Consider the following 114131-nt stretch of genomic DNA (forward strand, 5'->3'; position numbering starts at 1 on the left):
TGTTGGCTTTGCAGGAAAAAGGAGGCGACGAGTCCGAGCGGCAGATAGGTTTAGGCAAAAAATGATCTGTGCTTGAAGTTTAGGCAGGCCATTTTTTGAAAAAATGGGGTTTCCGGTCAGGCACTAAATAGCCCGCACCGCCTTGGCAAAATATTCCTGATTTGAAATGCGGCCACGCCCCTGGCTATCGCCGGCGGTGTCGCCGTCTTCGTCGTAAACGTAGATCAGGTCGATGTCGCTCGACACGTTGAGCTCACGCGCACCGAGCTTGCCCATGCCGACGATCCAGAGTTGCGCGCGCGCGCCCGCTGCGGTCGTAGGCGCGCCGTGGGTCTGGTCCAGCGTCAACTCCACCTCGGCGCAGGCAGTGTTCAGCGCGAACTCGGCCAGGTCGGTCATGGCCTGCGTCACCTGCTGCAACGGCGCTTGCTGGTCGCAGTCCAGGCACAGCAAGCGCTCCAGCACCAGCTGGCGGGTGGTGCGCAAAGCGCTGGCGCTGTCCAGGCCCAGCGCGCGCAAGGCGTCACAGGCCTGCGCCATCGACGCCGGGCTTGGCAGGCCTGGGGGTAACAAATGCAGCTGGCTCTCAAATCGGCGACGAATACGCTGGCCAAAACGCGAGTGCGTTGACAAAGCGGGGCCGGTCATAATTCCTGTCATATTTACAAGCTCACAATGATTGACTTGACACCCGTCCCATCCTCACTGCTGAAAACCTGGACCATCGTGGCCCGCTGGTCGCTGGGACTGGTGTTGGCTGCGTGGTTTGTTTTTGGGCTGACCTGGGGGGCGTTGCATTGGCTGATTGTGCCGCGAATCGGCGAATTTCGCCCGCAGCTGGAAGCCTACGCCGCGCGGGCACTGGGGGTGCCGGTGCGCATTGGCGCCATTACAGCCCAATCGAGCGGCATGATTCCGTCGTTCGAACTGACCGATGTCGAGTTGTTTGACGAGCAGGGCCGGGAAGCCTTGCGCTTGCCGCGGGTTCTGGCCGCGCTGTCGCCCCGCTCGGTCTGGCGTCTGGGCTTTGAGCAACTGTATGTGGAGCGGCCACAGCTCAGTATCCGGCGAGCCTTGGACGGAAAAATTCGCGTGGCGGGGCTCGATTTCTCCCAAACCAGTGACACCGGAAGTAGCGCAGCCGACTGGTTTTTTTCGCAACTCGAATTTGTCATTCGCGACGGCAGCATTTTGTGGACCGATGAATTGCGGGCCGCCCCGACGCTGGCGCTGCAACAGGTCGACCTGGTGGTGCGCAATGCGGGCCGCCACCACAACCTTCGGTTCGATGCCACGCCGCCCGCGCTGTGGGGTGAGCGCTTCAGCGTGCGGGGACTGATGACGCAGCCCTTGTTGTCACGCCATAGCGGCCATTGGCGAGACTGGCAAGGCCAGCTCTACGCCGCCTTTGCGCGGGTGGACCTGTCCGAGCTGCAGCGCTACGCCGATGTCGGCGTCGATCTGCGCCAGGGCAAGGGCGCACTGCGCGCCTGGGTCGATGTCAGCCGGGGCCAGGTGACAGGCGGCACAGCCGACGTGGCCTTGTCGGAGGTCAATGTCACCCTGGGCGCGCAATTGCAGGCGCTGGAACTGCTGTCAGTCAGCGGGCGCCTGAGCGGGCGCTTGCCGGCCAACGGTTTTCAGCTTTCCACCCAGGCGCTGGCATTTGACACCCGTGACGGCTTGCGCTGGCCAGGTGGCAATGTCTCGGTTGATTACACCGCTGCCGAGGGCCGGGTTGCCGCACGCGGCGAACTCAAGGCCGACAAGCTGGACCTGCAAGCCCTGTCGCAGATTGCCGACCGTTTGCCGATTGACCCGGTGACCCGCGCGGCGCTGCTGGCGTATGCCCCCAAGGGGCTGGTGGAACGAATCCAGGCCAGTTGGCAGGGACCGATGGGCGCCTTCAGCCAGTATGCGGCCAAGGGCCTGGTCAATCAGCTGGAGCTGGCCGCAAACACGCTCAACATCGCACCTGCCCAAGGACTGCCGCCGCAGGACGCACCGGGCGTTCGCGGTGCCAGCATTGATTTTGACTTCAACCAATCCTCCGGCAAAGCCAGCATCAGCCTGAGCAACGGCGCCCTGGTGTTACCCGGGATATTTGATGAACCGGTGATTCCCGTCACACAGTTGTCCACCGAGGCCAAGTGGCAGGTCAAGGGTGACCATATTGCCGTGCAACTGCCCGACCTCAAGTTCAGCAATGCCGACGCCCAGGGTGATGCGCAAATTAAATGGGAGACCAGTGACCCAGCCAAGTCCAGCGGCCGCTCCCGGTTTCCGGGCGTACTCGATCTGCAGGCTACCCTGAGTCGTGCCGATGGAACGCGCGTGCACCGCTATTTGCCAAGCCTGATTGGACGGCCGGTACGTGACTATGTGCGTGATGCGGTGACGGCCGGGACGGCCAGCGGCGCCAAGGTCCGGGTCAAGGGTGATCTGAATGACATGCCCTTTCGAGACCCCAAACAAGGGGAATTCCGGGTTTCAGCCGATGTGAAGAACGCCACCCTGGTCTATGTACCGCGCAGTATCCAGGCGGCGCAGGCACTGCCTTGGCCGGCTTTGACACAGCTCAGTGGCGAACTGGTGTTTGACCGGGCGCAACTGCAGGTCAGAGGCGCGCGCGCCAAGATGGGGGCGGCGTCCAACTTGCAGATCAGCAAGGTCGACGCTTTGATCGCTGAGTTGAGCGATGCCACGGTGACGGTGACGGCCGAGGTTCAAGGCGCATTGGCCGAGGCGCTGGGTATCGTCAAGGGCTCCCCGTTAGGGTCCATGATCGGCAACGCATTGGACCGGGCTGTGGCGAGCGGCAGCGCTGATTACAAGTTGAAACTGAGCCTGCCCATCGCGGCCCTGGAAAAATCAACGGTACTGGGCAGCGTCACGCTGCGCAATAACGACTTTCAGATCACGCCCGAGACGCCTAAATTGACCGGGGCCCGGGGTGTCGTGAATTTCTCTGACAGTGGGTTTTCGATTGTGGGGGGCCAGGCGCGTCTCCTGGGCGGTGAGGCACGTCTGGAGGGGGGCTCGGTGGCACCGGCGGGCGCCACGGCCAGTCGCGCCGCGACCTCCGTGCTGATACGCGCCAGCGGCACGGTCTCGGCTGAAGGTTTGCGCCAGGCCCAAGAGCTCGGCTTTGGAGCACGCATGGCACAGCATGCCAGTGGCAGTACGGCTTACACCGCCGTGCTGGGTTTTCGCGGCGGCACGCCTGAGCTCACCGTCAGCAGCAATTTGCAGGGGCTGAGCCTGAGCCTGCCGGCGCCCTTGAACAAGAGTGCACAGGCGCTGCTGCCGTTTCGGCTGGAAACCGCGCTGCTGGCGCAGGCTTTGCCGTCCGGGCGGGGCTCGGCACCGCCCATGCGCGACCAGCTGACACTGAATCTGGGCTCGGTCGCTTCCATCAGCTATATCCGCGATCTCTCGGGGCCGGAGCCCCGCGTGACGCGGGGCCGCATCGGTGTTGGCTTGTCGCCACAAGAATCAGCCCCTTTGCCCGATGAAGGGGTGGTGGCCAACATCAACCTGAGCACCGTTGATCTGGACGCCTGGGGCGCACTGCTGGAACGTGCAGCGGGCAGTTCGCTGACCGACGCAGCGCTGGCCGCGGCAACGCCGCCAACAGTGCCAGGCGCCGCCGGGGCAGCGAGCGCGGCCCTGAGCTATCTACCCACCAGCATGGCGGTGCGGGCACAAACCTTGACTTTTGGCGGGCGCACGCTGCACAACGTCGTGGTCGGCGGCTCGCGCGAAGGGTTGCTGTGGCGGGCCAATCTGGCTGCTACCGAACTCAACGGCTACCTGGAATATCGCCAACCCTCGGACCTCGGGGAGGGTCGCTTGTATGCTCGGCTCGCCCGGCTGACCATTGCACCCAGTGCCGCCCGCGACATGGAGGCGCTGCTCGAAGAGCAACCAGCAAGCATTCCGGCGCTTGATATCGTGGTGGAGGATTTCGAGTTGCGCGGCAAGCGGCTCGGACGCGTCGAGGTGGAGGCGATTAATCGGGGCAGCAGCGCGGTGGCGCGGGAGGGCCTGGCACGCGAATGGCGGCTGAACAAATTCAACATCATTGCACCAGAAGCGGTGCTCACAGCCACCGGCAACTGGGCCGCAGTGGGCGCGCTGACCCCGCCGAGGGCGAACGCGGGTCGGCGCACGGTCATGAATTTCAAGCTGGCGATTGCTGACGGTGGTGAATTGTTGACACGTTTTGGCATGCCGGGCGTGGTCCGAAAAGGCCGCGGTCAGATGGAAGGGCAAGTGGCCTGGATGGGCTCGCCGATCAGCCTTGACTACCCGTCCATGACGGGTGCATTCACCGTCAACATGGAGTCGGGCCAGTTTTTGAAAGCCGACCCGGGCATGGCCAAGTTGCTGGGCGTCTTGAGTCTGCAGGCTTTGCCGCGCCGCTTGACGCTTGATTTCAGGGACGTCTTCAGTGAAGGTTTTTCTTTTGACTTTGTGCGGGGTGATGTCACCATCGAACAGGGGATCGCCAAGACCAACAATTTGCAGATGAAGGGCGTCAATGCAGCGGTACTGATGGAGGGACGCGCCGACATTGGAAAGGAAACCCAGGATCTCAAAGTGGTCGTGGTGCCGGAGATCAATGCCGGCACGGCATCGCTGATTGCCACGGTCATCAACCCGGCAATCGGAATCGGCTCTTTTTTGGCCCAGCTGTTCTTGCGCAAGCCGCTAACCGAGGCCGCCACCCAGGAGTTTCACATTGACGGCAGTTGGGCCGATCCCCAAATCAACCGAGTGCAGCGCAAGACCGGGGGCGCGAATGTCGCGCCGCGCTGACGATCATGGGCTTATGCTGCCCTTTGTGTCCAGGCGGCGTCAGGTCTTTTCAACCGGCGCTGTTGACTTTGGCGCGGCGGCGGCGTCGGGGGCGGCCGGCGCCGCTGGCAATTCACCCCGGCGGCGCCCGGAAAACATGGTCCACCAGACAATCAGCAGCAGCAGCAGCAAGGCTCCCAGCGCCTCCAGCAAGAGCAAACTCATGAATCGACTCCGAAGTACGGTCTTAAATATCTGCATTGTAGGGATGCTCGTCGCGTGCGGCAGCGTGCCGATACCGCCTCAGCAACCCGCTGCGCCCACGGAATTGGCCGCGCCGTCCGTCAGCGCCCGCCCTGATGATGCCGGGCCTCTGCCCGAGCCCATCGTGCGCGCCAAAAGCCGCTGGACAGCGGTGCGTTGGGCAGAATTGCCCGGGTTCGAGGACGACACCTTGTTTGAAGCCTGGAACGCCTGGATCAAAAGCTGCGAGCGACCGGGCCCGGTGTTTGCGCCTTTGTGCAGCGAGGTGCGGCGCTTGAGCATCGGCGACGAGCCACAGCGCCGGGCCTGGCTGCAGGCCCGGCTGCAGCCGTACCGGGTCGACACGTTGACGGGTGACGCAGAGGGCTTGCTGACCGCTTATTTCGAACCGGTGCTGGACGCCGCACGCAGCGCCAGCGCTGACTTCAGCGTGCCTTTGTACCAGCCGCCGCCGGGTCTGGCGCAAAACCTGCCTTGGTACACACGCGAGCAGATTGACAGCTCGGCGCGGGTGCAGGCGGCGCTCAAGGGCCGTGAAATTGTGTTTCTAAGCAACCCCATTGATGCCCTGGTGTTGCAGATACAGGGCTCCGGGCGGGTGCGCATCCACCAACCCGACGGCAGTCAAACCCTGGCGCGACTGGCGTACGCGGGCTCCAATGGGCAACCGTATAAAAGCGTGGGCCGCTGGTTACTCGATCAAGGGGCGGTGCGTGACGCCTCGTGGCCCGCCATCAAGGCCTGGCTGGTACAAAACCCGGGCCGCGTGAATGAATTGTTGTGGAGCAATCCACGCACCGTGTTCTTCCGCGAAGAGGCCATGTCGGAACTCGATGCGGCCTGGGGCCCCAAAGGGGCCCAGGGCGTGCCGCTGACACCCGGCCGCTCGATTGCGGTGGACCCGGGCAGCATTCCTTATGGCACGCCCGTGTGGCTGGCCTCCCGTGGCTCTGACCTCAACCTGCAAAAGCTGGTGCTGGCACAAGACACTGGCAGCGCCATCGTGGGCGGCGTGCGCGCTGACTACTTTGCCGGCTGGGGCCCTGATGCCGGCGAACTGGCCGGTCGTCTCAAGCAGCCCTTGCGCCTGTGGGTGCTGTGGCCCAAGTAGGTCCCCCGCAAGTTACCATCGACGTCCGCGGATTTTTTCGCCCCAATTGCCCAAAACGAATGAATTTATGAACCAGCCCATGCGCGATATTGACGAGCGAACCAATCTGACCGGCAACAGCATGTTTGAGTTGCTTTTGTTTCGTTTGGGTCAGGCCCCGGGTTCGCAGCGGCGCGAGTTGTTTGGCATCAACGTGTTCAAGGTGCGCGAGATCATGGTGATGCCCGAGATCACCGTCATGGTCAACGCCCCGCCTGCGGTCATGGGGGTGGCCAATATCCGGGGTCAGATGATTCCGGTCATCAACCTGCCAGCCGTGACCGGCTGCAATCCGACCCAGGGTTTGGGCATTTTGCTGGTCACCGAATTTGCCCGCACCACCCAGGCGTTTGCGGTGGAAGAAGTCAATGAGATCGTGCGGCTGGAGTGGAAACACGTGCTGTCGGCCGAAGGCAACGGGGGTGGCCTGGTGACCAGCATCGCCCGGCTCGACGGCAACGCCGAGAACACCCGGCTGGCGCAGGTGCTCGATGTGGAGCAGATTCTGCGCGACGTGTTTCCGCCACCGCCTCAGGCACTGAACGACGACGCCATGCTGCCAAAATTGCAGTTGCCGCCCGGCACGGTGATTTTGGCCGCCGATGATTCAGCGGTCGCCCGCATGATGATCGAGCAGGGTCTCACAGCCATGGAGGTCCCTTACATCATGGCCAAAACGGGCCAGGAAGCGTGGGACCGATTGCAGGCCCTGTCGGTGCAAGCCGCGACCGAAGGCAAGACCGCGCAGGACAAAGTGGCCCTGGTCCTGACCGACCTGGAGATGCCCGAGATGGACGGCTTTACGCTCACGCGCAACATCAAGCAGGATGTGCGCTTCAGGTCAATCCCGGTCGTGATTCACTCGTCCCTGACCGGCAGCGCCAACGAAGGGCACGTCAAGAGCGTGGGCGCCGACGCTTACGTGGCCAAGTTTGTCGCCGAAGAGCTGGCCACCACCATTCGCCAGGTGTTGACGCGTTGACGGCCAACACCGTCGGCCATCAAGGGGCTCGCTTAGCTCGGCCGGTCATGGCCTGTGCCAGGCGTGCCTTGGCTTCGGGGTAGACCAGGGATTCTTCCAGGGCGATATGGTCCTGGCACAGCGCCAGGAACACCTCGGCACCGTGCTTGAACTCGTCGGCGTCAAACCAGTTGTTGCCCAGGGCAATGGCGCGCAGCTGCGGCCCCAGCTCGATCCAGTTTTCTTCGATCCAGCCATGATCCTGGTGCAGGGCATGCACAGCCGCCACCAGTTCAGCATTGCCGCTGGTCAACAGCGCTGGAAACACGTTTTTCTCCTCCTCGGCATGGTGCTGGCGCGCGGTGCTGGAGAAAAAGGCTTCGATGGCCCCGGCCTGGCGCTGGGCTTTGGCATCCACGCCAGAGGTTTCCATCTGCCGCACCAGTGCTGCCAACTCAGCCAAATGCATCTGCATTTGCTGGTGGCAGGCATCCAGCGCAACAAAGCTGAAGGGTTCAGGGAAGGCGCTCATGGTTGACATCCTATTTAATCAGTTGGGCGCAGTGCTTGCGGCCGCACAACTGCAAGCTGGTCTGCAAAAATTTTTGGCTGGCGCCTATTATCAACAACACCTTACTGGCACGCTTGAGCCAAGTCAAGCGCTTGCGGGATTGGCGCCGCGCCAAATGCCCGTCACCGGCTGGCTGCTGTTTCAAAGGCACAATCACCCAATCGAATCCGAGCGTTCACCCAAACTTTGAGGACACCCATGGCATCCGGAAAAATACTTGTCGCCCAAGGCGGCGGCCCCACGGCAGTGATCAACCAGTCGCTGGTCGGCGTGGCGCTGGAGGCGCGCCGCTTTAGCCAGGTGGCGCACATCTATGGCGCGCGCCATGGTGTGCGCGGCATCGTTGACGAAGAGTTTGTGGATCTCACCCAGGAGACCAGCCACAACCTGGAACTGGTCGCCAACACGCCCTCAAGCGCCCTGGGTTCGACCCGCGACAAGCCTGATATCGCCTATTGCCAGGAGATTTTCAGGGTGCTGCAGGCGCATCAGATCGAACACTTCTTCTACATCGGCGGCAACGACTCCAGCGACACGGTGCGTATCGTCAGCCAGGAAGCACAAAAAGCCGGTTACCCCTTGCGCAGCATTCACATCCCCAAGACCATCGACAACGACCTGGTGGGCAACGACCACACGCCCGGCTTCCCCTCGGCGGCACGCTTTGTGGCGCAAGCTTTTGCCGGGGCCAACCTGGACAATGCGGCACTGCCCGGCGTCTACGTGGGGGTGGTGATGGGGCGCCATGCCGGTTTTTTGACCGCGGCGTCCGCCTTGGGCAAGAAGTTCCCGGATGACGGGCCGCACCTGATCTACCTGCCCGAGCGCACCTTTGTGCTGGAACAATTTCTGCTCGATGTAAAGACCACCTACGAGCGCTATGGTCGCTGCGTCATCGCCGTGTCCGAAGGCATTCATGACGCCCAAGGCACGCCGATTGCCGCGCTGTTGGCCAAGGAAATGGAGCACGACGCGCACGGCAATGTGCAGCTCTCGGGCAACGGCGCGCTGGCCGACTTGCTGTGTGATGAGATCAAGGCCAAACTGAAGATCAAACGCGTGCGTGGCGACACCTTTGGCTACCTGCAGCGATCGTTCATCGGCTGCGTGTCGGATGTCGATCAACGCGAAGCCCGTGAGGTCGGCGAGAAGGCCGTGCAGTTTGCGATGTGGGGCGGGCACGACGGCTCGGTGGCGATCAAGCGCACCGGTTTTTACTCGGTCGACTATGAGCTGCTGCCCCTTGACGCGGTGGCCGGCAAGACACGGGTGATGGAAGACGAATTTATCGCCGCCAGCGGCACCGATGTGACCGATGCGTTTCGCATGTACCTGCGCCCGCTGCTGGGGTCCGGCATGCCCGACGCCTTCCGGCTGCGCCACAATCCCGTGGCCAAGGTACTTCATAGATAAAATTGACCTCTAGCCCCCGTGCAATATACCTACTAAGCTATATATTTGATAGCAAAATGGCATCAGATCGAACCTTGAACCCGTCGGGCAAGCCCTGGCGAACCTTGCCAGCTGCGTGGCTGGGACTGATGTTGCTGCTCGCTGGTTGCGGCAGTGCGCCACCACTTTCGCCGCTGACGCCGATGCCGGTTGCAACACCGGCGGCCAAAGCAAAACCGGTCATCGGCCTGGTGCTCGGCGGCGGCGCGGCCAAGGGATTTGCCCACATTGGGGTGATCAAGGCACTCGAAGCACAGGGTATCAAGCCCGATCTGGTGATTGGCACCAGTGCCGGGTCACTGATCGGCGCACTTTATGCCGCCGGCAAAAGCGGCTTCGAGTTGCAGGCGCTGGCCATCCCACTCAACGAGTTTCAGGTCAGCGACTGGGTGCTGCCTGACCGCGGCATGATCAAGGGCGAGGCGCTGGCCCGGTTCGTCAACACAGCGGTGGGCAACCGCCCGCTGGAAAAGCTGCCCAGGAAATTCGGCGTGGTCGCCACCGATCTGGGCAGCGGCGAGCCGGTGGTGTTTCGCATTGGCAACACCGGCACGGCGGTGCGGGCGTCAAGCAGCGTGCCGGGTGTCTTTCAGCCGGTCAGCATCCGCGGCCACGAGTATGTCGATGGCGGCCTGTCCAGCCCGGTGCCGGTGCGCTTTGCGCGCGAGATGGGCGCCACCTTCGTGATCGCGGTTGACATCTCCGACAAGCCGCTCAATGGCAAACTCAACAGCACCTTTGACATCCTGATGCAATCGGTCACCATCATGGGCCAGACCATCGCGCGCTACGAGTTGCCGCTGGCCGACGTGGTGATCCGCCCCAACATCGCGCAACTGGAAGTGCTTGATTTCACGACCCGCCACATCGCGGTGCTGGAGGGTGAAAAGGCGGCGGCCCGGGTCATGCCCGCGCTGAAGGCAAAACTGGCGAGCTTCGGCGAACCGCAGGCGCTGCGGTAGCCCGGCCTTAGGCCGACTGGGACAAAGTTTCTTCCGGCGGTTTGACCGCCTTAAAACTTCGATAAAGCGCCAGGTCATACACGAGCTTGAGGCCGCCGCAGAGAAAGAAGGGCAGGCTGAACAGGGCGGGATTGGCCAGGAACAGGCCTGTCAACACTGGCGCAAGCGATGCGCCGACCGAGCGCGCGATGCCCGTCACACCCGCGGCCGCCGAGCGCTCATCGGCCGAAACGACGGCCATGGTGTACGACTGCCGGGTCGGCACATCCATCTGCGAAATGCTGAAACGCGCCAGCAGCAGGCCGATGGCCAAGGGCAGGTTCGGCATCAAGGGGACCAGGATCAGCAACAGGTTGGAGGGAACATGGGTGAAGACCATGGTGTTGATCAATCCAAAGCGCTTCGCCAGGGGCACCGCCAGCAAAGCCGATATCCCGGCCAGAACATTGGCACCAAAAAAGAGGCTTCCCAACAGGCCTGTGTCCACACCAAACTTGATGTGGAACCAATAGGCGATCATGCTTTGCAGGATCAGGCCGCCCGCGAAGGCATCAAGCGCGAACAAGGCCGACAAGCGCAGCACCACGGCGCGCGAGCGGTGCAATCCCAAAACAAGCCGGGTCCCGACCGGGGCTTTTTCCTGCACTTCGACGGCTGGCGACAGGGTCAGAAAAAGCAGCGTCAAAACCAGGCCACCGGCGGCGTAAGCGCCCAGCACCACTCTGTACGCGTCCAGCGCCAGCCAGCCCCGGCCCTGCAAAATCTGCACCACCCAGCCCCCGCAGAGCGCACCCGTCGCGGTCGCAAAGGAGCCCGCCAGGTTGTACCAGGCGAAGACCTGCGTGCGCTTCTGTCTCGGGACGATCTGGCTCAGCCCGGCCTGTTCGACCGGCAGAAAAGGCCCGATCTCGTTCCCGCTCGGGCTGATGACACCGACGATGGCGGCGGCCATCAGAAAGACAATGTTATCCGTCAGAATGAACACAAGTCCCGCGCCCAGCATCAGCAGCGCGCCTATCTGCAATGTGCGCCGCCTGCCGAACCGGTCCGCAAACGTGGTCAGCCAGAGTGAAACTGCGGCGTCGCCCGCCAGCGTCAACGAGAACAGCAAGCCGATTTGCGGGTCCGTCAGCCCGACTTGCGCAAGATAGAGAGCCAGCAGGAGAGACAGGAAGCCGTAGCAAAAAAGGCGGACGATACGCGCCGTGAAGAGAATTTTCAAATCCATCTGGCGTTATGCCCCGGCCACATCCAGCCTGCACCACGCATACAGCGCGTCGTAAACCTCAAATTGGTGCCGCAGGTTTTCCAGATCATCCGGAAAGCGCAGGCTGTAGCCGCTGGCAATTGCCTCCAGTCCGCGCGCGAGCGGATCCTGGTCGATGTCCGCGCCAACGTCCGCCGCATGGACGATTTTTGCCAGCCGCAACAAACCCGGCTCCTTCAAGTCATACTTCAAAATGATCGATTCAAAGGAACATCGGCCCTCGTGATGCCCGAGTTCCACGCCGGGCGCGTCAAACGGGATGGCGCCGCTCTCTTGGGCAACTTTGTCAATTTGGTTCTTGGGCACAAATAGAAACTCCGCTGTGCTGTCAATGAAACGGCTGATGAGCCACGGACAGGCCACGCGGTCAACGTGTACATGCGAGCGGGTAATCCATTTCATGGCAATCTCCTGTTGTGAACAGGGATGGTAAACACAAGCTCACACTTCAGACAAGCCCGGTCTCGCCGGGCGCACCGGACCAGGTCTTCAGCAGCGGTATCCAGGCTGACTTGACCACTGGCTGAGGCTGCCCACCAGGCCTATCAACGCCGAAGTGACAAGCAAAGTGGCCCGTTTTCCTAACCGGTGCATATGTCAGACAGCACTTCATCGAAAGCGTTGATAAGTTTCTGCACATGGGTTGGCGTTGTGGCCGGGCACACCAGCATCATGTTGTGAAAAGGCGTGATCATGACTTCGCGGTTGAGCAGCGCAAGGTGAATCAGGTGCTCCAACTCGGCATCCAGCGAGGCACGGGCTTCGCTGCCGTTACGCGGCGCCCTTGCACGGAACTGGAACTCGGTGCGCGCTCCCAGTTGCGTCACACACCAGGCCAAATGGTGCCGCGCAATGCAATCGCGCAAGCCATCGGCCAATGTGGTCGCCAGCGCCAGCATCGGGGCATAGACGGCGTCCGTCATCAACTCGCTGAGTGTGGCGCGCATGGCCGCCATGGCCAGCAGGTTGCCGCTGAGCGTGGTGCCAATACCGGAGTGACCGGGCGGCGCGCTGTGTTTGGCCCGCACGGCGCGCTCGGCCCACTCGGCGCTGAAGCCGTACACCGCGCAAGGCACGCCGCCGCCCACCGGCTTGCCAAGCACCATGGCGTCGGGCTGCAAGCCATGGGCACGCGCGTAGCCACCGGGGCCGCAGCTGATGGTGTGAGTTTCGTCCAGCACCAGCGCCGCGCCATGGCGGCGAATCAAGGTTTGGGCCGCCTGCCAGTAGCCTGGCTGGGGCAGCACCATGCCGATGTTGGTCATGGCCGGCTCGGCCAGCACGCAGGCGACGTCGCCCAGTGCCAGGGCTGCTTCCAGGGCGGCCAGATCGTTGAACTCCACCACCACCGTATGGTCCGTGAGGTCGTGCACCTGGCCGAGCAGGCTGGTGCGCGGGGTCGCGCGGCCGCCCTTCAAGTCAACAAACACATCATCGACGGTACCGTGGTAGCAGCCATTGAAGACGATCAGTTTGCGCCGACCACTGGCGGCGCGCAGCCAGCGCAGCACAAAGCGGTTCGCGTCGCTGGCCGTCATCGCAAACTGCCAGAACGGCAGGCCAAAGCGTGCGCTCAGCATGTCACCGACCACGGCTGCATCCTCACTGGCCAGCATCGCCGTGATGCCACGCGCAGCTTGGTGCGCCACGGCCCCGGCCACCGGCGCGGGCGAGTGACCGAACATGGCGCCGGTATCGCCCAGGCAAAAGTCGGCCAGGGTGTGGCCGTCGGCGTCCACCACGTGCGCACCTTGGGCTTGTACCGCTTGCAGTGCAAACGGCGTGCCCCAGTCGTTCATCCAGTGCAAGGGCACGCCAAACAACAGGTGTTGCGCGGCACGTCGGGCGAGCGCCTGCGAGCGTGGGTTGCGCGCGATAAAGCAAGCGCGCTCTTGTTGCAGCAGCGCTTGGGCGCGCGCCCAATTCAGGCCGCTGCGGCTGTGAGAGTCGTCATGCATGGTGAATCTCAGACCAGCAGCAGCAAATGCTCGCGCTCCCAGGAACTGATGACGCGGTTGTAGGTGCCAAATTCAAGTTCCTTGACGGCACAAAAAGCATCTACAAACAGCGGACCCAGCAGCTCCCGCATGGAGGTACAGGCGCGCAGCAGCTCGATCGCATCCTCCAGATGGCGCGGCAACTCGTGCGGCAGATTCCAGGCGCTGCTGCCCAAGGCTTCGTCGGGTTGGCGTGCTTCCAGCATGCCCTGGTAGCCACAGGCCAGAGTGGCCGCAATGGCCAGATAGGGATTGACATCGACGCCCGGCACCCGGTTCTCTACCCGGCGGTTGTCCGCGCTGGACTGGGGGATGCGGATACCGCAGGTGCGATTGTCGTAACCCCAGCGCACGTTGGTCGGGGCTGATAAAAAGGGGGCGAGGCGCCGGTAGGAGTTGACGTAGGGCGCGAACATCGGCATGACCTGCGGCACGTAGTTCTGCAGGCCGGCGATATAGTGAAAAAGCGCTGGACTGGCGCTGCCGTCGCTCTGGCTGAAGATATTTCGGCCATCGGTGTCAAGAATGCTCTGGTGAATGTGCATCGCGCTGCCGGGCTCGGCCTCCATCGGTTTGGCCATGAAGGTGGCAAAGATGCCGTGGCGTAGCGCGGTCTCGCGCACGGTGCGCTTGAACAGGAACACGCGATCGGCCAACTCCAGCGCTTCGCCATGGGCAAAGTTGATCTCCATCTGGCCGGCCCCCGCTTCGTGAATCAGCGTCTCGACGCCGAGCCGATGAATGTTGCAAAAGCTTGATAGCTCCATGAAGAACGGATCAAAGTCGTTGACCGCATCGATTGAATAGCTTTGCCGCCCGGCTTCGGGCTTGCCGGTGCGCCCGATCGGGGGGTGCAGCGGCTCGTGCGGGTTTTGCTGGCGCGCCACCAGAAAAAATTCCATCTCGGGTGCCACCACCGGTTGCCAGCCGCGTTGACGGTAAAGGTCTAGCACGCGGCGCAGCACGGCGCGCGGCGACAGGCTCACCGGGGAGCCATCGGGCTCCAGGCAATCATGGATGACAACGGCCACCGGTTCGGCCGCCCAGGGAACGATACGAAAAGTGGCCGGGTCGGGCTTGCAGATCATGTCGGGGTCGGTGTCGCCGACGTAAGGCCCGTTGTCAGGCTGCTGGCCGTTGACGGTGTTGAGCAGCACGCTTTTGGGGAGCCGCATTTCACCGGCACTGAGGAACAGGTCCTTGGGCAGTATCTTGCCGCGCGCAATGCCCGTCATGTCGGGGATCACACATTCCACCTCATGAATGTGGTGCTGCGCGATGAGTTGGGCAATCGGTTCGGTCATGGGCGGGCTTTCGGGTGGGTGCTCATCATTCAAAAGGCGCTGGCGTCACCATCACACACCGCGTGGGCAACTTCCGCGCCTCAAGTAGCTATTGTTTTAGTAGCTATCTACGCTTATTCAACGGGGGCTACAGCCTGTTTTTATATAAGTCTCTTCAGGCCCATCAAACCGGGCTGTCAATGCGGATCCAGGTGGTCTTGGTCTCTGTGTATTTGTCAAAAGCATGCAGTGACTTGTCACGCCCGACGCCACTTTGCTTGAAACCACCAAAGGGGACGGTGATGTCGTCTTCGTCATACTGGTTCACATGCACCGTGCCGGCGCGCAAGGCACGCGCCACACCGTGTGCCTTGTTGATATCGCGCGTCCAGACGGCGGCTTGCAGGCCATAGACGCTTTGATTGGCCTGGCGTACCACGGCGGCGGCATCGGTGAACGAAAGTACCGACAGCACCGGGCCAAAGATTTCTTCACGCGCAATCGTCATGTCGTTGTTGACACCATCAAAGATAGTCGGCTGCACATAGCAGCCGCCGGTCTCCTGGAGTGCCTGCGCGCCACCGGCCAGCAATTTCGCGCCCTCGCGCTGGCCAACTTCGATGTAGCGCAGGACCGAGTCCATCTGCGTTTTGTCCACGATCGCGCCCATGACGGTCGCCGGGTCCAAGGGGTTGCCGGGTGCAAAGCCCGGCACCAGCGCCAGCGCCTTTTCCAAAAACTTCTCCTTGATGCTGGCCTCGACAAACAGGCGCGAGGGCGCGTTGCAGCTCTCCCCCTGGTTGAAGAAAATACTGCCTACCGCCGCCTCCACCGCCTTGTCCAGATTCGGGCAGTCGGCAAACACGATGTTGGGCGACTTGCCTCCTAGCTCGGTCCAGGCGCGCTTGAGGTTGCTCTGCGCGGCCATGATGTGAATCTGTTTGCCCACCCGGGTCGAGCCCGTGAACGCGATGCAATCGACGTCCATGTGCAAGGCCAGGGGCGATCCTGCCTGCGCCCCGTAGCCGGTCACCACATTAAAGACGCCGGGCGGAATCCCGGCTTGCAGCGCCAGATCGCCCAGGCGCAAGGCCGTCAACGGGGATTTTTCACTGGGCTTGAGCACCACCGAATTGCCCGCCGCCAGCGCCGGGGCGATCTTCCAGGCGGCCATGATCATCGGGTAATTCCACGGCACGATCACACCGACCACCCCGACCGGCTCGCGCTGAATCAGGGCCAGCCCCGTGCTGGCCGTCGGTGCGATTTCGTCATAGATTTTGTCCACGGCTTCGCCATACCAGCGAATGCAATTGGCCGCGCTGTTGACATCCACCGCACGCGCGTATTGGATGGGCTTGCCCATGTCGAGCGTTTCCATCAGCGCCAGCTCATCGGCGTGCGCCAACAGCTGATCCGCAAATTTGATCATCACCCGTTTGCGCGCCGCCGGGGCCATGCCACGCCAGCGCCGGTCTTCGAACGCAGCGCGGCCTGCTGCAACTGCCGCGTCCACATCGGCCTGCCCACAGCGCGCAACCACCGTCAACAAGCGCCCATCCACCGGGGAAATACAGTCAAACGTCGCGCCGTCGCGGGCATCGACACGCTGGCCGTTGATCAGAGCGCGACCATCGAATTGTTGATTTGTCATCGTGACCTCCTACGAAAAAATGGAAGGTGCGCCAGGGCACCCAGAACGTGCGTGCATAAAAAAATGGGCTGGCTACTGCGCCTGCAAGGCAAGCAGTTCAGCGCGTGTGGCGGCCGCAATTTCACGCTCACGTTTGCGCGTCTGGCGCGCCACCCACACACTGTAGGTGATGACCACCAGCGTCACCGACGCAATCAGCAGCGTGGCAGCCGCGTAAATGGTCGGATTGATACCGCGCCTGGCATAGCCAAATATCACTTGCGGCAAGGTATTGACCCCTGGGCCGGATAAGAACTCGGCGATCACCACATCGTCAAACGACAAGGTAAACGCCAGCAAATACGCGGCCAAGACAGCCTGCAAAATATTCGGCAAGGTGATCAAAAAGAACACCTGAAACGGTTTCGCACCCAGGTCCATGGCGGCTTCTTCAATGGCGCGATCCATCTCCAGCAAGCGCGACTGCACCACCACCGTGCCATACGCCATACCCAGCAACATATGCCCCAGCACAATGGTCAGCATGCCGCGTTGCGGCCAGCCCAAGGCGTTTTGCACGCCCACCATCAACAGCAGCAGCGACAAGCCAATGACCACCTCGGGCATGACCAGCGGCGCATTCACCATGCCAGAAAACAGTGTGCGCCCGGCAAAGCGGCGGTAACGCACCAACACAAAAGCCGCAAAAGTGGCAAGCACCGCCGAGGCCACACCAGCCGCCGTGGCAACCTGCACGGACAACCAAAAGCCATCGACGATCTTGGTGTCGCGCATCAAAGCCGCGTACCAGCGCAGTGAAAAACCGGTGAACACCGCGTCCTGGCGGGTATTGTTGAACGAGAACACCACCATGAAAAACAGCGGCAAATACAAAAACAAGAAGGTGACCGCCAGCCAGGCTTTGCCGAAGTAACGATTCAACAGTTTCTTCATGACCGCTCCTCAATGACGCGCTTCGGCCGGGTCGCCGGTGAAGTGGTAGTAGACAGCCAGTGGCACCACAATCAAGCCAATCATCACCACCGCCAATGCAGAGGCGCGCGGCCAGTTGTTGCTGGTGAACATTTCGTCCCACACCACGCGGCCAATCATGATGTTTTCCGGCCCGCCCAGCAGCGACGGAATCACGAACTCACCGACACAGGGAATAAACACCAGCATGAAGCCAGCAATGATGCCGGCCTTGGACAGCGGCACGGTGACAAGCCAAAACGCCTTGAAGGGCGAGGCCCCCAGATCGTAAGCAGCCTCCAACAAGCGGATATCCATCTTGACCAGATTGGCGTACAGCGGCAGCACCATGAACGGCAGATAGACATAGGTCATGCCCACCAGCATCGATACATCGGTGTAGAGCATTTGTATCGGCTCGGTGATGAGCCCCAGAGCCAGGAGCATCTGATTCAGCACGCCCTGATCGGCCAATATGCCCTTCCAGGCATAGACCCGCAGCAAAAACGAGGTCCAAAATGGCAGCATCACCATCATCAGCAACGCCGGTCGCAAACTGGGGGCCGAGCGAGCGATGAAATACGAAAAAGGGTAACCCATCACCAGGCACAGCACCGCGGTGCACAGCGCGTACCAGATCGAGCGCACGTAGGCCTCGATGTAAATGGTCTGAAACAGCCCGCCACCGTCACTCGACTGAAAAATGGAATAGTAGTTTTCGTACTTGAGTTTGAGCAGGCCGGTTTCAGAGTCCCAGATCGGCTTGAAGGGCGAGATGTCGTTGCCCATGTCGACAAAGCTGATGTAGAGCAGAATCAAAAACGGCAGCATGAAAAACACGACGAGCCAGACGGAGGGCACGCCAATCACAAAGCGCCTGCCGGGTAGGGTGAGGTTCAACTTGGCCATGGCGCACCCCGCTTAGTCGCGCAACACCACGCCAGCGCTGTCGCTCCACCAAAAAAACACATCGTCTTCCCAGGTGATGTGGCTCAGCTCGTGGCGCGAGGTATTGGCCTCGGTGATCTTGACCCGCTTGCCGTCTTCAGTCTGAACGATAAAGGTGTTGTACGAGCCGAAGTAAGCGATTTCCTTGACTTTGCCGGCAAATACGTTGTGATCTGCGGTCGGACGTTCTCTGTTGATTTCAATTTTTTCTGGCCGCACCGCAATCGCAGACGGCATGTTCAGCGCCCCGCTCACACCGTGACTGACATGGATTTCACCCATGCTGGTGGCCACCGCGCAATGGTCTGGCTGATCGATGCTCAGCCTGCCGTCAAACAAATTCACGTTGCCAATGAAATCCGCCACGAAGCGGCTGGAGGGATGCTCATAAACCTCTTCAGGCGAACCCACCTGCAGCACCCGCCCCTTGCTCATGACGGCAATGCGCCCGGCCATGGTCATGGCTTCTTCCTGATCATGCGTCACCATGACGCAAGTCACGCCGACTTTTTCGATGATATTGACCAGCTCAAACTGGGTTTGCTCGCGCAACTTTTTGTCCAGCGCCCCCAGCGGTTCGTCCAGCAGCAGCACCTTGGGCTTTTTCGCCAGACTGCGCGCCAGCGCCACGCGTTGCTGCTGTCCACCGGACAACTGGTGCGGCTTGCGTTTGGCATAAGGGGTGAGTTGCACCAGGTCGAGCATTTCGCCGACACGCTGCTGAATGTCGCTTTTGGGTAGCCCCTCGCGCTTGAGACCAAAGGCGATGTTTTCCCAGATATCGAGATGCGGAAACAAGGCATACGACTGAAACATCATGTTGAAGGGCCGCTCATAAGGCGCCAGCCTGGCCACGTCCTGCCCGCTGAGCAAAATCCGCCCGGAGGTGGGTGTCTCAAACCCGGCCAGCATGCGCAGCAGGGTGGACTTGCCACAGCCTGAGCTGCCCAACAGCGCAAAAATCTCGCCCTGTTTGATCGACAAATTCACCTCATCAACCGCCACCGCCTCGTCAAAGCGCTTGACCAGTTTTTCGGTCACCAGGTAATTGTCTCGGGAGCCAGCTTCAGCCATGCGTAGACCTCAGGTTTGAACATTCATCCGAACAAATAAAAAGGGCTGCTTATACCCAGCGTACAAACAGCCCTTGATCAAGCAAGCCAAAATACCGGCTTATTTGCCTTTTTTGAAGCTGTTGTAGACCGTGGCCATGGCCTCGCGCGCTTCATTGGTGAAGCTGCTCGGGGCAATCATCTTGGCAAAGTAGTCTGACTCAACAAAAATGGTCTTGTTGCCGGCAATCTCAGGCTTGATTTTGTCCATCGCTGCCTTATTCGCCGTCGGGTAGTTCATTTCGTTGGCCATGAGAGCCGCATTTTCAGGACGCAGATAGAAGTCGATGAAGGCCAGCGCGTTGTTGGGGTGCTTGGCATCTTTGGTGATGGCCATGGTGTCAAAGAAAATCAGTGCGCCGGTGCTGGGCAACAGCGACTCGATGACGTCTTTGGACTTGTTTTCCTTGGCGCGATCAGCCGCGATGTTGATGTCACCCGACCACCCAATGGCCACGCAGGCTTTGCCGCCGGCAATGTCGTCGATCATGGTCGAGCTGAAAATGCGCACGTCTTTGCGCACCTTGGCCAGCATGTCACTCGCAAGCTTGTAATCAGCCGGATCGTTCGAATACGCGTCCTTGCCGATGTAGTGCAACGCGACCGGGATGATTTCGGTGGGCGAATCCAGGTAGGCAATGCCGCAGGATTTCAACTTGCTGGTGTATTCGGGCTTGAACACCAGATCCCAGGCGTTTTCAGGCATGGGTGTTTTGCCCAGCGCTTTGGCGACCTTGGTCTTATTGATGCCCACGGTGGTAAAGCCCCAAGCCCAGGGGACCAGGTACTTGTTGCCTGGGTCGGTGTTTTTGGCCAGCGTGGCCATGATGGCCGAGTCCAGATTGCCCAGGTTCTTGATCTTGGCCTTGTCCAGCGGCTGGAACATGCCGCCTTCAATTTGCGGTTTGGCAAACACCGAGCCCGGCACCACGATGTCATAGCCGGTGTTGCCCGCCACCAACTTGGCATGCAGCGCTTCGTTGGTCTCGAAAGTGTCGTAATTGACTTTGATGCCGGTTTCTTTTTCAAACGCGGCCGTCATACCTTCGGGAACATAGTCAGGCCAGTTGTAGATGTTGAGGACTTTTTCTTCGGTGTTCTCCGCCACTGCTGCAGGCGCACTCACCGCCGCAGCGGGTGCCGCTACGGGCGCAGGTGGCTCCTCTTTTTTGCCGCAGGCAGCCAACACCAGCGCAGACAGCGCAAATGACCATAGATACTTTTTCATCATGAAGAACGCTCCGTTTGTGAGAAAGAAAATAAAGGTATTACAAATACGAGGCTAGCAAAAAACACGCCACAAAACTACTGGGATAAACGCTCAGATCAGCCCTTTTTGGTGCAGTTCCTGTTGCGTTAAATCGAGCGCCTGTCGAATCAGGCGCAGCATCTCATCAATATCGTCGTGCGTCATGGTCAATGGCGGCGCGATGATCATGCGGTCACCCACGGCGCGCATGATCAGACCGTTTTGAAAGCAGTGTCCGCGGCACATCATGCCGACGCCCAGCGCCTCGGCAAAACGCTCACGCCGTTTTTTGTCCTTGACCAGAACCAGACCTGCCGTGAAGCCGCAGGTTTCAGCCACGCCGACCAGCGGGTGTTCGGCGATTTTCTCGAAGCCGCGCGCCAGGTAGGGGCCAATGTCGTCGCGCACACGTTGCGGCAGTTGCTCGCGCTCCATGATGGCCAGATTGGCCAAGCCTACCGCGCAAGCAACTGGGTGCCCGCTGTACGTATAACCGTGGTTGAACTCGCCACCTTTTTCAATCAGCACCTTGGCAACGCGGTCGCCCACCATGACCCCGCCCAGCGGGATGTAGCCACTGGTGACGGCCTTGGCGAAGGTCACCAGATCGGGTTTGTAGCCAAATTTTTCATAGGCGAACCAATGTCCGAGACGTCCAAACGCACAGATCACTTCATCGCTGATGAGCAGGATGTTGTACTTGTCGACGATGCGCTGAATCTCGGGCCAGTAGGTCGCAGGCGGAATGATGACGCCACCGGCGCCCTGAATGGGCTCGGCAATGAACGCGGCCACCTTATCGGCACCCACTTCGACAATTTTCGCTTCCAGCCAGCCAGCCGCACGCAGTCCAAACTCAGCCTCACTTTCACCGGGCAGGCCGTTTTCAAAAAAATAAGGCTGGCCAATGTGGGTGATATTGGGAATGGGCAAATCCCCTTGTGCGTGCATGCTGCTCATGCCGCCCAGTGAGGCGCCCGCCATGGTGCTGCCATGGTAGGCGTTAAGCCGGCTGATGATGACCTTGCGCTGCGGCTGGCCCAGCAGGTCCCAATAACGACGCACCATGCGCACGTTCGAGTCATTGCTTTCACTGCCGCTGGACGAATAGAAGACGTGTTGAAAGCTGCGGCCGTCTACTTCGGGCGCCAGGGAGGCCAGGCGCGCCGCCAGTTTGACGGCAGGCACATTGGTGGTCTGGAAAAAACTGTTGTAGAACGGCAGCGTCATCATTTGCTGGTAGGCGGCATCGGCCAACTCCTTGCGTCCGTATCCGACGTTGACACACCACAAACCACTCATGGCGTCGAGCAGTTTCTCGCCTTCCGAATCCCAGATGTAAACACCCTCAGCCCGGGTGATCACGCGCGCGCCGCGCGTCGCCAGGTCGCCGTGATCGGTGAAGGGGTGAATGAAGTGCGCACTGTCGAGCGCCTGCAGCGCCTGGGTGTCGTACTGCTCGGTGCGGCGTACCCATGCGGGCGGGGGAATCAGGGTCGACGGGTTCATGATGGGCTCCTTCAAACGGGTTCAGACGTGACAGCGTTGGCGGACAGACTCAAACACAGGGGGTTAAACATGCAACAGCAGATGCTCGCGCTCCCAGGGCGAAATCACCTTCATGAATTCATCAAACTCAAGCTCCTTGATTTCGGAGTACACCGTGATGAATTCCTTGCCGAGCACCTCATGCAGGTCCGATTCGCGGCGCAACCAGTCCAGCGCCTCGCCCAGACTGCGGGGCAAGGAATAGGGCGCCAGGTAGGCGTCGCCCTTCATCTCCGGCTTGGGTTTGATCTTGTTTTTTATTCCGAGGTAGCCACAGGCCAGGGTCATGGCCATGGCCACATAGGGATTGGCATCGGCGCCGATCACACGGTTTTCGACCCGGCGCGCTTGCGGCGACGATATCGGCGAGCGGATGCCCACGGTCCGGTTGTCATAACCCCATTCAATGTTGATCGGTGCAGCCGAATTGCGGGACAGCCGGCGGTAGCTGTTGACGTAAGGCGCCACCAGCACCATGGCCGCCGGAATGTAGCGCTGCAAGCCGCCGATGTAGTGCATAAAGGTTTCGGATGGTGTGCCGTCCTCGTTGCTGAATACGTTTTTGCCGGTCACCACATCCAGCAGACTTTGGTGCACATGCATGGCACTGCCTGGCTCGCCGGCAATCGGTTTGGCCATGAAAGTGGCGTACATGTCATGGCGCAGCGCCGACTCACGGACCGTGCGCTTGAAAAAAAACACTTCGTCCGCCAGTCCCAGAGGCTCGGCATGGAAAAAATTGATTTCCATCTGGCCGGCGCCGACTTCATGGATCAAGGTATCGACATTGAGTTCCATCTTGTCGCAGAAGTCGTAAATTTCTTCAAACAAGGGGTCAAACTCGTTGACCGCATCAATACTGTAGGCTTGGCGCGAGGTTTCGGAGCGTCCGCTTCGACCCACCGGTGCCCGCAGCAAAGTGTTGGGGTCGGTGTTGCGCGCCGTGAGATAGAACTCAAGTTCGGGTGCCACAATGGGTTGCAGGCCTTGCGCGGCGAACAAATCACAGACCCGACGCAAAACAGTGCGCGGCGCATAAGGCACCAGATTGCCCTGGTGGTCGAAGCAGTCATGAATCACCTGGGCCGTGGGGTCGGTGGCCCAAGGGACGATGCGCACTGTCGTGGGGTCTGGGCGCAACTGCATATCCTTGTCGGTGGGGTCAATCACGTCGTAGTACGGCCCACTTTCAGGAAACTCTCCCGTCACACCCATCGCCACGATCGCCTGCGGCAAGCGCATACCCCGGTCTTCAGTGAACTTGGCGCGTGGCAGAATTTTTCCGCGCGCGACACCGGTCAAGTCGGGCACCAGGCATTCCACCTCGGTCACGCGGCGCTCATTGAGCCATTGCTCCAAATCATTGAAGTTCATGGTTTTCTTGTCGTTCATCAGTTACTCCTCTTGGTGTTTTCTACAGCACATGCTCGGAACCAGGCCATCGTGCACATTGTCGTGCGCGACAGGCTGCACCGAAGGCTTCGAACAGGCGGATCGAGTGCGGGTTCTGCGCCGCCATCCACTCAGGATGCCATTGCACACCCAGGGTAAATTGCGCGAACTCCGGAATGTGGATGGCTTCTATGACGCCGTCTTCCGCATGCGCCAGGGCTTGCAGGCCATGACCCAGCGTCTTGATGCACTGACCATGCAAGGAGTTGACCGCAATTTCATCCTGCTGCATCAAACCGGCGAACCAGGTGCCAGGAACCAGACGCACCTTGTGGCTCGCCGCGTACTGTTCAGAAACCGGCGCGGCGGGGTCCTCGCGGTGATCCTTCAGGTTGTGGATCGTGTAAAGCTTCTGATGGATGTCGCCACCAAACGCGACGTTCATTTCCTGCATCCCGCGGCAAACACCAAGCAGCGGCAGGCCCATAGCCAGCGCCAGGCGAATGGTCGGCAAATCAAACCGATCGCGATCTTTGTCTTGCGCTTTTTCGGGCGTCAGATTGTGCTGGCCGTACAGTGCCGGATCAATATTTGTACCGGCGCCGGTCAGGTAGACCCCATCGACCATGGACAGGTATTGTTCGATGTCTTGCGTGCCAAAACAGGTCGGCGCCAGCACTGGCAAACAGCCTGCGTGCTCAATCAGTGGCCGAATGTACTTGACGGTCATCACCTGATACGGATGACCGTGGCGTTCTTGTGCGCCCATGGACATCAGCACCACAGGTTTGCGTTTGGCGCCCTGGGTTGTCGGTCGCCGGACCCTGGAAAGCGGTTTTGTCATAACTGACTCGGTATTCTTTTCCCCATTGTGCCTGCGCAATTGGTTCACAATGGGGGCCGATTTAACCCAGTTGATGGTGCCACCTCATGCTCTCCGAATATTTATTGACAGAAATTGCACGCCTGGGCTTGCAGACCAAGCTGCCGCTGCACCGACAGTTATATGAAGCGCTACGCCGCGCCATGCTGGATGGCAAATTGTGCGCAGGTCAGCGCCTGCCGTCCAGTCGCGAACTGACACAGGATTTGGGCCTGTCGCGCAACACGGTGGTGGCAGCACTCAACCAGTTGGCCGTCGAGGGCTATCTGGTCAGCCATATCGGTAGCGGCACTTTTGTCAATGACAGTGTCCCCAAGGCTGCGCCCCGCCACCGGTCGGCCCACGAGAAGCAGGGTGCGACATTGTCCCGACGTGGCCAGGCACTGGCGACGACGTTTTGTGCCACGCAACTTGAGGTTCAGCCGTTTACCCCCGGCATCGCCGACTTCAGCGCTTTTCCCGTGGCTTTATGGCAGCGCCTGCAAAACAAGCACTGGCGCATGACCTATCCCGACATGCTGGACTACAACTTTTCCGGCGGCTACGGGCCGCTGCGCCGGGCTGTTGCCGACTATCTGCGCGTCTTTCGCAGCGTGCCGCTTGATGTCGATCAAGTCATCATTACCAGCGGCACCCAACAGTCGATGGAACTGTGCGCACAACTGCTCACCGACCACTCTGATACCGTCTGGCTGGAGGACCCGGCCTATTGGGGTGCCATCAAAGCCTTTATGGCGACCGGCTTGAACCTGCATTCAGTGCCGGTCGATCAGGAAGGTATTGCACCCCAAGCTGAGGACGAAGCCAAGCCGCCACGCCTGATCTATGTGACGCCATCCCACCAGTACCCGACCGGTGCCGTGATGTCGCTGGCGCGGCGGCACCAGATTTTGTCGATTGCCCGCCGCCACAAAGCCTGGGTTCTGGAAGACGACTATGACAGTGAATTCCGTTTTAGCGGGCCACCGATTTCGTCACTGGCCGGCCTCGACACCGACCAGCGCGTGCTTTACCTGGGTTCATTCTCGAAAGTGCTCTATCCCGGCCTCAAACTGGGCTACCTGGTCGTACCCAAGATGCTCGTGCCGCCGTTCAAGCAGGCGCACTACGACCTGAACCGGCCGGGCCAGATGCCGCTGCAAGCGGCGCTGGCCGAATTCATTGAAATGGGGTATTTCGCCAGCGCGCTGCGCCGTGCCCGCCAGGGCTACGCCGAACGCAGGCAGTGTTTGCTCGCCGCGCTGCAACCCTGCCTTGGGCCATACGCTCACATCTCCGGCGCCGAGCAGGGCTTGCACCTGTGTGTGCGGCTGCCCCCTACACTCGACGACAAGGCCCTGGCGCAGCGCCTTGGGGAACTTGGTTTGACCGTGCGCGCCTTGTCTGCGTATTGTCTGCAACGCACCGACGCCAAAGGCCTGGTCATTGGTTACGGCTATGCGACCTTGACTGACATTGCGCATTACGGCCCCCTGGTCGCCCAAGCGATTGCTGGCGCACTGGCGTGTTTGACACCCAAGGCTTGAGTCTTTACAGGGCGTCGCGCAGCCGGTGATACAGCGTGCCAAGTACCAGACTGGGCATACGCAACAGCGGCCCACCGGGAAACTTGCGGTGCTGCAACTTCGCAAACACGTCAAAGCGCTCGGCTTGCCCGGCCACCGCTTGCGCCACCACGCGCCCTGCCAATCCGGTCAATGCCACGCCGTGGCCGCTAAAACCCTGCAAGTAATACAGGTTGTCACCCAAACGGCCAAAGTCGGGTGCGCGGTTCATGCTGATATCGACAAAACCGCCCCAGACGAAGTCAATCGGCACCTCCCGCAGCGCCGGGAATACCTCGCCCATGCGCCGCGCCATGATGTCTTGCAGGTGGGCCGGTGTTCGGGTGGTGTAGCTGACCCGGCCACCAAACAGCATGCGATGGTCGGCGCTGAAGCGAAAGTAATCGAGGATGAAATTATTGTCACAGGCGCTGGCGTTGCTCGGGATCAGGCGCTGGCACAAACCGGGAGCCAGCGGCGCGGTGCCAATGATGTAGGTTCCCACCGGCATGATGCGCGGGGTGATATCGGGCGCCACCGCTGGACCGTATTCAGCCAGCGTGCAGTTTCCGGCCAGCACGCCGAACTTGGCAGTCACCGCCCCCTCGGCCGTGCGTGCCACCAAACGGCTGCCGCGCTTGATGGCCAGCACCGCCGAGTGTTCAAAAATCTGCACCCCCAGCGCTTTGGCGGCACGCGCCAACCCGAGCCCGTACTTCAGGGGATGCAGGTGACCGGACTGCCGCTCAAACGCCGCCGCACAGTAGCGTGGGCTCTGAATGTGGCGCTGCACATCGGCGCCTTTCGCCAACTCCGTCACAAAACCATAGTCGCGCTCCATGGAAGTCAATTCGGCTTCCAGCGCGCGCGCTTTGCGTCGGGAGTCGGCCAGGTAGAGATAACCCTTGACGTGATCGCAATCAATCTGGAAGGCTTTGACGCGCTCATCAATCATGGCCAGGCCTTCCACCGTCATCTCCCACGCCAGTCGCGCATGGGCTTTGCCGAGCTGTTGTTCAAAGGGCGCTTGTCCACCGGAAAAACCCACAATCGCCTGGCCGCCGTTGCGCCCGGATGCGCCGCTGCAAACCCGGTCGGCCTCCAGCACCACCACCTGGTAGCCGCGTTGCGCCAGTTCAATGGCCGCCGACAGTCCGGCAAACCCGGCACCTACGACCAACACGTCGGCATTCAGGTCCCCACGCAAAGGCGGGCCCACCGGCGCGCGCTGTACGCTGGCTTCGTAATAACTTTTCTGGTTCAGTTGGGTATCTGACGCAAGCAACATGAATGGCAGTCTTCAGAGCAGAACTTTGGCCACTTGGCCGCACAGATAAGTCCAAACCAGCGTGGCGGCTGCGCTGCTGGTGAGTTCAGCATGGTCATCAGCCGGTGCCACCTCCACGCAATCCATGCCAATCATGTTGAGGGGCGCCAACTCTTCCAGCAAGGTCAACACTTGCGAGCTGCTCAGGCCGCCCGGCTCCGGCGTGCCGGTGCCGGGCGCAAACGCCGGATCGAGACAATCGATATCCAGTGTCAAATAACAAGGGCGGCTGCCCAGTCGAGTGCGAATTTGCTCGATCACCGGTTGCAACCCGGGCCCATCGAGTCCGCGCAATTGCCGGGCGGTGAAAATCAAACCACCTTGATCCTGCACATACTCGCGGGCGGCCCGCTCGCCACTGGAACGCAGCCCGATTTGCACCGTATGCTGCGGGCTCACCAGCCCCTCAGCCATCGCCTCGTAAGCCCAGGTGCCGTGGCCCGAAGGCTCGCCGAAATGATCGGTCCATGTATCGCAGTGCGCATCAAAGTGCACCAGGGCGAGTTCACCGTGCTGCGCCCGGGCCGCGCGCAACAGGGGCAAGGTGACCGAATGATCTCCGCCCAGGAAAACGCAGTGATGCCCGGCCATCAGCGCCGCTGCCTGCGCCTGGATCTGCTGGCGCACGTCGGCCAGCGGTGAGGCATTGGGCAGGCGCATGCCAAGGGCATCGCCGAGGTGGCCGATCGGTGAGACGCCAAAAAACGGATGCAAACCGTCACACAGCATCAAGCTGGCGCGCCGAATCTCCTGCGGCCCAAAGCGGGCGCCGGGTCGATGGGTCACGGCCCCGTCAAAAGGAACGCCGACCACCGCGAATGGCTGAGCAGCAAGCTCGGGCACCGCGAGGAAACGGTTGCTGTTGTTGGCGTACGAAAACTGACCCAGGCCCATCAGAACCCCTCCTTATAGTGGAGCCTGAAGGTACCTCAATTTGCGCGTGCTGACAGGTGCCAATTGGCGCTGCTCGCGGCAAGCCACTGAAACGCGGTTAGATGATGGATCGAATCAAAGTCGCCCGTCCGGCCTCAACGGTTGGACGGGGCCCGCGCACGCCCGGCGCTCAGGCCATGAAGACGGCAATAAAGGCCAGTAAAAATATCAATACAGCGCCCGCCAGAGGCAACACAATGGGCATGTAGGGCAAAACCCCTTCCACAACGTCAGTTTCAGGAGCTTGCTCGTGGGATGCAGGGCTGGACATGGTGATTCCTCGGGTGTTTGGTTGGGCTATTGGTTGAATTTTACCCATGCCGACCGAGTCGCGCCGGTTGTCCACCCGCGGACCCTGCCGCTAAATCAGTTGCGCCTCCAGCCCGGCTTGGTGCAACTGGGCCAGCACCTCCGCAATGTGTTGCGGCCCCCGCGTCTGGATCACCAGCTCGACTTCAACATTTTGAGCCGCCAGCGTGGTAAAGGCGCGCTGGTGGTGCACCTCATTGATATTGGCCCCGGCCTCGGCCACCGTGGTGGTGATTTTGGCCAGCGTGCCCGGAATATCCCGCGCGCTGACGCGAATACGCGCCAGCCGCCCGGCGCGCACCATGCCGCGCTCGATGATGGCGGCCAGCAACAAGGGGTCGATATTGCCGCCGGACAGCACCAGCCCAACCTTCTTGCCCTTGAAGCGCTCCGGATACTTGAGCAAGGCCGCCAGGCCCGCTGCACCGGCGCCTTCGACCAGTGTTTTCTCCACTTCCAGCAGCATGACGATGGCCTGCTCGATGTCGCCTTCGTCCACCAGCACCAGGTCATTGACCAGCCGCGCGATGATGGCCAGTGGAATTTGGCCGGGCGTCCCGACGGCAATGCCTTCGGCAATGCTGCTGCTGCCCTGCGGGTGGTGCGTGCCCTTGATGGCATTGAACATGGCCGGGAAACGCGTGGTTTGCACGCCAATGATCTCGATATCGGGCTTGATGGCCTTGGCCGCCGTGGCCATGCCCGCAATCAGACCGCCGCCGCCGACTGACACCACCAGCGTGTCCAGGTCCGGCACATCCTGCAGCATTTCCAGAGCAACCGTGCCTTGGCCGGCCACGATATCCGCATCGTCATAGGGATGGACAAAAACAAGCCGTTGCTGCTCAGCCAGCGCCAGCGCGTGGGCACGAGCCTCGTCCAGCGTGTCGCCATGCAGAACGATCTCGGCGCCAAAACCGCGCGTGCGCTCCACTTTGACGCCCGGCGTGAAGCATGGCATCACAATCACGGCGCGCAGGCCCAGGCGTTGCGCGTGGTAAGCCACCCCTTGCGCGTGGTTGCCGGCGCTCATGGCAATAACGCCGCGCTGGCGTTCTTCAGCGCTGAGTTGCGCCAGTTTGTTGCAGGCGCCGCGCTCCTTGAAGGAGGCGGTGAACTGCAGGTTCTCGAATTTGAGGAATACCTGGGCCCCGGTGATGTCAGACAGGGTGCGCGACGCCACGCAAGGCGTGCGCAACAGCTGGCCTTGCAGGCGGGCGGCGGCGGTTTGGATGTCGTTGAGCTGGATCATGCGTGCATTGTCCATGAGACGCCAAGCTCAGTTCCTCCGGGTCCCCAGCAAGGCCGCGCCGATGATCAAGGCAGCTGCCAGCGCCACGCTCCAACTCAGGGCGCGCCCGGTCACCTGCATCAGGAGCACGGTGGACGCGAGCGGCGTCAGGTAGCTCAGAATGCCAACGTGCCGTACGTCGCCGAGTTTCAAGGCCTTGTCCCACAGAAAAAAAGCCGCTCCCAGTGGCCCCAGTCCCATGGCCAACAACAGCAGCCAATCATGCCCCGTCAGTTGCACCGGCGGCTCAAGCACCCAATGGCAGACCAGGGAAAGCAGACCGGCCAACAAGCCAAACAAACCAATCGCAGTAGTGGAAAAGCCCTTGCCGCTCAACGCAACGCGCTTGGTTTGCAGCGAATAATTGGCCCAGACAATCGCTGCGGCCAGCGCCAGCAAATAACCCCATCCCGCGGCGGATGACGTCAGGTTGGCGCTGGCATCGGTTGAGACACGTCCGCCCCAAATGGCCAGCGCGGCACCGGCAAAACCCAGCGCCGCCGCCATGAAATGGACAGCGCGCAGCCGGATGCCCGGCACATACAGCGGCGCCAGCACCACAATCAACAAGGGCCACAGGTAGTTGATCAGGTTCACCTCCACCGCCGGCGCCATGCGCAAAGCAATGAACAAAAAAAAGTGATAACCAAACAGAGACGAAACACCCAGAAACAGGGTGCCGGGCGCGACCCGCCATTGCCGTGGGTTTTTGAACACAAACGGCCACGCCAGGACACTGCCGAGCCCCAAGGAAATACCGGTCAGCAAAAAGGGTGGCACGTGTTTGAGCAAGACGCCCAGAGCGGCAAGAGACGCCCACAGGCAGATCGCGGCGAGCGCGTACAGATTGGCTTTCATGGGTCCCAAGCTTAATCAGCTTGTTGACGCGCAGCGACGGTCTTGCGTTGCACAGCAACGCTTTGCAAAATCGGGCGCGCGGCGGCGTGGTGTACAGAAGGCCGGCGCGGCGCAATCAAGTCTGGCTGCCATGCCGCCGCATGGCAGCAGCCAGCGCGGAGGCGGACTGGTAGCCGCAGCGGTGCGCCACCGCCCCGACACTCAGGCCGGTCGTTCGCAATGCCCGGGCGCGGGCCAGGCGCAGGTCGCGCAACCATTGGATCGCGCTCATGCCGGTCTCCCGGCGGCAGCGCGCGGCAAATTGTGTCGGGCTTAAAAACACCTGCTGCGCCAGATCGGCCACCGTCAATGGTTCGTGCAAATGCAACTGGCCCCAGCGGCCAAGGGCGTCCCAGTCAATGTGCCGCCGGCTGCGCGTGGATGCCGGGACGGGCGCACGCCAGCAATCGAGCAGAAGCAGCGGGCCGTATTGAAGGGCCAGCGTGTTGTGCTGCGCCAGGGCCAGCCTGAGATAGCCAGCCAGCGCCAGTGCTGCGGCCGAGTGGGCGGGGCCAGTCGGGCAATCGGCCCACGCCGCTTGCGTGGTGTCCAGCACCAGGCAGCGGGCACCGGCACGCGCCTCGAAATCATGGCGCGCGCCCGGCGCGATCACGCAGCCGTCCCCGGCTGCAATGCGTCGTCCCCTGCCCTGCACTTCCAGCGCCAACTCGCCTTCCATACCCAGCAGCACCTGGAAGTGATCGTGCGCATGGCTGCCGGGCGAGGGGCCGTACTGGCGCAGTGACAGGGCGTTACCGATCTGGCGCATGTCAGTTCGGCCGCTGGTCGGTGGCGGGACGTTGCCACAGGTTGATGCCACATTCCACCGCGTGCTGGTCAATGGCAGCCAACTCTGCGGTAGAAAACTGCATGTTTTGCAGCGCCTCCACCAGTTCAATGATTTGCGCCGGGCGGCTGGCACCGATCAGCGCGGACGTCACCCGCTTGTCGCGCAGTACCCAGGCGGTTGCCATTTGCGCCAGGCTTTGCCCGCGTTCGAGCGCAATCTGGTTCAAGGCGCGCACATGTGTGAGATTTTGTTCGCTCAGGTGCTCAGCCTTGAGCGAGCCGCCGCCCGGGCGGTTGATACGCGAATCAGCCGGGACGCCGTTCAGGTACTTGTCGGTCAACAGGCCCTGCGCCAGTGCGCTGAAGGCGATGCAGCCCATGCCGGTGTCATCCAGCGCGTCGAGCAGGTCTTCTTCCACCCATCGGTTCAACAGGCTGTAAGACGGCTGGTGGATCAGCGGCGCCACGCCCATGTTTTTCAAAATGGCCGCCGCTTCGCGGGTTTTGGCCGCCGAGTAGCTGCTGATACCCACATACAGGGCCTTGCCCTGCCGCACGGCGCTGGCCAGGGCTCCACAAGTTTCTTCCAGCGGGGTGTCGGGGTCGAAGCGGTGCGAGTAAAAAATGTCCACGTAGTCCAGGCCCATGCGTTTCAAGCTCTGGTCCAGACTGGCCAGCAGGTATTTGCGTGAACCACCACCCTGACCATAAGGGCCGGGCCACATGTCCCAGCCAGCCTTGCTGGAGATGATGAGTTCATCACGGTAGGGCCGGAAGTCGCGCCGCAGGTGTTCGCCAAAGTTGGTTTCGGCGCTGCCATAGGGCGGGCCGTAGTTGTTGGCCAGGTCGAAGTGAGTGATGCCCAGATCAAAGGCGGTGCGCAGCATGGCGCGCTGCGTGGCCATCGGCGTGGCGTCGCCAAAGTTGTGCCACAGGCCCAGAGAAACAGCAGGCAGTTTCAGGCCGCTGCGGCCGCAGTTGCGGTAGGGCATGGCGTCGTAACGGGTGGGGTTGGCGTAGTAGGTCATGGTTGTTGTTTCATTCCATATTCTTGGGTTAAAGATAGCCTCAAGCCCTTAGGCAGCCTGCCTGAGCAGTTATCAGCGCGAGTTCCCCGCAAAGAACAAAAAAGCAGGGTACGCCTGTCTGTGTGCTTTTGCGAAGCCATCCATCACGGCGACTCAAATACGACCCACAATTTTGCAAACAATTTTATGCAGTAGTTTCAGGGTGGTTTGCTGGGTCAGTGTTGTCGGACGTAATGAACTGGTGGCCATGCTGACTTTGGTGCGTAGTACCGGGGCGGTGATGGTGCGCACTGAAAATGCCGAAGGACGGATGGAGCTCGACACCGCGTTGCGTGACAACACTTATGTCAATAAGGTAAATCCCTTAAGCAATTATGATGCAGCACACAAATCCTTCTCCATTTGACCGGGAGGGGTTGGTGATCAAAAGCGGAGTTCTCCCCCTATGCGTACGTATTTCCTGGCGCCAACACAACCTAACGTCGGCCTGACCTCGGTCTCACTCGGTCTCTTGCGGGCGCTGCAGCAGCGCGGACTGAAAGTGGCGTTTGTCAAGCCGATCACCAAGCGCACGGCCGACACCGAACCTTCGGTCCTGTTCGCACGCAGCATCTGTCATCTCCAGAACACCCCCGACCCCTTGCCCATGAGTCTGGTGACACAGCGCGTCAGCAGCGGCCAGACGGATGAACTGCTTGAAGAGATCGTCAGCCTTGCCATGTCCTGCACCAAGGAGGCCGATGTGCTGCTGGTCGAAGGTATTCATGCGGATCCGAGCAGGATATTCATTCCGCGCCTGTCGGGTCAGATCGCCCGAAGCCTGCAGGCGGACGTGGTCCTGGTGGCCAGCGCCGCGGACGCGCAGGGCATCGCCGAGACCAACTACCTGATTGCCCAGATCCGCAATGTCGGTCGCCATGTGGTGGGAGTCATCTTCAACCGTGCACCTGCGGACTTCGATGAAGCCGCCGCCGCCCGGCAATTGGACGGCGTGCCGATCTGGGGCGTCGTCAAAGAAGACCCAGCGCTGTCGGCGCCGCGCATGATCGACGTGGCCCGCCATCTGGGCGCTGAAGTCATGATTGAGGGCGACATCGCGACCCGGCGCATGCTTGAAACAGTCCTGTGCGGGCGCTCCGTGGCCGAAGTCATTCCGCGCCTCAAACCCGGCACACTGGTGGTCACTGCCGGCGACCGCGACGATGTGATACTGGCCACTGCGCTGGCGGCCAGCAACGGCGTTGAGCTGGCCGGCCTGATGCTGACCCACCACAGCGCCATCAGCCCGCGGATCGAACGCTTTGCCTCACTCGCCTTTCACAGCGGCCTGCCGGTGTTGCGCACCGACGGCGACAGCTATGAAACCGCCGCCCGCATCAGCCGCTTGCCCCTGGCGGTACCGCAGGACGATCTGGCCCGGATGGATAACGTGATCGAAAGCGTGGCCGAACAGCTTGATGGCAATATGATTTTTGCCGGGCTGGAGCGTGCCGCACCGACGCGCGTGTCGCCGCCGGCCTTTCGCCACCAGTTGATTCAGAAGGCTCGGGCCGCCAACAAGCGCATCGTGCTGCCAGAAGGCGACGAACCCCGCACGATCCGTGCAGCTGTCATTTGCACCGAGAAAGGCATCGCGCGCTGCGTTTTGCTGGGCAAGCGCAAAGTGATCCATTCGGTGGCTGACGCGCTGGGGATCGAGCTGCCAAAAGGGCTTGAGATACTGGAACCCAGTGAGATTGCCGAACGCTATGTGGCGCCCATGGTGGAACTGCGCAAGAGCAAAGGACTGACGCCCGGGCAGGCCCTGGTCGCATTGGAAGACACCGTCGTACTCGGCACCATGATGCTGGCAGTCGGCGAAGTTGATGGCCTGGTCAGCGGCGCGGTGCACACGACGGCCAGCACGGTGCGCCCTGCGTTGCAGTTGATCAAGACGGCGCCGGGTTCGTCGATCGTATCGTCCTGCTTCTTCATGTTGATGCCCGAGCAGGTTCTGGTTTACGCCGACTGCGCGATCAACCCCAATCCGACCGCCCAGGAGCTTGCCGACATCGCCAAGCAGAGCGCCGACAGCGCACTGGCCTTCGGCATCGAACCCAAGGTCGCGATGATCAGCTACAGCACCGGGGAATCCGGATCGGGTGACGATGTCGAGAAGGTCCGCACGGCCACCGCGCTGGCGCATGCCCGCTGGCCGGAGCTGGTGCTCGATGGCCCGATGCAATACGACGCGGCCGCCGTGCGTGAAGTCGGCGAGCAGAAGGCGCCGGGCAGCGCGGTTGCGGGGCAGGCGACGGTTTTTATATTCCCCGATCTGAATACGGGCAATACCACCTACAAAGCGGTTCAGCGTTCGGCGAAGGTCGTGTCGGTCGGTCCCATGCTGCAGGGCTTGCGCAAGCCGGTGAATGATTTATCTCGCGGCGCGTTGGTCGATGACATCGTGTTTACGATCGCGCTCACAGCCATCCAGGCAGAGGCGATGGCTCGGCGATGAGGCGGCTCATGTTGAGCACGGCCAAAGAATCCATTCTCGCTTCACGCTGCATGGGCACAGGGCACCCGCGATGGGTCGATGGGTCTTCCTGTCGCTCATGCGATTGACTCGCGCTCTGGTCCTTCCGTCTTCTTCCAGTTCAGCCGCCAAAGGGGCATACTCACAGCAGCGGCGCTGATTTCCGCCCTCCAGAACAAGAGGCGACCAAGGGGTAACAATGGCCAGACAGAGCTTTCAGTGGGCAAACATTCGGTGGAAGCGGTGGGTTGCGGGCGCGGCGGGCCTGCTTGCCGCCTATACGGTGGCCGGGTTTTGGCTGGTTCCGCTGCTGATCAAGCATCAGGTCCCCCAGTTCGGGCAGACCGAACTGGCGCGCCAGGCGACGATCGGCGAGGTCCGTTTCAATCCCTTCACTTTGCGCCTGGAGGCGCAGGATTTACGCCTGGCCGAGGCCGATGGCACGCCGCTGTTCGCGGTCGGCAAACTCGCCGTGGCACTGCAATGGAAATCCCTGATCCGGCGTGCCTGGAGTTTTTCCGATATCCGCATCACCGCACCGAGCGCGAACCTGGCGATCGCGCCGGACGGTAAATTCAATCTCGCCGAGCTGCTGGCCACGCTTGAGCGCCGACCGCACGAAGCTTCCACCGACACCAGCCTGCCACGCGTGGTCGTCGAGCAACTCACGCTGGAACAGGGCACGGTGGACATGCACGACCGGCGGGCCGGTTATGACAACACCTTTTCGCCGATCGATTTTTCGCTGAGCAATTTCAGCACCTTGCCGGAGCAGAACGACGCTCATACTTTCACCGCCCAGTCCGCGCGCGGCGGCAAGATGCGCTGGAAGGGCACTGCGTCGGTGAACCCGATCCGCGCCAGCGGCGAAGTGACCCTCGAAAACGCCTCACTGCCGGAGCTGGCGGTCTATCTCAAGTCGTACACCCGTGCGAGGGTGGCAGCCGGGCAGCTTTCCGCCACCTTGCCGTACAGCCTGTCCTACGCGGACGGCAAGTTTGAAGCCAGCCTGGAAGGCGCCAAGGTGTCGCTGCGCGATCTGGCGCTGGCGCGCGAGGGCGTTACCGATTCCTTCGCCGCGCTGACGCGCCTGGACATCAACGGCATCAACGCCGATCTGGCACGTCGCCAGGTGACGGTGGGCGAGGTACGCGCCGACGGCGGCAAGCTCAGTGTCAAACGCGACGCCAGGGGTGAACTCGACCTGGCGAATCTCATGATCGCCAGCGCGGGTCCGGCGGCCTCGGGGCCGGCTGCCGCGGTGGCTGTCAACAACTGGAAGCTGGCGGTCAAGCAAGTGCTGTTCGATCAGGTGGCGGTCAGCGCGGTGGACGAAACGGCCAGACCGCCGCTCAAGTTGAACGCGGGCAAAGTTCGGCTGCAGTTGCAGGTGGCCGCCGAGCAGGCCGGCGCCAACTTCCAGCTCAAGCTCTCGCAGGCTGCCCTTTCGCTCACTGACCTGGTGCTGTCCAGCGGCGCGCAAGCCCCGTTCAAGCTGGCGCAGCTCGGTTTCACGGACGGCACACTTGACCTCGCTGCCCGGCAGGCCAGCGTCGGGCGCCTCTATGCCGAGGGCGGGCAACTGCAGCTCGTGCGTGCGCGGGACGGAAAACTCAATCTCATGGCGCTGTTGCCCCGATCCAGCGCGACCGGACCGCAGGCTGCGGCGGCAGCCGGCAAGCCATGGGTCGCCGTGGCCAAGACCGTCGAATTGAGCAAGTTCGGCGCCGATGTGGCGGATCAGGGCGCCGGCGTCAAGGTTCAGGTCACCGACCTTGCGCTGAAACTCGAAGGCGCCAGCAGCGATCTCAAGCAGTCGGTCAAGTTCAACACCGACCTGAAGCTGCGCGAAGGGGGGCAGTTCACGGCACAAGGCAGCGTGGTCCCGGCCAGCAGGGAAGTGCAGGCCGATGTGCGTCTCAAGCAGCTCGCGCTGGCGCCCTTGCAGCCCCTGCTGGCCCAATACCTGAAGCTGAAAATCGCCGCTGGCCAGGTGTCCGCGCAAGGACAACTCACCACCGGCGCGGGCACGGCCAAGAGCGCGGGCCTGCGCTACGTGGGCGCGCTCAACGTCGCCGGGCTGAAGCTCAATGAACAAGACGGTGGCCTGTTCGCCGCGTGGAAGAACGTAGCTGCCGACAAGTTCACGGCCAGCTTCAGCCCCAACCGGCTCGACATCCCCGAACTGCGTGTAGTCGAACCCAACGCCACGCTGATCATCGAAGACGACCGCAGTTTCAATGCGGCCCGCCTGCTGGTGCAGCCCAATGCCGGCGCGAAAGTCGAGGCGCCGACTCAGGCTAAGGCCAAGGCTGGCGACGAACCGTTCCCGGTTCGCATCCGGCGCGTGCGCTTCCAAAACGCCAAGCTGGACTTCACCGATCTCAGTTTGCGGCCGCAGTTCAGCGCCAAGATATACGAGCTCAACGGCGTAATCAACGGACTCTCATCGAACCGCGAGGCGCGCAGCCAGATCGAGCTTGACGGCCGGGTCGACGAATTCGGCCTGGCGCGCATCCGCGGCGAGCTCAACCCCTTCGCGCCGCGCAACAACACCGACATCAACGTCGTGTTCAAGAATGTCGACATGGTGCCGGCCTCGCCCTACAGCATGAAGTTCGCCGGCTACAAGGTCGCCGAAGGCAAGATTTCGCTGGACCTGCAATACAAAATACGCGACAGCCAGCTGGAAGGCGCCAACCAGATCGTCATTGACAAGCTGACCCTGGGCGAGCGGGTCGACAGCCCCGATGCGCTCAAGCTGCCGCTGCAACTGGCAATCGCCATCCTCAAGGACAGCAATGGCCGCATCGACCTCGGCCTGCCAATCTCGGGCAACCTCAGTGACCCGCAGTTCAGCTACGGCGCCATCATCTGGAAGGCCATCGGGAACCTGCTGACCAGGATCGTCACCGCGCCGTTCCGCGCATTGGGCAGCCTGCTGGGCGTCAGCGGCGAGAAGCTGGAGTCGATCGACTTCGATGCCGGCAGCGACAGGCTGCTGCCCCCGGAGCGCGAAAAGCTCAAGCAGGTGGCGCAGATTCTGGGCAAGCGCGCGCAACTGAAACTCTCGGTGCCCGCACAGTACAGCGAAGCAGCCGATGGCGCCGCCTTGCGGGCGGGCGCAGTGCGGGTCGAGGTCGCCCGCCGTGCCGGCATCAAGCTCCAGGCAGGCGAAGAGCCCGGTCTGATGAACCTGGGTGATCGCGCGGTGCGCGGCGCGATGCGCGACCTGTATGCCGAGCGCTTCGGCGAGGCGGAACTCGACAAGCAGAAAAAGGCAGCGGAAGGCGGCGCCGCCGCTCCCGCTGCTGCGGCGAGCATGCCGGACACCAAGACCGCAGCGGCCCAGGCGAAACTGCCGCTCTGGCAGCGCGTCGGCAAGATAATCCAGGGCGAACCGCAGGTGGCCGATGCCAGTGCCTTCTACAAGCAGTTGCAGGAGCGCCTGAACCAGAGCCAGCCGCTGGCCGCCGACGCCTTGGCCAAGCTGGGCGCGCGGCGAGCCGAGGCGATTCTGGCCGCGCTCAAGGAAGCCGGCGTCGACCCCGCACGCGCCGCTGCGGCGGCGCCCGAGAAGATCGAATCCGATATTGGCAAGCCGGTGCCGCTCAAACTGGGGCTGGCGGCGAAGTAGCGCTGCGAACTTTTCCCAAGTCTCTGGTGAAGGACGGTGCGCGCTCCGAGCGCCTGCACGATCGCATCAAACAGCCAGTGCTGGCTTTGTGTACCTCCCGTTATTGCGCTGGAAACGAAGAGACCCCAAGAACCGCGCGGCGCGCGAGTAAAAAGGCAGCCGCATTCCAACTCTGCCCTGCCATTCCCATGGGCTGGAGCGAATGGCCGTGAAACCATTCGGTAAACCGCCAGCCGTCGAGCTCGTTCACGCTGGCGAGCCGTGTGAGCTCTTGCCAGGCCAGCTCACGCAGGCCAAGGCGAACCAGCGCCATGACCCAAAAGCCGCCCACGAACGGCCATATGCCTCCGTTGTGGTACTGGTGCATCAGGTTCTGCTGGTGACGTGCCATGTACGGACGCCAAAGCTCGTGCTGGCGCGACAGCGGATGAAGCACCACCCGAATCGGGTAGGGTTCACTTGCTTTCGCTGCGATGATGGTCTTGACAATGCGATGGCCAGTTGATTCGCTGGCCAAGCCGCACAGGATGGCCAGCAGATTTCCGAAGACATCGCCCTCATTGCCAGCAAAAGAGAGGTTGACGAAACTCAGGTACAGCCCCGGATCACGCTGACCGCGGCGGGCATAGTGCTGCAACAGGCGAGCTCGGTGGTACTCGGGCAAATCGCGCTGAAAGGGATTGAATAGATGGTTGAAGTGGTGATGCGTCGTCTGGATGCTGGTCAGGCCGTAGCGCCTTTTGACTTCGTACCACAGGGCATTGGAATACAGCACGTACCCGGAGCGCGGCATGATGTCGGCCCAGTCGCTGGCCTCATTTTGTTGCAACAGCCTGAAGTGCTGGTGCTCCTGGGCCAGCAGCCAGGCGGTCGCCCGTTGGACTTCGACCTGCCAGCGCTCCGGATCGATGACGCCCTGACGACGGACATGGTCTACCGCAATCAGCCACCATAACGTGGCATCTATACACCCCAGGTACCAAAAATCCGCGTCCTGGCCCTCGGGGTCCACATACTTTGGAATCTGCCCGTTTCCCGCTTGCTGACTGGCCAAAACGTCCAGGCTGTCCACCGCGCCCTGCTCCAGCGACTCGTCTCCGCTGCCGCACATGGCCAGTACGCAAATGGCCGCATCTCGCGCGAAAATACGCGTGTATCTTCGTGCTATTGCGGCCTCGGTCCGGCTGGCCGCGAGAATGCCGTGCGGTGTGAGGTTGCGCTGCAGCAGCGCCAACGAGGCTTGCGCGCATGCCTCAATGTTCGCCAGCCCATCTCCGATGAGGTTTGTCATGTTCCTCCGCATAAGCGCCAATGAGCGCGGCAACCGGGAATTCTCGCAGAACCTGAATCAGCCGCATCGCGCCGCCGGCCTGCGCATGGGCTTTGTCAGGCATGAGCGTCAAGCACATGCCAACCCGATGCGCCCAATATGAGGTCGGCAGAGTCAGAGGGTTGAATGCAGGTAATTGACCATGGTGATGAAATCGAATACCGGTAGGCCGGACTGGCGTCGAATCGCTGCCGAATAGGGTGGCAGATCCGTGCATTCAAGAGCAAAGGCCCGAATGCCGGGATGCTCATCGAGCGCTCGGCGCGCCGTGCCCAGAACTTCTTGTTCAATGACGTCGAGATCGATCTCGGCATCTGGTTCGGCGAACATCCTGTTCCACTCCGCACATTGTTCGAGACCCAGGATATGCAAGCCATCCGTGCTTGCAATGCCGACCGAGCTCAGGTGCTCCGGGCGCAGCGCCCCCGCGTTGGCAGTGATGATACAAATTTCGTTCTGCAGGCCGCAAATCCGCCTTGCCAAGGGCACTTGCAGGAGACTCGACGTAAACACCGGCACGCCAACGGATTCGACCAGTTCCCGCTGGAAGATGGCATTGAATCCACAACTCGTGGTGATGGCCCGGATACCCTCCGATACCATCGTCCTGGCGTCGGCGATCATCGTACCGAGCACGGTTTGATCCGGGCTTTCAAGTATCGTGTGGACATTGGCACCACGCACGGGATGGAACCTGACCGGGTAACCATACGACGCGGGATTGGTGCTGTTGCCACGCAAGGATTCAAGTTGCTGCAGACCCCTGGGCACCTGCCCTGTTTCCCAGCACAAGATGCCGATCTTTGCGGATTCGGTTTCGTTGATCATGATTCACTCCAGCAGGCGCGTTCGGTGTCCATCGTGCGGTGGCTCAGAACCTGTCGATTCGATAGGGTGACAGGTCAAAGGGATCTGGACGGCCGCTGGCCATACCGGCAATCAATTGGGCCGTGATCGCTGCCAAGGTGAGTCCCAGGTGTCCGTGACCAAAAGCGTAGAACACGTTCCTGCAGCGTGGCGAACGCCCAATCACAGGCAAGGAATCCGGCGTTGAGGGGCGATAGCCCATCCATTCACGCTGAATCGTCTGTTCGGCCAGGCCAGGTAGCACGCTGCGGGCGAAGGGCGCCAGCGCGCGTATGCGTCGGTAGTCTGGCGGCGCGGTCAACCCCGCCAGTTCATCGCCACTGACCAGAGAAATACCGTCGTGCATCGGCGACAGAACACAATGTTTTTCAGGGAAACCGACGGGCCGACGAAGCAGCTCATCACCCGTCGAGCCAAACGAAATGTGGTAACCACGCTCCGTGTCGAGGCTGACGTTGTCACCAATTTGTTTTGCAAACTTCTTTGACCAGGCTCCCGCGGCGACGACCACAGAATCAAACTGCCGGGTGGTTTTATCCGTCTTGATAGAGATGCCACCACCTTCGCTGGGGCGGACCTCCAGGACGCGCTCCTGAATGTATTGCGCCTGACGTTGTCGCGCGCCCTCAAAGTAAGCTTGTGTCAAACCCATGGGGTAGTTGACGAAGCCGCTATCGGGTTGGAACAGGCCACGTGTGTATGAATTTTTGTTGAGCTTGGGTTCAAGATCGGCGACCTCGTCGGCAGTGAGGACAGAAAAATTAACGCCATGTTGCGCCATCAATTCGCGCTCAAGTGCAGTTTCTGAAAACCCGGCATCTGATCCGTAAACTTTCAGCCAACCCACCGGCCGGATGAGATCACGGCTGCCGCTCACATCGGCCAATGCAAGGTGCGATTGCATGGCCTTGGAGACGAGCGGATCAAGTGCCCTGGCGATAGTCGAAACGCGTGTCGGGCGACCCGCTTCAATAAAGCGAAGCAGCCAGGGGAGCACCTGAAAAAAGTACGATGGACGCAGCACAGCCGCACCGTGCGGGTCGAGGATATACGACGGAATAGATCGAAGAACGCCCGGTGTGGCGGTTGGCGTCACAGCGCCCGTGACGATGCCGCCGGCGTTGCCGGAGCTCGTGCCAGCGCCAATTTCGCCATGATCAAAAACCGTGACCAAGTAGCCCTCGGCCGCTAGAGCCAAGGCTGACGCCGCACCGACGACGCCGGCCCCGATGATGGCAATTGAACGTTCGCTCTCTGTCCCAGTGTTACCCGTGTGACTCATCAAATATCTTTCTGAAGTTCTTGTAATTTTCTGAAACGGCTGTGGTACCTAATGCTGAAGAATCTTCCCCAGGAATTCACGCGTTCGCTCATTCTTTGGCGCTGTGAAAAAGGCCTCAGGTTCGGCAACTTCAACAATGACACCCTTGTCGATAAACACCACGCGATCGGCCACCTTGCGGGCAAAACCCATTTCATGCGTGACAACAATCATCGTCATACCGTCTTTCGCCAGGGACACCATCACATCCAAAACCTCGTTGATCATTTCGGGATCAAGCGCAGAGGTCGGCTCGTCAAAAAGCATGACCTTGGGTTGCATACACAGGCTGCGGGCGATGGCGACCCGTTGTTGTTGCCCCCCCGACAACTGCTGGGGGTAGGCATCGAATTTGTCGCCCAAACCGACTTTTCCCAGAATCTCGCGCCCACGGTTGATGGCTTCTTTCCTGGGCAACTTTCGAACATGTATCGGTGCAAGCGTTACGTTTTCAAGTGCCGTCTTGTGGGGATATAGATTGAATTGCTGGAAGACAAAGCCCAGCTCCATCCGAAGCTGCCTCAGATTTGCCTCGTCGGCGACGCTCAGGCCATCGACGATCAAAGTGCCGCTTTGAAATTTCTCTAGGCCATTGACACAACGGATGAGTGTGCTTTTCCCAGACCCGCTCGGCCCGCAAACGACCACGACTTCGCCTTTTGCAACCTCAAGATTGATGTTTTGCAGAACGTGATGCGCGCCGTACCATTTGTTGAGCTCGTTGAACTTGATCATGCTGGATATTCCTCGTCGTCTTCGCTGTCGCCGTGAGTGGGTCTGATGTGTCTTGAAGGGATGCTGACAGGTCAAGTCTTTTCCATTCGCCGGGACAAATGAAGCAGCGGATAACAGATCAGGAAATACCCGATGCCCACCACAGAAAAAACGAGCATTCCATTGGGGACACTCTGCACGATGATCCAGCCAGACCGCGTCAGATCGAGAAGCCCGATCGCGGAGACAACCGAAGAATCCTTGACCAGCAGAACGAATTGCCCAACCAGCGAAGGGACAATCATGCGGGTGGCTTGCGGCAGCACGACCAACCGGAGTTGCTGCAAGCGGGTGAGGCCGGCGGATGCGGCCGCCTCTACCTGGCCGACGGGCACCGCCCTGATCCCGGAGGCCACGATCTCGGAGATAAAGCAGGCCGCGATGTTGGACAGCGCCAGGGCGCCGGCCGTGAATGAGTCAAGCTCAATGCCCGCTTCAGGCAGTATGAAAAAGACGACAAAGACCTGAACCAGCACCGGTGTACCGCGAAAGATATCGGTGTAGGCGCCGACGACAAACGAGAGCAGCGTGTTGGAACTAGCGCGTGCGATGCCCAGCACGAAACCGACAATGGTCCCCGCGACAATGCCAATGACCGACAGTGCCAGGGTCACGCCAACGCCCTTCAGAATGACCGGGTAGTACTGGGCAATGCCTTGTAGTTGCTCTAGGAACAGCGTCATGTCATGGCCCTTCAGTGGCGTGCAGAGGGATGATTGATGCGCATCCATGCGGCTGCCATCAACTTCAATCCAAAATAGATGATCAGGTAGCCCACCGCAGTGGTTGCCAAGCCTTCCACTGGCATGAACCGGTCATTGGCCAAGGTCTGCCCGGCACGCGTGAGCTCCAGGACTGAAATGAGCGACAGCAACGATGAATCCTTGACCAGCACGATCGCCTGCCCGATCAGCGGCGACACCATGGGGCGCAGCGCCTGCGGGAGAATGATGAGGCGCATTTGCTGCCAATAGTTCATGCCCGAACTGGCGCTCGCTTCAACCTGCCCACGAGGAATCGACATGATGCCGGAGCGGATGATTTCGCTGACATAGGCACCGCTGTTGATCGAAAGCGCGATGATGCCAATCACGGTTTCGGGCATGAGCACGCCGAAACTTGGCAAGCCGAAATACAGAAAATAGAGCTGCGCCAGCAAGGGGGTCGCCCGGATCACATCCACATAGGCGACCGCTGGCGCCCGAACCAAGCGGGAGGGCTGGATGCTCATCGCACAAGCGATGATGCCAATGGCAATTGCACCGGCAAAAGCAGTCAATGAAATCGACAAGGTGGACACGAAACCCACCCAGAACTCGGGAAGAGTTTCTCCTATCACCCGAAAGTTCAGATTCAATAACATGCAACAGCCAATGATTGAAGGAATTGGGGCATAGGAATCGGCGCGGTGATCACGACGCCGATTCCACGCTCACAGCAGACGCTTAGTGCGCCTCTTTCCATTTCGCCGAGTTGACCCAGTAGTCAAGATTCTGTTGAAGGCGACCGTCCAGCGTGGTCTGGTCAATGAACAAATTGATCCAGGTCAGAAGGTCAAGGGAGTCGTAACGGGTTGCATAGGCCAACGCTTCCTTGGCCAGCAGTTCCGGCATGATTTTGAAGGTTCCCTTGGGATAGCCGGCCGATTGGCCCGCCACAGCGGAGCTGTCATTGAGCAAGCAGTCGGCTTGTCCATTCTTCACAGCGTCGAGCAGCAAAGTACCGCCACCTTTGTAGCTCTTGATTTCACCCTTTTCAAAAACGGTTTTTGCCAGCTTCTCGCCGGTGCTGCCAAATAGAACCGCGATTTTTGTACCGGGCGCCTTGCAGGCGGCCGTGGAAGTGAATTTACTCCCTGCCTTTGCCGCCACGACAGGGCCGATGTAAATAAAAGGCTTGGTGAAAGCGACCTTGGTCGCACGCGCCAGGGTCGGCGTCATGTCGGCCGCCAGCAAATCGGCTTTGCCAGAGATGAGCGCCGGCAACAGCCCATCCCAGTCGAGGTCAAGAAAGACCGCCTTGACGCCCATCTCCTTGGCCATCAATTTGGCAAGTTCCACGGAACTGCCGGTGCGCTCCCCGTTTTTGTCGATCATTGAAAACGGAGGCCCCTGTGTTTGAACTGCAATTCTCAGTTCGCCGCGTTTTTGAATGTCATCCAGGGTAGAGGCATGGGCGGTAGCCGCAACGCCCGCGAAGCCCGCGCACGCCAGCAGTATCGCGGGGAAAAAATTCGACATCTTCATTTGCTAACTCCTTTAATAATCTCCACAGAGGACCATCCTCCAGGAGAGAACTCATAAAACCGTTCATCGCTTTTTGGGTCTCGATAAGGTGGTCAACTGCTCCTCATCGACACCTTGCTCCCAGCATCCACGCGGGAGGTTGACCCATTTGTTATGCGACTTCATCACCACGAACGTTTCACTGCGGCTAACAACCCCGGGGCCAGCAACCTTGGGAAGAAGTTCGCTCGTGACCCGGTAAAGATCCTGGACATCTCCGGCCACCAGTACCTCCACAATCAAGTCGAAACGACCGGTAACGAGACTCACGGAAGTTACAAATGGCAGTTCTGCGATCTTCTTCATGAGCTCGTCCATGTGCCCCTGCGCATTGGCGTTGATGCCCACAACGGCGGCGATCAACTCGGGCCGCTCCGACAGGTTTAGCAAGCCCACGATCTTCAGAACATTTTTCTCGATCAAAGACCTCAAGCGTGTCCGGACCGTTGGCGGACTCAGCTGCAATTTGTCCGCCAGTTGGTTCACGCTGTCCTGCGCGTCGCTAGAAAGCAGCTTGGCCAGGCGCCGATCGGTGGGGTCAATAAATTCTCGCACAAGAGTCCAATTGGAAAAAATCAGCTATTAATATTTTCTAAAATAGAAAACATGGTAACAATTTATTCTATTTGGAAAAAAATGACACTCTATCGGTGTTTATACCTACACCAGACTGGCGCACCAGAATGCACCCCCCGGTGTGATGAGCAGATCTTCCCATCGGGGTGGCGCCTGCGCGAAGCGCGCCAGGACATCACTTCGAGGGCTTCGTTGGTCACTTCCGGGTCTGGTGCTGGTGTAGGCTCATTGCTGGTTTTTTTCTACATCGGGTGGGTCACGCGCCGCAGAAAATCCTGTGTTCGCTCGTGCTGGGGCGCAGCCAGGACAGCGCGTGCCGGTCCCTGCTCCACAATGTGGCCCCGATCGATGAAGATGACGCGGTCCGCAACCTCGCGTGCAAAGCCCATTTCATGGGTCACCACCATCATGGTCATACCCTGATTGGCCAGCGCCCGCATGACCGACAACACTTCACCAACAAGCTCCGGGTCGAGTGCCGAGGTCGGCTCGTCAAAGAGGATGGCCCGCGGCTGCATCGCCAATGCGCGGGCGATGGCGACCCGCTGTTGCTGACCGCCTGAAAGGTTGGCCGGATAAGCGTCTTCTTTGCCGGCCAGTCCCACTTGAGCGAGTAATGCGCGTGCGTTACGCATAGCAGAGTCCCGCGACTCGCGTTTGACGTAGATCGGGCCTTCCATCACGTTTTCCAAAGCGGTTCGGTGTGGAAACAGGTTGAACCGCTGAAAGACCATCGCAACCTTCTCGCGAATCGCGACCATCTGGCGGCCGACGTGATCGACGCGCTGGCCGTCGACCGTGATGTCGCCTGCATCGTAGGTTTCCAGACCGTTAACACAACGCAACAGCGTTGACTTTCCCGATCCCGAAGCCCCGATGACACAGACAACCTCGCCTTGGCTGACATCCAGCGATATATCGTCGAGCACGAGATTGCTTCCGAAAGACTTGCGTATGTTGCGTATCGATATCATCAGCGTCCAAACCTCTTCTCAAGCCGACCGACAATCATGATCAGCGGTATGCACAGTAGCAAGTAGAACAATGCGACCAAGGTGAAAACTTCGGCATTCTTGAACGTCGACGCTGCGATGACCTTGCTTTGAAAGGTCAACTCAGTCACGGTGATGATTGAGGCTTGCGAGGTGTCCTTGATGAGCATGATGCAAGTGTTGCCGTAGGGTGGCAGCGCAACCTTGAATGCCTGCGGCAGTACCACGCGCCACATGGTCATGGCCCGCCCCATACCGAGCGATTTCGCGGCCTCGACTTGTCCAGGATCGACCGCTTCGATCCCGCCGCGAAAGACCTCAGCCATATAGCAGGAATAGGCGAACCCCAGTCCGATGAAACCAGCCTGAAATGCGCTCAACTGGATGCCGACGTCGGGAAGCACGAAGTAGATAAAAAACAGCTGCACCAGGATCGGGATGCCTCGAATGGTGTTGATCAATCCCTTCGAGAATACGGCCAGAGCCGGCACGCCTGAAACCCGCATTAGTGCCCAGACCAACCCGAGCAACGTGGCCACGATCAGCCCGCAGGCAAAGACCTCGACGGTCACAACTGCGCCCTGCGCCAATATGGGCGCGAATTCAATCAAGTCTTTTAAAGCGAACGCAGCCATTTGCCTCTAGCTCAATTGGACTATTTCAGATTCCAGCGGGCGAGGACGCGATCAATGGTGCCGTCAGCCTTGAACTTGCGCAGCGCGGCGTTGATCTTGTCGATCGTTGCCTTGTCGCCCTTGCGCACCGCTATGCCAACGCTGCCGACCCACACCGACTTGTAACCCTTGACCAAACGCGTCTCAGGGAAGACGCCTTGGCCCAGCTGATAAGCCACGATCGGATAGTCGCCGAAGCCGGCCTTGATCCGGCCCAGGTTGACGTCGCGCATGATGTCGGAGATCGAGTCGTAAACCTTGACCTCCTTGAACAGGCCCGATGCCTGCAAGGGTTTGGCGTAGGCCGTGCCAATCTGAACCCCCACCACTTCGCCCTTGAGGTCCTCATAGGCCTTGTAGTCTTTGCTATCCTTCGCGGCGACGAACAGGCCCTCGCCGTAGGTGTAAATCGGATCGCTGAAGTCGACCACCTCCTGGCGCGGCGGCGTGATGTACATGGCCGCTGCTATGACGTCAATCTTATTGCCCTGGAGAGCAGCAATGAGCGAGCTAAAGGGCATCGGGCTGATCTCCACCGCAAAGCCCTGGTCCTTACCGATTTCATTGACCAGGTCGACCATGACGCCGGAAATCTTGTTGGTTTTGGTGTCAAGAAAGGTGAACGGAATCCCTGTCGGCGTCGAACCGACACGAAGGGGCGTTTGAGCGCTGGCGAGCGATCCAATGAAAACAAGGCACAAGGTGAACAGGCGTAGAAGTCTTGACATGATGTTTCCTTTCAGGGGTGAAGCAGGGAGTAGCGGGAATCGTTGCCAGGATCTAGGCCGCTTCGAGCTGATCTCGAATACGGTAGTAGCTCACCAGGGCGCGGGCGACCAGGCGAGTAAAGGGGTAGCCCTGAATGGGCCGCATTGAGGTGACAGGGAATGGAATCCCCTCTGCCGGAACGCCTGTCGCGAGATCGGCCAAATATCGTCCAAAGAGGGTAGCCATGCCAACACCCCGGCCGTTGTAGCCGAGCGCCGCCCAAAGCCCGTTGTCAAGTCGGTTCAGGTGCGGGATATGGTCTTGTGTCATGGCCACACGCCCAGCCCAGTGAAACTCGAACGGTGTGCCACTGAGTTGCGGATACAACCGGTTGACGGCATTGCGGACGTAGTCGGCATCAGCCGCACCGAGGTCTTCACGGTAGGGCGCGCGACCGCCCATGGTGAGCCGCCCGTGAGCGTCACGACGGAAGTACCACAACAAGCGACGCGTGTCTGAAGCGGCATGCCCTTCGGGCAAAATACTCTTTCCCAAGTCTTCCGAAATCGGGACGGTGGCGGCTTGAAAGCTCATCATCGGCACAACCGTTCTGGCAAGCCCCGGCCACAATCCATCGGTATAGCCATTGGTCGCGAGCAGCACCTGATCAGCGTCGACTGCCCCTTGGGGGGTAGAGACCCGCCACTTCGTACCCTGACGAGTCAGAGAGAGGGCCGGTGAGTCGATGTGGATCACGGCTCCGGCCCGCTGCGCAGCCCCAGCAAGTCCGCGCACATAGGACATTGGCTGCACATGACCGGCGCGACGGTCTTCCCATCCACCAAGGTAATGGTCGGTGCCAAGCAATCGTGCCATTTCTGATCGATCAACCGGCGCCACATCGGCACCTCGTCGCTGCCAACTCTCACAACGCCGTAGGGCCAAATTCAGGGAACGTGTTGAGAAGGCCGGTTGAAGCCAGCCCTTGCGCTGTGCGTCGCATGAAATTGCGTGCTGTTCAATCAAGCCGAAAACTTCGTCGCCGACGCTACCGACCGCATTCACCATGCGTGGACCGAGGTCGGGCCCAAACATGGCCTCGATCTCGTCCGGATCGAATTTCAAACCCGGTATCACCTGTCCGCCGGTTCGGCCTGAGGCACCCCACCCGACAACGTTCGCTTCGAGAAGTCGGACCCGGGCACCGCGCTGTGCCATTGCCAGCGCAGCGGCACAACCGGTGAACCCTGCGCCAACAATGACCACATCAGCCGGCACTATCTCCTGAAGCGCGCTTGCTTCAATGTCAGGTGCTGCGGTACTGGCCCAAAGTGACGAACAGTTTGGCTGGGACATGCTGGCTCCTAGTTAAATATGGCCGCTATACTTTCATTTATATTGAAAATTTGCGTCATTTATTTCATACTACAGACGGGATGTTTTGATGTCAATAGAGATTCACCCGTGATCTGTTGACGTGAAAAGGGCAAGGAATATTTGAAATGAAGAAGCAAACTACGGCGTCTGCGGACGCACAAAAAATGGGGCTGGGCATCCAGGTGCGGCAGCGGCGACGTATCAAGGGCCTTACCTTGACTGAACTGTCGCAACAGTCGGAACTGTCAGTTGGCTTGCTCAGCCAAATCGAGCGTGGCCTCTCGTCACCCTCCTTGAAATCGATGACGCAGATCTGCACCGCTTTGGGGGTCCCCTTGAGTTGGCTCTTTGACAGTGGTCCGTTGGAAAACCCGGCTGAAAAGGGCCTGGTTGTGCGGCGAGGCTCACGCCGGCGTCTCGATCTTGGGACTTACGGCGTGACGAAGGAACTCCTTTCGCCTGATTTGGGAGGCGAGATGCAGATCTACCTCGTGTCGATCCGCCCGGGCGGACAATCTGGACCGGAGACTTATACACACCGCGGCGAGGAAGGCGGCCTCGTGCTCACCGGCACACTTGAACTCACCGTCGATGACCGAATCGTCCTCTTGTACGAGGGAGACTCCTTTCGTTTCCGCAGTTCCCTGGCGCACCGTTTCGCCAACCCTGGTGCCACTCAAACAAACGTGGTGTGGGCAAATTCACTGGCTTTTTATTGAGGCTGCCCTGGTACATTGGCACGTAAGAGAGCCTGCGCAGACAGCTTGTCATCCCGGCCACAAAGACGATGAACCTTGCCGAAGCTGAGGAGAATTGCAAGGCAACCCGTGGGCCAGAGATTAATATTCAATATTGAACAGGCACAAGCCTTATCGAATCAGCGATGGGCGATAGGCGATGAGTAGGCCCAAGATGGGCCACGGAAAAACGAGATCAAGTCAACCGACTCTCAGCCCGAACTCACGCGTTTGGTGCGCCTGAGTAATGGCTAAGCTACATCGGTCTCTTGATGCGAGCACTTAATCACTGGGGAAGTTAATGCTGGTGCGGCTGGCGGGGATCGAACCCAATACTTTCGGCCCCGCTACATCACAATAATCGTCAAGGGTTTGTACCACGATTTTGTAGAAAACGGAAACGCGAGTACTTGCAAGGACGGTTTGTCGCGGTGATTTTGGACCCCGGCAGCTCGACTGCACCAAGCCTAATACTCGTTACTGACATCGTCAAAGATCACGCGGTGTAGCCCCGGGCACATTCGTCAAGCACTTGACTTATTGCTGGGTTGCAAAGCCCTCAAATTCAAAGTGACAACGTGGAGTGAGCAATCACTCACTACATAATCCTCGCTTATCATTTTCAGCCCTGTCTACTCGCTAGGACAAACCACCTTAAAGTCGTCAGACACCAAAGTTCTTGCGAAAGTGATTTTCGCAAGAATTTTTTGCATCGTTGTAATTTGCAATATATAATAGCGTGCTTTTAGAGGGAACCTCAATGGATGCATCTTCGACTCGTTTTCGCCTGCAGGCCCTGCGCGATCAGAGCAAGATGACACAGGAGCAGCTTGCGAAGGCGTTGGGCTTTAAGGATCGCCAAACCCTCTCTCAGATAGAACTGGGAGAACGAAAGCTCGGCTTTCAAGAAATGGTGCGAGCTGCCGAGGTCTTTGGCGTCGGGGTTGATTACTTTACCGATCCTTTTGAGCTTGCGGGCGAAGGGAAATTTTCTTGGCGGCAGACTAATGCGAACGAGCTAGCACTCAGCCAATTTGAGCAGAAGGCAGGACGCTGGATAGCTGCTTTCCGGCACCTGTCAAAGTTGCGCGGAGACTCAATCCACTCATCGCTGCGCCGCGTTGCACTGACCTCGCGCTCGTCGTTTGAAGATGCAATCGCTGAAGGTGAGGCGATTGGCGCGACCCTACGACTGGGTGAAGTTCCGTCCGTTCGCTTGGCCGAGGCTTTACAAGAGGAACTAGACACTCTTGTCCTCTATGTAGATGCGGTGAGTGGCGTTTCGGGTGCTGCTTGCCAGCTTGATCAGTTGAACGCTGTTTTGATTAATCGTAATGAGCATCCAGCTCGACGAGCATTTGACCTCGCACATGAGCTATTCCACCTACTCACATGGTCAACGATGCCGCCGAAGCACGTCGAGTCGGAACGACCAGCAGACAGAGACGATAAGCGAGTCGAACAACTTGCGGAAAATTTTGCAGCCGGTCTCTTAATGCCCTCGAAGACGATTTCGGCGCTCGTTGCCGGAAGTACACCGCAGCGAGGTGCCGCGATAGTGGGATGGGTGAAGGATTCCGCCGCAAAGCTAGGCGTTAGCGGTTCCGCCTTGAAGTGGCGTCTTGTCAACACGAAAGTCATAACGAAGGCTGAAGCAAACGCGATTCCAGACGAGCTTTTGCGAGCAAACGGCGAAGACACCAGAGTTGAATTGCCTGCTCCATATAGCAAAAGATTCATTTCTGTATTGTCATGGGGTATGGACGAGGGGCACGTGTCTGTACGCCGCGCTGCTCAACTCTTAGACACTTCTGTAGACGACCTTCGAGACCTGTTCGCAGAACATGGACTCCCCGCACCGTTTGACCTTTAAGGTTTGGCATGACTTTCCGTCCCGGGCAACGAGTCATCGTTGATACCAACGTCATCATTGAGGCTCACCGTACTGGGTGCTGGAATACGATCGCAAATTACTTCGCGATCGAAACTGTGGAAAAGGTTATCGAGGAAACCCAGACTGGCGCTCAAAACCGATCTCCTGAAACACTCATCAATGAACTAGTGCTTCGGGCATCGATGCGGCACGTGGCGATGGTCACAGATGAGATGCGAGCCAAGTTTCACGAGTCATTCCCTTTGGCCGTTCTTGATCCTGGTGAGCGCGATCTGATTGTCTACGCTGGCACCTTAACCACAGCAGACACATGGCTCTTGAACAGTCCCGACATGGCTGCCGTACGCCATGCACATGTACGCGGATGGCTTGATCGAGTTGTATCGCTTGAGGCGATGAACCGCCAACTTAAGGGGCGACTCAGTGCCGGCCTCAGAGAAAATTACTCGGAGCAATGGTTGAGCATTCGACGGACTCGGCTCATCCTTGGATAGTAGTGACGTTGGTCAACGCCAGGCCATGGCGCTCGCGTGTGCATCGCTGGGACTTTTCAAAATTCGATAGACGGTCGCGCGAGACAGCCCAAGCTGTTTGGCAACCTCAGTAACGCCCTTCCCTTCACCCCTCAGGGTGACGACCTGATTGATCTGGTTTTCTGCGAAGCTAGGCTTGCGACCCAGGTAGACCTTTTCCCCACGCTCCTTTGCGTGGGCAATCCCGGCCTTTTGAGCCTCCTTCGTGGCTTCAGCTTGTGCCTGTGACAGAGCAGCCATGAAACCGATCAGCGCATCCCTGACAGCCTGCGTCATCGGGTCTGCCGCAGCACCGTCAAAGGTCATGCCGTTGATGATGGTCTTGATGACCACCCCGCGTCGCATGAATGCCCGGATGTTGTCTGAAACGTCCTCGTAGTTCCGACCAAGCCGATCCACCCAGCGCACGACCAACGTATCCCCGCTGCGAAGAAGATCAAACAACCGCCGACCGCCCTCACGATCGGCCAGCTTGATGGTGACGCCAGAGACACCATCGTCGGTGACGACTTGGTCAAACACAAGCCCTGCCGCCCGTGCCTGGGTGACTTGATGCTCGACGGTTTGCTCGGCGGTGCTGACCCGGGTGTAGAGGATTGTTGCCATAAATGTGCGTTAGGTTGTTGTTCGTTAAATAAGTGTCCGTTGATTCAAAACTGAGCCTATCGGACTGCATTCCATAAGCGTTTTGATTGACCGATAGGGCATAGCCTATCGAACACATCTAGTGTAGTTCTGCTTATAGAAAGAATCAAGAAAAGCGCTTATATGGCGTTTTTCTTGATTCGATTTTAAAATTGGATCAACATGAAAATCGATCCCCAATGCCCAAACGATGAGCTTTACGGCAACAGCCAGGCGGCGCAGTTTCTGAGTCAGCAACTCTCAGATAGAACCCCTGATCAATGGGAGCTATGGCTGCGTAACAACCGAAATGTTTCCCGGCATGTCCCGTATCGGATCGACGTCGTTCACATTTCCAATCGGAGCTTTTATCGCCCACAGGATCTGGCAAAGTTCATCGAGTGGGAAAAGTCCCGACGTCTTGGTGTGTTGAAGCTGTCGGGGAGGGCTGCAGAAGCCATGCTGGCCTACGGGATCGGCACCGCCACCGGCAGCACAACTGGCCGAAAACTTGAAGTCATCGGCGTCCATGAGCAAACGGATCAGGTGACCAAAGAGCGATATGTCCAGTTGATTACAGGTAATCCGTTCAGGGTCTACCGCCTTGATCTTGACCAAGCTCGTGACATTGCAACGCAGTTGCTACATGCGGTGGGATTGCCATCGTGGTGAAAGCCAGAGCAATGCGTCGGCCATTTCCCGTCATGACTACGTCTCCCAATCCGGCAAGACTCAAGTCCGGTCTTCCGCTCGGGCTTGAAGGCTTCAGCTTCCGAGCCTCGATCGATTGGATCGAGATTGAGCTGACGCTCATAGAACCGAGCCAGTGGCACGCTGTCAGAAGACGGGCTTACGGCGTCTGGGGCAATCTTTTTGTTGAATCGCTGGAATCAGATGAATCGTCGAAAAAGTTCCGGTTTCGAGTTCAAAATCCGCGCTCCCCCGATGAGTTCTTGCGCCAGTTGCAGACTTTGGCGCGTGCCGGTGAATCGCTGACAGAAGAATCCGTGAAGATCACGGGAGTAGAAATCGCGATTGATGCAAGGCATCCAAGCAATGCCCCAGAGATTCTGGCGACAGCGGCGTTGTACTTATTGCGGCATCAAGCAAACCTGCCCAACGGCCGTCCTCGGATCACGATCCCTGCCTACTTTGACGCGCCCATACTCGCCGCCAAGTATGCCGCCGCCATGGACGCTAACTCGATCGCCATTGCGGACGCAAACCGCGAGGGCAGACAAGCTCCAGGGCGTTTGCTTAAAAAGGACGGGGAATGCCCAGATGTTGAATCGAACAGGGAGGCGTTGCGGGCGCTGCGGCGTTGCTTGACGATCAATCAAGGTAGGGCACCGAGACGCGAATCTGGCGATCGTGGAGACAGCTACAGGTCGCGACACTATGTCAAGACCAAGGACACCCGGGACGGCATTGCCTACGCGCCGCTGCCGACTGAGGAATACAGCGCACGGTCAGAAAGGACGTGGATCGACCGAGACGTTCCATTCGTAACGATTGAGGAATGGCGTCACTTCCGCTTCGAGACATTGGCGGCAGACTTTGCGTTGGTACTTCCCGTGGAAACCGATAACCCGTTGGTGGCACTGCTTCAAGAGGCATCTATACAACTTGGCCGCGGCACCGATTCATACAAGATTCGCCCCAGTGATCGCCGCAAGAGAGCCGCCTTCACGCGCCGCGACAGCGTCACAAACGACAGGATCCGCCAGGCGCTGCGGGCGCTGACCCGCGCTCAGTCTTGTGAAAATTCGGTAACGAATTTGCCCGCGATTGACATGGCGCCAGAGGGAGATTTCAACTTGCACGGGGCTAGTCCTGAATACAGTAACCACAATACAGTTAATCAAAGCGCGATGATCGATCATTCATCTGTGACTGTGAGCAATCAAGACCAGGAAGAAACCGATCCAGGCCCGTGCATCCTACCTACCTATCCAACCACAGCGCGTTCCGGCAAGCATGAAGCGGACGACTGGCGTGCGGTTGTGAAACCGAGCTTGATCGCAAAAGTGATGAAGCGAGTGAACGAGATGGCACGGCACTTCATGGACTCGATGAGCACTGCATGGCGGATGGCACCAGGTTAAATATTTCCAACCAGAGAGCAACAGAAATGAAAACAAAAAATGAAGATTTCCTGACTGAGTTGATGTCAAAAATGTCCAAGCTCAACAACAAGTCAGTGGCGGCGGATCTTATGGCGCGTGCGCCCGATGACACGGTGGCAGTGGAGAAGATGCTAGCCGAAACAGTAGCGGAATTGGACACCATGAATGAGGAGTTGGACATGGAACTCGACATTGAGGATGCCGACATGATGGAGTTGCCACCATGCGATGCACCTGCACCTGCAGCTGCATCCAGGCCCACTCCGCACTCTGTGACCGGGTCAGAGCACATCACGATTCGACTCTGCAGCAGGGTTCTTGCTGCCTACAGGATGCGGGCACGGGCTACCGGAACAAAGTATCAAACATTGATCAATCGCACCCTCCTGTCATCGATGGCAAGCTGGAAGACGCCCGGCTCGCACCTATAAGAAATCAGATCGAACGGCGGGATTGGATGTCTTCAAAGCAACGTCAATTTCAAAAATGTATGCACACGGCTGGGCGCCATGATCCGCGGTTTTACCAGAGGCGACTGTGAGCAATGCGACCTGATTGCCACTGCGTGAAGACAACATTGCCACCGATAAGCTGAAAGCCGCTCTCTACAATTTTTGCACGGGCAGCATGTCGCAGCCCTGTTGAAAACGGAGCCGCTGATGCACACTGCCTTAACCCCCGCACCCCAATCCCTCATTGGCCTCATTCAGGCCCAGCAATCGGCCCTGGGCCTAACCGATCGTGAACTGTGTGCAGCGGTCGGGTTTGAGCGGGAAATCGTTTTGAAGTTGATTAAAGCTGGCACCATGCACATGCCGCTTAACAGGGTTCCGGCACTTGCGGCAGCGCTCGAACTCGATCCAGTCGAACTGCTCACGGTTGCCCTGCGTGAATCAGACCCGGTGCTGCTGCAGGTCATTGAGGAAAAGTTCAATCCCCTCTGCTTGACCTCCACCGAGCAAAACCTGATCAAGCACCTGCGCGAGCTGTCTGGCAACACTGTGGGCGCGCCAATCGTGTTTCCTGGCAACGGCGTCATCGCACTGGTGGCGGTATGAGCATGAGCGAAGACAAGGTACCGACCGCATTGAGCTTCCGACTGCGTGACCACCGCTTCACTGCACTGCCCGTCAAGGATATTCTCAAAACCCGAATGAAGGATCTGGGCATCAAAAACGTCGATCTACAGAAGGCGCTCGACTACCCCATGCCCAACGTCATCGCCATGATCAAGTCGGGTGGCATGAAGCTGCCCGCGGGCAAGGCGGTGATTGCTGCCAAGCTGCTTGAGGTCGATCCTGTGTTTCTGTTGGCCAAGGTCGTTGCAGAAAGCGACCCATCACTGTGGGACGCGATTTCCGAGGTCATGGGCGAGCACCTCATCACCGCCAACGAACTCGATCTGCTCAAACTGGTGCGAGAAGGGCTTGATGGCCACGATGTGAACCTGGCCGAATCGCCCGAATTCATTCAGGCCATCACACCAGCCCTCAACGCGATCGTTGAACGGCAGAACGAATTGGCTCGGGCTGCCCTCAATCGCAACGACGACTGATCCAACCCGATGAACATGAACTTGCCCTCATTGACTTGGCGCTTTAGGAGCCGCTGATGGATACCGACATTGACGCCGTGTTTCGCACACCCCCGGTTGATGGCATCGAATTTCTTCCAAAAACGCCGGGCGTTTACGCAATGCTGAACCGAGCCACGCGAATGGTGAACATCGGGCAGGCGGAGAACATCCACAGACGGTGTGTGATGCACCGCAGCCAATTACGCGCCGGCACTGCACCCAACCTGCGCATGCGGCGGGACGCGAAGAGGTATGGTGCCGACGCCTATTCTTACTTCACCCTGGAGGAGCTGGTGATTGGCCCGAACACGAAGATCAAGCGCGAACTGAACAGACTCGAACTTTGGTGGGTGGTGCAGTTCCAAGCCCACGTCGAGCAATTTGGCTATGTCGCCGAAGCGGGTCGTTGTCGCACCAGGGGCGCGCGGTTTCGGGATCGTGAGCGAAAACTTATGCGCCCCAGCAGTGGAAAATATCAATTGTTGCCGAGGGTAGACCTCTGCGATCCGATCCAACAGGCGCTTTTGGATAGCTGGGTTCCTGGCAGTTGACACATGGCCATCAGAGGATTCTGTTGATTGCGAAAGATCACCGGGTGTGCGATTGGCGTGGCATTCAGGACGCTCGTGTGAGGGTCAACCTTATGCCCAAAATGCCAATCGGGTTCCGCTGGTGGCCCTCGTTGCCAGATTTTTCCAGGCTGGTGAGAAAGTGCTTATAGAGCCATGCCCGTGGTGAAATGGGCTTTGCGTTGGGAAATCACCACCTGACCTGAAGCGAACGTAGCGCTTATTCACGAAGAGCAAGTGCAAATTCGCGTCAAAAGCGATGGTCATGGCTGCTTGCCCTGCTGCCGATCGACCTTGCGCTGCTCACGCTCGTAGGCATCCTTTGCGGCGTTGAACTTGACGGCCGTCGGCTCTGCCATGCGGCTGACCAGTACAACCTCACGCTCTTGCGCGCGGCAGCCTATGTGGCCCAGCGGGTTTTTGAAGACTTCATTGATGCAGTCCTCATGCTTGCGCTTTGCTTCCTCGTACAGGACCAAGTAAGGCGCAAGCTGCGTCTGCTGGTACTCAAATTCAGCCTTCAGGTCAGCCAAGGTGTCAGGCGGCGCCGGCTGCTGCACCACCGGCTTTGCCTTCCTCGGCGGCTTGGTTTGGGCTTGCGCCAGCGCACAAGCAAGGCCGAGCGCCACGATCAAAAGTTTCCGTTTCATCAAAGTTCTCCTTAGTCAAAATCACTGGGGCGATGTCCCGCTGGTAACATTTTTTCGACCCGTCTGCCTCTTCGTGCACCAGCTAACCGTCTTGAAGCCGATCATCAAATTTGCGCGGAATTTTAAGTGTTGCATAACCTTCACCCGGCGTGGTTCAAGCACGGGAGGACTCCTTCGGGCCGAAAGGCTCCGATAGCCTGTTTGAGCCGCATAATCCAAAAAAGCGAATCAAGAACAATCTGACAGGGAAAACGCATCGACATGCTCGACGACATCAAAAAAACACTCTGGGCCACCGCTGATAAGCTGCGCGCCAACATGGACGCCGCCGAATACAAGCACCTAGTGCTCGGCCTCATCTTCGTCAAGTACATCTCCGACACCTTTGCCGCCCGCCGCGCCGAGTTGACGGCCCGGCTCGTCAACCCAGCGGACGACTATTACTTCGAGAATGCCAGCACCGACGATCTGGCCGCCGAGCTGGAAGACCGCGACTATTACAAAGAGGTCAACGCCTTCTGGGTGCCCGAAGCTGCCCGCTGGGAAAGTCTGCGTGCAGCGGCCAAACAGAGCGACATTGGCAAGCGCATCGACGAAGCCCTGACCCAGATCGAGACTGAAAACCCCAAGCTCAAGGGCATTCTGGACAAACGCTATGCCCGCGCCCAGTTGCCTGATGGCAAGCTCGGCGAGCTGGTTGATCTGGTCTCAACCATCGGCTTTGGCGACAATCCCAGCACCGCCCGTGATGTGCTGGGCCAGGTCTACGAATACTTTCTGGGCATGTTCGCCAGCGCCGAGGGCAAGCGCGGCGGCCAGTTTTACACCCCGGCGAGCATCGTCAAGACCCTGGTTGCCATCCTCAGCCCGCATAGCGGAAAGGTCTATGACCCCTGCTGCGGCTCGGGCGGCATGTTCGTGCAGAGCGAAAAATTCATCGAAGCGCATGGCGGCAAACTGGGCGATGTCTCGATCTACGGGCAGGAAGCCAACCCGACCACTTGGCGTCTGGCTGCCATGAACCTGGCCATTCGTGGCATAGACTTCAATCTGGGGCGCGAACCCGGCGACACCTTTACGCGCAACCAGCATCCCGACCTGCGCGCCGACTTCATTCTGGCCAATCCCCCCTTCAACATCAGCGACTGGTGGCATGGCAGCCTGACCGGCGATCCGCGCTGGGTCTATGGTGACCCACCGCAGGGCAACGCCAACTACGCCTGGCTGCAGCACATGTTGCACCACCTAAAACCGACGGGTCGCGCCGGCATCGTGCTGGCCAACGGCTCCATGAGTTCGAGCCAGAACAACGAGGGCGTGATCCGCGCCGCCATGGTCGAGGCCGACGTGGTGGAAGTCATGGTGGCGCTGCCGGGCCAGTTGTTTTTCAACACGCAGATCCCGGCCTGCCTGTGGTTTTTGGTCAAGCAGAAAATGAAGCGCAAGGGCGAGGTGCTGTTCATCGACGCCCGCAAGCTGGCCACCATGATCAGCCGCGTGCAGAGCGAGTTCACCGATGAGGTGATCGAGCGCATAGCTGCAACGGTTGCAGCATGGCGCGGTGAGCCGGATGCCGGCGACTACCAGGACATTGCCGGCTTCTGTCGCAGCGTCACGCTGGCTGAAATCGCCCAGCACGGCCACGTCCTCACCCCTGGCCGCTACGTCGGCGCAGAAGAGGTCGAAGACAACGACGAAGACTTCGCCACCAAAATGCAGCAGCTCACTGAAAAGCTGGGCGAGCAGATGGCAAGGGGCACGGAGCATGACCAGTTGATCCGGCAGAAGCTGGGAGGGCTGGGGTATGAGTTCTGATGCGACAGTTCTCCCACTTGAGGACTGTCTTGATGCTCTCATCGACTACCGTGGCAAAACGCCGGTCAAGACAGACTCTGGCATCCCACTGATTACCGCAAAGGTCATCAAGGGCGGCCGAATTGAAACACCAACCGAGTTCATCGCAAAGGATGCGTACGCCACTTGGATGCGTCGTGGCATTCCCAAAGAGGGTGATGTCGTCTTGACAGTTGAAGCTCCGCTCGGTGAAGTCGCACAACTGGGTCCAGAAAAGATTGCCCTCGCCCAGCGCGTGGTGACCTTGCGTGGAAAGTCGGGGCTGCTTGACAGCACCTACCTGCTCTACCTGCTGCAAACGGATGAAATGCAGTCTCAGCTAAAGTCTCGTGCCACTGGCACAACTGTTCTTGGCATCAAGCAGAGCGAATTGCGAAAGGTGACGCTGACCTTGCCACCGTTTGAGCAGCAATTGGTTGCAGCGGCGACGTTGAAAGCCCTCGACGACCGCATCACCCTCTTGCGCGAAACCAACGCCACGCTCGAAGCCATCGCCCAGGCGCTGTTCAAGTCGTGGTTTGTCGATTTCGACCCCGTCCGCGCCAAGATGGAAGGCCGCGCCCCCGAAGGCATGGATGAGACTACGGCGGCGCTATTTCCACATGGGTTTGAGGAGTCGGAGTTGGGCTTGGTGCCGAGGGGGTGGCGGACGGCTCGACTTGACGAGTTCATGGAGTTGGCTTACGGAAAGGCATTGAAGTCCACTGACCGCATTCCAGGTGAAATTCCCGTGTACGGTTCTGGCGGCATCACGGGCCACCACAATGAAAGCCTTGTAACTGGCCCATCGATCATCATTGGTCGCAAGGGTACTGTCGGTAGCTTGTATTGGGAAGATCAACCGTTCTTTGCTATCGACACAGTGTTTTACCTTCGCACAACTATTCCGATGACGTACTGCTTCTACCTGTTGAAGACACTCGGCCTAACGGGGATGAACACCGATGCAGCGGTGCCAGGCTTAAATCGAGGCAACGTTTATCGATTGACGACACCCTTTCCCGATGCAGCGGTATTAAGTGCGTTTGATGATGTAGTCGGCGTAATTAGGAAACAAGTTTTCCGCAATAGCCAGCAAGCTCAAACCCTCGCCACCCTGCGCGACACCCTGCTTCCGCGGCTGATCTCGGGGCAGTTGCGTTTATCTGATACCTCCATGAAGGATCAAATTTCATGAACCTCTGGTGCTATCTCAACCGACTGGGGCTGAATGACTGGATCGCACTATGGGGTGCCTTACTTTCAACAGTGTTGGCTGTAATCAAAATCATGGATTGGTGGCGCGATCGCGACAGGTTGGAGATTGACTTCTCAAGCACATCCGATGAGTCAGTCGGCAACTCCATCATCATTCGCAACCTTTATGCCAAGCCAATCATCATTACTCATTGGGAACTGTTCTTTGCTCACAATCGGCGAGAGTTACGTGAGTGTGAATTGATCGAGTCTGCCGATTTCGATTTTCACGACCAGACTGTTGGTGCGAATGCATCCATTGTGTGGCGCTTCTGTGACGCACATTACTTCAGCACTTCAGACAAGGTGCTTCACGGAAGGTCCATATATTTGAAGCTGTGCATTGCTGGTCGCCAGAAAGTTACCCGCAAACTCTATCCTTACCACTGAATCTACCTCCGCCATGAAAAAGCCACTCAGCAAGTTACAGCGCGTTCCACTGCGCGAAGCCTGGAAGCACGAAGCCAACGACTTCACGCCATGGCTGGCAGAGGCTGAGAATCTCAACGCTCTTGCAGACGCCCTGGAGTTGGGCAGCCTGGAGTTGGTGGCATCCGAACATTGGGTGGGTGACTTCAAGCTGGACATTCTTTGCACCAACGGTGAAGACCAGGTGATCATCGAAAACCAGCTTGAGAAGACCAACCATGGCCACTTGGGGCAAATCATCACCTACGCTGCCGGCATCGGGGCCAAGAAGGTGATTTGGGTCGCAGAGACATTTCGACCAGAACACATTGCTGCACTGGAGTTTTTGAACCAGAACACGACGGAAGACCTGAACTTCTTTGCCGTTGAAGTTGAACTGTGGCGCATTGGTGATTCGCCTTTCGCGCCCAAGTTCGAGGTGGTGGCCCGACCCAATGAATGGGCCAAATCGGGCCGCGAGCAGGCGCGAGTAGCTTCAACTTCAACGCCCACCAAGCAAAGGTTGCTCAAGTTCTGGAGCGCATTGAACGAGTACCTGACCATACACGCTCAGAACATTCGCCCGCAGAAGCCGCAGCCTCAGCATTGGCTGAACAACTCAATCGGTCGCGCAGGGTTTGGACTAAATCCAACTGCCAGCCATCGCGACCGTCGCTTGGGCGTCGAGGTCTATATCCACCATGCCGACTCCAAGCAGCATTATCACGCTCTGCTGGCACAGAAGGAGGCGATCGAAGCCAAGCTCGGATGCAAGTTGGATTGGCAGGAGTTACCCGATGCCCACTCATGTCGCATCGCAGCGTGGCGTCACGACTGCCCTTTGGAAGATGAAGTCCGCTGGCCTGATTACATCAAATGGTTCGCTGAGACTCTGGTCAAGATGAATGCCGTGTTTAGACCGGCAATTCAAGCCCTCCCATGACCGAAGATCAGCTCGAACAGGAAGCATTGGGCTGGTTGTCCGATGTGGGCTACACCCATGCCTTCGGCCCCGACATCGCCCCGGACGGCCCCACGCCCGAGCGCGCCAATTACCATCAGGTTGTCTTGACATTTCGCCTGCGTGAAGCGATCCGCAAGCTCAACCCGGCCGTTCCCTCCGCTGCCCGCGAAGACGCCCTGAAGCAGGTGCTGGACCTGGGTATCCCGGCCCTGCTCAGTGCCAACCGGCACTTCCACCGCCTGCTCGTGGCCGGTGTGTCGGTGCAGTATCAAAAGGACGGCGAAACACGGGGCGACTTTGTGCGCCTGATCGACTGGGCCGCGCCTGCCAAAAACGACTGGCTCGCGGTGAACCAGTTTTCGATTCGCGGCCCGCACCATACGCGCCGACCCGACATCATCCTGTTCGTCAACGGTCTGCCCCTGGTGTTGCTGGAGTTGAAGAATCCGGCCGACCTGAACGCCGATGTCTGGAAAGCCTACGACCAGATCCAGACCTACATGGAACAGATCCCCGATGTGTTCCAAACCAACGAGATGCTGGTCATCTCGGACGGCACCGAGGCGCTGCTGGGTTCGCTCTCCGCAGACCCCGAGCGTTTCATGGCCTGGCGCACCATCGACGGCGTGACGCTGGACCCGCTGGGTGAGTTCAACGAGCTGCAAACGCTGGTGCGCGGCGTGCTGGCGCCCCAGCATCTGCTGGACTACCTGCGCTACTTTGTGCTGTTTGAAGATGATGGCGGCATCGTCAAGAAGATTGCCGGCTACCACCAGTTTCACGCGGTACGGCTGGCGATCACACAGGTGCTTGCGGCATCACGTCCCGGTGGCTCGCAAAAGGGAGGCGTGGTCTGGCACACACAGGGCAGTGGCAAAAGCATCACCATGACCTGTTTTGCTGCCCGCGTGATGCAGGAGCCGGCGATGGAGAACCCCACCATCGTCGTCATCACCGACCGCAACGACTTGGACGGTCAGTTATTCGGTGTGTTCAGCTTGGCGCAAGACCTGTTGCGCGAGCAGCCGGTACAGGCACACACGCGGCAAGACCTTCGCACATTGCTGGCGAACCGGCCTTCCGGTGGAATTGTGTTTGCCACGATCCAGAAGTTCATGCCGGGTGAGGATGAGGATATGTATCCGGTTCTCTCTGACCGGCACAACATCGTGGTGATCGCCGACGAGGCGCACCGTACCCAGTACGGCTTCGAGGCCAAGCTCAAAACACGAAAAATCCCGCTCGCCCAGGCAGGTCGGGTGCATCTCGCTACCAAGGTCGAAGCGACTGGCAATGGTTTGGCGACGCCGCACCGCGCCGAATTTGCACCCCCGGCTTATGACGCTGGCGGGGTGACCGAGCGCTACCAGGTCGGCTATGCCCAGCACCTGCGCGACGCACTGCCGCACGCCACCTTTGTCGCCTTCACCGGCACGCCGGTCAGCAGTACCGACCGCGACACCCGTGCCGTGTTTGGTGACTATATCCACGTCTATGACATGCAGCAGGCGAAAGAGGACGGTGCCACGGTCGCCATCTACTACGAATCCCGCCTGGCCAAACTCAGCCTGAAAGAGGCTGACCTCCCCCTGCTCGACGAGGAAGTGGACGAGCTGGCGGAAGACGATGAAGAGAGCCAGCAGGCCAGGCTCAAGAGCCGCTGGGCCGCGCTGGAGAAGGTGGTCGGCGCCGAACCCCGCGTCGCCAGCGTGGCCGCCGATCTGGTCGCCCACTTTGAACAGCGCAACACGGCCCAGACGGGCAAAGCGATGGTGGTGGCGATGAGCCGCGACATCTGCGTGCATCTCTACAACGAGATCGTCAAGCTGCGCCCGGACTGGCATGACGCAGACCCCGAACGCGGGGCCATCAAGATCGTGATGACTGGCTCGGCCAGTGACAAAGCGCTGTTACGCCCGCACATCTACAGCGCCCAGACAAAGAAACGGCTGGAGAAGCGATTCAAAGACCCAACCGACCCGTTGCGCATGGTGATCGTGCGCGATATGTGGCTCACCGGCTTTGACGCACCCTGCGTTCACACCTTGTACGTGGACAAACCGATGAAAGGCCACAACCTGATGCAGGCCATTGCCCGGGTCAACCGCGTCTTCAAGGACAAGCAGGGCGGCCTGGTGGTGGACTACATCGGCATCGGCAGCGAGTTGAAAGCCGCCATGAAGGAGTACACGGCCAGCCAGGGTCGTGGGCGCCCCACCGTCGACGCGCACGAGGCGTACAGTGTGCTGATGGAGAAGATGGACGTGCTACGCGCCATGCTGCACGGCTTTGATTACAGCGGATTTCTCACGGGTGGTCACAAGACGCTGGCGGGTGCAGCCAATCATGTGCTGGGCCTGAAGACAGGTGAAACCCGGGATGGCAAGAAACGCTTTGCCGACGCGGCTCTGGCGATGAGTCAAGCCTTCACCTTGTGCTGCACGCTCGATGAAGCCAAAGCGGTGCGCGAAGAGGTCGCTTTCATGCAGGGTGTCAAGGTCATCCTGACCAAGAAGGAGACCTCGGCCAAGAAGCGCACCGACGAGGTCCGTGAGCTGGCCATCCGGCAGATTATCAGCCAGGCAGTGGTCTCCGAGAGCGTGGTGGACATCTTTGACGCGGTGGGCCTGGACAAACCCAACATCGGCCTGCTGGATGATGAATTCCTGGCACAGGTGCGCAACCTGCCGGAGAAGAACCTGGCGGTTGAGTTGCTGGAACGCCTGCTCGAAGGCGAGATCAAGAGCCGGTTTGCCGGCAACGTGGTGCAAAACCGCAAGTTCTCCGAGCTGCTGGCCAACGTCATCACCCGCTACCAGAATCGGTCCATCGAGACCGCGCAGGTGATGGAGGAACTGGTCGAGATGGCGAAGAAGTTCCGTGATGCGGCAACGCGCGGTGAAACCCTGGGCCTGAGCGAAGACGAGGTGCGCTTCTATGACGCGCTGGCCAACAATGAATCAGCGGTGCGCGAGTTGACTGATGAAACGCTCAAGAAGATCGCCCACGAGCTGACCGAGAACCTGCGTCAGAACCTGAGTGTGGACTGGTCAGAGCGTGAAAGCGTGCGGGCCAGACTGCGTTTGATGGTCAAGCGCATTCTTCGCAAGTACAAGTACCCGCCCGATTTACAGGATGCGGCGGTCGAGCTGGTGCTGCAGCAGGCGCAGGTCATGGGGGAGAGTTGGGTGCAATGATGCGCCCTGATGACCTTGGCACCCGCAGCTCGGATCAGGTAAGGTCACGGTCCTCAAGGCCATCTTTTCTCGGCTGACCGGAAGAAGTGCTTATAGGTGAACTGTCGGCAACTCGTCATTCAGCGGCCCCATGTCCTCTCTATCGCGCCTGAACCCGTGTTTCGTTTTCAGAGCGAGTCCAACTCGATACAACCCATGTTCAATGTCGAACGGCGCAATCTCAGGCACAACATAAGTCAAACCATTTACTAGGGCTGTCATCTCTGCCTTTGATGTCTCGGTGTAGTGCTCCCGATTTACATCTGCCGGCAACTTGTGCCCAATCACGGTATATCGAATGTAGACCCGCAGCATTTCGTCGGCGCTTATCAACTCAGCTATCGGCACGCGGGCAAGCCCATTGTTCGCATTACGCCTGAAGTTGTGAAACACGCGGGTGTTGTCGCGCGGCATGCCCAAACCTTCCAACATGGCCGAAAACCGCCGGATCGCCTCCTTGGCGTAGCGTGCGGGCGTATTGGTGTAGCTAAGCTCGGCGAACACCCGCCGAAATCCCTTCTCGCGAAGCCGCCGGCAGTAATCTACAAACCCTAACTCAATGAGGCGTGCGTGAATCGGAACCACTCTGGCGCTTGCCGGCGTCTTAAGCGACTTGTCCGCAGTCTTGCGGTTAATGTCAATACACCAAACATCATCAATCAGCGCAACGTCAGTTAAATGCAATTGAGCCGCTTCACTGATGCGGCATCCCGCATAAAGTGCCAACAGGGGCATCCAGTATTCAAATGGTCGCCATGCTTGGTTGCCTTTTGTGACGTGAACACCGTTCCCAGTCTTGAAGTGGGTCTGCCCAAAAATCCGCGCAAGCTCATCGTCGGTAAAGGAACGCCGCCCTTCTTCTTCGTCATCCGCCTCAGACTTACGCTCAACCTCTATGGCCTCCGCTCGCGTCAGGCCAAGTTCATCGCGAACAGCACTCGCAAGATCGTCAGCGAGGTGCTTCTTTGTATGCAGCCAAGCAAATAGCCGGAACAACCAAAGCATGCGCTCGCGCTGCATGTCGCGAGTCATCACCGGCCAGGCTCTACCGTCGGCCTTAAGCGCTTCGATGGTCTCCTTCATCGTCGCGCGCTTAATTTCCTTAGGCAAGTGATTTACCTTGCCGGGCAAGGTCTTGAGGGGACCATCTCGAAACGCCCGGATCGTGTCTGAATCAATTTCCGAAAGAGGCAGGTCACCCATGAATTCTGCAAACAGCATGATCCCGGCCTTGCGCTGGCGTTGCTCAAATTTACTGGCAAGCGTCTTTGCCAAGCCTTCCTTGTCTGAGCAGTATGCGTCTACCGCCTCAGAAAACCGCTTAGATGCCCATTTCCCATGCGCGGCAGGTTTAGCTTCAACCATCGCCTTTCGGGCGGCCTTCGCGTGTTCAATCGCATCCGATGAAACGCCATGTGCCAATCGCCTGCGCTGCGTCTCAACATCGGCGACTAATACTTCGAGCCGCTGCACGGGCACCGTCATCACTGTGTCGGGCGCAAACAGCATCCCCGGGTGCCCCGGCAAATCGAATGCAACAATTTCCACAGATTGAAGACCATTAGCGAGCACCGCCGCCGCTACTCCCTTCACATCACTGAGGGGCAACATGTCGGTTCGGGTACGCTCAAGCGCACTCACTGGCATGGAATTTGGTTGGGGTATCACAACACCGCCAGACCGCCCAGCCATGGCATCGTTGGGTTCAAGCTCATCAAGTGCAACGTCGTAACCACGAACTTGTGACAGGCGACAGAAAAGTCTAAGGACGCCACCAGCAGCGGCCCGCAGAAAGTGATCCATGCCTATGCCAGACAAGCCCACAGCTTCGGCTAGAGGCACCCAACCACCGCTCGAAAGAACCGGCGACCCTTCAACGAGTTTGAGAACGTCAATAGTCATGGGTACAGACTCTAGCCGCAAAAGCTGGCCTCGCCAGTCTGCCAACAAGACAGCTGCAACCAACTTTGCAATGGCAAGCTCATGAGTTCGGCAGGATTGAATGAATTCACGACGGCCCGCTGTATCCCGCAGCCGCGCCGGGACGACAAGTCGTGCCCACCACACGCCTCCACGCCTCCACGCCTGAAAAGATTCTGCATTTCACCCACCTTTTGTAGCAAGGTGATGTAGCAGTCAGCACCGATTCCCAAAAGCCCTTGTAGATCAAGAAGTTGGGAGGTGTTGGTGCGGCTGGCGGGGATCGAACCCACGACCCTTGGCTTCGGAGGCCAATACTCTATCCACTGAGCTACAGCCGCTTGCTGGAGCGTGCATTGTAGGTGCTTTCAGAGGGGGCGGCCGCTATAATCGCGACCTGCTTTTCAAGCCCCCCGATTTCCAGAGGACACCATGACCGACAACAGCCCCGCTACTGTTCACGATGAGGCGCATAGCGGCCCCATCAAAAACCCCAAGCAAATGCTGCTTGCCGTCACTTTCTCGTTTGTGGTTCCGATCTTCGCCATCATTGGTTTGGTTTACTACGTGACCATGGGCAACAAACCCGCCGCCACCGAAGCCAACACGGAACAAGCAGTGGCCGCACGGATCCAGAAAATTGGCCGGATCGAAATTCGTGACGCCAACCGGCCGCTGCGCACCGGTGAAGAGGTGTTTAAAGCCCAGTGCACGGCCTGTCACACCGCTGGCCTCGTCGGCGCCCCCAAATTTGGCGATGCGGCGGCCTGGGCGCCGCGCATTCAGACCGGCTATGACGCACTGCTGAACTCGGCGCTCAAGGGTAAAAATGCCATGGTTGCCCAGGGCGGCGGTGAATTTCAGGACCTGGAAGTCGGTCGCGCCGTGGTTTATATGGTGAACGCCGCCGGTGGCAAGTTCGCGGAGCCGCAAGCGGCCGCCGCCCCGGCTGAGGCGGCGTCAGCCGCCAAGTAAGACCCGTCCGCGCGACACCCACGATGCCGACTGTCAGTCGGCATTTTTTATAGTATTTTGGCCTCTAGCCCCCGTGAAATATAGGCATATCGCTACTTATTTGGTAGCAATAACATAGTTATTGTCAATTTCCCTATGCCCCGTTTTTACTGCCCAACCTCGCTGCGCTGCGGTGAGCTGCTTGACCTGCCAGCCAGCGCTGCCCGTCACGTGCAAGTGCTGCGCCTGCAGCCGGGCGACAGCATCACGCTGTTTAATGGTGGCCCCGGCTGGGACGAACGCGACTCAGAGCACCCGCAGGGCGGAGAGTTTGAGGCCAGCGTCACGCGCATGGGCCGCAGCGATGTGCAGGTGCAGGTCGGCGCCTATCACGCGGTAGAGCGCGAAGCAGCGCATCAGGTGCATCTGGCCGTGGGCATGCCGGCCAACGAGCGCATGGACTGGCTGGTCGAAAAAGCCACCGAACTGGGCGTGGCCAGTATTCAGCCCCTGATGACCGAGCGCAGCGTGCTGCGGCTCAACCCGGAGCGAGCCGGGAAGAAGCAAGCGCACTGGCAAAGTGTGGCGGTGGCCGCTTGTGAGCAGTGCGGCGGCAACCGGGTGCCGGTGATTCATGCGGTCATGACCTTGGCGGCGTGGATCAAGGCGCAAGCAGCGCAGGCGAGCGGTCAGCGTTTGTTGTTGTCGTTGCGCCCGGGTACGCAAAGTGTTCGTGCCGCCGTGAACGCCTTCGCCGGTCCTGCCAGTGCCGGCGCCCCTACCGAAGCCATCACCTTTTTGTCCGGCCCTGAAGGCGGCTTGAGCCCGGCCGAGGAAGACATCGCGCTGGCCTGTGGCTTTGCGCCGGTGACACTGGGTACCCGCGTGCTGCGCGCCGAAACAGCGGCCGTGGCCGCACTGGCTGCCTTGCTGGTGTAAGCGATACGGCACGCAGCGAACCAACGCAGTGCCCTCAATTGCTGAAGACTGATCGACAGTCTCACAAGCTGTTCAAAACCGACCCGCCGGCGCGCACGCCGGGCGAATCGAAGGTGTACAGCCTGCGCCCAGATAAGAGCTCACCCATTTTCCTTGTAGGACATGCGGTTTCTCAAAGAATGCTGAGATGTGGGTGTTATAAGAAAAAGCACGAGCAACTTACCAGGACGAAACATGAAGACCATCTCATCAAAATCACGTATTGTTATTTTTAGCATGGGTGCGGTTGCCCTGCTGGTCAGCGGCTGCGCCAACATGACCGAAACCCAGCGCAGTTCAGCCATCGGCGCCGGTGTTGGCGCGTTGGCAGGCGCCGCCATTGGCGACAGCCGCGAAGCGACCGCGATCGGTGCTGGCGTCGGCGCACTGGGTGGCTATATCTGGTCAACGCAGATGGCCAAGAAGAAGGCAGATATGGAACGCGCCACGGCGGGCACCGGTGTTGATGTCATGCAGACGGCTGACAACCAGCTCAAGCTCAATATCCCAAGCGACATTTCGTTCGACATCAACCGCTTTGACATCAAACCGAATATGCGTCCGATCCTGGACCAGTTTGCACAAGGACTGAGCAGCCAGCCCAATACAGAAATCCGCATCATCGGTCACACCGACAGCACCGGTTCTGACAGCATCAACGACCCGCTGTCGGTCAACCGTGCCGCCAGTGCGCGCGATTACCTGGTTGCCCGCGGCGTGGATGGCCGGCGCATCCAGATTAATGGCCGCGGCTCACATGAGCCCATTGCCGATAACAACACGGAGCGCGGCCGGGCCCAGAACCGCCGCATCGAGATATTCCTGGCCGAGCGTTCAGTCGCCCGGTAGTCCTTTCTTCTCTGCGGCACGCTTTGGGGGCCGCAAAAGCAGGGGGACAGGCTGTTGCTGGCATGTAACTGTTTCCATGTAAAAATGGAAACTTGATTACAAGGAGACTGCTTCATGCCCCGTCGCGCCACAAAAATTGTTGCCACTCTCGGCCCCGCCTCGAGCGACCCCGCGTTGCTGGAGCAGATGATTCGCGCCGGTGTCAACGTGGTGCGCCTGAACTTCAGTCACGGTACCGCGCAAGACCATATTGACCGGGCGCGTCTGGTGCGCGAAGCGGCCAAGCGCGCCGGACGCGAGATCGGCATCATGGCTGACTTGCAGGGTCCCAAAATTCGGGTTGGAAAATTTGCCGACGGCAAGGTGGTTCTGGAGCCGGGCCAAAAGTTCGTGCTTGATGCTGCGCGCACCGAGCTGGGCGATATTGACGCCGTCGGGCTGGACTACAAGGCATTGCCGAACGAGGTCAAGGCGGGCGATGTGCTGTTGCTCAACGATGGTCTGATCGTTATCACGGTCGATGCCGTCAAGGGCGCGGCGATTCACACCACCGTCAAACTGGGTGGCGAGTTGAGCAACAACAAAGGCATCAACAAACAAGGCGGCGGCCTGAGCGCACCCGCGCTCACCGCCAAGGACATGGACGACATCCGCACGGCGATGAGCTTTCACGCTGATTACGTGGCCGTCAGCTTTCCCAAAAACGCGACCGACATGGAAATGGCGCGTCAGTTGTGCAACGTGGCAGCCGAAAACGGCCACCGGCCCGGCCTGATTGCCAAGATCGAGCGTGCGGAGGCGATCCCCAAACTTGAAGAAATATTGCTCGCCAGCGACGGCATCATGGTGGCGCGCGGCGACCTGGCCGTCGAGGTGGGCAATGCGGTGGTGCCGGCGCTGCAAAAACGCATGATCAAGCTGGCCCGCGAGCACGACAAGGTGGTGATTACCGCCACCCAGATGATGGAGTCGATGATCAACAACCCGGTACCGACCCGCGCCGAAGTGAGCGACGTGGCCAACGCGGTGCTGGACGGCACCGACGCCGTCATGCTGTCAGCCGAGACGGCGGCGGGCAAATACCCGTTGGAGACCGTCGTTGAGATGGCCAAAATTTGCCATGCGGCCGAGGGCGGCGAAGATTTCAAACTCGAAGCTGACTTCACGGGCAAAACCTTCAAACGCATTGACCAGTCGATCGCCATGGGCGCCTTGTTTACGGCGCATCACCTGGGTGCCAAGGCGATTGTGGCCATGACCGACAGCGGCTCCACCGCGCTGTGGATGAGCCGCCACCTGATTCAGGTGCCGATTTACGCGCTCACATCCAAAGTGGCGACGCAGCGCAAGATGACGCTGTACCGCAATGTGCGCCCTTTGTTCATTGATACCAGTGCCGACCGGGACACGGCGCTGAACGAGGCCGAGAACTATCTGAAAACCCGAGGCATCGTGCAGGCAGGCGACATTTATGCCATCACCTGTGGTGAGCCCATGGGCTCGCCCGGCGGCACCAATATGCTGAAAATTTGCCGGGTCCGCTAGCGGCTTTCGCCGTCTAAACCACAGGCCGCATAAGCCGCGGGCGTTTTGACGGGCGCATTGGCAATGGGTCCGCCTGACACCTGCACCACGCCGGGCCATGGCAACAGAAGCAGCAGGTTCGCGAACCGGGTGACTGCGGGTTTCACGACGGGAGTCGTGTTGTGACAAGACGTGGGCGGTGATGGTGAAACATTAAGTCACGCTTAAAGTCGGGCGCCGGAGCCAAAGTGCAGCGCGCAACCGTGCCGCTCCGTTAAAATTCAGACCAGTTACCAATCAGTTACCAACTTATCAAGGACACCATCATGGCACTTGTTTCAATGCGCGAACTGCTCGACCATGCCGCCCTGAATGGTTACGGCATCCCGGCTTTCAACGTCAATAACCTGGAGCAGGTGCAGGCCGTCATGTCGGCCGCCGATGAGGTCGGCGCACCGGTCATTCTGCAAGCCAGCGCTGGCGCGCGAAAATACGCTGGTGAGCCCTTCATCAAACATCTGATTCTGGCCGCCATCGAAGCCTATCCACACATCCCGCTGGTCATGCATCAGGACCACGGCCAGAGCCCCGACGTGTGCCAGGGAGCGATCAACCTGGGCTTTAGCTCGGTCATGATGGACGGCTCCCTGATGAGCGATGGCAAAACCATTGCCAGTTATGACTACAACGTCGAGGTGACGCGCAAAGTGGTCGCCATGGCGCACGCCGTTGGCGTGACGGTGGAAGGTGAGCTGGGGTGCCTGGGCTCGCTGGAAACCATGAAAGGTGACAAGGAAGACGGCCACGGCACCGAGGCCACCATGACGCGTGAGCAGATGTTGACCGACCCCGAGCAAGCGGCAGATTTTGTCAAGCGCACCCAGCTTGACGCGTTGGCCATTGCCATTGGCACCAGCCACGGCGCCTACAAATTCACCCGCAAGCCCACCGGCGATATTTTGGCGATTGACCGCGTCATGGCCATCAACAAGCGTATTCCCAACACCCATTTGGTGATGCATGGTTCCAGCAGCGTGCCGCAAGAGTCGCTGGCCATCATCAACCAGTTTGGCGGCAAGATGCGCGAAACCTACGGTGTGCCGGTTGAAGAAATCCAGAAAGCGATCAAGTTTGGTGTGCGCAAGATCAACATCGACACCGACATTCGCCTGGCCATGACCGGTGCCGTGCGCAAATACATGTTTGAAAACCCCGAAAAATTCGATGCCCGCGACTGGCTCAAGCCCGCCCGCGAAGCCGCCAAGGCCCTGTGCAAGCAGCGCTACCTGGAGTTTGGCTGTGAAGGTCAAGGTTCAAAAATCAAGAGCCACTCATTGAGCGTGGTGGCGGGGCAATATGCGCGTGGTGAGCTGGCGCAAGTGGTGAAGTGATCTTTAGCGGCTCTTGGTAGCGTTCAAGAAGCCACCTGCGGGTGGCTTCTTGCATGGGCCTGCAGCCCTGCGGCGTCTTGCTTATGTGCCCTATTTGCTTCCAGCCCCCGTTGAATGGGCTTGATCAGCTATTGAATTTGCAGCATTTTCCAGCGCGGGCGCGGGCTTAAAATTCATACGGTTACACCTCGCACAACCCAATCTGTCCGGGACACCAACCGCTTTCTGGTTTCTTCTTGACTGGCACCCAACTCCATGAACACTTCACAACCCGCCCTGCACACTTCCATGCTCACCTCTTTGCCGCTGCTGGCGCGTGGCAAGGTGCGCGATAACTACGCCGTCGGCATTGATCGCATCCTGATGGTGGCCTCTGACCGCCTGAGCGCCTTTGACGTGATCATGGGTGAGCCCATTCCGGGCAAAGGCGCGCTACTGACACAAATGGCGCTGTTCTGGTTTGACAAGCTCGGCCCCAAAGGTCTGAACCTGTGCCCGATTCACCTCACCGGTGATGCGCCCGAGAGCGTGGTCACCGCCGCCGAAGTGCCGCAGGTGACGGGCCGCTCGATGCTGGTCAAGCGCCTGAAGCCCTTGCCGGTGGAAGCCGTGGTACGCGGTTATCTGGCCGGCAGCGGCTGGAAGGAATACCAGCACAACGGGGCCGTGTGCGGCGTCAAGCTGCCAGCCGGGCTGCAGAACGCCTCCAAACTGCCCGAGCCGATCTACACCCCGGCGGCCAAGGCTGCGGCGGGCGACCATGACGAGAACATCACGTTTGAGCAAACGGTCGAGATGATCGGCCTGGACCTGGCCACCCGCATCCGCGACATCAGCATTGCCATCTACAAGGCGGCGTCGGAAATTGCACGTGCCAAGGGCATCATCATTGCCGACACCAAGTTCGAGTTTGGCCTGGACGCCGACGGTACGCTGACGCTGATGGACGAGGTGCTGACGCCCGATTCATCGCGCTTCTGGCCCGCCGAGAGCTACCAGGAAGGCATCAACCCACCCAGTTTTGACAAGCAATTTGTGCGTGACTGGCTGGAGCAGGTGCAGGTCAACGGCAAGCCCTGGAACAAAACCCCGCCCGCGCCACGCGTGCCCGACGAGGTGATTGCCAAGACCGCTGCCAAATACCAGGAAGCGCTGACGCGGTTGATCGGTTGACAGTATCGGCGGTGGCGCTATCATTCAATTGGTCTTACCAATTTAAAATGCCATGCTTGCACGCCGCCCTGCCGTCACCCGCCTCGCCGACACCGTCGCCGGCGAGCTTGAAAAAAGAATTCTGGAAGGTTCGCTCAAACCTGGCGATCTGTTGCCCTCAGAGCGCGATCTTGCCGTTGAGCTCGGTGTGTCGCGCCCTTCGCTGCGGGAGGCCATCCAGAAGCTGGTCGCCAAAGGCTTGCTCAGCACGCATCACGGCAGCGGCACCCATGTCACCGACCGGCTGGAGGCGCATTTTGTCGACCCCTGGCAGGACATGCTCAACGGCCACCCCCTGCTGCACCAGGACTTGCTCGAATTTCGCCAGATGCTGGAAAGCCAGGCCGCCTACCTCGCCGCCGAGCGCGCACTGGATGTCGACATCCAGCGCCTGGACGCCGTCTATGCAGCGCTGGAGACCACCTTTGCCAGCAACGACTTGCAGGCCTGTATTGACCAGGATGTCCTCTTTCATCAAGTGATCGCGGAGGCGGCCCATAACGTGTTGATCGGGCACCTGAGCGCCAGTCTGATGCGGGTGATCCATGGTCACATTTCCGGCAGCCTGGCGCATCTTCATGCGCAGCCTCAGCGCTGGGAACAGTTGCAGTCGCAGCACCACGCGATCTGGCAAGCTGTTCGCGAACACCGGCCCGAGGAAGCGGCCCGCGCCGCTCGCAGCCACATCGAATTTGTACGCCAGAGCATGGAAGACAGCGCCCGGCAAGAGGAGCGCCGCCTCAGCGCCATGAGACGCCTGGGAACCTTGGCACCCGTCAGCGTCTGACCCTGCGGCCGGGCAACGGGGCTGGGGAAAGAGGGTCCATCACCAACCAGGGTAAACCCCTATTGTTCAGGCTCATTTGTTTTTTTACAGTCGAATTTATTGGTCATACCAATTTACCAATCAACAAGAACTATCGAGAAAAGAGCCAGCATGGAGCCAAACAGCCAATTCCCGCGCCAGTATCCACCCAAGCCGAGTGATGTCTATCTTTTTGCCACCTGCCTGATCGATCAATTCACGCCCGAAGCGGGTCTTGACACGGTTCGACTGCTGGAACGCGAAGGCATCAAGGTGCATTACCTGGAGCAGCAAACCTGCTGTGGTCAACCGGCGCACAGCAGCGGCTTTCCGGACGAGGCGCGCGCGGTTGCCTTGCAGCAATTGAATCTGTTCGTGGAGCCCTGGCCGGTGGTGATTCCATCAGGGTCATGCGGCGGCATGATTCGCAAACACTATCCGCACCTGTTTGCCAACGATCCGGTATTGCATGCCAAGGCGGTGGAGCTGTCCGAGCGCGTTTATGAGCTGAGTGAATTTTTGGTGCACGTGGTGAATTTTGCTCAGCCGGATCTGGGCACACCCTGCACCGTGGCGCTGCATACCTCCTGCCATGCACGGCGCGAAATGGGCTCGCATGAAACCAGCGCGGCACTGCTCGATAGCCTGGCGCAAGTGAATGTGGTCGAGCAGGCGCGGATTGAAGAATGCTGCGGCTTTGGCGGCACGTTTGCCATGCGCTACCCCGATATCTCGGAGGCGATTGCGACCGACAAAGTAGCCGCCATCAAAGACACCGGGGCCGAGCGGGTCGTCAGCGCCGACTGCGGCTGCCTGCTCAACATCACCGGACGGGCCGCCAAACAGGATGAGTTGGCCGGGCGTACAAGCCCCACCTTGCCGGGTGAACACCTGGCCAGCTTCTTGTGGCGGCGCACGACGGAGGCCGCAGCATGAGCGCGCGCGACAGCATCCTCGCCCGCCTGCGCGCCACCTCGATTGCAGAGACACCGCCACTGCCCGACGTCAAGACCTGGTTTGATGCGCACCGCCGCAACGAAGATACAGATCAGCGCGTCACCCGTCTGCGCGCCGCACTGCAAGCCGTGAAGACCGAAGTGCATGACGTCAGCGCCACGGATTGGATTGAGGTGCTGCTGCGCATCGCAGCGGCTAAGGGTCTGCGCAACTTGCTGATCGGCACCGGCACGACGCATGGGGCAGAACTCGAAGCCCGTCAGCCCGAGAATCTGAAACTCCTGCCTTATGCCGATGCCATCGACTCCTGGCGCGATGTCTTGTTCGACGACATTGATGCCTCGCTGACGCTGGCCCGCAGTGCCATTGCGGAAATTGGCAGTCTGATTCTGTGGCCCGACGCCTCGGAGCCGCGCCTGATGTCCCTGGTGCCCTCGGTGCACTTCGTATTGCTGGATGTGGCCACCATTCATTCCGATTTTCATTCGGCGATCACAACCGAGGGTTGGAAAGACGGTTTGCCCACCAACGCACTGCTGATTTGCGGCCCGTCCAAGACCGCGGACATTCAGCAAACGCTGGCCTACGGCGCGCATGGCCCGCGGGAACTGGTGGTGCTGTTGCGCCACGCAGCAAATGCAGACCAAGGAGCAGCGGCATGAGCCAGGTCATCAAAATTCACCCGATGGAAGACTTCAAGGAGCGCAGCCGGGGCGTTCTTAACGATCCGGGCCAACGCAAGAATTTTCGCGGCGCCATGGATTTCTTGATGGCCAAACGGCTGGCCCAGTTTCCGGATCAGGAGGAACTGCAAGGCTTGCGTGATTTGGGCTCGGCGATCCGGCGCTACAGCCTGGCCCATCTGCCACGTCTGCTGGAGCAGTTGGAGGCCAAGCTGACCAGCAACGGCGTTCAGGTGCACTGGGCGCAAACCCCTGATGAGGCCAACGCCATCGCGCTCGGCATTGCGCAGCGGGTCAAGGCCAAACGCATCATCAAAGGCAAATCGATGGTGAGCGAGGAGGTGGGTTTCAACCATGCCATGGAAGCGGCCGGCATTGAAGCATTCGAGTCCGACATGGGTGAATACATCGTGCAGCTCGCCGGTGAAACACCGTCGCACATCATCATGCCGGCCATCCACAAGACCAAGCAGGAAATTGCCAAACTCTTTGCCGACGAGATTCCGGGCGTGGCCTACACCGAAGATGTGGATGCGCTGATCCGCATTGGGCGCAAAGTGCTGCGGCGCAAGTTTGCCGATGCGGATATTGGGCTCTCGGGGGTGAACTTCTGCGTCGCGGAGACCGGCACCCTGTGTCTGGTCGAGAACGAAGGCAATGGCCGCATGTGCACCACCGTGCCGCGCGTGCACATTGCCATCACAGGCATCGAGAAAGTGGTGGAAAAGCTCGAACACGTGCCCCCGCTCTACAGCCTGCTGTCGCGTTCAGCCACCGGCCAGGCGGTCACCACCTACTTCAACCTGATCAGTGGCCCACGCCAACCGGGTGAAAAGGATGGCCCGGAAGAAGTGCACCTGATTCTGCTCGACAACGGCCGCACCCAGGCCTATGCCGATGAAGAACTGCGCGAGACCCTGAAATGCATCCGCTGTGGCGCCTGCATGAACCACTGCCCGGTTTATGCCCGCATTGGCGGCCACGCCTATGGCACCACCTACCCGGGCCCGATTGGCGCCATCATCTCGCCGCACATGCTGGGGCTCGATGCCACCTATCCGCTGGCTTTTGCTTCCACCCTGTGCGGTGCCTGCGTCGAGGTGTGTCCGGTCAAGATTCCGATCACCGACATTCTGGTGCGCTTGCGCAACGAGGCCCAGGCGCGGCCCGACAGCATGGAGGCCACCTTGCGCGGCAGTGGCGCCGCGCGCACCGCTGCCGGCACGGCTGTCTGGAGTGTCTGGGCGCAGGTCTACAGCCGGCTCGGGCTGTACAAGTTGGCATCGTGGTTCATGAGCCGGGGCCGTGCCCTGTCGCCGACCGAACAAGGCGCCTGGACGCGCAGCCGCACACCACTGATCCCGGCGCCGAAACGCTTGCGGGACCTGTTGAAAGACAGAAAGCCGTGAGCGTGTTGATTCAAGCGCCGTCGCAAGTCCTGCCGCCCAGGCAGCTCAGCACCGACGCCTAGCGCCCATTCAGCTCAGCACCACGCTGCTCAGGCGGCGCCGGTAGGTCGCCACCACCGGGTCCACCGGCGGAATCTGGCCGTCGGCGACCTTGACCTTGGGCGGCTCGATGATGTCCAGAATCGCGATATAGGTCTTGCGCGCGAGGTCGTCGGCCCAGCTCTTGTCGCGCATCAAAATTTCCAGCAGCTCGTCCATGGCGCCGGTCCAGTCCTGCGCTGCGATCAGCGATTGGGCTTTGCCAAAGCGGGCATCGAAATCACGCTTGTTCGCCGCAATCTTTGCATCAAATCCAGTTGTAGCCCCCGTCAAATCTGCGCGATCAGCTGCAAAATCAATAGCGTCCATCCAGCGCTGCAACGAATCAAAGCGGCGCACCAACGCAGTCTTGGCAATCACCGGGGCGAAGGCGACTTTGGCGTCGTCCGTGCGCCCCTCTTGCAGCAGCCGTTTGACGTAGTTGAAGCGGGCCTCCTCGTCGTCCGGATTCTTGAGCACGGCCTGCTGCAGCGCCTCGCGGATGGCGTCGGGGTCGTTCTCATCGGGTGCGTCCGACACCGTCTCGGCCGTCACCTCGGCCTCCAGCACCTCACCGGCGGGCAGGTGTTTGTCCAGAAACGCCTTGATTTCGCCCTCCGGCAGGGCGCCCATGAAGCCATCGACCGGCTTGCCCTGAAACATCAGCACGCAGGTGGGGATGCTGCGCACGCCAAAGGCCTGGCTGAGTTCCTGCTCCTGGTCGGAGTCGATCTTGACCAGCTTGAAGCGCCCGGCGTAAGCCGTCTCCAGCTTTTCCAGCAGCGGGCCGATGACTTTGCACGGGCCACACCAAGGGGCCCAGAAGTCGACCAGCACGGGAACAGTCATCGAGGCGGCAACCACCTCGGCGTCAAAATTTGCAATCGTTACGTTCATCATGGGGGGCAGTTCGGGTTGGGGGTAAGTAAAATTCAATTTAATCAACTTGCGGGACAGACCGCAGCCGGCCAAGCGTAGCGCACCGGCAAGCACTGTCCTCAACACTATGAAAATTCAAATCGGTGTCGTTATGGGCTCCAGCTCCGACTGGGACACGATGCAACACGCAGTCCACATTCTCCAACAGTTTGGCATCACACACGAGGCCCGTGTGGTTTCGGCCCATCGCATGCCCGACGATATGTTTGCTTACGCTGAAACGGCGCGCGCACGCGGCCTGCAAGCCATCATCGCCGGGGCCGGTGGCGCGGCGCACTTGCCGGGCATGCTGGCCGCCAAGACCACCGTGCCGGTGCTGGGCGTGCCGGTGGCGTCCAGGCATCTGTCGGGCGTGGACTCGCTGCACAGCATTGTGCAAATGCCCAAGGGCGTGCCGGTCGCGACCTTCGCCATTGGCGCGGCCGGCGCGGCCAACGCCGCGCTGTTTGCGGTGGCCATGCTGGCCAATCACGACACCGCGCTGCGGACCCAGCTTGACGCCTTTCGTGCCGCGCAAACCGAAACCGCCCGCGGCATGACCCTGCCGCCACGGCTATGAGCGTCAAGACCATTCTGCCCGGCACGACAGGCACGGCCGCAACCGCCGGCAGCGGCCAGCAAACGACGCTTGGCGTCATGGGCGGCGGTCAATTGGGCCGCATGTTTGTGCAGGCGGCGCAAGCCATGGGTTACTTCACCGCGGTGCTCGACCCGGACGTGATCAGCCCGGCCGGGCTGGTGAGTCACTACCACATTCAGAGCGACTACCTGAACGAGCAAGGCCTGGCGCAGCTGATGCAGCGCTGCGCGGCGATCACCACCGAGTTTGAGAACGTGCCCGCTCCCGCCTTGGTCACGCTGGGCGCGCACCGTCCCGTGGCGCCGGGTGCCGAGGCGGTCGGCATCGCACAGGACCGGATCAAGGAAAAAGCGCATTTTGTGCGCTGTGGCGTGCCGGTAGCACCCTATGCGGTGATTGAAACAGCGGCGCAGCTGGCGGCGGTGGCCGACGATTTGCTCCCCGGCATCCTGAAGACTGCGCGCCTGGGTTACGACGGCAAGGGCCAGCTGCGCGTTGGCAGCCGGGCCGAACTGGCTGCGGCCTGGGATGAACTGAAGAACGTGGCTTGCGTGCTGGAAAAAATGCTGCCACTGCAAGCCGAGTGTTCGGTGATCGTGGCGCGCGGCTGGGACGGCAGCTGCGTCAACTTCGCGCCACAACTCAACCTGCACCGCGACGGCATTCTGGCGGTCACCCAGGCTTATGAAGGAAATATGCCTTCAGCCCTCGTGCAGCAAGCGGTAGCAGCTACCAAATCAATAGCAGATGAATTGCGGTACGTGGGTGTTCTGTGTGTCGAGTTTTTCTTGCTGCAAGACGACTCCAAAGCGGCGCAGACGCTGGGCACCTTGATCGTGAACGAGATGGCGCCGCGCCCGCACAACAGCGGCCACTACACGCTGGACGCCTGCGACCTGTCGCAGTTTGACCTGCAGGTGCGCACGCTCACCGGTTTGCCGCTGCTGCAGCCGCGCCAGCACAGCCCGGCCATCATGCTCAATTTACTGGGCGATTTGTGGATCGATGGCGCGTCGCCGCCGTGGGATCAGGTGTTGGCGCTGCCGGGTGCGCATCTGCACCTGTACGGCAAGCTCAAAGCCAGCAAGGGCCGCAAGATGGGACACCTGACCTTCACCGGCGCCACCGTGGCCGAGGTGCGCGCCACGGCGCTGGCGGCAGCCCGGCTGCTGGGCATTGACCCCTTTTGAGTGCAACACCCAGCATGATCCTGGATGGTTTTGCCGCAAGTTCCATCGCGCTTGGTGCCCAACGCATCAGGGCTGGCGACTTATTGGGCTTGCCCACTGAGACGGTGTACGGCTTGGCCGCGGATGCCGAAAACGACGCGGCCGTGGCGCAGATCTTCAAGGCCAAGGGCCGCCCGGTGGACCACCCGCTGATCGTGCATGTGCGCGATGCAGGCTGCGTGGGGCACTTTGCAGCTCAGGTGCCGGACTTTGCCGACCGGCTCATGCAAGCCTTCTGGCCCGGGCCGCTGACGCTGATCCTGCCGCGCCGCCCCGGTGTGGCCAGCGCGGCCGCCGGTGGGCAGGACACGATTGGCCTGCGCTGCCCGTCGCACCCGGTGGCGCAAGCGCTGCTCCAGGCGCTGCGCCTGAATGGGGGGCAGATTCCCGCTCATTCTGAAAGCGCAGAGTCGCAAGAGAAAGAATGGGCATCTCAGCCCCATGGGGTCTGGGGCATCGCCGCCCCCAGCGCGAATCAGTTTGGCCGGGTCAGCCCGACCACCGCCGCGCATGTGCAAAGCGAGTTTGGCCCTGACTTGCTGATTCTGGACGGTGGTGCCTGCACGGTCGGCATCGAGTCCACCATCATCGACTGCACGCGCGGCCAGCCGGTGCTGTTGCGGCCCGGCGCCATCACGCGCGAACAGGTGCAAGCCGCTTGTGGCCTGAAAGTGCTGTTGAAGGACGAGCTGGCGACGCATGCTGCGCCCGCGCCCAGGGCCTCCGGCACGCTGGAGTCGCATTACGCACCGAAGGCCACGGTACGGCTGATGGATGCGGCTGCGCTGCAAGCCGCGCTCGCTCGGTGGGTGGCTGATGAGGCTGCGATGGGCCCTGCAGCCAGCGCTGCGGTCGCTACCCAGGCGCAGGCCCCAGCGCTGCCGACGATTGCCGTCTATGCCCGCAGCGTCCACCCAAGCCATTCGTCCCGGCTGCTGTCGCAACACATGCCCGCTGACGCGGCAGCGGCGGCGCGTGAATTGTTTGCCGTGCTGCGCCATCTGGATGCCCAGGGCGTGCAGCAGATGTGGATTGAGACGCCACCTGCGGGTGCCGAGTGGGACGGTGTGCGCGACCGCCTGCAACGGGCAGCCAGCCAGGTCGGCAACCCAAGCTGGCGAGATAGACGACAGCCATGAAAAATCCCCTGCGAATCTCTCGGCTCGCAGGGGATGTCAGGCATTTGGCTTGGTCGTTTAGAACTTGTAGCCGACAGCGATACCGTAGGCGGCTGGGTCCAGGTCCATGTCCATGTGTTGACCGGTGGACATGTGGGTGGTGGTGCTGAGCTTGGACTTGGTATAGAAGACGTCAATAAACCACTTCTCATTCAAGGCCAGCGTAGCGCCGATTTGCGGCGTCAGGATGAACTTGGCATCGACGTTGAGTTGGGTCGGCGGGCCACCGGGGTTGGTGGTGGCGGTCAAACGGCCGCTGCCTTCTTCGTTAAAGAAATAGGCGTAAGTGACACCCAAGCCGATGTAGGGTCGGAACTTGGCATTGGCCTCCAGAAAACGGTATTGCAGGAACAGGGTCACCGGCAGCGCCTGAACCGTGCCCAGGTCACCGGAGCCGGCCATGGAGCCGGCACCAATGATCCTGTGCTTGAAGGGCAGCGCCAGCGGCACGTCCACCGACCAGTGATCGGTGTACATGTAGGTGATACCGCCGCTGAGCTGGGTGTCAGCGCCGACATCGGACTTGGTGCAGCCGGTGGGGCCGTCGCCGAAATCAGGCGCCGACAGGCAGCTGCTGTTGACCGATGGCGCCAGTTTGGTGACACCGGCACGCACCATCCAGGTGCCTGCGGTTTGGGCGCAGACGCCACCGGCAGTTAGCATGGCGGCAACCGCCACAGTGAGGAACTTCACTTGATATGTCATAAAGGTTTCTCCTTGAAGTTCAATGGATTAAAGCCAGCCCGCGATGACCAAGGCCTTGGTCACGTACTGGGCCAACAGCTTGTGACCGTAGGGCGTGGGGTGGACGTTGTCGGCGAAGAGGTAATGCGACGTATCACCTGCGATGAGGTTGCCTGCGTTGCAGACCAAAGAACTGCCGTCCGCTTTTCCTGCCGTGGCCAGCACGTTGACGGGGGAAGTCAGGTTACAAGCCACATCCTTCACATTCGTCAAGGCGTAATGCGCCTTGTTCGCCAGTTGCCGCCGATTCTCGGCAAAGGCATCCACAAAGACCACACCGGGGACCGCAACACCGGGCGAAACTTCCAACGCGGTTTGCAGGGTCGTATTGAATTGGGACGTCAATGCCAACACAAGCTGCTGCTGGGAATTGTCCTTGATGCTGCCATCCGTGTTGTAAACAATGGTGGCCATCGCCATCGGTGTCTGGCTGACATCGGGAATATTGACCACCACCACATGCTTGGCTCCGCTGGTGATCATGCTCTTGACAGAATTGGCCAGGGCGGTGGCTGCAACGGCCATGCCGGTCATCGCATTGGCTGCACCGGTCGTGGCGAGGTAGGTGTTCCCGGCGGCGATGGCGGCCGCACCGGCGGTCTGAGCAATCGTTGCCGCGTTGGCTACAGCGGTGTTGGTGTAGCCGTTCATTGCGGCGTGAGTGGCGGCAGCCGTCACGGCAGCAGTGATGATGCTGGTCGGCGTCGCCGTTGTTTTAACCGCTTCGGTCTGAATGGCGCCGCCAATAAACGCCTGAGCGGCCAACTGATTGGCCGGAGGTGCACCAGCCACCAGTTGGGTCACCAACGATGTCGCCAGAGCAGCACCACCGGCTGCAGTGGCATCCGCTTTTAACTTGTCGGTCTGCCCAAACAAGTCGTTGGCACCACCGAGCACCGTGACCAGTTCGGTACCAGCAAAACTGCCACCATCAGCCAGATAGTTTGCAATCTGCGTCACCACGGGCTCGGTGAGCGGGCCGGCTGTAAATCCAACACCGACAGGATTGCCCACCCCTTTTGGATCGACAACACGGGCGCCGCCCTGGGCGTAGTTGGTGCACCCTGCGACCACGCTTTCGACGACACCAAAGCCACCCGTACGCGCCGCGCAGGATGTCTTGCCAATGGCCGCGGCTGAAACCAATTGCGCCCAGTTGTAGCTGGGGACTGGATCGGCACCAACGGCACTGGCACTGGCAATGCCATTGACGGTAAACATGCCCCCGCCCGAAGCTTTGATCGGACCCACGCTGTAAGTCCCGGCATCGCTCAGGCTGTCGCCAAACGACACCACGCTGGCGTATTTGACAGCCGGGGACTGGTCCCCATCACCGCCGCCGCCGCAGGCGGCCACCAGCAGCGCGGCGGCGAAGGCCGTTGCTAGAACTCTGAATTGCTTCATCTGTTGACTCCAATAAAATAAAAAAGAACGGTCGTGCTATTTACGGGTCAAATCATAGGTTGCCGGCCACAAGGCGGGTATTGGGGTAAACCCCTTTTCGACGATTTTTGACGAGGCGACCCGAAGTCCGGGCTCAGGCCAATGGGGAGCGATTCACCGAAACCGCAGCTTCATCACCAGAATGCCCCCGGCCAGGACCAGCGTGACGACGTTGGCGATCACGATCGGCCAGGCGCCCAGCAACAGGCCATAAATCAGCCAGCAGGCGACACCGGCGGTAAAGACGCTGTACATGCCCAGCGAGATGCCGCGCACGTCGCGTGTTGTGAAGGTGTGCCAGGCTTGCGGCACAAAGCTGACGGTGGTCAGGACGGCGGCGCAGTAGCCAAATAGTTCAGTCAGGGACATGGGCGCCATTGTCTCTCACCGTCCAGTCCAGCAGCGCATCGATGGCCGGGCGCGCGGCATTGGCGTTGGGGTGATTGATGAGGGCGACCAGCACGTAGCGCCGGCCGCTATGGGCATGCACATAACCGGCTACCGCCACCACGCCGCGCAGGCTGCCGGTTTTGAGGTGCGCCCGGCCCTGCGACTGCGCTTGACTGCGTTTGAGCGTGCCGTCGACACCGGCAATCGGCAGTGAACTCATCAGTTCGGGCATCAGGGGCGACACGTAGGCCGACTGCAGCAGGCGCGCCAGCGCCTGGGCGCTGATGCGCGCCTCGCGCGACAGGCCAGAGCCGTTGTCCAGCGTGGGCACGTCCGTGGCACCGATGCGTTGCTGCCACCAACGCTGCACCAGGTCGCGCGAAGCCGCACGCGTGCCCTGGCCCTGGGCACTCAGGCTGAGCGTCAGGAACAGTTGTTGCGCCATCACGTTGTTGCTGTACTTGTTGATATCGCGGATCACCTCGGCCAGCGGCGGCGAAGCGACTTCAAACGTGGGCGGCAGCCCCAGGGCCAGCGGCGGCACGGAGCCCAAGCGCACCGTGCCGCCAAGCTGGCCGCCCATTTGTTGCCACAGGCCTTGCACAGCGCGCGCGTTGTAGCTGGCGGGGTCGGCGTAGGCGACGGGCCAGACTTTCTCCAGGCAACTCGCCGGGTAGCTGCCCGCAAAGCGGATGCGCGCCGGGTCAGAGAAATCAGCCCTGAGCGCTGCCCGGTAGTCGCCACAACTGCCATTCGTGCCCTTTGTCCCATTGGTCCCATTAGTCCCCTTCGTTCCATTGGCCAGTGGCACGCTGGTCTGCATCTGCACACCATACAGCGGCGGCTCGAACTGCACCGATGCGCTGTTGGCTGCCAAGTCCGGCACGAAGGTCATGACGACGGATTTGAAGTTGAGCAGCAGCGCGTCGGGCGCCACGTTGTAGGGGCGCAGCGGCTCGCCGTCAAAGCTGGCCGGGTCCACGTCCAGCGGCTCAAAGGCGCTGTGATCCAGCACCATGTCACCGGCGATTTTTTGGATCCCCAGGCCTTGCACCCGGCGCAGCAGCAGCCACAGGCGCTCGGCCACCAGCTTGGGGTCGCCCTGGCCCTTGATATAGAGATTGCCAAACAAAGTGCCGTCCCTCACGGCGCCTTCCACATAGACCGGCGTGCGCCAGCTGTAGGCCGGGCCCAGCAGGTCCAGCGCCGCGTAGGTGGTCACCAGCTTCATCACCGAGGCCGGGTTCATGGGCACGTTGGCGCGGTAGCTCAGGCGCGGCGGCAATTTGCCCTCGGCATCCATCACCAGCAGCGCCACGGCATCGCGCGGCACCTGGGCGCGCGCCAGCGCCGCGTCCACCTCGGGCGGCAGGTTTTGTGCCAGGGCGGGCCACAGCGTCAAGGCCCCGATCAAAATAGCCAGCAAGCGAATAGGGGAGGACATGCACCGATTATCCAGCCGCCGCTGCGCCACGGATAATGGCGTGATGCACGCTGCCTCACCCTCGAATTCAAGCGCTTTTTCAGCGCGCACCATCGGCATCGCCGCCGCCGTGGTCACGGTGCTGGTCTGGACCTCGTTCATCCTGATCGCCCGCGTATCAAGCGACCCGGCGCGCGGCGGCACGCTCACCCCCTTCGACCTGGCCTTTTGCCGCATCGTCGGCGCCAGTCTGGTGTTGTTGCCCTGGGGCGCTTGGCTGGTGTACCGCGATCGCGATCGCGGCATCCATCAGTCGTCGCTGCTGGGCGTGTCGCCTTTGTGCTGGCGCGTCACCGCCACGGTGGGCCTGTTTGGCGGGCTGCTGTATGCGCTGGTGGCCTACAACGGTTTTGTGTTTGCCCCGGCGGCGCACGCCTCGGTGTTGCTGCCGGGCAGTCTGCCGCTGTGGACGGCGCTGCTGGCGGCGCTGATTTTGCATGACCACATCACGCCGGTGCGCGCGCTGGGGCTGGGGCTGATCGTTCTGGGCGACCTGCTGGTGGGCGGCAAGAGCCTGATCGGCGCCTTCGACGGCGGCGAGGTCTGGAAGGGCGATCTGCTGTTCATGCTGGCGGCTTTGACTTGGGCCTGTTACAGCGTGCTGGCGCGGCGCTATCACCTGAACGCGGTGCGCGCCACCATTGCCATCACCGCGTTTGCGTTTGTGACTTATGTGCCGGTTTACACCGTGCTGCTGCTCGGTGGCTGGGTACAGGGCCAGGTGTTTAGCGCGCCGCTGCGCGAAGTGCTGTTCCAGGCTGTCTTTCAGGGCTGGGGCTCGGTGGTGGTATCGGGCATCACGTTTACCAAGATGATCCAGCACTTTGGCCCGGTGCGCTCGACCATGATCACGGCGCTGGTGCCGGGCCTGTCGGCCCTGGGCGCGGTGCTGTTGTTGGGCGAACCGCTGTACTGGAATCTGGCTGCGGGCCTGGTCCTGGTGACGCTGGGGATTTTGTTTGGGGTGCGGGTGGCGCTACCTGTTGCAATTAAAACAATAGCTTCTCAAGCAGGTAGCACGGGGGCTAGAGGCTGATTTTCTTTATAGATTGAGTCGCGGTCGGCTTTGAGCAGTCCACCACCAGAACTGCGATCTTGTGTCGCAGTTCCTCCGGCACGGTGGCTGCCAGCCGCTGCTGCAACTCTTGTGGTGTTTTGACTTTGGCACCGCCGTCAGTTGGGGCTGCTTTCATGTTGCCGGCAAACCAGAAGACCAGGAAGATGCCGTAGCCATCGCTGGCCGGTTCTCTGCAGTATTGGGCGATCAACTGATTGCCAATCGCTTTCCACACGTCTTTATGCCACTCCCCCTTGGCTTCCATGGGAATGTGGATCAGTCCTGAAGCGACTTCAATATCTGCCCTCTTTCTGTCAGCGTGGTGGCGCTCGGGCTCTGCCGAAATACTAATCGGAGCAAGACGTGGTTTGAGGGCAGACAACAAGGCGTTACGGCAACGTTCTTCGGATTTTGGGATGTCACCGGCCCAATATTGGTCATAGTCATCCGTGTCGCTGTCCCGAATCCCACGTATCAGCTGCTTTAGGTGATCAACCGTCAGAGCGAATAGATCGGCCGCGTTAGCGGGGTTAAGTTTGTTGGCCAGCGTTTGGCAAACTTTTGCGACTGAAGCGGGTTTGAACAGCGCTTTTCGCCGTGTGATGCGTTGGTCATACAGAGCGCGGCTGAGCGAGTCGCCCCAGTGTTTCAAGTCTTGCCGCTGCTGCAGAGCCGTCAGGGCATCTAGTGCAGCATCGTCGGGCTTGCCTGCAAGCGCTGAAATCAGACTTTCAACATAGCGGCCCATCTCCATTTCCGGGGTAACCCAGCCGGACCCCCTTACCCAAGATGGATTTGAACGAGAACCCAATAGGCCGATCAGAAAGGATTGTGTCGCGACGGGCAGATCGGCCTGCAAGCGGCCTCTTCCTCTGCGTTCATGAACTAGCGCAAACACATGGCTGATGCGAACCTGGGTTTTCTCAACAAACTGTTGGGTGCGTTCCAGATACAGCTCGGGCGCAAGCAAGACACCGGCCGTCAGCCAGTAAGCGTGTTGTGCCACATCCATGCCTTTGGTGCTAAGTTTGCTGGCAATTAACGAGAGCTGGGTTTCTCGGGATACGCGACCCATCATCGAGACGATCAACAGCCGCAGGCTCGGCAACTGCTTCTTGCTTGCTTTGACGGGAAAGTCAGCGATAAGCTTCGGCGAAATTTGACTTGCAACTGCCGCGTAGTCTGCGTCAAGGGCCAGTACCTGCAAACCATCAACATGTTCTCTTTTTGCGCCGATTTGTTGGCTTATCAAGCGCTGGAGGACGTTGGCCAAAACCGTGGGGCGTTGTGTCAGCAGTTGCTTGAACCAGACGGGTGTTTCATAGAAGTTGTTGGTCAGACGAAAAGCGACTACCGTTTCCAAAAGGGCTGGCGGCAGATCAAACGCCGCCGCTGGGTCTTCTGCGTAGCGCAGTTCCATGGCGGCGAGGCAGGGCGCCGCCAGGCTGTAGCGTCGACCTTTGGTGTGGAGATCAACGATATCGGCCGCGGAAGGCAGGTTATCGCGGAACAGGCACTGGCGCAAGCCATGCAGGGCAAGGCGAACCCATTCCTTGTCTTGGTTCAGTAACTCAAGCAGGCGAGTTTCAGGATTTTTCTCATCTGAACGCCGAAAAAAGTTGAGGTAGGCGTTTGCCACCTCGACCAACGCGCCTAAGTGAGCCGGACCGGTAGCAAAACCGGACAGTGTTTCGCTAAAGAATTTGATCGTCTGACGTGACTCCTCGGCGGCACGCTCTTTGTACTTGATCTCATGGTCAATATATTCTTGCTCGGGCTCAAGTGGCGGATAGGGACAGCGAAGAAAATCCGCGACCCAGACGGCATCGATTGAGTGGTCGGCGGACCAGTTTTCTAGAAGTTCAATTGCAGTGTTTGGCCCCGTTCTTTGATGGGTTAGCTGAAACGATTCGGTAACCAGCTGGCGCCGCAAGTTCTCATCAATGCTTGCTTCGGCCAGCGACAAATACCAAAGCATGGCGTCGTCAGGCTCAGGCGCGCCATAAAGCTTCGCGCGAATCCACCACAAATTACGGAAGACAGTTTCGCTCGTATTGGCTTGCACGGATAAGCCATGTTCAAACAATGCTTTGTAAATAGCGGGGCGCTCGCCAAGCCATTGCGCTAAGGCGGCCTTGTTTGGTTGATCAAGCGGGCAGTGCTGGTGAGGGCCCAAGCCCAGGGACAGCCAGTTGTAAAGCCGTCGCACATCAATTCGGTCCCCGTTCTGTGTCACGCCTCGTACCAGCAATTCACCTACGATTTGGGGCGAGCCCATGTGGTCGTGCTGGTTGCTGAGCTGATAACCTGTCGAAAACAAGGCATCCAACAAGATTGGAACGTCTTCCGGTGGTGTTTTTTCTTTTGACAGGTCATGCCAAAACTGCCAGTAGGAGCCCAGCAGTTGCTCAGACTTGGGTTTCCTGAAGTACCGCCATACCTCTGCTGGGGAAATATGGTTGGGATAGAGGACTTGCAGCAGCGTACCCAGAAGCTCGTCTTCCAAGTCCTCTACGACGTTGCTGTGAACGTCCGCCAGCAGTTGTGTGAGTGTTGACCAGCTGTTGTCTTCTTGCGCATAGGTGGCAAGAATTTCTAATGCTTCTTTGCGTGAGCCTGACCAATACGTTTTATCGCGGACCACCTGTTCCAACTCTGGGGCCAGGGTTGGCATGTGCTGCCCATGCGCCAAGGCATCCAATACGCAATCGAGCAACGCCAGATGCGGCGAGTTGCGGTCGGCCGATTGCAGCAGGGCTTTGAAATCTCCTGCCATGTCCGCCGTCGCCAAGGCGCCAAAGGAATGGCTCGCCCAATTCTGGTTGCGAAAATAGGTGTAGCGCGTGGCTTCATCACGCAAGGCGTCGAGTACCTGCAATTTCTCAGTGCGGCTGAAGGCGCGCACGTCGCCGTTCAGCACCACGCCCAGCGGGTCGCGCTCAATCAACTCGCGGCGCAGTTCCTCTGACGCTGTCGCGGCCAGCCAGGCGTGCAGGCCGCGCAGTTCGGGCACGATACCAGCATCCTGGCCCAGCATCAACGCCAGAACACGGCTGGCGGGCAAGCCAGCGTGAATGCGAGTAATTAGGTAGTGCGCGCCCAGATACTCCGCTACGGTGCGGTGAACGGGGACGAATTCACTACGGCCAGTCCCTCGGAACAGGCTGGTTCGAAGGGCGGCTTGGCAGGCTGCTATATCGGGCGCGTTTTCGCCTCGGCTGAGGTCCGTCAACGCCAGAGTGCCCGCGTGGGGTTCGCGTGCTGACTGTCGCGCGATGGCTGCACTGCCGGATAGCAGCATGACGGCGCTCAGGTAGCCTGCGGCCTGAAGCATTTGTTCAGAAGGCAGGAGGTCATTTTGTTGTGTGGTGCGGTGTTCCTCGTTCTGCTCTTGAACCAGTTGCTCGCAGGCCAGTGCATATGTTTCGGTTTTGCTGGCAGGCCAGTGGTTCGACCTGGCGGACATGGCCTTGACCAACATGCGCAAGGTTTGCGGGTTGTCCAGCAAGCCTTCAAGATCACGGTGTTCGGCCTCGCGCATGAACTGGGCTGCGTCTTGCTCATTGGATGGTTGCCAATGGGCAATCAAGGCCTGGGTTTGATTGCGGGTCAAAGGGGCGAGATGCAGCTCTAAAAAGTTGTTGTCACCGACCAAGCGCTGCAGTGCTGCGCTGTCAGTGTTGCCGCGCCAATCCGCCTCCCGGCAGGAAATCCGAAACTTCGGTGTGCCGAGCTGCTGAAGTTTGCTTCGGATCTGCCCGAGCGGGGTTGATCCGGTCGCGTTGCCCGCCGTCATCTCATCAAGTCCGTCGATGAAAATCAAGGGACTCTGATCCTTTGGCGAACCCAGTTCCACAAAGTCGCGTGCCGTGGTGTAGTAGCCGGCTTCTGCCTCGCTCAGTGTTTTGAAAGCGTCTGTTTTCCCGGCGCCGGGGTCGGCAATCAATACCCACGCCGGCACGTCACGGTAGTGGCTCAGGGGTTCAGGGTTGGACAAGGTGTCGTCTTGCATTCGCTTCATGGCGCTGCGCTCAAGCGGCAGGTGGTCTGAAGTTTGGATTTTGAAGGCTTTCACGTCAGACCTCACTCCAAATCAAGCCAATGCGCCAGTGGATACGAGAGAAACTCAGTCAACTCAACGCCACCCGTGCCGACCAGCAAAGGTTTGCCGGCGGGATGCTGTTTTACAAATTCATGAAGGCCACCGAGCTTGCCGATGGATGGACCACTTTTCACCTCTATCGCGGTCAGCCGGATGGCATCGGCGATCACAAAGTCCACCTCATGCGGGCTTTCGCGCCAGTAACTGATCTCCTCGTTGCTGGTCGCCGTGTTGCAAAGATGCGCGCCCACCGTGCTTTCAACCAAACGCCCCCAGTAGCTGCGATCAGCCTGCGCCTGGGCAAATGTATAAGCTGTGGCGCTGGACATCAACGCGGTATTGAGTACGTTGAATTTCGGCGCAGATGCGCGCCGCCGCGCCGCGCCCACATGGTATTTTTTCAGCCCGGTTAACAGGCCTGCGTTGCCTAGCAGGTCAAGGTAGCCGGCTAGCGTGGTCTCATTCCCGGCATCCTGCAGCTGCCCTTTGACTTTACCCAACGCGAGGATTTGGCCCGAGTAGCTGGCCCCCAATTCAAAAAGTTGCTTGAGCAAGGCTGGCTTGTCCACGCGGGTCATTTGCAGAATGTCGGTGTCGATGCTGGGTTGCACCAAGCTAGCCAGAACATAGTTGCGCCAGCGGCCTTCGTCGCGTATCAATCGGGCGCTACCAGGATAGCCACCGAAATAAATGTATTCATTGAGCGTGAAATCAAACGCCTGGTGCATCTCGATAAATGACCAATGCGTTGCGCGCATGAGCTCGTAGCGACCCGCCAGACTTTCGGTCAAGCCCTTTTGCATCAGCAGCGGAGAACTTCCCAACAAGATCACGTGCATTTCCAGACCTTGGGCACGGTCCGCATCCCACAAACCTTTGACGGTGTCCGACCAACGTGGCACTTTCTGGATTTCATCCAGTACAAAAGCGAAAGGCTGCTCAGGGCTGTTGAGTTTGAATGCTGTGCATTGTTGCCGTGCGTTTCGCCAGCTACGTATCAGCCAGGCGGCATCCCGGGGCGCCCCCTCAACCTCGCTGGTCTGAGACGTGAAGTCCCCGAATGCCGGTGTGCGAGGCTCGGTGGGCTGGTCGACGGCAAGAAAATAATGCGCTTTTTTTTCCAGAGCCTGACGCACCAAAGTGGTTTTTCCGACTTGCCTGGGACCGGCCACAATCGTGATGAACAGGGGCGGTTCTTGCAATCGGTCGCGCAACGCCTGAACTTGACTACGATAAAAGGTCATAAATCATACTGAGTAAATTTGCTCAATATGATTACAAACATATTGAATCATGTCAAATGCAGCGCTGACAGTGCATGAGCGACGGCACTTGGATTTGAGTGCGCCCCTGTGAATTCTTCCATTTTTGCTATTAAAAAGGTAGCTGATGACTCAAATTTCTCGGGGGCAAGAGGTTGGTTTGCTCGGTAAAATAATCGCCGATGAATCTGCTCGCCTTTGACACCAGCACCGACATCATGTCGGTCGCCGTGCAGCGCGCCAACGCAGCAGGCGCAACGACGACGCACCCGGTCTGGCAGCACAGCGGCCCCGGCGGCGCGCAGACCTCAAGCCAGCTGATTCCGACCATCCAGCGCCTGATGGCGCAGGCCGCCCTGCAATTTGCTGATCTGGACGCGATTGTCTTTGGCCGTGGACCGGGCTCGTTTACCGGTCTGCGCACCGCTTGCTCGGTGGCGCAGGGCCTGGCTTTTGGCGCGAACCTGAAGGTACTGCCGATCGACACCTTGCTGGCGGTGGCGGAAGAAGCCCGTTTTCAGCAGGTGAGCGCTTTGGCCCACTGGCAGGTGCTGGCCTTGCTGGACGCCCGGATGGACGAGATGTATGCCGCCGGCTACGTTTTCGATAGTGGCAAGTGGAAGCAGATCAAGGGCTACAGCCTGATTTGCCCTGAAGACTTAAGCCAGGATGCCGACTGTCCGCTGGCCGGCAATGTGTTTGCCAACTACGGTGCGCGTCTGCCCGGCGTGGCGCCGCGCATCGAGGCCCTGCCCGCTGCCCGCGCCCTGCTGCGCCTGGCGCCCGCCCTGCTGGCCGACGGCGCCGCCGTTGCCGCCGGGCAGGCGCTGCCGCTTTATATCCGCGACAAAGTGGCCAAAACCACGCTTGAGCGCGCCACTGAGAAGGCGGCGCTGTGAGCGCCGTTCCCAAAACCGTCGAGGTCCGCTTCGAGCCCCTGACGCCCGAGAAGTTGGACGCCTTGTTGCGCGTGGAGCAGCAAGCCTATGCCCATCCCTGGGAGCGGCGCAACTTCGAGGACTCGATCAATGCCGGCCATCAAATCCAGCTCTTGATGGCGCAGGACACCTTGCTGGGCTATTTTGTGGCCATGAAAGGGGTGGACGAGGTGCACTTGCTCAACATCACCGTGGCCCCCGATTACCAGCGCCAGGGCTGGGCGCAGGTGCTGCTGGACGCGCTCACGCTCTGGGCCAGGGGGCAAGGCGCCGAGTGGTTGTGGCTGGAGGTGCGCGTGAGCAATGAGCGTGCCATCATGGTCTACGAAGCCCACGGTTTTTGCCGCGTCGGTCAACGCAAAAACTACTACCCCGATGACGATGGTCAGCGCGAAGACGCGATCGTGATGAGCTTGCGGCTTTGAACGCACAAAAAACGACGCGCCAGCTGGGCGAAAATGCGACTATGAGTCTAGCCCTCGATCCCCGCCAGCGCGCCATGTTGCAAGAGATGGGGGTGCGCGTCTGGATGCCTGCGGCCGCGGCTGATCTGCCGGTCGCGGCGCCGGCGCTGCCAGCCGCCGTGCAGGCAGCGCCAGAAGCGCCCAATAATGCTATTAAAACAGTAGCTACCAACATAGCAATGACGGGGGCTACAGCTCAAAAAGTCTTAAAGACTTCAGCACCACCCAAAACCAGGGAAACGGCTACCAGCACGGGCGTACCCGCCGCTGATGTGGCCGGCCTGGACTGGCCCGCGCTGACGCAGGCCATCGCCACTTGCCAGGCGTGCCCCCTGTGCACTGGGCGCCGCACCGCCGTGCAAGCGGCGCCCGATGCACCGCGCCTGGCCGATTGGCTGCTGGTGGGCGAGCCGCCCGATGATGCCGACGAGCAAGCGGGAGCGCCTTTTGCCGGAGCAGCAGGTCAATTGCTCGACAACATGCTCAAGGCGTTGGGCCTGAGCCGCCACGCCGGCAGTGGCGTTGCCGCCCCAGCGGCTCAAGCGGCGACAGCGGCTTACGTCACCCCGATCGTCAAGTGCCGCCCGGCGCAGACGCGCAACCCGACCCAGGCCGAACTCGCCAGCTGCGAAAACTACCTGCGCCGCGAAGTGGCCCTGGTGCGGCCCAAGGTCATCCTGGCCTTGGGCCGGTTTGCCGCGCAGGGCTTGTTGCAGGGCAGTCTGCCCGGTTTGGCCGGCACGCCGCTGGGCCAACTGCGTGGGCAAATCTACCGCTACCAGGGTATTCCAGTCATCGTCAGTTATCCGCCGAGTTATCTGCTGCGCAGCCCGCAGCACAAAGCCCGCGCCTGGGTTGATTTGTGCCAGGCGCAGGAGGCCCTGCGGCGCGGCGGCTAAGCCACCCGCGCCCGCACTTGCCGCAGCCTGAGCCACACCAGCGCCGCAGCCGTCAAGGCCACCGGCAGCAAGGAGCCGACATTGAGCAACTGCCAGCCGCGGGTCGTGACCAGCACGCCGGAGGCCAACGAGCTCACGGCCAGCGTGGCGAAAACAAAGAAATTCAGGGCGCCCTGAGCCCGGTCTTTTTCCTCGGGCGAGTAGGTTTGCAAGGACAGTGTGGTGCTGCCTGTGAACAGGAAATTCCAGCCCACGCCGAGTAAAAACAGCGCGATCAAAAACTGCTGCAGGTCCACGCCGGACAGCGCCACCAGGATACACAGCGCATTAAGCGCCACGCCAACCCCCATGATGGTCAGCGTGCCGAAGCGCTTGATCAGATGGCCGGTGAAGAACCCGGGCGCAAACATGCCGATCACATGCCATTCCAGCACCAGCGCCACATCGGAAAACGGCAGACTGCACTGCTGCATGGCCAGCGGTGTGGCCGCCATCAGCAGGTTCATCACACCGAAGCTCAAAGCGCCCGCAGCAGCCGCCACGATGAAGGCGGGCTGTCGCATGATCTCGGCCAGCGGACGGCCGCTGCCGGTTGACTTCTTTACCGGCGGCGGCGGGAATTTTATGAAGGCCAGCACGAGCATCGCCAACAAGGCCACGCCGGCCAGGGCCAGGTAGGCGCCAGCAAACGGTACGCTCGTGAGCGTGCGGGTCTGGGCCGCCAGGTTGGGCCCCAGCACGGCGCCAATCAGCCCCCCGGCCATCACCAGCGACACGGCCTTTTCGCGCCAGGCCAGGGTCGCGAGTTCAGCCGCCGCAAAGCGATACAGGTTGGCGTTGGCGTTGTAGTAGCCCGCCACCACCGTCGCCGTACACAACAACCAGAAATTCTTGCTGACGGCGGCATAGGCGCACAGCAAAGCCGACGCCAGCGCCACCAGCAGACCCATCTGAAACGACAGCTTGCGCCCAAAGCGATGCTGGGTCTTGGCCACCAAACCGGTCGACAGCGCACCGCCGACCACGTAGCCCATGACGGGCAGGGTTGCCATCCAGCCCAGCGGCGCCAGGCTCAAGCCCACCAGACCATTGATGGCGATGAAGGTGACGTTGTTGGTCAGGAAAAGTCCCTGGCAAATGGCCAGCAGCCAGAGGTGTCGGTTCATGGGGGTAGAGCCGTAAAAGGAGACCTGTATTTTCACCGCATTGCAGGCGCGCACCCTCAAGCCGCTTGCTGCGCTGGAACAAATAGCCGACCCAACCGACATCTGTTTGTCATATTGCGCCGTTAAGTTAGGCGCTTCGAACAGGAGTCACCATGAGCACAGCCATCAGCATCAATGCACTGAACAAGACATTTCGCGGCGGCCGCAAAGCGCTGCACGATATTCATCTGGATATCAAGGCCGGTGAAATGGTGGCGCTGATTGGCGCCTCGGGCTCCGGCAAGTCAACCCTGCTGCGCCACATGGCCGGCCTCATGGCCGGGGACGGTGCGGGCCAGGGGCTGATCCAGATCCACGGCCAGACCGTGCAGCAGAACGGAAAAATCGCAGCCGACATCCGACGCACCCGCGCGGGCGTTGGCTTCGTCTTTCAGCAGTTCAACCTGGTGGACCGGCTGCCCGTCATCGTCAACGTGCTGGCCGGCACGCTGCACCGCGTGCCTTTGTGGCGCAGTCTGCTGCGCTGGTTCACGCCCAGTGAGGTGGCCCGCGGCGTGGAGGCCTTGCGGCGGGTCGGCATCGCCGAGTGTTGCGCCCAGCGCGCCTCGACCCTGTCGGGCGGCCAGCAGCAGCGCGCTGCCATTGCGCGCGCCATGGTGCAGGGCGCCCGGGTCATCCTGGCTGACGAACCCATTGCCTCGCTCGATCCCGAGTCCTCACGCAAGGTCATGGACATCCTGGCGCGCGTCAACCGGGAGGACAAATGCACGGTGGTGGTGTCGCTGCACCAGGTGAACGTCGCCATCAAGTATTGCCCCCGCACCGTCGCCCTGCACCAGGGGCGCGTGGTGTACGACGGCCCTTCGGTGGCGCTGACGCCCACCTTGCTGCGCGAACTCTATGGCGCCGATGCCGATGACATCCTGGCGCTGGGCGACCACATCACCAGCCTGCAGGACAACAAGCCGGCTGCGCCGCATCTGGTCTGGCCCGCTCCGCTGGCAGCGCGCGCCCCGCTCGCCAGCGCGGCCTGAATCCGATTTCTCTCTCGTGTCACACTTCAAAAGGAAACTCCCATGATCAAGAAACTGCTCGCCAGCCTGGCTGGCGCCACGCTCATCGCCATCAATCCCGTGGCAGCCCAGGAATTGAAGGAAATCAATTTCGGCATCATCTCGACCGAATCGTCCCAGAACCTGAGATCGGACTGGCAACCGGTGCTGGACGGCATGGCCAAAAAAACCGGCATGAAGGTCAATGCCTTTTTTGCCCCGGACTACGCCGGCATCATCGAAGGCATGCGCTTCAACAAGGTCCATGTGGCCTGGTTTGGCAACAAGTCGGCGATGGAAGCCGTGGACCGCGCCGGTGGTGAGGTGTTTGCGCAAATGGTCAACGCCGACGGCACGCAGGGCTACTACTCGCATCTGATCGTGCACAAGGACAGCCCGATCAAATCGCTGGACGACATGCTCAAGCAAGGCAAGAACCTGTCCTTCGGCAACGGCGACCCCAACTCCACCTCGGGCTTCCTGGTGCCCAGCTATTACGTCTTTGCCCAAAACAAGATCGACCCCAAGACTTTCTTCAAGCTCACGCGCAGCGCCAACCATGAGTCCAACGCACTGGCAGTCGCCAACAAGCAGGTGGACGTGGCCACCAACAACAGCGAGAACCTGGACAAGCTGAAAGAAAAACTGCCCGAAAAATTCAACGACATCCGCGTCATCTGGACCTCGCCGCTGATCCCGCTGGACCCGCTGGTGATCCGCAAGGATTTGCCCGAAGCCACCAAGGCCAAAGTGCGTGATTTCTTCTACACCTATGGCCAAGGCGGCCAGCAGGAAAAAGACAACCTCTTCAAGCTGTCCAAGCTCTCGGGCTTCAAGGCATCGAGCAACGGCCAGCTCATTCCCATTCGCCAGCTTGAACTCTTCAAGGCGCGCAACAAATTCGAAGCCGATGCCAATCTGGCCGCTGCCGACAAGCAGAGCAAGCTGGCCGATATCGACAAACAACTGGCTGCGCTGGGCAAGGTGCAGTAATGCGGACCGCACCTCAACCAAGGCCTGATTTTCTTGAGGTGCAAACACCCCGTACCAACCTGCTGGGCTTGTTGGCCTGGGGTCTTTTGCTGGCCTTGCTGGCCGGCTCCTGGCGGGGCGCCGATATGCGCCCATTCGACCTGGTGCGCGATGCGGGCAACATGGCCACCTACGCCTTTGATTTCTTTCCGCCAAAATTTGGCGACTGGCGGCTGTACCTGCGGGAAATGATCGTCACGCTGGAAATTGCGCTGTGGGGCACGGCGCTGGCCGTGGTGTTTGCCGTGCCGCTGGGCTTGCTGTCATCCGTCAATATCACGCCGTGGTGGATTCACCAGCCGATCCGCCGCCTGATGGACGCGGCGCGCGCCATCAACGAGATGGTGTTTGCCATGCTGTTCATCGTGGCCGTGGGCCTGGGGCCTTTTGCCGGTGTGCTGGCCCTGTTTGTCCACACCACCGGCATTCTGGCCAAACTGTTTTCCGAAGCGGTGGAGTCGATTGACGCCCAGCCGGTGGAGGGCATCCGCGCCACCGGTGCCCATGCGTTGGAAGAAATTGTCTACGGCATCATCCCGCAGGTGCTGCCCTTGTGGATTTCCTATTCGCTCTACCGTTTTGAATCGAATGTGCGCTCCGCCTCGGTGGTGGGCATGGTCGGTGCCGGCGGCATCGGTGTCATTCTGTGGGAAATCATTCGCGGCTTTCAATACGCCGAAACCTGCGCCGTGATGATCATCATCATTGTGACGGTGACGGTGATTGACGTGATCTCCGCGCGAATTCGCAAATCCCTCATCTGAAACATTGCGGAAGTCAGCGCTTGGGCGTTCCCACCGGCCCGCGCCGCGACTGCGACTGATTGCTTCCGCCCACGTGCGACTCGCGGTCGCTGCGGCTGTCCGGCGTGCGCTGGCCCTGATTCAACTGCGTGGGCGCTTGCTCACCCTGCTTGTTGGTGTCGTTTTCGACCTTGCCGGTATGCGGTGCCTGTTTGTCACGCGGGTTCGGACTGTGTTTCATGGTGGTCTCCTTGCAGTGGATAAGCAAAAGCGTTTTCCGATGAGTTCTCACATTACTGGAAGTAGAGGCAGCCTGCAAGCGAAAACCTCAACTGTGGCTGGTTGACTTTGAGCTTTGTTCGCTAGCGAACAGACTCATCACGCCGGGAGGCCTACATTGCAGAAGTTCAAGAACCGCAACACGAACCCCGGGAAAACCATGCTGAACGACTTGAAACCCATTCACGCCAATGTCGCCGTCATAGGTGCCGGTACCGCCGGCATGGGCGCCTACCGGGCCGCCCGCGCCCATACCGATTCCGTCTTGCTGATTGAAGGCGACGTCTACGGGACGACTTGCGCCCGTGTGGGCTGCATGCCCAGCAAACTGCTGATTGCCGCTGCGGAGGCGGCGCATCAGGCTCGGCATACCGAACCGTTCGGGGTGCAGGTGAAAGGCATCACCGTTGACGGCGCGGCAGTCATGGCGCGCGTGCAGCGCGAACGCAACCGTTTTGTCGGATTCGTGCTGGAGACGGTTGAAGCCATTCCGCCGTGTGACCGCTTAAAGGCAAAGGTCAGTTTTCAGGATGCCAGTACGCTGGTGACGGAACACGGCCAGTTGATTCACGCCCAGCGCGTCGTCATCGCCACCGGCAGCATTCCCATGCTGCCGCCGGTGCTCAAAGGTCTGAGCGCGCACCTGCTCACCAATGAAAGCGTATTCGACTTGCCCACTTTGCCGGCAAGTCTGGCGGTGTTCGGCCCCGGCATACTGGGGATGGAACTGGCCCAGGCCATGAGCCGCCTGGGCGTGAAGGTCAAGGTGTTCGGCGTCGGCGGCGGTATTGCCGGTATTCAGGACCCGGCCATTCGGGATTACGCCCACAAGGTTTTCAACGAAGAGTTCTATCTGGATGCGTCGGCTCAGGTGAAGTCTGTCAAAGAAGTGGCTGGCGGGGTCGAAGTCCATTACCTGCATCGGGACGGGGCCTGGCAAACCGAGCCGTTTGAGTATGTGCTAGCGGCGGCCGGCCGGACGCCCAATCTCGCCGGGCTGGCGTTGGAAAACACCGGCTTGCAGCTGAACGAGCGCGGCGTGCCGGTGTTTGACCGTTTCACCCAGCAGTGCGGCAGCAGCGCGATCTTTATTGCCGGCGACGCCAGCAACGACATCCCCCTGCTGCACGAAGCCGCCGACCAGGGTCGCATCGCGGGCGAGAATGCCGGGCGTTATCCCGAGATTCAACCCGGCTTGCGCCGCACGCCCCTGGCGGTGGTCTTCACCGATCCTCAAATCGCGTCGGTGGGGTTCAACCTGAAACAGCTCGACCAGCAATTCAAGGATCGCTTCGCAGAGGGACTCGTGTCCTTTGAGGACCAGGGGCGCAGTCGGGTCATGCTGCGCAACAAGGGCATTCTGAAAGTCTACGGCGAGCATGGCAGCGGCTTGTTCCTGGGGGCGGAAATGTTCGGCCCCGCCGCCGAGCACATCGGGCATCTGCTGGCCTGGGCGGCGCAACAGCGTATGACCGTGTCCGCCATGCTGGACATGCCCTTTTACCATCCAGTCATTGAAGAAGGCTTGCGCACCGCCCTGCGGGATCTCAACCACAAGCTGCACATCGGGCCGCCAGTGATAGAGCGTTGTATGGATTGCGGGCCGGGTGCCTGATTGAGGCGGCCTTGTCCAAAGAGGATCTTCATGCCGCTCCTAATGTCTGGCCCCTCATTTGGTACGGCCCCTTTCGCCAGGCTCAGAGCGAGCGCACTGGCAGGCATATCTGGCATTCCAGAACACCCGTGCGAGGGTCATACTTTGCGTTGGGCGGGTAATACTCGAAGCACGGGCGGGCATCGGCCTGCATGCCGCTGGAGGGCAACCAGTTGCGCAGCAGTTCCGTCCAGGCCACACTGATGTCTGGCACCGTGCCCACAAAGTCACCCACGGCATAAAGACCACCGGGCAAATCAGCAATGCCTGCAGGGCTCTTGGCCACAAAATTGGCGGGCACTTCCACGCAGGCATCGTACCGGCACTTGGCGGCGGCGGTCACGCCAGGGTCATCCAGGCCAATGCCGTAACACCCCACCCCATCAAGACCATTGGCAAGGCACCACGGCACGAAATTCTCCATCCAGAAACGGTTTACCCCCGCGCCATAGGGCCCGGTGTAACGCATATAGGCCACCCGGACGGCGGGCAATTTCTTCACTTTCATATCCATCTTGAACTCCAGGTTGTTAAGGCCTGTATCTTCCGATGTGCCCGGCGCTGCGGCCTGATCGGGCTTGCTGTGGCGCTGATTCAGATTGCTATTTACATGCCGCAGCCGGGTGCTTGCCAACTCATCCGCCCAGCGCTGCGGCGTACCAGCGCGCCAGGCGCTGGGCGTGCACCCAAAGCGCCGTTTGAAGGCACGCGCAAAGGCCTCGCTGGAGCCAAAGCCCACGGTCAAAGCGATTTCCAGAATGGTGGCCTGTGCGTTCGCTGCCAAATGAACGGCCGCAATCTCCAAGCGCCTGCGCCACATGTAGTCACCCAGCGTCTCACCGACCCAGGCCAAAAATACACGGTGAAAATGAAAAGCAGAAAAATACGCCACCTCTGCCAGGGTGGGCAGGTCCAGCGGCGTGTCCAAATGCTGGTCAATGTAGTCCAGCACCTTGTTCATGCGCTGTGCATATTCGACGGCGTGGGTGTTGGATAACGGGGTGCTCTTCATGGGGCTGGCAGTGTAGCGGCGCTGCACAAATCCGCCAAGGATGCACTTGGACGAAGGCATTGATGGCTGGCCGGATCAGGTCAAAACAAATGTGTGATCAGAGGGATGCTTCATGCCATCCCTCACGTCTTGCTCCTCTTTCGGTACCCGGTGCATTCACATTGCGTGAAGGCCCTCGCCCAGTGGATGTCGCGCCTGAGAAAACTTCTCGTCAAGCGATGCTAACGGCCTCAAAAACGGAAAATGAATTCAGTTTTTCCAGGTCCGTTTAAGACCCGAAGCTGACATTCGTTACTGCTGAATACCTGTGCAAAATGCCAATACTGTTACCTCCGCATGGCAACAGTGCGATGCAATGGCATTGGCTATCAGAACCGAGTGGAATACCTCACATGAGCCTGATCTCTGGCCTATTTGGACTCGAAAGTGACAAATTTGCAAATGGACTTACCAACGTTTTCCGTGGATTGGGAGGAAATCGCGTCCTTCACGGCAGCACGCCCCGCTGCGTCGAATGATTCTCTTGACTTGATGTCTGGCTGATGGCGAAGTAGCGCGCAATCGGTGACGAAGTAGACGCCACGCATGGGCGCTGCGTAAACTTGGCTGCGCTGCCCAGCATTCAATGTGACTTCAATGATTCTGTAGCGCTCGTTCTCTGAAATGACCTTAAAAATTTCGGGCGAAGCGATAAACGACGGTGGACTAGATTCCGCTAATGCCATCCCCGTTGCTCCAAGCAGGGTGACAGTGGATAGAGTGACATTGATGAAACGACCAGTAAAAGTTTGCATGACCCTCTCCTTCAAGACGAAATCATGGGCGAGACACCCACAACTTCATGCTATGAACTTGACCGGTTTGTACATTGATGAATATCAGCGAAGTTGATTTGCAGTTCTGACTTCCATTTCTTTGGATGAGACATTTTTCTATGGGTGCCACCGACTACTTCCGCTGCGATCCGGGTGCACGACATGCGCCATACCTGACATTGGATTTGAAGTTGAACTTTCGACCATGAACAGGCCGTAGGCTGCTCAGTAAGATAGTTCAATTATTTGATCATCAACGTCGATGTTCGCGTCGAGCAATCCACACCGTAGACGCCAGAATGACCAAGGCACCAAGTAATGTGGTCTGGCTGGGTACATCGGAAAATACCAACCAACCCATCAACGACGCCCAGATCAAGTCAAGAAAGCGCAAGGACTGTGTGGCCGAGATGTCGGCGACGCGAAACCCACGTGTGAGGCAGTAGTGACCGAGTGAACCCAATACGCCTGCGGTCACAAATCCCAGCCACTGCCATGCTGTCGGGGACGACCAATTCATCAGACCCAATGGCAGACTCAAAACGGTTACTGATATGGCTTGCCACAGCACGATCACACCCGGTTTTTCGTAACGGGTAAGCGTCTTTGTCATCAAGAAGGAGGCAGAAAAGACCGGTGCCGATGCCAGCATGACCAAGGAATACCAGCCACCCTGACCAGTGAGTTTGGGGGCAACCACCACCAGTACACCTGCAAAGCCAATCGTTGCCGCGACCCAGCGATCTGCGCGCATATCCTCGCCCAAAAACCATGCTGCACCAATCATGATGAAAATCGGACCCGTAAAGCCAATTGCCGTCATGTCGGCCAGGCCTATATGCGGCAATGCCGTGAACCAGAGCATCAGACCCGCAGTATGAACCGCGCCACGCCAAAACTGGCCGCGTAAATTAACCGGCCGATAGGCATTCAAGCCTTGACGCCACAGTAGCGGCAACATGGCCACCACGCCAAACAAATACCGCAAGAACTGCGATTGAAACGGATCCAGAGACAGGGTGATGTTTCGTACGATCGTGTTGAGAAGGGTAAACACCAGGCCGCTCAACGCCACCCACAACATGCCACGCCAAACTGCGGGCAGCCGAAATACACGCATTCGGACGTGCCGGTGCGCCAACGCCAATCGGCGTTGCATTGCATTTGAAATTGCGACTTTTGGCTTCACCAGCGCTGATCGGGGATTGCATGGGACACCACAGGAGTTTATGGGTAGCGGGGTGAATGGGGAGTCGCGGACGATACCGGCAGATCAAATTAGGCGATGTTGCCTGCACTGATGGCGAAGCCACTTGAGGGCAGCATTCAAAATCATGCAGCCCTGTCGGCTGCCCGGCTACAGCCGTACCGTCAGATTGCCCAGGCCCGCAAAGTCGACGCTGACGCGATCATCCGGCTGGATGGGCAGGCAGCCGACCCAGGAGCCGGTGGTCACCACGGTACCGGCCGCCACCGTGGTCCCATGGCGGGTCAGGTGCTGCAACCAGGCTGGCAACAGCCAGGCTGGGTCGTTCAGTGAATGACTGCCGGTGCGCGTGACCGGCGTCTGGCTGCCGACCTTAACTTGGCATGTCTGGGCCGACCAATCGCGCGCCGCATAGGGCTGCCAAATGCCCAGCATCAGACCGGCATTCGATTGATGGTCCGCCATGCGCAGAAGCTCCGGCGCGGCCAGCCCCTCGGTCCAGCGCGAGGCCACCAACTCCACAGCGACGGCCATCGCGTCGACCCAGTCCCCGGCGGTCTCAGACTCCATGGCGCGTGCCGCCTCGGGGCTGACATCGCGGCCCAGGCGCAGCGCCACCTCGGCCTCCACGCCCAGCAGCGGCCAAGTCTTACTCGCTGGGTTGATGGCCGCCGGGTCCAAGGGCGCATGGCTGAATGGGCCAGATCGGGTGGCGCCGCCGGACTTCCAGTGCCGCACCAGCGAACCTTTGGCCCAGCCAAGTGCCGCGGCCACGCCGTCCTGAACCGCGTAGGCATCGGCCTCGCTGTGGACCGCGCTGACCCAGTCAGCAGCACGTAGCGGCTGCCCGCTCAGGCGGGCCTGGCTGAGGGCCGTGATCAGTGTTTGGGTATCGGGGCGGATGGACATGGCAGCAGCGTGTGGTTCGACCAGTCCATTATGCGGGCCCCATTCCCGAAGACATTACTTGCGCAGGCCGCTGGCGGCACGTCGTGCGTGTGGTTCCGTGAACGACTGGCAAAGACTGGTTCCTGACATAGAGTTTGCCGAACTGCCTTCTCCAAAGCCGACATAGACATCAGCAGCCGACCAAAAGCAGTCCTCCAAGTTGACGCCGTAAAGCGGTCGTTCACGGCAGCCTGCAAACATGAAGGGCAGTCCTCGTCGATTTTTGAACGACGCGTTGGACTGGTCTGTTGGGTGCAGCATCAGAGATGCCGCACGTTCAGTTGTTGAAAAGTCTGAGAAGTCGCCTTAAAAGCTTTCCCAATCGTCGCCGCCGCTCTTGGCTGTCCTGGTGCTGGCGCGCGCTGCCGCCGGCGCACTGAGCGCGGTCTTGAACTTGGGCGCAGCCTGTCGGGTCGGGGAAAGCTGCTTGGGCGCGCTGTGGTTCGCGGGTGCGGCGGCGCGAGGGCTGCTCAATGCAAAGCCCCCCTGACCTTGCGCCAGCTTAAATACCGCTACGGTGCCGACCAGATCCTGCGCCTGCGATTTGAGGTTGGAGGCAGCTGCCGCCATTTCCTCGACCAGCGCGGCGTTCTGCTGCGTGGCCTGGTCCATCTGAGTGACGGCTTCGCCCACCTGGGATACCCCGGCACTCTGCTCGGAACTGGCCGCACTGATCTCGCCCATGATGTCGGTCACACGCCTGATGGAGTTCACCACCTCGGTCATGGTGGCACCGGCCTGACCCACCAGCGCCGTGCCTTGCTCGACGCGCTCCACGCTGTCGTTGATGAGAGTCTTGATTTCCTTCGCCGCATCGGCCGAGCGCCCCGCCAGACTGCGTACTTCACTGGCCACCACGGCAAAGCCACGGCCCTGCTCGCCGGCACGAGCCGCCTCCACCGCCGCGTTCAGGGCCAGGATATTGGTCTGGAAGGCAATGCCATCAATGACGCTGATGATGTCGCTGATCTTCTGGGACGAATTGTTGATGCCCCTCATGGTGTCGACGACTTGGGCCACCACTTCACCGCCCTGGATGGCCACACTCGAAGCACTCTGGGCCAACTGGTTGGCCTGTTTGGCATTGTCAGCGTTTTGCTTGACGGTGGAGCTGAGCTCCTCCATAGAGGCGGCGGTCTCTTCCAGCGCGCTGGCCTGGCTTTCGGTGCGGGCCGACAGGTCGTGGTTGCCCTGGGCAATCTCGGCACTGGCGGTGGCCACGCTCTCGGAGCCCTGGCGGACGTTGGAGACGACCCCGCTCAGGTTGTCCTGCATGATGGACAGTGCCTGGAGGAGTTGTCCAATTTCGTCTTTTCCGGCTGCACTCAGGGGCTGGCTCAGGTCGCCTTCGCCAATGTGTTGTGCGGCGACACGTGCCGCATCGACGCCGCGGGAAATGCTGCGCGACAGGCTCCAACTGGTGAGGACAGCAGCAGCCAGGGCCAGCACCAAGAGCAGTGCGCCCACCAGATACAGCTGTTGGAACATGTCCTTGACTTCCTTTTGGGCCGCGCGGACATTGGCAGCTTCCCCATCAACCAGCACCTGTGTTGCGCGAATGTAGTCATCTGTGACGGGCAGGAATTTTTTTTCCACCAAGACTCGGGCACCAGCGTCGTCCCCGGCAGTCTTCAAGGCGTTAACCTGGTCGCGGGTCGCAATCCATGTCTTGCGCACTTCACCCACATTTTCGGCCCGCTTTCTGGACTCGCTGTCCTGCACCTTGGCTAGAAAAGCCTTTTGTGTCTCGGTGGTCCCGCGTGTTGTGGCAGCCATTGCCTCCTTGAAGAAGTCGAGCATGGTGCCACCCTCTGAATAGCCTACTGCCAGAGAGCGAGCGGAGTTTTGCCGCACATCACCCTGCCAGTTGCCCGCCAATTGCAGCAGATCGGCAGAGCGCTCCATGCGCGTCGTGGCCTCGGAGGCCATGTTGACACGCCATGTGGTAACGCCGGCCAGCAGAAGAAACACCGCGATGATCACGGCAAAACCAAGAGTGAGGCGAGTGGAAATTTTCAGGTTGTTCATATCTATTTTCAAGTCAGTGCGTTGTTTCCGCGATCAGTCCCATTTCGGTGCTGGTCATGAATTTTTCGATGTCGAGCAAGATCAGCATGCGGTCCCCCACCGAGCCGATGCCCAGCAGGTGGTCACTGCTGACGGCTGAAGAAAGCTCGGGCACCGGGCGCATTTGCTCAGGCTCCAAGGTGATGACGTCGGAGACGCCATCGACCACCATTCCCACCACCTGGGTGCCGATGGTGAGCACGATCACCACGGTGAAGGTGTCGTAATTCACCTGCTCGAGTTTGAACTTGATGCGCATGTCCACAATCGGCACGATCACGCCGCGCAGATTGACAACCCCCTTGATGAAGGCCGGTGCATGGGCCATGCGGGTGGGTTCTTCATAGGAGCGGATTTCCTGCACGCGCAGAATGTCAATGCAGTATTCCTCGCGGCCGAGCTTGAAGGCCAGGAACTCGCGGATGGAAGTGGCGGCCCCGGCCATGGGGGCGCCTTGGGATGTTGCCGTGCCGGATGCGGTGGCGGTTTGTTGACTCATGGGAGGGGTCCTTCTAGCGCTTGGGCTATGTCACAGTAACAGGCGCCGCAGTCGGTGACGCTGATGATTTTCTGGTTGAAATGTTCTCAAGGCTTATCGACATAAACTCCGCTTTCTTGATGACTAATTTCATGTCGTTGAAATGCATAGCATGACCTTCTGGTAATGCATTGCGGGTGGGTCAGCGCAAGCCCGCGACAGAAATATGACGGTCACGTGCTCGGCTGCTCCCAGTCAACGGCGCATCGGGCTAAAAGGAGAGGGGGCAGCGCTTCGGACTCCACAGTTCGTGGCGACGGGTACCGACTTCGACCTGACGGTGACGCTGGGGGCTATCTGCTGGACCCGATCTGTTTTCGGCAACCCCGCGGCCATTTCGCACGAATGCGTCAGGCCGCTGATTGGAAATCGGAATCATGTATTTGTGCTTCCAGAAAAGAGCCTGTGGGCTACACCCGCTCCCGCAGCAATGCGGGTCCCCATCCCGCTCCCAAGCAGCCCTTGAAGTTGCCAGGCCGGCCATTTGTCGCGTTGGCCAGCGGCATTTGAGTCCAAAACAAAACAATAGCGCGAACAGGCCAAGCGACAGATCGATGCCATCTGCTCCGCGGTATCGGCACCGTCGCCAGTCACTCCACTTTTAATAGCTACTCACCAATATATGACGGGGGCTACAGCCCGATTTACCTTAATAAAATCAACGCCCAAGATTTTTCGCACTGATGCCCGGAATCCCCCAACTTTCCTTGGGCACGTCGTGAATCCAGACGCGCATGTTGGCAATGGGGGTGCCAGTGGCTTCGACCAGTGGTCGGTCACGACGCCTCAACCGGGAAACTCACATGGCCGCCAGCACGGTGTCGAGTCCTGGCACTCTCTCGCGAAGCGCTTCGAGCGAGACCGCCGCGGCGTCCGTGTCGATGGCCCACAGGCCGCCCGCGTCACGCACGATCAGCGCGTACGGTTCCTTGATGGCCGAGAACCACAGACGCGTGCTGCCCCTGTCACCTCCCCGCCCCGAGTGCAACACCACGCGCTCGATGGGCAGCAGCATCACGGGCCCCTGGGTGATGGGTGTGCCGGCGCGCACAGTCTCGGTGTGGCGGGTGTGCTCAAGCATGGCGGCCCTTCAGGGTGCGCCAGGCCCGGATCGACGCCGGCGACAGGGCGAAGCCGATGGCCAGGATCAGGAATTGCAGTGGAACCAGCAACAAGCGGCCGCGAGCCTGGAACTCGAACACCGGGTCCAGGTACTCCGCTTCGATCTGCACGTCCGCGTTGCGCAGGTTCTGCGCCACTGCATTCAGTGGTCCCACAAGCGCCCACAAACGACCGGTGTCTGCCGGATCGCCCAGACCCAGCCGCATGCGCAGGTGGAGTCGGTGCAGGTGGGCGGCACGGACAAGGTCTGTGACCAGGCGGTAGACCCGGCGGCGAAACGCCGCTTGCCGGAGCAGGGCAAAAGCGTTGGGGCGGCCGCTTCGTTTGCCGGGTTTCACTTGCACCTTGGTGGCTTTCGGCGTGGCTTTCGGCGCCCGTGATGACTTGTTGACGCCGGGAATCCGAACGCGAAAACGCACCAAGCCGAACATCCAGCGAATCGCAATTTGCCCATTAAAGGTCTCGATGCCTTCGACCCGAAACGCAAGGTCAATGGGCAGGGCGAGCAACAGTATCAGCAGCCCGAGAATGATGGCGATGATGACCGACACCGCGCCCATCGCGGGTAGCGCCTAAGCGGCGCTCGGCTTGTTCGGTGCGAATTTGCCAGCAACGTCCGCGATCTTGTCCAGCAGCGAGGCGGCACCGCCCTTCACGGGTTCAACCCGCACGCCGTCTTTGTTGATGATGATCAGTGCGACCGGTTTGACGCCGCCACCGCCAGCCGCGCCGCCGCCGGTACCACCGCCCTTCTTGGGGTCCGTTCCTTCGCCGGCGCCAACGCCGAAGCCAAATCCAACGCTGATCAAGGGGATGAGTGTGTTGCCTTCCACCGTGATCGGTTCGCCGACGACGGTCTTGGTGTTGAGCATGTGCTCAATTTCACTGATCGCCTTGCCAAACAGATTGTCGATATCCGCCATGATGTCCTCCTACGGGTAATGCGTTGATGGGTCACACGCGCAGGCGATAGGCGCCAGCATGCGCGAGGGGACCGATCACCGCATTGAAGGGGGAAACGCAGTCCACGTGCTTGCGTTTAATCAAATCTGGCAGAGAAGGCGCGCGGCGCGGACCTACTGCGCCGGACGACCCGGGCCCTGCGTACCCTGGGCGCGCGCCGAGAGATAGCCATAGAGATCCACGATATGGGCGCTCACGACGGGTTCGCCTTGCCACGCCGGCATCGTGAGCATGTATTTCTCCTTGCGCTGCACGATATCTTCGATCAAGGCTTGCCGCGTAGCGCCGTCGCTGCTGGCCTGCGCCGCCGGAAGATTCCAGTCATAACGCTTGAGCACGAGGCTCACGAATTGGTGCGAGCCCATTTCACGAACGATGGGCAACAGATCGGGAGCGCCCGCCGTGCCGGTCGCCAACAAGCCATGACAGCCCGCGCACCGGTCCTGGAAGATACGCCAGCCAATATAGACAGAGCCGGGTGGCTTGGAGAGCCGGGCGACCTCCTGGGCCGCCTGCCTGTTCTCCACTTCCACGGTACATCCGGCCAGCAACAGGGCCGACACGAAGGCAGCGCCGTAGAGGAGACCGCGGCGTCTGGCCGCCATGCGCTCGAAGGGCTGCTTCAGCGCCAACATTAAAAGCCTTGCCATTGTCATCACCTTTGCGTTTCTCGCGGGCGCGAAACTGCGCCGCGAATCCGGCGTACTGCGCAGCGTATTCTGCGTGTACCGCATGGGATTGTGGCAAGCAGCCTTCGCCATTGCCTTGCCAAAAATCAATGCTTGCTGCTGTCTGCGCATGCGCAACCGTGGGCGGCTGCCGCCGGGCAATGAACAGAGCCTGTCAAGGCAAATGTCTGACTTGAGCTGAGGCGTCAGCCTCGCCGAGCCGCCTCTATTGCTGCGATGTCGATCTTTCCCATCGTCATCATCGCGTCGAACGCGCGCTTGGCCGCAGCGGGATCGGCACCGAACACCGCCGAGGTGAGGGCGCGGGGGGTGATCTGCCACGATAGGCCCCAACGGTCCTTGCACCAGCCGCACTCGCTTTCCTGGCCGCCATTTTTGACGATCGCGTTCCACAAGCGGTCGGTTTCGGCTTGGTCGTCGGTCGCGATCTGAAACGAGAACGCCTCGCTGTGCTTGAAATGTGGGCCGCCATTCAACCCGATGCAGGGGATGCCGGCCACGGTGAACTCGACCGTGAGGACATCGCCTTGCTTGCCGTCGGGATAGTCGCCCGGCGCGCGGTGGATGGCGCCCACCGCGCTGTCGGGAAAGGTCTCGGCATAGAACTTTGCGGCGTCGACGGCGGTGCCGTCGTACCACAGACAGATCGTATTTTTGCTGACCATTTCGTTTCTCCTGAAAAGTTGAAGATGCTCAACGAGCGTCGATCGGCGTCTCCGTGTGCATGGCACAGCGCCACATCGGTTTCGTGGTCCACCATCGACTGCCAAAACTTCGTCTCGAGGTCGACCAGGGTCGAGCTTGGGTTCTGCATTTCGGTCTCCCTGCAACGAGGGGGCGCCAATTGTCCTGGGCGCGGGGACTTCTGTCTGTCGGACTGCGCTGATACGGTTGTAGGGATCCGTTGACACCTGCACGCCCGCGGAGCGATTCAGTCCACTGCTGCCAGCACGACGTTGGCATCCCTTGCCAGAAGGAGGAACGCAGGTTATGTGCCCCGCACGTAGGGGTTGCTGCGCCGCTCAATTCCGAAGGTGCTCTCGGGTCCATGGCCTGGAATAAATACAGTGTCGTTACCCATCGGCCACAGACGCTGCGTAATACTGGCGATCAGTGTGTCATGGTCGCCTTGGGGCAAGTCCGTACGGCCGATCGAGCCCGCAAACAATACATCCCCCACAAATGCGCGATTGGCTTCACTCGAATAGAACACGACATGCCCCGGCGTGTGGCCCGGACAATGCCGCACCGTCAGGGTGCTATGCCCCAGGCTGACCGTATCGCCATCGTTGAGCCAACGGGTTGGCTTGAAGGTCTGAACATGCGCAAAGCCGAACATTTTTCCCTGTAGCGCCAAGCCATCGATCAAGAACTGATCCGCTTGATGCGGCCCGATGATGGGCAGGCCAAACCTGAGCGCCAGCTCCGCGGCTCCGCCTGCATGGTCGATGTGCCCATGCGTCAGCCAGATCTGTTCAAGAACCAGACCTGTGCGCGCGACTTGTGCCAACACCCGTTCCAGATCCCCACCGGGATCAAGTACGGCGGTCTTCATCGTCTGGTCGCACCACAGCAGCGAGCAGTTTTGTTGATAGGGCGTCACGGGGACAGTGAGATAGCGCAGCATAGGCAGGGATTGTCAGCCAATCGAAGCATGAAGGTAGATTCTCAATTAAAACATCACATGCGTCGCCACAAGCGTCGGGAGCGAGTGAGTTAGAGTGACCCGGCCACCAGGTAGTCCACCAACTGGCGGCCGGCATCCGCCAGCGCGCCCTGGTTGAGAATGGTGTGGTCGGCGCGCAGGTCTTTGAAAAGCGCATTGCGCGCCAGCCGCCGGTTGACCTCATGGGGCGCATCGCGCCCGCGTTGTTCCAGCCGGCTCGCCAACTGTGCGGCGTCGGCGACGATTTGCACCACCCGCACCTGCGCGGTTGCGTCCAAACCGCTCGCATGTGCACGCGAGCCGTTGACCACCACGATCTTCCCGGCTGCGACCTGCGCGGCATAACGCGCCTCAATGCCGTAGTGAAATCCATGCGCCTCCCAGCGCCAGACCAGGCCACCGGCGGCCATCGACTGCTCAAATTGCCGCACGGTCACCGGGTCATGATCCGAGCCTGGCAGCGCGGGGCGGGTGACCATGCGCCGGGCAAAAACAATGTCCTGCCGCGCTGCCAGCTGCGTTGCCGCCCAGCCCATCACGCTGTCCTTGCCGGCACCCGAGGGGCCGCACACAAACACCCACAGGCCGCTCATGCGCTTAAAGCCACATCGGCCATTCGCTGGAACGGCTGGCCCGGCGCCGGTTCGACAAACAGGCACAAGCGGTCCAGCACCAAGGGAGCCGTCGCATTCAGCTGTGCCACGGGGGCGGCCACCGCCTGCAGCACCCGCTGCGCCGTGGGCCGTGCCAGGGGTCCGCTCAAGGTCAAGTGAAACCGGAAACGTTCCAGCACGTAGGGGTAGCCGTACTGCTGCAGCAGTTCCTGTTCACGCGCATCGAGTTGTTCGACCCGGCGGCGCGCCAGATCGGCCGCGGACAAGGGTCTGCGCAAATCATCGAGCGTGGTGACACAGGCTGCGGCCAGCGCCATCAGTTCGTCAGACACCAGGGCGGGCACCAGGGCGGGCACCAGGGCGGGCACCAGGGCCACAAAGTCGCCCAGCACAAGCGCCTGCATCGGCCCCAGCAGCACCGGCTTGCGCGTGGCCGCCAGCGCGCGCAGGCGCGCCGTCAAGTCGGCTGCGCTGTGGCTGCCACTTAAGCTGAACGGCGCTTTCAAGGTGGCATGAAAGCCATAGCGGCGGGGCTGCGCGGTGATCTCGCGCAGCTCGACCGGCCCGATCTCGGCCAGTGCGTGCTGGACTTTGTTGACGTCCTGGCACTCGTCGCGGCCCAGCCAGCGGCTGCCGAACTCCCACCACGGCGAGCCCTGTTCCGGCGCGAAATAGACAGCGTAGCGCGGCTTCATGCGGCGCCTCCCGCGTTCACCACCAGTTGCACCCGGTCACCACAAAAAACCGTCTCGCCATATTTGATCGGCGTGCCGTCCATGTCCACGTCAAGACATTCCACACACAGCAGCGGCCGGGTGCCGGGCTGCTTGAGCAGGCGCGCCGTCTCGTCGCTGGGCATCTGCGTGGTGATGCGGCTTTGCTCTCGCACATAGTCCTGCACGCCAAAATGTTTGAGAATGTCGGTGGTGCGGGTGCCCTCGGCCAGCATCTCCAGCAAGCCCGCAAAGCGCAATGCCGGGTAGTAGGCGGTGGCCAGGCCGATGGGCGCGTCATTGGCCTCGTCGAGCATTTCCACCATCAGAACTTTGGCACCCTTGTCCAGTTTGAGTT

General features: G+C 60.1%; 105 protein-coding genes, 1 tRNA gene and 5 pseudogenes (1 of these 111 running past the window's edge). 47 read left to right on the plus strand and 64 right to left on the minus strand.

Annotated features, from left to right (window positions below; all coding sequences use genetic code 11):
• Window positions 1-126: 126 nt before the first annotated feature.
• A pseudogene (locus WA157_RS19645) lies at window positions 127-660 on the minus strand (glutamine-synthetase adenylyltransferase); the annotation flags it as partial.
• Window positions 661-675: 15 nt separating this feature from the next.
• On the opposite strand from WA157_RS19645, the gene WA157_RS19650 reads away from it, so the two are divergent.
• Window positions 676-4821 carry a YhdP family protein gene (locus WA157_RS19650; protein ID WP_422622592.1) on the plus strand — a complete coding sequence of 1382 codons (4146 nt, stop codon included), beginning with the start codon at window positions 676-678 and terminating at the stop codon, window positions 4819-4821.
• Between the two features lie 39 nt (window positions 4822-4860).
• Here WA157_RS19650 and WA157_RS19655 read toward each other — a convergent pair whose 3' ends face one another.
• On the minus strand, window positions 4861-5025 hold the full coding sequence (locus WA157_RS19655) for a hypothetical protein (RefSeq protein ID WP_422622593.1): 165 nt from the start codon (window positions 5023-5025) through the stop codon (window positions 4861-4863).
• On the opposite strand from WA157_RS19655, the gene WA157_RS19660 reads away from it, so the two are divergent.
• Window positions 4958-6175: a murein transglycosylase A gene (locus WA157_RS19660; protein ID WP_422622594.1), complete on the plus strand. Its 1218-nt coding sequence runs from the start codon at window positions 4958-4960 to the stop codon at window positions 6173-6175. The genes WA157_RS19655 and WA157_RS19660 overlap by 68 nt on opposite strands.
• Before the next feature lie 67 nt (window positions 6176-6242).
• Window positions 6243-7196 (plus strand): chemotaxis protein, encoded by a 954-nt coding sequence (locus WA157_RS19665; RefSeq protein WP_422622595.1) that lies wholly within the window; start codon window positions 6243-6245, stop codon window positions 7194-7196.
• A gap of 19 nt (window positions 7197-7215) precedes the next feature.
• Here WA157_RS19665 and WA157_RS19670 read toward each other — a convergent pair whose 3' ends face one another.
• Entirely contained in the window at window positions 7216-7707 is a 492-nt protein-coding gene (locus WA157_RS19670) for a hemerythrin domain-containing protein (protein ID WP_422622596.1), read from the minus strand.
• Between WA157_RS19670 and WA157_RS19675 the strand changes: the two genes are divergently transcribed.
• Genes WA157_RS19675 through WA157_RS19685 form a run of 3 tightly spaced genes read left to right on the plus strand, consistent with a single transcriptional unit; the run spans window position 7706 to window position 10160 of the window.
• Window positions 7706-7936, plus strand: a complete 231-nt coding sequence (locus tag WA157_RS19675; RefSeq protein WP_422622597.1) for a hypothetical protein — start codon at window positions 7706-7708, stop codon at window positions 7934-7936. The two genes, WA157_RS19670 and WA157_RS19675, sit on opposite strands and share 2 nt — an antisense overlap.
• An 8-nt stretch (window positions 7937-7944) precedes the next feature.
• Window positions 7945-9159: a 6-phosphofructokinase gene (locus WA157_RS19680; RefSeq protein WP_422622598.1), complete on the plus strand. Its 1215-nt coding sequence runs from the start codon at window positions 7945-7947 to the stop codon at window positions 9157-9159.
• A gap of 56 nt (window positions 9160-9215) precedes the next feature.
• Window positions 9216-10160: a patatin-like phospholipase family protein gene (locus WA157_RS19685; protein WP_422622599.1), complete on the plus strand. Its 945-nt coding sequence runs from the start codon at window positions 9216-9218 to the stop codon at window positions 10158-10160.
• A gap of 7 nt (window positions 10161-10167) precedes the next feature.
• Here WA157_RS19685 and WA157_RS19690 read toward each other — a convergent pair whose 3' ends face one another.
• From WA157_RS19690 to WA157_RS19745, 12 genes are all read right to left on the minus strand, one after another.
• Entirely contained in the window at window positions 10168-11388 is a 1221-nt protein-coding gene (locus tag WA157_RS19690) for an MFS transporter (RefSeq protein ID WP_422622600.1), read from the minus strand.
• Between the two features lie 6 nt (window positions 11389-11394).
• Entirely contained in the window at window positions 11395-11829 is a 435-nt protein-coding gene (locus tag WA157_RS19695) for a chromate resistance protein ChrB domain-containing protein (protein ID WP_422622601.1), read from the minus strand.
• Between the two features lie 179 nt (window positions 11830-12008).
• Window positions 12009-13385, minus strand: coding sequence for an aspartate aminotransferase family protein (locus WA157_RS19700; RefSeq protein ID WP_422622602.1), 1377 nt, complete (start codon window positions 13383-13385; stop codon window positions 12009-12011).
• An 8-nt stretch (window positions 13386-13393) separates the two neighbouring features.
• Complete coding sequence (locus WA157_RS19705; RefSeq protein ID WP_422622603.1) at window positions 13394-14728, minus strand: glutamine synthetase family protein; 1335 nt, start codon at window positions 14726-14728, stop codon at window positions 13394-13396.
• 163 nt (window positions 14729-14891) lie between these two features.
• Window positions 14892-16361: an aldehyde dehydrogenase gene (locus WA157_RS19710; protein ID WP_422622604.1), complete on the minus strand. Its 1470-nt coding sequence runs from the start codon at window positions 16359-16361 to the stop codon at window positions 14892-14894.
• A 72-nt stretch (window positions 16362-16433) separates the two neighbouring features.
• On the minus strand, window positions 16434-17294 hold the full coding sequence (locus WA157_RS19715; RefSeq protein ID WP_422622605.1) for an ABC transporter permease: 861 nt from the start codon (window positions 17292-17294) through the stop codon (window positions 16434-16436).
• A gap of 9 nt (window positions 17295-17303) precedes the next feature.
• Complete coding sequence (locus WA157_RS19720; RefSeq protein ID WP_422622606.1) at window positions 17304-18221, minus strand: ABC transporter permease; 918 nt, start codon at window positions 18219-18221, stop codon at window positions 17304-17306.
• Window positions 18222-18233: 12 nt separating this feature from the next.
• Window positions 18234-19334, minus strand: a complete 1101-nt coding sequence (locus tag WA157_RS19725; RefSeq protein ID WP_422622607.1) for an ABC transporter ATP-binding protein — start codon at window positions 19332-19334, stop codon at window positions 18234-18236.
• A gap of 99 nt (window positions 19335-19433) precedes the next feature.
• Window positions 19434-20603 (minus strand): extracellular solute-binding protein, encoded by a 1170-nt coding sequence (locus WA157_RS19730; RefSeq protein ID WP_422622608.1) that lies wholly within the window; start codon window positions 20601-20603, stop codon window positions 19434-19436.
• 90 nt (window positions 20604-20693) lie between these two features.
• Window positions 20694-22130: an aspartate aminotransferase family protein gene (locus WA157_RS19735; protein WP_422622609.1), complete on the minus strand. Its 1437-nt coding sequence runs from the start codon at window positions 22128-22130 to the stop codon at window positions 20694-20696.
• Between the two features lie 63 nt (window positions 22131-22193).
• Complete coding sequence (locus WA157_RS19740) at window positions 22194-23561, minus strand: glutamine synthetase family protein (protein WP_422622610.1); 1368 nt, start codon at window positions 23559-23561, stop codon at window positions 22194-22196.
• Window positions 23562-23583: 22 nt separating this feature from the next.
• Window positions 23584-24405, minus strand: coding sequence for a gamma-glutamyl-gamma-aminobutyrate hydrolase family protein (locus WA157_RS19745; protein WP_422622611.1), 822 nt, complete (start codon window positions 24403-24405; stop codon window positions 23584-23586).
• 86 nt (window positions 24406-24491) lie between these two features.
• Between WA157_RS19745 and WA157_RS19750 the strand changes: the two genes are divergently transcribed.
• Window positions 24492-25970 carry a PLP-dependent aminotransferase family protein gene (locus tag WA157_RS19750; protein ID WP_422622612.1) on the plus strand — a complete coding sequence of 493 codons (1479 nt, stop codon included), beginning with the start codon at window positions 24492-24494 and terminating at the stop codon, window positions 25968-25970.
• A 4-nt stretch (window positions 25971-25974) separates the two neighbouring features.
• Here the strand turns inward: WA157_RS19750 and WA157_RS19755 are convergent, their stop codons facing one another.
• The 7 genes from WA157_RS19755 to mgrA form a co-directional block, all read right to left on the minus strand.
• Window positions 25975-27276 (minus strand): NAD(P)/FAD-dependent oxidoreductase, encoded by a 1302-nt coding sequence (locus WA157_RS19755; protein WP_422622613.1) that lies wholly within the window; start codon window positions 27274-27276, stop codon window positions 25975-25977.
• 12 nt (window positions 27277-27288) lie between these two features.
• Window positions 27289-28209: an agmatinase gene (gene speB / locus WA157_RS19760; protein ID WP_422622614.1), complete on the minus strand. Its 921-nt coding sequence runs from the start codon at window positions 28207-28209 to the stop codon at window positions 27289-27291.
• A 169-nt stretch (window positions 28210-28378) separates the two neighbouring features.
• A complete protein-coding gene (locus WA157_RS19765; RefSeq protein WP_422622615.1) occupies window positions 28379-28519 on the minus strand; it encodes a hypothetical protein in 141 nt (46 codons plus the stop codon).
• A gap of 90 nt (window positions 28520-28609) precedes the next feature.
• On the minus strand, window positions 28610-29809 hold the full coding sequence (locus WA157_RS19770; RefSeq protein ID WP_422622692.1) for a threonine ammonia-lyase: 1200 nt from the start codon (window positions 29807-29809) through the stop codon (window positions 28610-28612).
• A 27-nt stretch (window positions 29810-29836) separates the two neighbouring features.
• Window positions 29837-30706 carry a DMT family transporter gene (locus WA157_RS19775; protein ID WP_422622616.1) on the minus strand — a complete coding sequence of 290 codons (870 nt, stop codon included), beginning with the start codon at window positions 30704-30706 and terminating at the stop codon, window positions 29837-29839.
• A 115-nt stretch (window positions 30707-30821) separates the two neighbouring features.
• A complete protein-coding gene (locus WA157_RS19780; protein ID WP_422622617.1) occupies window positions 30822-31514 on the minus strand; it encodes a helix-turn-helix domain-containing protein in 693 nt (230 codons plus the stop codon).
• Window position 31515: 1 nt separating this feature from the next.
• Window positions 31516-32562, minus strand: a complete 1047-nt coding sequence (gene mgrA, locus WA157_RS19785) for an L-glyceraldehyde 3-phosphate reductase (RefSeq protein ID WP_422622618.1) — start codon at window positions 32560-32562, stop codon at window positions 31516-31518.
• 247 nt (window positions 32563-32809) lie between these two features.
• Here mgrA and WA157_RS19790 point away from each other — a divergent pair, with 247 nt between their 5' ends.
• The 3 genes from WA157_RS19790 (at window position 32810) to WA157_RS19800 (ending at window position 38714) form a co-directional block, all read left to right on the plus strand.
• Window positions 32810-32968: a hypothetical protein gene (locus WA157_RS19790; RefSeq protein WP_422622619.1), complete on the plus strand. Its 159-nt coding sequence runs from the start codon at window positions 32810-32812 to the stop codon at window positions 32966-32968.
• A gap of 39 nt (window positions 32969-33007) precedes the next feature.
• Window positions 33008-35059 (plus strand): phosphate acetyltransferase, encoded by a 2052-nt coding sequence (pta, locus tag WA157_RS19795; protein ID WP_422622620.1) that lies wholly within the window; start codon window positions 33008-33010, stop codon window positions 35057-35059.
• Between the two features lie 217 nt (window positions 35060-35276).
• Window positions 35277-38714 carry a DUF748 domain-containing protein gene (locus tag WA157_RS19800; RefSeq protein WP_422622621.1) on the plus strand — a complete coding sequence of 1146 codons (3438 nt, stop codon included), beginning with the start codon at window positions 35277-35279 and terminating at the stop codon, window positions 38712-38714.
• A gap of 100 nt (window positions 38715-38814) precedes the next feature.
• Here WA157_RS19800 and WA157_RS19805 read toward each other — a convergent pair whose 3' ends face one another.
• Window positions 38815-40005, minus strand: coding sequence for an amylo-alpha-1,6-glucosidase (locus WA157_RS19805; RefSeq protein ID WP_422622622.1), 1191 nt, complete (start codon window positions 40003-40005; stop codon window positions 38815-38817).
• Between WA157_RS19805 and WA157_RS19810 the strand changes: the two genes are divergently transcribed.
• On the plus strand, window positions 40004-40147 hold the full coding sequence (locus tag WA157_RS19810; protein WP_422622623.1) for a hypothetical protein: 144 nt from the start codon (window positions 40004-40006) through the stop codon (window positions 40145-40147). The two genes, WA157_RS19805 and WA157_RS19810, sit on opposite strands and share 2 nt — an antisense overlap.
• Before the next feature lie 11 nt (window positions 40148-40158).
• Here the strand turns inward: WA157_RS19810 and WA157_RS19815 are convergent, their stop codons facing one another.
• From WA157_RS19815 to WA157_RS19865, 11 genes are all read right to left on the minus strand, one after another.
• Complete coding sequence (locus WA157_RS19815) at window positions 40159-40872, minus strand: aspartate/glutamate racemase family protein (RefSeq protein WP_422622624.1); 714 nt, start codon at window positions 40870-40872, stop codon at window positions 40159-40161.
• 43 nt (window positions 40873-40915) lie between these two features.
• Window positions 40916-42193, minus strand: a complete 1278-nt coding sequence (locus WA157_RS19820) for an NAD(P)/FAD-dependent oxidoreductase (protein ID WP_422622625.1) — start codon at window positions 42191-42193, stop codon at window positions 40916-40918.
• Window positions 42194-42241: 48 nt separating this feature from the next.
• Entirely contained in the window at window positions 42242-42967 is a 726-nt protein-coding gene (locus WA157_RS19825; protein ID WP_422622626.1) for an amino acid ABC transporter ATP-binding protein, read from the minus strand.
• A gap of 71 nt (window positions 42968-43038) precedes the next feature.
• The gene (locus WA157_RS19830; RefSeq protein WP_422622627.1) at window positions 43039-43737 is read right to left on the minus strand and encodes an amino acid ABC transporter permease; all 699 of its coding nucleotides are present in this window, start codon (window positions 43735-43737) and stop codon (window positions 43039-43041) included.
• On the minus strand, window positions 43701-44369 hold the full coding sequence (locus WA157_RS19835; RefSeq protein ID WP_422622628.1) for an amino acid ABC transporter permease: 669 nt from the start codon (window positions 44367-44369) through the stop codon (window positions 43701-43703). The genes WA157_RS19830 and WA157_RS19835 overlap by 37 nt, the downstream gene beginning before the upstream one ends.
• Before the next feature lie 82 nt (window positions 44370-44451).
• Complete coding sequence (locus WA157_RS19840; protein ID WP_422622629.1) at window positions 44452-45252, minus strand: ABC transporter substrate-binding protein; 801 nt, start codon at window positions 45250-45252, stop codon at window positions 44452-44454.
• Between the two features lie 63 nt (window positions 45253-45315).
• Window positions 45316-45846 (minus strand): Lrp/AsnC family transcriptional regulator, encoded by a 531-nt coding sequence (locus WA157_RS19845; protein WP_422622630.1) that lies wholly within the window; start codon window positions 45844-45846, stop codon window positions 45316-45318.
• 263 nt (window positions 45847-46109) lie between these two features.
• Window positions 46110-46841 (minus strand): amino acid ABC transporter ATP-binding protein, encoded by a 732-nt coding sequence (locus WA157_RS19850; RefSeq protein WP_422622631.1) that lies wholly within the window; start codon window positions 46839-46841, stop codon window positions 46110-46112.
• On the minus strand, window positions 46841-47494 hold the full coding sequence (locus WA157_RS19855; RefSeq protein WP_422622632.1) for an amino acid ABC transporter permease: 654 nt from the start codon (window positions 47492-47494) through the stop codon (window positions 46841-46843). The genes WA157_RS19850 and WA157_RS19855 overlap by 1 nt, the downstream gene beginning before the upstream one ends.
• A gap of 20 nt (window positions 47495-47514) precedes the next feature.
• Window positions 47515-48261, minus strand: coding sequence for an ABC transporter substrate-binding protein (locus tag WA157_RS19860; protein ID WP_422622633.1), 747 nt, complete (start codon window positions 48259-48261; stop codon window positions 47515-47517).
• 52 nt (window positions 48262-48313) lie between these two features.
• Window positions 48314-49597 (minus strand): NAD(P)/FAD-dependent oxidoreductase, encoded by a 1284-nt coding sequence (locus WA157_RS19865; protein ID WP_422622634.1) that lies wholly within the window; start codon window positions 49595-49597, stop codon window positions 48314-48316.
• Between the two features lie 146 nt (window positions 49598-49743).
• Here WA157_RS19865 and WA157_RS19870 point away from each other — a divergent pair, with 146 nt between their 5' ends.
• The 3 genes from WA157_RS19870 (at window position 49744) to WA157_RS19880 (ending at window position 52743) form a co-directional block, all read left to right on the plus strand.
• Window positions 49744-50337 carry a helix-turn-helix domain-containing protein gene (locus WA157_RS19870; RefSeq protein ID WP_422622635.1) on the plus strand — a complete coding sequence of 198 codons (594 nt, stop codon included), beginning with the start codon at window positions 49744-49746 and terminating at the stop codon, window positions 50335-50337.
• A gap of 778 nt (window positions 50338-51115) precedes the next feature.
• Entirely contained in the window at window positions 51116-52228 is a 1113-nt protein-coding gene (locus tag WA157_RS19875) for an ImmA/IrrE family metallo-endopeptidase (RefSeq protein WP_422622636.1), read from the plus strand.
• 8 nt (window positions 52229-52236) lie between these two features.
• Entirely contained in the window at window positions 52237-52743 is a 507-nt protein-coding gene (locus tag WA157_RS19880; RefSeq protein WP_422622637.1) for a hypothetical protein, read from the plus strand.
• Window positions 52744-52755: 12 nt separating this feature from the next.
• Here the strand turns inward: WA157_RS19880 and WA157_RS19885 are convergent, their stop codons facing one another.
• The gene (locus WA157_RS19885) at window positions 52756-53388 is read right to left on the minus strand and encodes a recombinase family protein (protein ID WP_422622638.1); all 633 of its coding nucleotides are present in this window, start codon (window positions 53386-53388) and stop codon (window positions 52756-52758) included.
• Window positions 53389-53589: 201 nt separating this feature from the next.
• Between WA157_RS19885 and WA157_RS19890 the strand changes: the two genes are divergently transcribed.
• The 6 genes from WA157_RS19890 (at window position 53590) to WA157_RS19915 (ending at window position 57659) form a co-directional block, all read left to right on the plus strand.
• Window positions 53590-54078: a hypothetical protein gene (locus tag WA157_RS19890; protein WP_422622639.1), complete on the plus strand. Its 489-nt coding sequence runs from the start codon at window positions 53590-53592 to the stop codon at window positions 54076-54078.
• Between the two features lie 32 nt (window positions 54079-54110).
• Window positions 54111-55511 (plus strand): hypothetical protein, encoded by a 1401-nt coding sequence (locus WA157_RS19895; RefSeq protein ID WP_422622640.1) that lies wholly within the window; start codon window positions 54111-54113, stop codon window positions 55509-55511.
• The gene (locus tag WA157_RS19900; RefSeq protein WP_422622641.1) at window positions 55490-55963 is read left to right on the plus strand and encodes a BrnA antitoxin family protein; all 474 of its coding nucleotides are present in this window, start codon (window positions 55490-55492) and stop codon (window positions 55961-55963) included. The genes WA157_RS19895 and WA157_RS19900 overlap by 22 nt, the downstream gene beginning before the upstream one ends.
• A gap of 228 nt (window positions 55964-56191) precedes the next feature.
• Window positions 56192-56590: a hypothetical protein gene (locus tag WA157_RS19905; protein WP_422622642.1), complete on the plus strand. Its 399-nt coding sequence runs from the start codon at window positions 56192-56194 to the stop codon at window positions 56588-56590.
• Entirely contained in the window at window positions 56587-57087 is a 501-nt protein-coding gene (locus WA157_RS19910) for a hypothetical protein (RefSeq protein WP_422622643.1), read from the plus strand. The genes WA157_RS19905 and WA157_RS19910 overlap by 4 nt, the downstream gene beginning before the upstream one ends.
• Before the next feature lie 56 nt (window positions 57088-57143).
• Window positions 57144-57659, plus strand: a complete 516-nt coding sequence (locus WA157_RS19915; RefSeq protein ID WP_422622644.1) for a hypothetical protein — start codon at window positions 57144-57146, stop codon at window positions 57657-57659.
• 281 nt (window positions 57660-57940) lie between these two features.
• Here the strand turns inward: WA157_RS19915 and WA157_RS19920 are convergent, their stop codons facing one another.
• Window positions 57941-58327, minus strand: coding sequence for a hypothetical protein (locus WA157_RS19920; RefSeq protein WP_422622645.1), 387 nt, complete (start codon window positions 58325-58327; stop codon window positions 57941-57943).
• A 261-nt stretch (window positions 58328-58588) separates the two neighbouring features.
• Between WA157_RS19920 and WA157_RS19925 the strand changes: the two genes are divergently transcribed.
• The 6 genes and pseudogenes from WA157_RS19925 to WA157_RS19950 form a co-directional block, all read left to right on the plus strand.
• On the plus strand, window positions 58589-60142 hold the full coding sequence (locus WA157_RS19925) for a type I restriction-modification system subunit M (RefSeq protein WP_422622646.1): 1554 nt from the start codon (window positions 58589-58591) through the stop codon (window positions 60140-60142).
• Window positions 60132-61358: a restriction endonuclease subunit S gene (locus WA157_RS19930; protein ID WP_422622647.1), complete on the plus strand. Its 1227-nt coding sequence runs from the start codon at window positions 60132-60134 to the stop codon at window positions 61356-61358. Before WA157_RS19925 ends, WA157_RS19930 begins: the two co-directional genes overlap by 11 nt.
• Entirely contained in the window at window positions 61355-61807 is a 453-nt protein-coding gene (locus WA157_RS19935; protein ID WP_422622648.1) for a hypothetical protein, read from the plus strand. Before WA157_RS19930 ends, WA157_RS19935 begins: the two co-directional genes overlap by 4 nt.
• A 13-nt stretch (window positions 61808-61820) precedes the next feature.
• Window positions 61821-62768, plus strand: a complete 948-nt coding sequence (locus tag WA157_RS19940) for a DUF4268 domain-containing protein (protein ID WP_422622649.1) — start codon at window positions 61821-61823, stop codon at window positions 62766-62768.
• A pseudogene (locus WA157_RS19945) lies at window positions 62765-64930 on the plus strand (type I restriction endonuclease subunit R); the annotation flags it as partial. The gene WA157_RS19940 and the pseudogene WA157_RS19945, both read left to right, overlap by 4 nt.
• A 66-nt stretch (window positions 64931-64996) precedes the next feature.
• A pseudogene (locus WA157_RS19950) lies at window positions 64997-65986 on the plus strand (DUF3387 domain-containing protein); the annotation flags it as partial.
• Window positions 65987-66076: 90 nt separating this feature from the next.
• On the opposite strand, the gene WA157_RS19955 reads toward WA157_RS19950, so the two are convergent.
• From WA157_RS19955 to WA157_RS19965, 3 genes and pseudogenes are all read right to left on the minus strand, one after another.
• Window positions 66077-67927: a hypothetical protein gene (locus WA157_RS19955; RefSeq protein ID WP_422622650.1), complete on the minus strand. Its 1851-nt coding sequence runs from the start codon at window positions 67925-67927 to the stop codon at window positions 66077-66079.
• 36 nt (window positions 67928-67963) lie between these two features.
• Window positions 67964-68095, minus strand: a pseudogene (locus WA157_RS19960) (DUF6538 domain-containing protein); the annotation flags it as partial.
• Window positions 68096-68210: 115 nt separating this feature from the next.
• Window positions 68211-68286, minus strand: a tRNA-Arg gene (locus WA157_RS19965).
• A gap of 91 nt (window positions 68287-68377) precedes the next feature.
• On the opposite strand from WA157_RS19965, the gene WA157_RS19970 reads away from it, so the two are divergent.
• The 10 genes from WA157_RS19970 to WA157_RS20015 all read left to right on the plus strand — a co-directional run bounded on the left by WA157_RS19970 (window position 68378) and on the right by WA157_RS20015 (window position 78707).
• Window positions 68378-68920 carry a c-type cytochrome gene (locus WA157_RS19970; protein ID WP_422622651.1) on the plus strand — a complete coding sequence of 181 codons (543 nt, stop codon included), beginning with the start codon at window positions 68378-68380 and terminating at the stop codon, window positions 68918-68920.
• A gap of 135 nt (window positions 68921-69055) precedes the next feature.
• Entirely contained in the window at window positions 69056-69838 is a 783-nt protein-coding gene (locus WA157_RS19975; protein ID WP_422622652.1) for a 16S rRNA (uracil(1498)-N(3))-methyltransferase, read from the plus strand.
• Window positions 69839-70072: 234 nt separating this feature from the next.
• Window positions 70073-70726: an OmpA family protein gene (locus tag WA157_RS19980; protein ID WP_422622653.1), complete on the plus strand. Its 654-nt coding sequence runs from the start codon at window positions 70073-70075 to the stop codon at window positions 70724-70726.
• A gap of 114 nt (window positions 70727-70840) precedes the next feature.
• A complete protein-coding gene (pyk, locus tag WA157_RS19985) occupies window positions 70841-72271 on the plus strand; it encodes a pyruvate kinase (protein WP_422622654.1) in 1431 nt (476 codons plus the stop codon).
• A gap of 305 nt (window positions 72272-72576) precedes the next feature.
• Window positions 72577-73641, plus strand: coding sequence for a class II fructose-bisphosphate aldolase (gene fba / locus WA157_RS19990; protein WP_011462535.1), 1065 nt, complete (start codon window positions 72577-72579; stop codon window positions 73639-73641).
• A 255-nt stretch (window positions 73642-73896) separates the two neighbouring features.
• Window positions 73897-74814, plus strand: a complete 918-nt coding sequence (locus tag WA157_RS19995; RefSeq protein ID WP_011462534.1) for a phosphoribosylaminoimidazolesuccinocarboxamide synthase — start codon at window positions 73897-73899, stop codon at window positions 74812-74814.
• 52 nt (window positions 74815-74866) lie between these two features.
• Window positions 74867-75640: a FadR/GntR family transcriptional regulator gene (locus WA157_RS20000; protein ID WP_422622655.1), complete on the plus strand. Its 774-nt coding sequence runs from the start codon at window positions 74867-74869 to the stop codon at window positions 75638-75640.
• Between the two features lie 150 nt (window positions 75641-75790).
• Window positions 75791-76594 carry a (Fe-S)-binding protein gene (locus WA157_RS20005; protein ID WP_422622656.1) on the plus strand — a complete coding sequence of 268 codons (804 nt, stop codon included), beginning with the start codon at window positions 75791-75793 and terminating at the stop codon, window positions 76592-76594.
• The gene (locus tag WA157_RS20010) at window positions 76591-77277 is read left to right on the plus strand and encodes a LutC/YkgG family protein (protein ID WP_422622657.1); all 687 of its coding nucleotides are present in this window, start codon (window positions 76591-76593) and stop codon (window positions 77275-77277) included. The genes WA157_RS20005 and WA157_RS20010 overlap by 4 nt, the downstream gene beginning before the upstream one ends.
• Entirely contained in the window at window positions 77274-78707 is a 1434-nt protein-coding gene (locus tag WA157_RS20015; RefSeq protein WP_422622658.1) for a LutB/LldF family L-lactate oxidation iron-sulfur protein, read from the plus strand. Before WA157_RS20010 ends, WA157_RS20015 begins: the two co-directional genes overlap by 4 nt.
• 69 nt (window positions 78708-78776) lie before the next feature.
• Here WA157_RS20015 and trxA read toward each other — a convergent pair whose 3' ends face one another.
• Window positions 78777-79685: a thioredoxin gene (gene trxA / locus WA157_RS20020; protein ID WP_422622659.1), complete on the minus strand. Its 909-nt coding sequence runs from the start codon at window positions 79683-79685 to the stop codon at window positions 78777-78779.
• Window positions 79686-79791: 106 nt separating this feature from the next.
• On the opposite strand from trxA, the gene purE reads away from it, so the two are divergent.
• Genes purE through WA157_RS20035 form a run of 3 tightly spaced genes read left to right on the plus strand, consistent with a single transcriptional unit; the run spans window position 79792 to window position 82672 of the window.
• Window positions 79792-80283 carry a 5-(carboxyamino)imidazole ribonucleotide mutase gene (gene purE, locus WA157_RS20025; RefSeq protein WP_041789984.1) on the plus strand — a complete coding sequence of 164 codons (492 nt, stop codon included), beginning with the start codon at window positions 79792-79794 and terminating at the stop codon, window positions 80281-80283.
• Window positions 80280-81494 (plus strand): 5-(carboxyamino)imidazole ribonucleotide synthase, encoded by a 1215-nt coding sequence (locus WA157_RS20030; protein ID WP_422622660.1) that lies wholly within the window; start codon window positions 80280-80282, stop codon window positions 81492-81494. The genes purE and WA157_RS20030 overlap by 4 nt, the downstream gene beginning before the upstream one ends.
• A 14-nt stretch (window positions 81495-81508) precedes the next feature.
• The gene (locus tag WA157_RS20035; protein ID WP_422622693.1) at window positions 81509-82672 is read left to right on the plus strand and encodes an L-threonylcarbamoyladenylate synthase; all 1164 of its coding nucleotides are present in this window, start codon (window positions 81509-81511) and stop codon (window positions 82670-82672) included.
• Window positions 82673-82729: 57 nt separating this feature from the next.
• Here WA157_RS20035 and WA157_RS20040 read toward each other — a convergent pair whose 3' ends face one another.
• The 4 genes from WA157_RS20040 to dacB form a co-directional block, all read right to left on the minus strand.
• Complete coding sequence (locus tag WA157_RS20040) at window positions 82730-83416, minus strand: OmpW/AlkL family protein (protein ID WP_422622661.1); 687 nt, start codon at window positions 83414-83416, stop codon at window positions 82730-82732.
• A gap of 27 nt (window positions 83417-83443) precedes the next feature.
• The gene (locus WA157_RS20045; protein WP_422622662.1) at window positions 83444-84859 is read right to left on the minus strand and encodes an SGNH/GDSL hydrolase family protein; all 1416 of its coding nucleotides are present in this window, start codon (window positions 84857-84859) and stop codon (window positions 83444-83446) included.
• 153 nt (window positions 84860-85012) lie between these two features.
• Window positions 85013-85267, minus strand: coding sequence for a SemiSWEET transporter (locus tag WA157_RS20050; protein ID WP_422622663.1), 255 nt, complete (start codon window positions 85265-85267; stop codon window positions 85013-85015).
• The gene (gene dacB, locus WA157_RS20055; protein WP_422622664.1) at window positions 85254-86732 is read right to left on the minus strand and encodes a D-alanyl-D-alanine carboxypeptidase/D-alanyl-D-alanine endopeptidase; all 1479 of its coding nucleotides are present in this window, start codon (window positions 86730-86732) and stop codon (window positions 85254-85256) included. Before dacB ends, WA157_RS20050 begins: the two co-directional genes overlap by 14 nt.
• 43 nt (window positions 86733-86775) lie before the next feature.
• Between dacB and WA157_RS20060 the strand changes: the two genes are divergently transcribed.
• Window positions 86776-87807 carry a DMT family transporter gene (locus WA157_RS20060; RefSeq protein WP_422622665.1) on the plus strand — a complete coding sequence of 344 codons (1032 nt, stop codon included), beginning with the start codon at window positions 86776-86778 and terminating at the stop codon, window positions 87805-87807.
• On the opposite strand, the gene WA157_RS20065 is transcribed toward WA157_RS20060, so the two are convergent.
• Both WA157_RS20065 and WA157_RS20070 read right to left on the minus strand, forming a co-directional pair.
• Entirely contained in the window at window positions 87797-91903 is a 4107-nt protein-coding gene (locus tag WA157_RS20065; protein ID WP_422622666.1) for an NACHT domain-containing protein, read from the minus strand. The genes WA157_RS20060 and WA157_RS20065 overlap by 11 nt on opposite strands.
• An 8-nt stretch (window positions 91904-91911) precedes the next feature.
• Window positions 91912-93174: an ATP-binding protein gene (locus WA157_RS20070; RefSeq protein WP_422622667.1), complete on the minus strand. Its 1263-nt coding sequence runs from the start codon at window positions 93172-93174 to the stop codon at window positions 91912-91914.
• Window positions 93175-93374: 200 nt separating this feature from the next.
• On the opposite strand from WA157_RS20070, the gene tsaB reads away from it, so the two are divergent.
• The 3 genes from tsaB to WA157_RS20085 are packed head-to-tail and all read left to right on the plus strand — an operon-like array spanning window position 93375 to window position 95493.
• On the plus strand, window positions 93375-94091 hold the full coding sequence (gene tsaB / locus WA157_RS20075) for a tRNA (adenosine(37)-N6)-threonylcarbamoyltransferase complex dimerization subunit type 1 TsaB (protein ID WP_422622668.1): 717 nt from the start codon (window positions 93375-93377) through the stop codon (window positions 94089-94091).
• Window positions 94088-94555 (plus strand): ribosomal protein S18-alanine N-acetyltransferase, encoded by a 468-nt coding sequence (gene rimI, locus WA157_RS20080; RefSeq protein WP_422622669.1) that lies wholly within the window; start codon window positions 94088-94090, stop codon window positions 94553-94555. The genes tsaB and rimI overlap by 4 nt, the downstream gene beginning before the upstream one ends.
• Window positions 94556-94596: 41 nt before the next feature.
• Window positions 94597-95493 (plus strand): uracil-DNA glycosylase, encoded by an 897-nt coding sequence (locus tag WA157_RS20085; RefSeq protein ID WP_422622670.1) that lies wholly within the window; start codon window positions 94597-94599, stop codon window positions 95491-95493.
• On the opposite strand, the gene WA157_RS20090 is transcribed toward WA157_RS20085, so the two are convergent.
• Window positions 95490-96659: an MFS transporter gene (locus WA157_RS20090; protein WP_422622671.1), complete on the minus strand. Its 1170-nt coding sequence runs from the start codon at window positions 96657-96659 to the stop codon at window positions 95490-95492. The two genes, WA157_RS20085 and WA157_RS20090, sit on opposite strands and share 4 nt — an antisense overlap.
• 152 nt (window positions 96660-96811) lie before the next feature.
• On the opposite strand from WA157_RS20090, the gene phnC reads away from it, so the two are divergent.
• Genes phnC through phnE form a run of 3 tightly spaced genes read left to right on the plus strand, consistent with a single transcriptional unit; the run spans window position 96812 to window position 99507 of the window.
• Window positions 96812-97693 (plus strand): phosphonate ABC transporter ATP-binding protein, encoded by an 882-nt coding sequence (phnC, locus tag WA157_RS20095; RefSeq protein WP_422622672.1) that lies wholly within the window; start codon window positions 96812-96814, stop codon window positions 97691-97693.
• A 42-nt stretch (window positions 97694-97735) separates the two neighbouring features.
• On the plus strand, window positions 97736-98704 hold the full coding sequence (gene phnD / locus WA157_RS20100) for a phosphonate ABC transporter substrate-binding protein (RefSeq protein WP_422622673.1): 969 nt from the start codon (window positions 97736-97738) through the stop codon (window positions 98702-98704).
• Window positions 98704-99507: a phosphonate ABC transporter, permease protein PhnE gene (gene phnE / locus WA157_RS20105; RefSeq protein WP_422622674.1), complete on the plus strand. Its 804-nt coding sequence runs from the start codon at window positions 98704-98706 to the stop codon at window positions 99505-99507. Before phnD ends, phnE begins: the two co-directional genes overlap by 1 nt.
• 13 nt (window positions 99508-99520) lie before the next feature.
• Here the strand turns inward: phnE and WA157_RS20110 are convergent, their stop codons facing one another.
• Entirely contained in the window at window positions 99521-99727 is a 207-nt protein-coding gene (locus tag WA157_RS20110; RefSeq protein WP_422622675.1) for a hypothetical protein, read from the minus strand.
• 210 nt (window positions 99728-99937) lie between these two features.
• Here WA157_RS20110 and WA157_RS20115 point away from each other — a divergent pair, with 210 nt between their 5' ends.
• A complete protein-coding gene (locus tag WA157_RS20115; RefSeq protein WP_422622694.1) occupies window positions 99938-101380 on the plus strand; it encodes a dihydrolipoyl dehydrogenase in 1443 nt (480 codons plus the stop codon).
• 82 nt (window positions 101381-101462) lie between these two features.
• Here WA157_RS20115 and WA157_RS20120 read toward each other — a convergent pair whose 3' ends face one another.
• The 16 genes and pseudogenes from WA157_RS20120 to phnF form a co-directional block, all read right to left on the minus strand.
• Window positions 101463-102431, minus strand: a complete 969-nt coding sequence (locus tag WA157_RS20120) for an AraC family transcriptional regulator (RefSeq protein ID WP_422622676.1) — start codon at window positions 102429-102431, stop codon at window positions 101463-101465.
• A gap of 410 nt (window positions 102432-102841) precedes the next feature.
• Window positions 102842-103225 carry a hypothetical protein gene (locus WA157_RS20125; RefSeq protein ID WP_422622677.1) on the minus strand — a complete coding sequence of 128 codons (384 nt, stop codon included), beginning with the start codon at window positions 103223-103225 and terminating at the stop codon, window positions 102842-102844.
• 274 nt (window positions 103226-103499) lie between these two features.
• Window positions 103500-104366 (minus strand): DMT family transporter, encoded by an 867-nt coding sequence (locus WA157_RS20130; RefSeq protein WP_422622678.1) that lies wholly within the window; start codon window positions 104364-104366, stop codon window positions 103500-103502.
• 237 nt (window positions 104367-104603) lie between these two features.
• Complete coding sequence (locus WA157_RS20135) at window positions 104604-105362, minus strand: fumarylacetoacetate hydrolase family protein (RefSeq protein WP_422622679.1); 759 nt, start codon at window positions 105360-105362, stop codon at window positions 104604-104606.
• A gap of 345 nt (window positions 105363-105707) precedes the next feature.
• On the minus strand, window positions 105708-107429 hold the full coding sequence (locus WA157_RS20140) for a methyl-accepting chemotaxis protein (RefSeq protein ID WP_422622680.1): 1722 nt from the start codon (window positions 107427-107429) through the stop codon (window positions 105708-105710).
• A gap of 13 nt (window positions 107430-107442) precedes the next feature.
• Window positions 107443-107967 (minus strand): chemotaxis protein CheW, encoded by a 525-nt coding sequence (locus tag WA157_RS20145; RefSeq protein ID WP_422622681.1) that lies wholly within the window; start codon window positions 107965-107967, stop codon window positions 107443-107445.
• Window positions 107968-108664: 697 nt separating this feature from the next.
• Window positions 108665-108775: pseudogene (locus WA157_RS20150) on the minus strand (4-oxalocrotonate tautomerase); the annotation flags it as partial.
• A gap of 30 nt (window positions 108776-108805) precedes the next feature.
• On the minus strand, window positions 108806-109087 hold the full coding sequence (locus WA157_RS20155; protein ID WP_422622682.1) for a hypothetical protein: 282 nt from the start codon (window positions 109085-109087) through the stop codon (window positions 108806-108808).
• Complete coding sequence (locus tag WA157_RS20160) at window positions 109080-109688, minus strand: DUF2953 domain-containing protein (RefSeq protein WP_422622683.1); 609 nt, start codon at window positions 109686-109688, stop codon at window positions 109080-109082. The genes WA157_RS20155 and WA157_RS20160 overlap by 8 nt, the downstream gene beginning before the upstream one ends.
• 12 nt (window positions 109689-109700) lie before the next feature.
• On the minus strand, window positions 109701-110051 hold the full coding sequence (locus tag WA157_RS20165) for a GerW family sporulation protein (RefSeq protein WP_422622684.1): 351 nt from the start codon (window positions 110049-110051) through the stop codon (window positions 109701-109703).
• Between the two features lie 153 nt (window positions 110052-110204).
• Entirely contained in the window at window positions 110205-110741 is a 537-nt protein-coding gene (locus WA157_RS20170; protein WP_422622685.1) for a c-type cytochrome, read from the minus strand.
• A 224-nt stretch (window positions 110742-110965) separates the two neighbouring features.
• Window positions 110966-111445 (minus strand): VOC family protein, encoded by a 480-nt coding sequence (locus tag WA157_RS20175; protein WP_422622686.1) that lies wholly within the window; start codon window positions 111443-111445, stop codon window positions 110966-110968.
• Window positions 111446-111768: 323 nt separating this feature from the next.
• A complete protein-coding gene (locus WA157_RS20180) occupies window positions 111769-112407 on the minus strand; it encodes an MBL fold metallo-hydrolase (RefSeq protein WP_422622687.1) in 639 nt (212 codons plus the stop codon).
• Between the two features lie 89 nt (window positions 112408-112496).
• A complete protein-coding gene (locus tag WA157_RS20185; protein ID WP_422622688.1) occupies window positions 112497-113039 on the minus strand; it encodes a phosphonate metabolism protein/1,5-bisphosphokinase (PRPP-forming) PhnN in 543 nt (180 codons plus the stop codon).
• Window positions 113036-113755 carry a DUF1045 domain-containing protein gene (locus WA157_RS20190; RefSeq protein WP_422622689.1) on the minus strand — a complete coding sequence of 240 codons (720 nt, stop codon included), beginning with the start codon at window positions 113753-113755 and terminating at the stop codon, window positions 113036-113038. Before WA157_RS20190 ends, WA157_RS20185 begins: the two co-directional genes overlap by 4 nt.
• Window positions 113752-114131 carry the 3' portion of a phosphonate metabolism transcriptional regulator PhnF gene (gene phnF, locus WA157_RS20195; protein ID WP_422622690.1) on the minus strand. It continues 379 nt past the right edge of the window, so the window shows 380 of its 759 coding nt (coding positions 380-759); the start codon falls outside the window, past its right edge — the gene reads right to left on this strand; its stop codon occupies window positions 113752-113754. The genes WA157_RS20190 and phnF overlap by 4 nt, the downstream gene beginning before the upstream one ends.

The sequence above is a fragment of the Rhodoferax ferrireducens genome (assembly GCF_049302455.1).
Taxonomy (GTDB): domain Bacteria; phylum Pseudomonadota; class Gammaproteobacteria; order Burkholderiales; family Burkholderiaceae_C; genus Rhodoferax; species Rhodoferax ferrireducens_B.

Coding starts and splice junctions, on each gene's coding strand:
- WA157_RS19840 (WP_422622629.1), bottom strand. CDS start 45,252: ATGAAGATGTCGAATTTTTTCCCCGCGATACTGCTGGCGTGCGCGGGC.
- WA157_RS19880 (WP_422622637.1), top strand. CDS start 52,237: ATGACTTTCCGTCCCGGGCAACGAGTCATCGTTGATACCAACGTCATC.
- dacB (WP_422622664.1), bottom strand. CDS start 86,732: ATGTCCTCCCCTATTCGCTTGCTGGCTATTTTGATCGGGGCCTTGACG.
- WA157_RS19780 (WP_422622617.1), bottom strand. CDS start 31,514: ATGCGCCAGATCGGTAACGCCCTGTCACTGCGCCAGTACGGCCCCTCG.
- WA157_RS20135 (WP_422622679.1), bottom strand. CDS start 105,362: ATGTCCATCCGCCCCGATACCCAAACACTGATCACGGCCCTCAGCCAG.
- speB (WP_422622614.1), bottom strand. CDS start 28,209: ATGGGCCTGGGTCAGTTTTCGTACGCCAACAACAGCAACCGTTTCCTC.
- WA157_RS19875 (WP_422622636.1), top strand. CDS start 51,116: ATGGATGCATCTTCGACTCGTTTTCGCCTGCAGGCCCTGCGCGATCAG.
- phnC (WP_422622672.1), top strand. CDS start 96,812: ATGAGCACAGCCATCAGCATCAATGCACTGAACAAGACATTTCGCGGC.
- WA157_RS19925 (WP_422622646.1), top strand. CDS start 58,589: ATGCTCGACGACATCAAAAAAACACTCTGGGCCACCGCTGATAAGCTG.
- WA157_RS19915 (WP_422622644.1), top strand. CDS start 57,144: ATGGATACCGACATTGACGCCGTGTTTCGCACACCCCCGGTTGATGGC.
- WA157_RS19890 (WP_422622639.1), top strand. CDS start 53,590: ATGAAAATCGATCCCCAATGCCCAAACGATGAGCTTTACGGCAACAGC.
- WA157_RS19920 (WP_422622645.1), bottom strand. CDS start 58,327: ATGAAACGGAAACTTTTGATCGTGGCGCTCGGCCTTGCTTGTGCGCTG.
- WA157_RS19955 (WP_422622650.1), bottom strand. CDS start 67,927: ATGACTATTGACGTTCTCAAACTCGTTGAAGGGTCGCCGGTTCTTTCG.
- phnD (WP_422622673.1), top strand. CDS start 97,736: ATGATCAAGAAACTGCTCGCCAGCCTGGCTGGCGCCACGCTCATCGCC.
- WA157_RS20070 (WP_422622667.1), bottom strand. CDS start 93,174: ATGACCTTTTATCGTAGTCAAGTTCAGGCGTTGCGCGACCGATTGCAA.
- WA157_RS19725 (WP_422622607.1), bottom strand. CDS start 19,334: ATGGCTGAAGCTGGCTCCCGAGACAATTACCTGGTGACCGAAAAACTG.
- WA157_RS19855 (WP_422622632.1), bottom strand. CDS start 47,494: ATGGCTGCGTTCGCTTTAAAAGACTTGATTGAATTCGCGCCCATATTG.
- WA157_RS20015 (WP_422622658.1), top strand. CDS start 77,274: ATGAGCCAGGTCATCAAAATTCACCCGATGGAAGACTTCAAGGAGCGC.
- phnE (WP_422622674.1), top strand. CDS start 98,704: ATGCGGACCGCACCTCAACCAAGGCCTGATTTTCTTGAGGTGCAAACA.
- pta (WP_422622620.1), top strand. CDS start 33,008: ATGCGTACGTATTTCCTGGCGCCAACACAACCTAACGTCGGCCTGACC.
- WA157_RS20165 (WP_422622684.1), bottom strand. CDS start 110,051: ATGGCGGATATCGACAATCTGTTTGGCAAGGCGATCAGTGAAATTGAG.
- WA157_RS20085 (WP_422622670.1), top strand. CDS start 94,597: ATGAGTCTAGCCCTCGATCCCCGCCAGCGCGCCATGTTGCAAGAGATG.
- WA157_RS19745 (WP_422622611.1), bottom strand. CDS start 24,405: ATGACAAAACCGCTTTCCAGGGTCCGGCGACCGACAACCCAGGGCGCC.
- WA157_RS19660 (WP_422622594.1), top strand. CDS start 4,958: ATGGTCCACCAGACAATCAGCAGCAGCAGCAGCAAGGCTCCCAGCGCC.
- WA157_RS20045 (WP_422622662.1), bottom strand. CDS start 84,859: ATGAAGCAATTCAGAGTTCTAGCAACGGCCTTCGCCGCCGCGCTGCTG.
- WA157_RS19820 (WP_422622625.1), bottom strand. CDS start 42,193: ATGAGTCACACGGGTAACACTGGGACAGAGAGCGAACGTTCAATTGCC.
- WA157_RS20160 (WP_422622683.1), bottom strand. CDS start 109,688: ATGGGCGCGGTGTCGGTCATCATCGCCATCATTCTCGGGCTGCTGATA.
- fba (WP_011462535.1), top strand. CDS start 72,577: ATGGCACTTGTTTCAATGCGCGAACTGCTCGACCATGCCGCCCTGAAT.
- WA157_RS20125 (WP_422622677.1), bottom strand. CDS start 103,225: ATGCAAACTTTTACTGGTCGTTTCATCAATGTCACTCTATCCACTGTC.
- WA157_RS19830 (WP_422622627.1), bottom strand. CDS start 43,737: ATGGATGCGCATCAATCATCCCTCTGCACGCCACTGAAGGGCCATGAC.
- WA157_RS19735 (WP_422622609.1), bottom strand. CDS start 22,130: ATGAACCCGTCGACCCTGATTCCCCCGCCCGCATGGGTACGCCGCACC.
- WA157_RS19940 (WP_422622649.1), top strand. CDS start 61,821: ATGAAAAAGCCACTCAGCAAGTTACAGCGCGTTCCACTGCGCGAAGCC.
- WA157_RS20035 (WP_422622693.1), top strand. CDS start 81,509: ATGATCCTGGATGGTTTTGCCGCAAGTTCCATCGCGCTTGGTGCCCAA.
- WA157_RS19655 (WP_422622593.1), bottom strand. CDS start 5,025: ATGAGTTTGCTCTTGCTGGAGGCGCTGGGAGCCTTGCTGCTGCTGCTG.
- WA157_RS20010 (WP_422622657.1), top strand. CDS start 76,591: ATGAGCGCGCGCGACAGCATCCTCGCCCGCCTGCGCGCCACCTCGATT.
- purE (WP_041789984.1), top strand. CDS start 79,792: ATGAAAATTCAAATCGGTGTCGTTATGGGCTCCAGCTCCGACTGGGAC.
- WA157_RS19815 (WP_422622624.1), bottom strand. CDS start 40,872: ATGATCAACGAAACCGAATCCGCAAAGATCGGCATCTTGTGCTGGGAA.
- WA157_RS19670 (WP_422622596.1), bottom strand. CDS start 7,707: ATGAGCGCCTTCCCTGAACCCTTCAGCTTTGTTGCGCTGGATGCCTGC.
- WA157_RS19700 (WP_422622602.1), bottom strand. CDS start 13,385: ATGCATGACGACTCTCACAGCCGCAGCGGCCTGAATTGGGCGCGCGCC.
- WA157_RS19665 (WP_422622595.1), top strand. CDS start 6,243: ATGAACCAGCCCATGCGCGATATTGACGAGCGAACCAATCTGACCGGC.
- WA157_RS20180 (WP_422622687.1), bottom strand. CDS start 112,407: ATGCTGCGCTATCTCACTGTCCCCGTGACGCCCTATCAACAAAACTGC.
- WA157_RS20050 (WP_422622663.1), bottom strand. CDS start 85,267: ATGTCCCTGACTGAACTATTTGGCTACTGCGCCGCCGTCCTGACCACC.
- WA157_RS19650 (WP_422622592.1), top strand. CDS start 676: ATGATTGACTTGACACCCGTCCCATCCTCACTGCTGAAAACCTGGACC.
- WA157_RS20000 (WP_422622655.1), top strand. CDS start 74,867: ATGCTTGCACGCCGCCCTGCCGTCACCCGCCTCGCCGACACCGTCGCC.
- WA157_RS19850 (WP_422622631.1), bottom strand. CDS start 46,841: ATGATATCGATACGCAACATACGCAAGTCTTTCGGAAGCAATCTCGTG.
- WA157_RS20120 (WP_422622676.1), bottom strand. CDS start 102,431: ATGAAGAGCACCCCGTTATCCAACACCCACGCCGTCGAATATGCACAG.
- WA157_RS19765 (WP_422622615.1), bottom strand. CDS start 28,519: ATGTCCAGCCCTGCATCCCACGAGCAAGCTCCTGAAACTGACGTTGTG.
- WA157_RS19935 (WP_422622648.1), top strand. CDS start 61,355: ATGAACCTCTGGTGCTATCTCAACCGACTGGGGCTGAATGACTGGATC.
- WA157_RS19770 (WP_422622692.1), bottom strand. CDS start 29,809: ATGATCCAGCTCAACGACATCCAAACCGCCGCCGCCCGCCTGCAAGGC.
- WA157_RS20130 (WP_422622678.1), bottom strand. CDS start 104,366: ATGCGTGTATTTCGGCTGCCCGCAGTTTGGCGTGGCATGTTGTGGGTG.
- WA157_RS19695 (WP_422622601.1), bottom strand. CDS start 11,829: ATGAAATGGATTACCCGCTCGCATGTACACGTTGACCGCGTGGCCTGT.
- WA157_RS19730 (WP_422622608.1), bottom strand. CDS start 20,603: ATGATGAAAAAGTATCTATGGTCATTTGCGCTGTCTGCGCTGGTGTTG.
- WA157_RS19825 (WP_422622626.1), bottom strand. CDS start 42,967: ATGATCAAGTTCAACGAGCTCAACAAATGGTACGGCGCGCATCACGTT.
- WA157_RS20005 (WP_422622656.1), top strand. CDS start 75,791: ATGGAGCCAAACAGCCAATTCCCGCGCCAGTATCCACCCAAGCCGAGT.
- WA157_RS19870 (WP_422622635.1), top strand. CDS start 49,744: ATGAAGAAGCAAACTACGGCGTCTGCGGACGCACAAAAAATGGGGCTG.
- WA157_RS19895 (WP_422622640.1), top strand. CDS start 54,111: ATGACTACGTCTCCCAATCCGGCAAGACTCAAGTCCGGTCTTCCGCTC.
- WA157_RS19715 (WP_422622605.1), bottom strand. CDS start 17,294: ATGAAGAAACTGTTGAATCGTTACTTCGGCAAAGCCTGGCTGGCGGTC.
- tsaB (WP_422622668.1), top strand. CDS start 93,375: ATGAATCTGCTCGCCTTTGACACCAGCACCGACATCATGTCGGTCGCC.
- WA157_RS19800 (WP_422622621.1), top strand. CDS start 35,277: ATGGCCAGACAGAGCTTTCAGTGGGCAAACATTCGGTGGAAGCGGTGG.
- WA157_RS20090 (WP_422622671.1), bottom strand. CDS start 96,659: ATGAACCGACACCTCTGGCTGCTGGCCATTTGCCAGGGACTTTTCCTG.
- WA157_RS19755 (WP_422622613.1), bottom strand. CDS start 27,276: ATGTTGCTTGCGTCAGATACCCAACTGAACCAGAAAAGTTATTACGAA.
- WA157_RS19860 (WP_422622633.1), bottom strand. CDS start 48,261: ATGTCAAGACTTCTACGCCTGTTCACCTTGTGCCTTGTTTTCATTGGA.
- WA157_RS19675 (WP_422622597.1), top strand. CDS start 7,706: ATGGTTGACATCCTATTTAATCAGTTGGGCGCAGTGCTTGCGGCCGCA.
- WA157_RS19905 (WP_422622642.1), top strand. CDS start 56,192: ATGCACACTGCCTTAACCCCCGCACCCCAATCCCTCATTGGCCTCATT.
- WA157_RS19900 (WP_422622641.1), top strand. CDS start 55,490: ATGGCGGATGGCACCAGGTTAAATATTTCCAACCAGAGAGCAACAGAA.
- WA157_RS19910 (WP_422622643.1), top strand. CDS start 56,587: ATGAGCATGAGCGAAGACAAGGTACCGACCGCATTGAGCTTCCGACTG.
- mgrA (WP_422622618.1), bottom strand. CDS start 32,562: ATGACCTACTACGCCAACCCCACCCGTTACGACGCCATGCCCTACCGC.
- WA157_RS19750 (WP_422622612.1), top strand. CDS start 24,492: ATGCTCTCCGAATATTTATTGACAGAAATTGCACGCCTGGGCTTGCAG.
- WA157_RS19975 (WP_422622652.1), top strand. CDS start 69,056: ATGCCCCGTTTTTACTGCCCAACCTCGCTGCGCTGCGGTGAGCTGCTT.
- WA157_RS19805 (WP_422622622.1), bottom strand. CDS start 40,005: ATGACAAACCTCATCGGAGATGGGCTGGCGAACATTGAGGCATGCGCG.
- WA157_RS19980 (WP_422622653.1), top strand. CDS start 70,073: ATGAAGACCATCTCATCAAAATCACGTATTGTTATTTTTAGCATGGGT.
- WA157_RS19970 (WP_422622651.1), top strand. CDS start 68,378: ATGACCGACAACAGCCCCGCTACTGTTCACGATGAGGCGCATAGCGGC.
- WA157_RS20190 (WP_422622689.1), bottom strand. CDS start 113,755: ATGAAGCCGCGCTACGCTGTCTATTTCGCGCCGGAACAGGGCTCGCCG.
- WA157_RS19740 (WP_422622610.1), bottom strand. CDS start 23,561: ATGAACGACAAGAAAACCATGAACTTCAATGATTTGGAGCAATGGCTC.
- WA157_RS19720 (WP_422622606.1), bottom strand. CDS start 18,221: ATGGCCAAGTTGAACCTCACCCTACCCGGCAGGCGCTTTGTGATTGGC.
- WA157_RS20030 (WP_422622660.1), top strand. CDS start 80,280: ATGAGCGTCAAGACCATTCTGCCCGGCACGACAGGCACGGCCGCAACC.
- WA157_RS20170 (WP_422622685.1), bottom strand. CDS start 110,741: ATGGCAAGGCTTTTAATGTTGGCGCTGAAGCAGCCCTTCGAGCGCATG.
- WA157_RS20040 (WP_422622661.1), bottom strand. CDS start 83,416: ATGACATATCAAGTGAAGTTCCTCACTGTGGCGGTTGCCGCCATGCTA.
- WA157_RS20140 (WP_422622680.1), bottom strand. CDS start 107,429: ATGAACAACCTGAAAATTTCCACTCGCCTCACTCTTGGTTTTGCCGTG.
- WA157_RS19995 (WP_011462534.1), top strand. CDS start 73,897: ATGAACACTTCACAACCCGCCCTGCACACTTCCATGCTCACCTCTTTG.
- WA157_RS20185 (WP_422622688.1), bottom strand. CDS start 113,039: ATGAGCGGCCTGTGGGTGTTTGTGTGCGGCCCCTCGGGTGCCGGCAAG.
- WA157_RS19775 (WP_422622616.1), bottom strand. CDS start 30,706: ATGAAAGCCAATCTGTACGCGCTCGCCGCGATCTGCCTGTGGGCGTCT.
- pyk (WP_422622654.1), top strand. CDS start 70,841: ATGCCCCGTCGCGCCACAAAAATTGTTGCCACTCTCGGCCCCGCCTCG.
- WA157_RS19790 (WP_422622619.1), top strand. CDS start 32,810: ATGCTGACTTTGGTGCGTAGTACCGGGGCGGTGATGGTGCGCACTGAA.
- WA157_RS19705 (WP_422622603.1), bottom strand. CDS start 14,728: ATGACCGAACCGATTGCCCAACTCATCGCGCAGCACCACATTCATGAG.
- WA157_RS20060 (WP_422622665.1), top strand. CDS start 86,776: ATGCACGCTGCCTCACCCTCGAATTCAAGCGCTTTTTCAGCGCGCACC.
- trxA (WP_422622659.1), bottom strand. CDS start 79,685: ATGATGAACGTAACGATTGCAAATTTTGACGCCGAGGTGGTTGCCGCC.
- WA157_RS19865 (WP_422622634.1), bottom strand. CDS start 49,597: ATGTCCCAGCCAAACTGTTCGTCACTTTGGGCCAGTACCGCAGCACCT.
- WA157_RS19930 (WP_422622647.1), top strand. CDS start 60,132: ATGAGTTCTGATGCGACAGTTCTCCCACTTGAGGACTGTCTTGATGCT.
- WA157_RS20145 (WP_422622681.1), bottom strand. CDS start 107,967: ATGAGTCAACAAACCGCCACCGCATCCGGCACGGCAACATCCCAAGGC.
- WA157_RS19680 (WP_422622598.1), top strand. CDS start 7,945: ATGGCATCCGGAAAAATACTTGTCGCCCAAGGCGGCGGCCCCACGGCA.
- WA157_RS19690 (WP_422622600.1), bottom strand. CDS start 11,388: ATGGATTTGAAAATTCTCTTCACGGCGCGTATCGTCCGCCTTTTTTGC.
- WA157_RS19835 (WP_422622628.1), bottom strand. CDS start 44,369: ATGTTATTGAATCTGAACTTTCGGGTGATAGGAGAAACTCTTCCCGAG.
- WA157_RS19685 (WP_422622599.1), top strand. CDS start 9,216: ATGGCATCAGATCGAACCTTGAACCCGTCGGGCAAGCCCTGGCGAACC.
- WA157_RS20155 (WP_422622682.1), bottom strand. CDS start 109,087: ATGCTTGAGCACACCCGCCACACCGAGACTGTGCGCGCCGGCACACCC.
- WA157_RS19885 (WP_422622638.1), bottom strand. CDS start 53,388: ATGGCAACAATCCTCTACACCCGGGTCAGCACCGCCGAGCAAACCGTC.
- WA157_RS19810 (WP_422622623.1), top strand. CDS start 40,004: ATGTTCCTCCGCATAAGCGCCAATGAGCGCGGCAACCGGGAATTCTCG.
- WA157_RS20110 (WP_422622675.1), bottom strand. CDS start 99,727: ATGAAACACAGTCCGAACCCGCGTGACAAACAGGCACCGCATACCGGC.
- WA157_RS20175 (WP_422622686.1), bottom strand. CDS start 111,445: ATGGTCAGCAAAAATACGATCTGTCTGTGGTACGACGGCACCGCCGTC.
- WA157_RS19710 (WP_422622604.1), bottom strand. CDS start 16,361: ATGACAAATCAACAATTCGATGGTCGCGCTCTGATCAACGGCCAGCGT.